The organism is Hymenobacter sp. CRA2 (assembly GCF_002007105.1).
In the GTDB taxonomy this organism is placed as follows: Bacteria; Bacteroidota; Bacteroidia; order Cytophagales; family Hymenobacteraceae; genus Solirubrum.
Map to the genome: position 1 here is coordinate 1 of NZ_MVBC01000002.1, position 115,343 is coordinate 115,343.

The following is a 115,343-nucleotide window of genomic DNA, read 5'->3' on the forward strand; positions in this document are numbered from 1 at the left end:
CCTTGCCACTGCGAGTCAGTAAGGGGTTGAAAGCACTCAACCATAAGGGAACGGAAGCCTAGGAACTCCCGCCCCAACTTACTGGCTCGTTTCTGTTTACGCCCTACTCAATTCCCCAACACGCTCTAAGTCATTGCTGTAATCCATGAAACGAAGTCCCGGCTGCTAGTCGGGACTTCGTTTCATGCACACGGTACAACCCTACCGCAAAGCTGACTCGTCGCTGTATCAAGCACCCTGCACTGCAGCTGGCAGCGCCTCGGTGAATTGGATGGTGGTCTGGGCGCGGCGGCCCTCGCGGTAGGTTGGGAAGCTGCCACCCTTGAGCAGGATTGGCACCCAGGGCCCTTCTTGTTGAACCTGCTTCCTGGAAAAGCCAATGGCCCCGGCAACAGTCGTTGCCGGGGCCATTGGCTTTGAGCCAGTGCCGCATCGTTACGAAACATCAACTCACCATTTCACTATCTCACCACCTCACCACTCAGTGTCCGTTGAACACCACGTACAGCGCCACCATCACCACGGCCAGGGCGGCCCAGAGCAGCTGCACACGGCGCGAAGTAGCGGGCAGGGCGGTGCGGTCGAAGGGTGTGCGGGGCTGGTGAGTGCTGTCGAGCAAAGAGATGAGTACGGCGGCCAGCAGCAACGCGGCGAAGATGAAGAAGGACAAAACCAGGTAATGCGGCCAGAAGCTGTACTGGCTGGGTGGCAATACCCAGAGATAGAGTACGCCTACGCCCAGGCTGAAGGCAGAGCCTACCGAAAGAATGGCGTTGACGGCCCGGCGGGTGGTGCGCGGCCAGAAGACCGTCAGCAGGAACACGGCGGACAAGGGCGGCGCGATAAAGCCGAGGACGGCCTGGAACACGTCGAACAGGTTCAGGCCCTTTACCGCGTCGATGGCTAGGGCTACGAAGACGGCAAAGGCGCAGCCGACCAGCACTGTGAGGCGGCCGATACGCACTACGTCTTTCTCGGCGGCTTCGGGGTTGATGTTGCGGGCGTACACATCCATAGCGAAGACGGTGCTCAGGGCATTGAGCGAGGAGCTGATAGTGCCCACCAGCACGGCAATCAGCACGACGATAACCAGGCCCTTCATGCCGGCGGGAAACAGGCTCGTTACCATCGTCATGTAGGCCTGATCGGGGCTGGCCAGATTCGGGAAGAGCACGTAGCAGAGCACGCCGGTGAGGATGAACAACGGCAGCGACAGAATCTTAAGCCAGCCGATGAAGTTCACGCCCAGCTGGCCCTGCTCCAGGCTCTTGGCGCCCAGCACCGATTGCACCATGGCCTGATCAGTACAGAAAAACGCCACGGCCGACACCGGGTAGCCCAGCAGGATGGCGTACCAGGGGTATTTCGGGTCGGAGGCGGGCTGGATGAGGTTCCAGTAGTGGCCCGGCACGCTGTGCCAGAGCTGCGTGAGCCCACCCACTTTCATCACCCCGATAACCGTCAGCGTGAGCGATACGCCGATGAGCAGCAGCATCTGAAACACGTTGACGCGGGCAATGGCTTTCAGCCCCCCGGCGAAGGTGAAAAAGCCAGCGAACAAGACCAGCACGATAACCGACTGCCACATCGGAATGCCCAGAATCTGGCGCACTAGCACCCCGCCCGAGAACAGGCCCAGGGACAGCCAGGAAATCAGAATCTTGATCAGCGCGTACCAGGCCAGGATGTTCTGCGTGGAGCCGCCGTACTGCTGCCCCATAAAGCCGGGCATGGTGCTCACGCGAGCCGCCAGGTAGCGCGGGGCAAACACGGTGGCCAGCAAGAACAGGAACACGAAGGCGTACCACTCAAAATTCACCGCCACGATGCCGGTGCTGTAGCCGATGGAGGCAAACGCGAGCAGCATGGACGGCCCCACGTTGGTGCCCCACATATTGAAGCCGATGCTGGCCCAGCCCAGCGACTTGCTGGCCAGAAACTGGGAGTCTTCGGTCTGCTCCTTTTGCGCGGCGCTGGCCCGGTAGCCAATGCCCACGAGGATGACGACGTAGGCCGCCACGATGGCGTAGTCCCAGAGGCTTAGCTGGCCGAGTAAATTGTTTCCCATGCGGGGCGGGTGGGGTTAGTTCGGGTGGGAGTTAGAGCAGTATTCGCAGGGCGTCACATGGAGCGAAGCCGCACAGCCTCGCTTCATGTGACAAGGCGTTCAACGGCCGTGGCAATGACCTTGCGCGAGGTGACAAGAAGTTCGCTGAAGGTGACATGGACTTCACGGGGGCTGGCATGAGGTTCAATGACCGTGGCATGAACCTCAATGCAGGTGACATGAACCTTGCAAGAGGTGGCAAGACGTTCAAACGAGGTGGCAATGACCTCAACGGAGGCGTCAGGAACCTTGATGGATGTGGCAAGGGGGCAACGTCAGCACGCGAGATGCCTGGCTACGCCTTCCTTCGGTTCGATAAGCTCGGCATGACGTTCTTTTGCGGGCGGTTTCGGATTACAGCTGCACGCCGTGCTCGTCGAGCAGCTCCTGCACGCGCACCGGGCGGCCGGTTTGCAGGGAGCGGTCCATGGCCTGCAGCAGGGCGATGGTGCCGATGCCCTCGCGAATGTTGGGGTAGGCGGTGAAGCCCTCGGTGATGGAGTCGGCGAAGTATTCGAGGTAGTTCTGGTACTCGCCGGCGTGGTGGCTTTTGCCCTCGAAGCGGAAGTAGTGCTTGAGCTTATGCTCCCACGTGACGATGCGCTCCTCGCCGGTGCGGTCGGTAATGGCGTAGCGCAGGTCCATGTAGTCGGCCTGGCTGGCGCCCTCGGTGCCGCGCAGGATGCAGCTCATTTCCGAGTCGCGGGTGACGGGCTGCACCGGGCCGGTGTACGCGCCGCTGACGCGGGCCACGCGGCCGTCGGTGGCCTTGAAGATGAAGTGCATGGTGTCCTGGTGCTTGAGCCCGCCTGCCCGGCCGTTGGCGCTGAGCATACCGTAGCCCATGACTTCCTCGATGTTGGGCAAGTACCAGCGGATGAAGTCCACGGGGTGGCTCAGGCCGCCGTAGAGCCACTTGAAGCTTTCCTGCAAGGACCAGCCCTTGGCCAGAAACCAGCGGTGGTCGGCGTGGTAGTAGCCCTCGATGGTAATCAGCTCCCCGATCAGGCCGGCCTCGAAGTCGGCGCGCTGCCGCTTGACGGGTTCGAAAAAGCGGGAGCTTTGGCCGATAAACACCTTTTTGCCGGTTTGCTCGGCCAGGGCCAGCAGCTCGTTGGCCTTGGAGAGGTCGTCGATAAAGGGCTTGGTGCACACCACGTGCTTGCCCGCCCGCAGGGCCTGCGCCACGTGCTCGGCGTGCAGGTGGTCGGGGGTGTAGATGGCAATGATGTCGATTTCGGGGTCGTCGAGCAGGTCCTGGTAGTTCGGCGTGACGCGGCCCTGAAACTGAAACTCGGCCACGCGGTGGCGGCACAGCTCCTCGTTACGGTCGCAGATGGCGCGCAACTCCAGCTTCTCGCTTTGCAGGGCGGCCGACATGGTGCTTCTCCCCTCGCCCAGGCCCAGGATTCCTAATTTCAGCATTGCTTGAGTTGTCAGTTGGTAGTGGTTGATGGTCAGGGCGGGGTTACTTTTTAACCGGCGGCGCGTTTTTGGCCGGCGGCGCGGCTACGGGCTCGAAGGTCACCCAGGTCTGGGTGGAATCGGCCTCGGGCAAGGGGCGCTGAAACTGCTTCATCAGCTGGTTCCACTCGTCCACGCGCGGGTTGTTGTCGGTGGTTTTGGGGTTCAGCTCGTCCAGGGTTTTGCCCTTCGGAATGCTGATGATGACCAGCAGCTGCTGGTTCTGCTGGAATACCTGCAGTTGCTGGAAACTGGCGTTGCAGAAGCCCTGGCTCACTTCGGGCCACTCGACAGCCTGTTTCTCGTGCAAGCTGAGGTAGCGGCGCTGCAGGAGCGTGTCTTCCACCAGGCCGGTGCTCAGGATGACGTTGTCCCAGCGCTTGGCCAGGGTTTTATCGGTGCAGCTGCTGCGGTCGAAGCGGTAGAACGGGGCTTCGTAGAACTGCAGGCGCGTGTTGGTATAGTCCTTTTTCAGGGAGAACATCAGCTCCTTGATCTGCTCCGTGGGGCCGTAGACCAGCAGGTAGTTGCGCCAGCCGTAGATGCTGCTGACAGGCAAGCCTTGCTTCTGGCACAAGGCCTGCAGCTTGGCCGGCAGCAGCGGCTTGCCCGTTATTTCCTGGAGCTGCAGCACGGAGGTGCTGCTGGCATTCTGGGCATAGCTGCCGATGCTCAGCAGCCACAGCAGCAGGGCTATTCCAAGCACGCGGCGCGGACGACGTTTCTCGCGGAGGGTTGCAGTGTTTTGCGCAGTGGGTCGTAGAAGTTGTTTCATTACAATGCTTGGTAAGTCACCACGTACTCGCGGCCGGGCTGCAGCTGCAGTTCGTACTGGCCGTTGCCTTTGGCTTCGATTTTGGCGCCTTTGCAGTTGGGTTTTGATTTACTCTTGAAGCGCAGGGTACCGGTGCCGCTAGTGCCTTTCACTTTCAGCTCTTTGGTGGTGGCGCGCACGGCAATGTCGCCCTGGGGCGTGGGCACGGAGCCTTCCATCCACTGCAGGCCGCCGAGGGTGGGCACCACTTCGTAGGTGGCGTAACCGGCCGAGAGGGGCTTGACGCCGAGGTAGTACTTGCCCAGCAGGTAAATCGGGCTGGCGCCCCAGGCATGGCAGAGGCTTTTGCCGAAGGGGCGGCCGTACATCGTGAGGTGCTCGGTGCCCTTCTTGGTCGGGTCGTATTCTTCCCAGAAGGCGGTGGCGCCTTCGTTGAGCATGCCGCCCCAATAGGTCTTCATTTCCTTGAGCACGTAGGGCTGCTCGCCGAGGGCGCAGAGGGCTTCCAGCTCGTAGAAGCGCATGTAGGGCGTGGTGATTTTGGCCACCCCGGGGTTCAGCAGCACCGATTTTTTCACCTGCTGCTCCTGCTCCGGGCTGAGGTAGTCGAAGAAGATGGCGAACATGTTGGCGTAGCGGGTCACGTTCTCCGTCGGCTGCCCGGCCACGCGGCTGTGCACCAGCGCGCCCTTGGCCGGGTTCCAGTAGGTGGCGAAGATTTTAGTTTTCAGATCAGCCGCCAACTGCTGGTACTTCTGGGCGCCGGCCGGGTCATTCACCAGGTTGGCGCACAGCGCCATGCTTTCCAGGCTGCGGCACAAGAGCAGCTGCTCGAAGCTGACTTCGCCCTTCTTGCTCAGCCCGTCGGCCCAGTCGATGAATACCCAGTCGCCGGCCAGGCCTTCCATGTAGCCGTCCTTGTTGCGACGCGAGAGGCAGTAGTCCATCAGGCTCTGCATGCGCGGGTAGAGCTGCTGCACCACGGTTTTGTCGCCGGTGTACTGGTAGGCGTCGTAAATGCCAATAAACCAGTAGAAGGTGTAGTCCATGATGGTATTGACGTGGCTGGTAACCGGGTCCTTGCCGCGCAGGGCGAAGGTGGTACGGTTCACGGTCGGCGTGTCGAAGTACAGGTAGTAGTTCATCAGGTAGCTCTGGTAGGCGTCGCCCGACCATACCCACCTATCCCGCTTGATGCCGTCGATGAAAAACTCCCGCGACGTGAGCTGCATGGTGTAGGCGGCCACGTCCCAGATCTTGTTCAGCTGCTCATCCGAGCACCGGAACCGGCCCCGCTCCGTCAGCGGCGCGTACTCGTAGAGCATGGACACCGAATCCACGGTCACGCCCTTCTCGGGCCGGATATTCACGAAGCGAAAGGCCTTAGTCAAAGTCGTGAGCTTGTCGGCTTTCTGCGGCTGGTTTACCTCCAGGCGCTCCAGCGTCTCGCAGCCCTCCACGCTCAGCGCCTCCTCCTTCGATTCGCCGAAGTACAGGGTGGTCGGCCCCTGCCCTTGCAGGCCGTGCAGGCGCACGTAGCCGAAGGTTTCGCGCCCGAAATCCACCAGCATACTGCCGTCGGCATTGCGTGTGACCTTGGCGGCCCGGCGCGGCTCGGTTTTGAGCTTGAAGGCCGAAGGCAGCCCCTGGGCCTCGTTGAAGTTCCAGGAGCCGGCCGTCAGCCAGGTGGTGCCCGACTGGTCCGAGACCTTGCCCGAGGCGTCAATCCACTCCTTGTCCTCGTAGGTCACCAGCCACTTGCCGTCGGTGCCGATGGTTTTGCCCTGCACGAACACCGCCGGCACGTGCTGCTGGTTGTATACCTTGATGTTGAGCCGGTGCTTGCCGGCCGGCACCGTCAGGCGCGTGGGGTAGCCGGTGATGAGCTTGCCGTCGAGCTTGACGTTGTACTGGCCCTCGGCGCGCAGCTCCACCTGCTCGGCCTCTTTCAGGTCGAAGTCTTGGTGAAAATCGATGAGCGGGTAGTGGCTATCCAGCCGCCAGAACGGCGGGAAAAAGGAGCCGCGCTCGGTGCGGCGGTTCTGCATCTGGTTGCTGAGCCAGATTTCGTAGTCGCCGGGGTACCAGATCCAGGTGGCCTTGCTGGCCTGCTGGGCCTGGGAGGTTTCGGCGGCTAGTAGCGCCAGCGCGGCAGCGGCGGCAGCGGTGAATTGTTTCAGGGTAGCGTGGGGCATCAGGGGAAGTTGATGTTCTGCGTTTCTCGGGCTAGAGTCGAGAACTACCAGGCCGTCATGCTCGATTTGGCGTCCGCGCAGTCGAAGCATCTCTACCGCTTCGTCTGCTCCTCTCGGCCGTCATTCCGAGCATGTCGTGCATCAAGCGAGGATCGGTGCTGACGTTGGGTAGTATTCTTTTTCGTTGGGGTTACTATCCGATGTCAGCACGCGAGATGTCTCGGCTTCGCTCGACATGACGTTCTTATAGTTACTGCTGGCTCTTTCCGGCCTTGGACTCCGCTTTCGGCATGGTCCCGCCCAGGTCGCGGAAAGCGGCTTCGAGGCCGGCAGCCTGCTTAATGGCGTCGGACACCATGGGGCCGTTGTTTTTCCAGACGTTATTGGGGCCGTTGGCATTGGCCAGGAACTTCTCCGCCGGGCACCAGTTGTCCTGCACCGTGATGCCCGAGGAGCCTTCGTCGAGGTAGAGGTAAAACCAGTGCTCGGGGTCGTGCACGTAGGCGGCGCGGCCGATTTCGTCCACGCGGTTTTCGCTGATGACGGTGCCGGGCTGGGCCGAGAGGGTGTACACGCCGGCCACGTCGTAGGTATGCTGGGCGTAGTGGTGGATGTAGTTCTGGGTCACGCGGTTGTCGCGCATGGCGTTGGCCGTCTTGGTCCAGCCCCAGCCCAGGCTGATACCGGTGTAGGGCACCTGGCTGATTTCGTTGTGGCGGATGGTGGTCTGGCGCACGTAGCCAGCCGTGACGGCGCAGGCGCCCCAGTCCTCGTTGCCGCAGTCGGTAAAGAGGTTGTTTTCCACCAGCTCATTCGAGCAGATTTCCCGCTCGTCCTTGGGCAGGTAAGGCAGATGGGTTTCGATGCCGGGGTCGGAGAACTTGCCCAGCTGCAGGCCGTTCACGGCCACGTCGCGGAAGGTGCAGCCGACGATGACGTCGTCGTGGGTGCCCTGCTGGTAGTCGAGGCCGGAGGCGCCCAGGTGCTCGAAGCGGCAGCGCTCGAAGCGGGTGTGGTCGGCGCCGCTGAGCTGCACCGCCCCAGGCGGGCGGCCAATCCACGCCTGGTTTTCCAGGCCAGCTTTGTCGGGCGTACCGGGCTTGGCCAGGGAGTAGCCGTCGAGCAGATACATACCGGCCTGCAGGGGCACGTGGCCCTGCTCGGAGGGGCGCAGCCAAGTAGTGTAGGCGAAGGTCAGGCCCTTGAACTGGACATGGCTCACCGGCGCGTCAAGGCTTCCCGCCACCTGCACCAGGGTTTCCAGCGCGGGCACTACGGTTTGGGCGCTGCTCATCGTTTCGCCGGGGCGGGGCCAGTACAGCACCTGCCGATGGGCCTGGTCGTAGTACCATTCGCCGGGCTCATCGAGCAGTTCCGGGGCATTGGCAAGGTAAAAGGCCGAGCTGCCGTTTTTGCCGTCGATAATGGGCCGGGGCCAGGGGTGCTCAAACTGCACCCGGCTTTCGGGCTCGTGAAAAGTTACCCGCGCTTCCTTGCCCTGCACGGTCACCGCCTTCACGCGCAGCACGTTGACGGCCCACATCTGGTGCAGCACCATTTCCAGCTGCCCGGCCCGCTGCACGCCGCCGAGCGCGGCGGCCGGAATCCAGGCTTCGCGCTTGTCGGTGTCCCAGCGCAGCAGGCGGGGCAGGTTGTCGTTGTTGGGCGTGCGGGCGCGCACAGCCTTGCGGCCATTCACCCACAGCTGCCGAAAATCCAAGTTACGGCCGGCCAGCAGGGGCGCATCGGCCACCCACACCTGCCCTTGCGCGGCTTTGGGCAGACCTGGCACAGCCGCCACGGCCTTTTTCCAGCCCGTCACCGGCACACCGCCGCTAAGTACCGGCTGCTCCCCGGGCGCGGCTTCGATGATGGTCGGGCTCGTGGCCGTGCCGGCATCCTCGGGCCGGAACAGCCAGGGCTCGGACAGCCGGTACTCGCCGCCTTTCACCCAGATGTGCACGCCGTTTTGCACCGAAGCATCGCGGAGGCGGCGCAGGTCGCGGGCCTGGCGCAGGGCCATGGTCAGCGTGGCCAGGGGCTTGTCGGCAGTGCCGGGGTTGCGGTCGGAGCCGGTAGGCGCCACCCATATGTCGGCGGCAACGGCTGGTGCGCTCAGCAGAGTAGCGGCGAGAAGCAGGCTAACGGAAATTGAGCGGGTCATTGAGCGGGTCAGAGTGTAGCGCTGAGTAATACCCGGCGCTGCCGCGGCACGCGGCAATGTGGTTCTGGTATCTAGCGGACGGCGCGGTTTCGCCTCGACGCGTGCCGCGCCGGCGCCGAGTATCACTCAGCGCTACAGGCGGGCGAGCCTAGTTTTTTTGCGCCTGGCCTTGCGGTGCATTTAGGTTAAACAGCGCCTGTAGCGCCTCGAAGCTGTGCAGGGCATTGGCTGGCAGCCTCTCTCCTTTCGACCCAAATACCAGCTGCTGCTCCTGCTTCTCCACGGTCACTTTCGACTCGTCCAGCTTGCCGCTGGCATCTTCGGCCATGCCTAGGTTCAGGCCCAGGTTTTTGGCCATGAACTCGTACATGGCCTGGCGCTTGGAGGCGCCGTAGTCGTGGCCTTCCTTGGGAAAATGAGCATTCTGCACCAGCTCGGGCTTGCCGTAGTAGCCGTAGATGTTCTTGAGGTAAGGCATGGCCACGTCGGGCGTTTGGGCGGTCCAGTCGCCGCCGTCGGTCACGGCCAGCATGGGGCGTGGGGCGGCCATGGCGGCCAGCTCGGCGTTGTTGGTGCCGCCCCCGCAGAGGTGCACCGGCATGCCGCTTTCGCAGGGGCAGCCCCCGCTGTGGTAGGTCGAGAGCATCACCACCGGCACGCTGACTTTGATTCGGTCATCGAGGGCGGTGAGCAGCATGGTCTGGCTACCGCCGCCCGAGCCCCCGGTCACGGCCACGCGGTCCTTGTCGGCGTTTTTCTGGGCCAGGAGGAAGTCCAGGGCCCGCAGGCCGTTGAGGGCTTGCACCGTCATGGCCAAGCTGCGACGATGGTCTTCAGGCCTAAACTGCAAGGTCGACTCGCCCCAGGCAAACAAATCGTAGCTGTATACCATGGCGCCCATGCGGGCCAGCGTGGCACAACGTTTCTGCGCGTCGGACCGGTAGCGCCCGTCGCCGAAGTGGCCGTCGGGGCTGATGATGACCGGGATTTTGCCCTTGGCTTTGAGCGGCCGGTACAGGGAGCCGGTGACGTACACGCCGGGCAGGGTTTCCAGCGCCACGTTTTCCACCGAGTAGCCCTCGTACGCGCGCTTATTGGAGACGATGGGCTTGCTCGCGGGCTTGGCGGGCATGGGCGCGAGGCGCAACGCCGACCACATGCAGCTGCGCAGCTCGGCTTTGCGCTGCTCCCAACTGGCCTGATCGTGGTAGCGAGCCGCTAGCTCTTTTAGCTGCGCGGCGCCCTCGCCGGGCGTCTTGAGATGGTACTGGAAGGTTTTAAGCTTGTAGGTCTTGTCGCCCGTTTTAGCGGCCTGGTAGTCGAGGGGCCCGAGCACGTTGCGCAGGGTTTCGTCCACGTCCGGCCGGAAACGCCACTGGGCGTAGGTCACGTACTTGTCCTTCACCATGGCCGCGTCGGGCCGGATTTTCACCCCGTAGCGCTGCTGAATCTCGTCGAGCACCTGCTGCAGCGGCTCGCGGTACTGCTCGTCGGCCGTCTGGGCCTGGGCGGCGCCGGCGGCCGTCAGCAGCAGGGCGGCGGCGAGAAGGCGGAGTTTTTGGAACATTGGGCGGTTGGCGCCTCACCCCCTAGCTCCCTCTCCGAAAAGGAGAGGGGGAACTAGCTGCTAGTTTTCTAGAGCTAGATGCGTAGAAGGCATCGGACGAAAAAGTGCTAGAGCTATTTTTTAGGCTAGTCCCCCTCTCCTTTTCGGAGAGGGGGCTAGGGGGTGAGGCGAACGTCAGGTGCCTCTAAGGCCGCCTAGTCCTTGGTGATTTCCGCCGTGCCCGTGGGGGCCTTGTAGCCCTTCAGCGCCGGCCATTGCCCATTCTCAATTTTGACCAGCTTGAGCTTCTTGAGGTCGATGACGGCGTGCTTGATACTCTTGCGGCGCCAGGTGTACACGAAATGCACCTTGCCGTCCTTGGTTTGAATCACCGAGGGGTACGAGTACTGGCTGATGGGCGAGTCTTCCAGAATGGCCGCCGCGTACCACTCCTTGCCGTCCTTGGACACGGCCACGTTCAACGGAGTGCGCGGGCCCTTGGCCAGGGTGCCGGGCGGCAGCACGTGGTTGTAGACCAGCAGCTGGCGCCCGTCCTGCAAGGTCACCGCGTCGGTGCCGGAGTTGTTGTTGGGTAGGTTGGTCTTGGCCAGCGGCGTCCACGTCTTCCCTTGGTCCGAGGACCACGACTCCAGGATTGCCCGGTCGCGACTGCGGCAGAGCAGCTGCAGGCGCCCGTCCTTGTGCGTCAGAATGCTGGGCTGAATGGCGCCCTGGGTTGAGCCGTTTTCGATGGGCCCGATCATGCTCCACGTCTTGCCGAAGTCCGTGGTGGCTTCCAGGTGCACGCGCCAGCCACCGCTGCCCTCGGTGCTGGTGGGGCTGAGCAAAGTGCCGTTGGAGAGCAGCACCGGCTTGTTTTTCACCGGCCCGATGTAGCCCTCCGGCAGCGCCCGGGCTTCCGACCAGGTACGGCCGTGGTCCTTGGAGCTGCGCATGAAACCTTTCCAGTCCGAAGGCTTGGGCCCGATCTTGTAGAACAGCAGCAGCTCGCCGCCGGGCACTTGGTAGAGCACCGGGTTCCAGGTCGGGTAGCGCAGGGTTTCACTCTGCACGCCGTTGGCGACTTCCACCGGGGCAGTCCATTTGCCGTTTTCCTGCCGGCTCACCCAGATGCCCACGTCGGGGTTGCGCTCCTTGGTGCCGCCAAACCACGAGGCCACCAGCCCCTGCGGCGTTTCGGCCAGGGTAGCCGCGTGGCTTTCCGGGAAGGGCATTTTCTCCTGGATGAACTCATCGACAATGACGGCGCGCTGCCAGGGGTTCTTCTGGGCAGTGGTTTTCGCCGGGTTCTGAGCTACGGAGCAGCTGACCGTCAGGCCGCTGGCAAGAAGTAAGGCAAGCGTGTGCTTCATGTATGCGGTGTAGAGACGCATACTTGCGTCTCAATCGTTGCTGATGTTGGGGGTGGTACTGGCGGTGGTTCTGGTCGTTCAGTGCGGGCCGTTCAACGCCGAGACGCAAGAGCTGATGTAGTTCTGGTCGTTTAAGACGGGCCGTTCAAAGCCGAGACGCAAGTATGCGTCTCTACATCGGCCGGGTATGTTCTTCATTTCACCACGAAGGCATACTCCCCCGAGCCGACTTCAAACACGGCCCGGTCGCCCTCCTGGCGCAGAAACTTCACGCCCGGCGCGGCCGCGGCTTTCTTGCCGCCTTCCTGCACCCGCTCCGCATCCTTGGCCGGGAGGTAGACCAGGGCTTTGGTGTTGCCGGGCACCGTCAGGTTCCAGCTGAAGCGCTTGGCGTCCTGCTTCCAGCTGCTCTTGACGAGGCCGCGCACCGATTGGTAGGAGGCGTTGACGAAGGTCAGGCCGGCGGTGGGCGTGGGCTTCATTTCCAGGCGCTGGAAGCCCGGCGCGTCGGGGGCGGATTTGATGCCGGCCAGGTTTTCGTACTGCCAAATAATCAGGTCGCCGAGCAGCATCACGTGGTTTTGGGAGTTCATGGCCGGGTCGGCGGTGTTGCCGTTCCACAGCTCCCAGATGGTGGTGGCGCCGTTGGCGGCCATGTAGCCCCAGCTCGGGTAGTCGCGGTTGGAGGCCAGGCGCAGGGCCACGTCGGGGCGGCCGTGCTGGCTGAGGCCCCGCATCAGCCACTGCGTGCCGATGACGCCGGTGCTGATGTGGCCCTTATTCTCCACCATGATTTTGTCGACAATGTTCTGGAACACCTTGGCCTCGGCCTCCGGCGGCACCATGCCGTAGGACAAGGGCAGCAGGTTGGCCGTGACGGTGTTGTTGGAGTACTGGCAGCTCTGCTGGTTCAGGAATTTCTCGTTAAAAGCCGTTTTCAGCGCGGCCATCTGCTGGGTGTACTCGTCGGCATCCTTGGTTTTGCCCAGCGTGCCGGCGAAACCGCGCATGAGGTCCAGCATGTGATAATAGGTGCTGCTGGCAATGAGCGCCCCATCGGTGTTGCGGGCGGGGTCCTTGGAGTGGATGAGCTCTTTTGACTCCGGGGGCACGCACCAGTCGCCGTACTTGTCCTTGGTGACCAGGCCGTTTTCGGAGTAGTTCTGGCCCATATACACCAGCCAGCGGCGCATGGAGTCGTAGTGGCGGGCCAGCACCTGCTGGTCGCCGTACTGGCGGTAGAGCATGTCGGCCACGGTGAGGTAGGTGCCGGGCCAGGTCACGTTGTCGCCGTAGTAGCGCCAGAAGGCGGGGGCCACGTCGGGGATGCTGCCGTCGGCTTTCTGGGCCTGCTCGATGTCGCGCAGCCACTTGGCGTAGAGGCGGGAGTTGTCGAAGAGGAAACTCTCGCCGTAGGCCCCGGTGGTCCGGTCGCCGAGCCAGGGCTGCCGCTCGTTGCGCTGCGGGCAGTCCACGGGCATGCCCTTGTAGTTGCTGCGGATGCCCCAGTAGGCGTTGCGGTACACCTGGTTGATGGTCTGGTCGGAAGTAGTCAGCGCGCCGGTGGTGGCCATGTCGTCGTACACCACGCGGCCGTCGAAGTTGGCCAGGGTGGGCGCCGCGCCGGCGGGCCAGCCGCTGATTTCCGCGTAGCGGAAGCCGTGGTAGACGAAGCGGGGTTCCCAGGTTTCGCGGGCGCCGCCTTTTAAGGTGTACACGTCGGTCACGCGGGCGTCGCGCAGGTTGCGCACGTAAAGCTCGCCGCTGGGCTGCAGGGTTTCGGCGAAGCGCAGCGTCACCTTGTCGCCGGCCTTGCCCTGCACGCGCAGGCGCAGCCAGCCGGCCAGGTTCTGGCCCATGTCGAGGATGTACTTGCCGCCGGCCAGGGGCTTGATGGATACCGGTTTCAGGGTTTCCATCACCTTCATGTTCTCGTTCATCTGCGCCTCGTAGGCACCGCCAGGCTCCTGCACCAGCTCGGCCGGCAGCCAGCTTTTGGCCTCGAAGCCGGCGGTGGCCCAGCCGGGCATTTCCTTGGTGGCGTCGTACTCCTCGCCGTCGTACTCGTTGTTGGTGCGGATGGGGCCGTCGGCGGTGCCCTGCCAGCTCTCGTCGGTCTTGACGATGTCGCGCGAGCCGTCGGCGTAGCTTACTTCCACCTGCATGAGCAGCTTGGGGTAGCCGAAGGTCTTGATCTTGTAGGGCTTGTAGTGCTGGCGCATGGCGTAGAAGCGGCCGTTGCCGAGCACGGCGCCCACGGCGTTGGGGCCCTGTTTCAGCAGGCCGGTCACGTCGTAGGCGTTGTACTTCACGCCCTGGGTGTAGTCGGTGGGGCCGGGGGCCAGCACCTGTTCCCCTACCCGCTGCCCGTTCAGGTACAGCTCGTACAGGCCCAGCCCGATGATGTAAGCCGTGGCCTGGCGGATGGGCTTGTCGGCCTTGAACTCCTTGCGGAAGTAGCGGGCCGAGAGGCGGGCGTGGCTGGTTTCGTCGTCCCAGGGAAAGGCGCGGTCGAAGCCGATCCAGCGGCCTTTCCAGTCGAGGTAGTTGAGCAGGCCCATGCTCCAGCGGGCGGGCGCGCTCCAGGCCGAGGGGCCCTGAGTCGTCCAGGTGCGCACTTTCCAGTAGCAGCGGGTGCGGCTGCGCAGCGGGGCGCCGGCGTAGGCCACGTGCACCGATTGGGCCGACGCGACCTGGCCGGAGTTCCACAGGTCGCCCTCGTCGGCGGCCAGCTTTTCGGGGGTGGAGGCCACCAGCACCTGGTAGGCGGTTTGCTCCAGGCCGCGGGCCGCGCCGCTCAGCTCCCAGCTCAGGCGCGGGGCGGTGGCGTCGATGCCTTCGGGGTTGGTGAGCAGCTCGCAGCGCAGGCGCAGCAGCTGCACGGGGGCGGGCTTGTCGGCGCGGAAGGCCGTCAGCAGCAGGGCGGTGAGAAGCGAAGAAAGTACAATGCGCAGGTTCATCGGGACGGGCAGCCGCACCCCGCGGCCCCCGCTACGACAGCAGCGGGGAAGCCGGCCGCTACACGGGCCGGCGCCACGGGGCGGTGCTAGGCACTTTTGGCGTCCACTAGTTCACCATTTTTCCCGTGCCAACATTCTACGATCTTAGCATAAAGCTTTAGGATTTGGGCATGGTGGGGAGGCTTCTACACTATCGAGCAGTCATAAGAGCTTTACCAATCTTCGGCTTGACGATTATTCCAATTCACAGAGAAGGCTCACTGGAAATTTCCATTGTCTAAATACTCTCATATGATCTTCTATGTCTCGAAATATTTTCGAGACATCTTCAAATGATGATTCATAGCCACAGCATCCATCTTTTTTAAAACTATCCTTTATTTTTAATTTACCCACTACTTCAAACTTATCCTTGAAGCTTGCCATATCCTTATGAATAACAAGGTTGTAGTTCAGGCCGAAGAAAAAGTTTGACTGTCCGCAATAAGCCCATATACTATCTACATTTGGCTGATATGAAACAGTTATATCAGGATCATACCCCGACCCTATCTTAAGCCCAGAAATAAAGCTCGATTTTAGATGATCAAGCGTCGGCTTTACTTTCCCCTTGTAAGTAGTTGCAACGAGGTCATAAGAACACTGGCCTCGTTGTTGAGTGATTTTAGCACAAATCATTGCATGATAATTGTCCGCAATTTTAAAAACTAAAACATCATTTTCTTGAAAAAACAAGTTAACTATCTTTCTATACTTCTTAATTTTTCTAATTTTCTGATTTGGTTGGCTTATTTTCAACCATAACTTATCAAGCTCCTTCCTGCGCTTTTTGCCTTCCTTCTCATCAGCCTCTTCTTCCCACACTTTGACGCCAGCTCCTTTGTCTATAACACGCTTGACCTCCTCTAATGTACTATCGGTCAATCCTCCGATTTCCCAGAAAGCAAGAGCATAGGCAGTAACAAAAATTTCATAATAGAAATCTGTATCATCACCTAATTCGGTCCTCTCAAATGGAATTACCCCTTTAATATCCTCAATACTCAATCCACTATCATACAAATCCATTATTTGGTTATATGTATCTCTCGCCAAATCTCCATCAATGATTTTAACGCCGTCAGTTGCCATGTTTTGTGCTTAATATTCTTCAATCAATACCCTTTACTCCACCCCTACCCAGGCTCAGCAGTCGTCCAATCCTGCAAGTCGATGTTGCTAATTCGGCTCAGGTGCTTGTGGTTGTTCGATACCATCACCATGTTATTGACGACAGCCGTAGCCCCGATCAGAATATCGAAGTCGTCAATGATGAGGCCCTGTTTGCGCAGCCGGGCTTTTTCGGCCGCGTAAACGTCCAGCGCGTCATACACGGGAATGACGACGAACTTCGGCAGAAAGGCGGCAATGATGGGCCGCAGTACCTCGGGCGTTTTGCTGTTTTCGGCGCCGTATTTCAGCTCGGCCACCGTCATTTCGGAAATGAAGCAGTTGGCGGGGCCGACTTGCTCGATTTTACGGTCGAGCTGGTATAGGCCTTTGAGGAAGTAGATGCAGATGTTGGTATCGAGCAGGTAGCGTTTCAAAGCGGCTCGATGTCACGGGTGGAAACGCGGGACTGGCGGATAGCCGCAATGAGTTCTTCGGCGGTTTCTTCGCCTTGGTAGGCTCCGAACAGGGCTTGCAGGCTCGTCGGGGCGGCGGGCTGCTGCTCTTGCTTCAAGGATTGCGACAGGCGGGCAATCAGGTCCAGCTTGCTGTCGGCGCTGAGGTTGCGCAGCACGCCGAGGTAGTAATCGGCAATGCTGGCGGATGGATTGATCGGCTGCATGGCGTTTTTTCGAAGCTTACGTGCAAATCGGCTTGGAAGTCGTTAGCTGGCTCTGCGGGTCGGAGCATTCGGTTTATCAGCAGAACATGGAGCCAGCGGCTTACTGCCTTGTTTATTCTGCTTGATCCACTCGCTGATGCGGGTAAATTCCGGCTCCGACAGTTGCCGGCCGGTGGTACAAAAATCGACGTCTTTTGGCTCCTGAATCATTGCACTGAAGTTAACCAATCTAGCCGTTTGGTCGCTCACCAATCCCGAGTTGCCACCAGTTCTTCTCTATCCGCCTCGAAGCCGTAAGCTTTTGATACGAACTCAAAATCTTCCGCTATACATTCTCTGGCGGCCGTTTCTATTTCGCTGTCGGCTTCTTCAAAATCATCTTGCAAGTCGTTGAACTTGTCGGTAGCGGCGTGGGTCAGTTCGTACAGCTCATCTAGGGTCTTGGGCTGCTTCTGCTCGATTTCAAAACATAGCCCTACCAGAATTGCCTTACCCTTGTCGACTAGCTTATTCGGGAAGTACGAGTCTTCGTACATCTCTTTCAGGAAGGAATAATTCCTAACCGCTTCGTTTGCAAGCTTTTCTTGCTTCTTAGCCATATCAGCTACGTTGATGTTGGTACTCAAATAACGGGCATCTGCTTCAGTACCCAACTAAACAGCGGGTAGCAAACCTCTTCGGTTCACTACCCGCTGCGATGCTTCAGTGTCGTGCTGAGCCTGTCGAAGCATCTCTACCGAACAACTTCGTTCAAATGAAGCGGTAGAGATGCCTCGACAAGCTCAGCATGACGTTCTGGGTTGCGTTGTTCAATCGGCTGCTGCTCTACTTCTGCCCGACGGCGCCGGCTGGGGCTTGCTGGCCGGAGAAATCGAAGTACAGGGTCATTTCCTTGGCGTACGAGGGGTCTTTGCCGTAGTCGTAGTACATGTTGGTTTTGCCCATCGGGCCCATGTTCTCGGCTTTCTGCGACTTGGTGCCGATGGGCGTGATGCCGTGCATAAAGGAGAGTTGGCCGCTGGGGAAGGCCGGGGCCGTGTTGTAGGGCGTGGCCGAGAAGCGCGGCGTGAACAGGCGCAGGTACACGTCTTCCTGGTCGCAGATTACGGTGAAGGGCTGGCCGGTGGTCTGCAGGGTGAGCCAGTAGAAGTTGGAGTAGTAGCCCTTGAACTCGGGGTACTCGGGGCCGCGGGTGCCGTTCATTTCGCCGGTGCTGGTGTCGTTGTAGCCTTTGGTCCACACGCCCAGGTTGGTGCCCTTCAGGCGGTCTTTCCACACGCGGTAGGGCCCGTCGCCGCGCCACTGGGCGCCGCGCACCTCCTTTTCGGGGTAGCTGAAGCTCAGGCCGGCCAGGGCGAAGTCGTAGTCTTTGGGGAAGTACTTAGCCGTGAGGCGCACCCAGCCCGAGGGGTACACCGTCCACTGCAGCGACTGGTAGCGGCTCTGCTTGCCGAACTTGGCTTCGATGACCACGTTCTGGCCGTCCTGGCGCTGGCTCAGGCCTTCGAAGGCGGTTTCGCCCTCGGCCAGCACGGGGCCGTTGGTGAGCGGGATGAGGCCCTTGGCGTTGCGCACCGAGCGCAGCAGGCCCGAGCGGCGGCTGAAGCTCAGCTCCACGCCGTTGGCGGCGACGTTGTAGAGCGAGTCGGTTTCGGTGAGCTTGGCGGCGGTGGGGCCATCGGTGCGGATGAGGCGCTGGGCCACGGCGCTGGGGCGGGTAATGGGCCAGCTCCAGGTGTAGATTTCGCGGCCGTCGGGGTAGTGGGCGGTGAGGTAGAGCACGTCGTGTTGCTGCCAGTCGGCGGGCAGGGCCACTTTCAGGGTGCCGTAGGTGCCGTTGGGCGCCACGCTGGGCGCGGTAAGGGAGCCGGTTTTGGTGACGGGCGCGGCCTTGCTGCCGGGGCCAGGCAGCTGGGTTAGCTTCCAGGTGAACTTACACTGATTCAGATCAGTGAAGTGGAAGCGGTTTTGCACGCGGAAGGTGCCGTCGAAGGCCGGGGTGATTTCGCGGCGCTCGAAGAACACGGGGCTCCATACCTCCTTGATGGTGAAGAAGCTGCCCTCCTTTTCGCGGTAGGGACCGAGGATGCCGTCGGCGCCGTGGTTGCCGTCGGTGTCGAGGATGCCGCCCTTGTCGGTGCGCACCACGCCGGCGTCGGAGAAGTCCCAAAGGAAGCCGCCGGCCGAACGCGGATGGGCCCACATCTGCTCCCAGTAGTCTTCGAGGCCGGCGCCGTGGCCGCCGTCGTAGAGGCCGTGCAGGAACTCGGTGGGAAACACCACGTTGTGGCCCTGCAGGTGGGTGCCGTTGCCGTAGTCGTAGTTGATGTAGTGCTGGGTATCGGTGCCGCGGAACACCTGCCAGGCGTGGATAACGGGGCGCTGCTGCAAGTCCATGCGGTCGAGCACCGGGTCGAGGTCGAAGTTGTGGCCGCCCTCGTTGCCGTTCACCCACACCACGATGCTGGGGTGGTTTTCGTCTTTGCGCACCATTTCCTCGGTGAGCTTGGTGCCGGTGGGCGTGTCGTAGTTGCCGTGCCAGCCGGCTATTTCGTCGAGCACCATCAGGCCCAGCGAGTCGCAGGCGGCCAGGAAATGGTCATCGGGCGGGTAGTGGGCCATGCGCACCGAGTTCATGTTCATGTCGCGCATCAGGTTCACGTCCTGAATGCTGAGGGCCTTGCTGGTCACGCGGCCCGAAGTGGGCCAGAACGAGTGGCGGTTGACGCCCTTGAACTTGACTTTGACGCCGTTGAGGTACATGCCGTCCCGCTCGCGCACTTCCATGGTGCGGAAGCCGATGCGCTTGTCGACGACGTGCACCGGCTGCCCGCCCTTGCGCAGGGTGAAGGCCACGCGGTAGAGGTTGGGCGTTTCGGGCGTCCAGAGCCGGGCTTGGCTGAGCGAGGTTTGCAGGCGCGTGGTGGCCCCGCCGGCCACGGCCGCGCGGAACTCGGAGCCGGCCTTTTGCCCATCCAGCGTATAGAGCTGACCCACGACTTCATCGGCCCCGCTGCCCTGGGTGTACACGTCGGCGCGCAGCGAGCCGTCGGCCTTGGCATCCACGGCCACGCGGCTGATGTGGGTGGCGGGCAGGGCCTCCAGGAACACCGGGCGGAAGATGCCGCCGAACAGCCAGAAGTCCCCACGTCGCTCGGCGTCGTTGACGGACTCGTTGGCCGAGTGCTTGGCGACGGTGGCTTCGAGCAGGTTGGTTTTGCCCGGCTTGAGCAGCCGAGTAATGTCGTACTTGAAGCGGTAGTAAGAGCCTTGGTGCATCGGGCCGGCGGACTGGCCGTTAATCTTCACCTCGGTGTCGGTCATGGCGCCGTCGAAGACGATGTTCACCGTCTTGCCGTCCCAGTTTTTGGGCACCTTGAACTCGTACTTGTACTGGCCCACTTCCTTGCCGCGGGCGGTGTCCTTGGCGTGGCCGTAGTTGTACTTGCCGAAGCCCTGCAGCTCCCAGTTGGAGGGCACCGGGATGGTGGTCCACTTACCGGCGTTGCGGCCGGCCGAGCAGTGGAACTTCCACTTGACCGTGTGGTCTTTGTCAGTACCGGAGAGGTACTGGATTTGCGTCTGCTGGGCGTGGGAGGCCAGGGGCAGCAGCGTCAGGAGGTATGGGAGGAAACGTTTGAGCATGTCGTTCTTTTGGGCGCCTCACGTGCGCCTCACCCCCCGGCCCCCTCTCCGAAAAGGAGAGGGGGAGCCTGACGACTTCTTTGCTTGGGGTGGTGTAGGTGCTGAGGCTTATGGTAGGTTGGCCTTGATGGCCTGGAGGACTTTCTCGGTTTCGTTTAGGGCTTGGTTGTTGGAGAAGCGCAGGACGCGGTAGCCTAGCTCGGCCAGGATTTCGGAGCGCCCTTTGTCGTAGGCGGCCTGGTCGGGCTCCAGGTGGCCGGCGCCGTCTAGCTCCACTATCAGCTTGTGCGGGAGGCAGACGAAGTCGGCAATGAACCTATCGATGCTGTGCTGACGCCGGAACTTAACCCCTAGCTGGTTTCCGCGCAGCCGTTGCCAAAGCAGCTCTTCGGCCGGCGTGGGTTCGTGGCGCATCCCGCGTGAGCGGCCTTTCAGGTCGAGCTTGGCGTACAGCTTCCGGTCAGCGGTAAAGATTTTGTCCTGCGGCAGGTAAGGCTCATTGATTTCCATAGAATCAAATGGAATTGGAAACCAACAATCTACCCAAATCCGCCCGCGCCACCGTGGCTCCCCCTCTCCTTTTCGGAGAGGGGGCCGGGGGGTGAGGCGCACACGAGGCGCAACGTCAGGGCGTCACCGGCCCCGAGCTGGTCTTCAACGACTTAAGGTAGAACACCGCCAGCTTCTCCGACTCGCCGGCTTTGGGCAAATCATACGCTTGGTCGGCGGGCGTGTCGGGCGTGGGGAAGTGGCGAGCAGGGCCGGTGCGCAGCATCACCCGCTCGAACGAGGCCACCGGAGCGAAGAAGATGAAGGTGCTGGTCTTGCCGCCGTTCACCGATACCGTGCAGGTGCGGTTGGGCGCGTCCAGGGTTACTTTCAGGTCCAGCTGCTGGCCGGCCTGGTACTTGGTCACCCCCTTGAAGCGCGCCCCGGCCTTGTAGCTGAGCGTGCCGGTGGAGTCGAAGCTCAGCTGCACGGCCGGCTGGCCCTTGGCGTCCTGAAACTCGATTTGCAGCAGGCCGTGGTCGTTCTGGGCGGGCACCACCGACAGCTCGGCCGTCAGCTGCTTGCTTTCGGGAATGATGCGCTCAGCCTTGCCGTAGTCGAAGCGGTCCGAGTCCTTGAAGACGAGGCCCTTCGAGCCATCCGGCAGCGGGCCGATTTCCACCGGGGCCTGCACCAGGCTGTAGGTGTTCCACTGGTCCAGCTCCTGGCCGGCGGGCAGCTGGGCGAAAACGTCGTTGGCGTGACTGGTAGCGGTGGCTCGCACGGGCACGGGCACCGAGGCAATCCAGAGGTCCTCCTTGTTCACGCTGTAGCTTACCCACAGCTTCTTATCGGGCGGCGTGCCGTCGCCTTCCTGGATGCCGCGCACGTACTGCGGGCCGTAGCTTTTGTAGTTGCCGCCGTAGCGCATGGGCGTGATTTCGCCGTGCACCAGCCAGAGGTCGGTGTAGTCGAGGCCGTTTGCGGAGGTCGACACGGCCAGCGGCCAGCGGAACTCCGAGGGGTTGTACACCGTGGCGTAACGGCCGTCGGAAGTGCGCTGGCCCCAGATTTTGGCGTTGCTGTTGACGAAGTGCGGGGCGCGGATAACCGGGTTGGGCCAGGTTTTGCCGCCGTCGGGGCTGATGCTGGTGAGGGCGTGCTTCCAGAGGCCCACCACGCGGTTGCCATCGGGCAGGTGGTAGTAGCTGAAGGCCTTGTACTCCTTGCGCAGCGGAATGAGCTGGTCGTCGCGGTCCTGCTCCTCCACCATCTGCTGCATCATCAGCGGCGAGGCCAGAATTTCCTCGCAGGCGGCCACGAAGCCCTTATCCTTGCTCTTGGTGTAGAAGGGATACGCCGACTTAGCCTGGTCCCAGGTTTTGTTATAGCGCAGGAAGTAGATGGGGCCGAATTTGCCATTGGGCAGCACCTCGCGCACCACCCGCCCGATGCCCTGCCCGTCGTTGGGGTCGTCCTTGGCATCGAGGGCAATGCCGTAGTAGCCCAGGGTGAGCAGGCGGTTTTTCTTGGAGGTGTAGAAGCCGATGCGCTGGTGCATCACGGCCTCCAGGTTCTTGGCCACCTTGCCGGGCTGGTCGGGCTTGGTGAAGCCGTCGGGCACCTTGTAGGGCGGGAAGATAACCACCGGGTCGGTCCAGGTGTAGCCGTCCTTGCTGGTCAGCAGCAGGGTGCGCCCGGGCGGAATATGCTCGCCCACGGGGTTGCTCAGGTACTGGTAGTAGAACTGCCCGTTCCAATAAGCCAGCATGGGCGCGTGGTTGTAGGTCCACCCCTCCCCGTTCGCGGCGCTGGGCTGCTCCCGGTTGGCGCGCAGCACCTGCCGGGCGTGCGTGCCGATAGCCGGCCGCAGCTGGCCATGGTGATAGTCCACGTTGCTGAGCGTGGTGCCGGTGTAGCGGATGGTTTCCGGCGCGGTCTGGGCCTGGGCCGAGACGCCGCCGAGCGTCGCCGCTAGCGCTGCCCAAATTCCGATCTGCTTGCTCATTGATTTCCGCTCGTGGTGGTGGTTGCCGGGGCCGCCGGGGCGCTCCGCAACAGGTTCTTCAACGTCTTGCGCGGCGCCATAAACACGGTGCCGTGCTTGTGCCCCTGCGGCACGCTGGCCTGATTCGAAACGTCGGTGAACGTCTTGAAATCGGCCGTTTTCATCACGCCGTAGCGCTTTTCGCGGTAGGCGTCGTAGTAGATCAGCCACTGCTTATTCGGCAGTGCCAGCACGCTTGGCCCCTCGGTAAAGTTGCCGGTGAAGGGCTCCGACACGCTGGGAAACGGCCCTAGTGCCGAGGGCCCGAAGGCCACCTTGATGTTGCGCATGGGCCGGGTATTGTCCTTTACCACCAGCACGTAATCCTGCGGCCCGCGCGGCACTACCACGGCATCAATGGCGCTCCAGCCCGGGTCCAGGAAAAGCTTCGCGGGGGTGAAGGTCTGGAAGTTCTTGGTCGTGGTGTAGTAGAGCCGGTGGTTGTTGTCCTCATCCTCGATGCCCCGCGAGAAGCGCAGCGGAATGGTCGAGGCCCACACGATGAGGTACTGCTGCGTGGGCGCGTCGTAGAAGATTTCGGGCGCCCACACGTTCACCGTCGTCGGTTCGTGGCCCATCACGTCAACGAAGCGCTGCTCCGACCAGTGCACCAGGTCTTTCGACGAGGCGTAGCCGAAGCCCTTGTCGCCCTTCCAGCCGCAGGTCCAGACGAGGTGGTAGGTGCCATCGGGTCCGCGCGCGATGCTCGGGTCGCGCATGATCTTGCTCGGCCCAACCTGCGGCGCGAGAAAGATGCGGTTCAGGTCCTGCCACTGGTAGCCATCGTAGCTGTAGAGCAGGCGCAGGCCTTCGTTGGCCGGCTCGTGGAAGGACGTGAACATGTACACGTCGCGCGAGCAGGCCGTGAGCAGCGCGGCGCCGAGCAGTGGGGCAAGGAAGCGGACGGCTTTGGTTTTGAACATTTGATTGCAGCAATCAGGTCGTCATGTCGAGCTTGTCGAGACATCTCGCGTGCTGACTTCAGGTACTATTCTTTTCGTTGAGTTTTCTATCAGGAGTTAGCACGCGAGATGTCTCGACAAGCTCGACATGACGTTCTTCTTTCCAGTTGCTGGACCTATACCGCGTCCAGCACCAGCACCCAGTCGTTGCCATTTTTCTGCTCACCGGGCGCATTGAACTCCTGCGTACCCTTATTCGGGAAGGTGCCGATGGCCGTCGTCTTTCCATCCCGCGGGCTAAACCACGAAGCCTTGACCTTGCTGCCGCTGATTTTGCCCAGGTTCACCTTGATGTTGCGGCCGGTATAAGTGTACACGAAGGCGTAGTTCTTGCCCCGCGTGGCCATGAGCCGCTCGTACTTCTCCCCTACTTCGCCCGCAATCAGCGACTGATCCGGCACCCGCTCGAAGAAGGGCCGCGACAACATCAGCTGCTTCAGGTACTGCATCTGCGCGGCGCCCGGCGCGTTGATGGCCGACGACCACAGTTCCGAGGAGCCGTAGGCGCTGCCCTTATCGAACGAGCTGTGCATCTGCATCACCGAGTTCTGCCCGTAGGTGTAGCCGAAAGCGCCCGCGAATACCGACCAGTAGCCGTAGCGGCGCACGTCGGCGTCGGTCCAGCGGGGCTGGGTGATGTCGTGCAGGCCCTGCGGAATGCCCTCGTACGACGGCTCCCCATCGATGCTGGGCTTGGCCGGCTTCAGTTGGTTGTCGACAACTTGGTAGCGCCAGTTGTCTTCGCCGTAGTGCTTCTGCTCCTTGCGCGAAGTATCCTGCTCGTAGCGCCGGTGCCCCGACTGATACATATTGAAATCCAGCCACTTGGCGTTGTGAAACCAGTCCGACGACTGCGTGCGGCCCCGCGGGTGGTAGGTCACCAAGTGGTTTGGATCGACCGCCTTGAGCGTGCTGCCGATGACGTTCCACACCTTCAGCGAGTCGGAGCCAGCAATATCGCCGCCGTTGAGCCAGATGATGTTCGGCCGGTTCTTGTAGCGCTCCGCCAGGAAGGTAGCGTAGGCTTTGGCCTGCGCCTGATTCACCTTGCCGCCCTTCACGTTGGTACCCCACACCGGCACCAGGCCCATGTACAGGCCTTTTTTAGCCGCCAGATCCACGATGTAGTCGACGTGGTCCCAGAAGTCGTACTGCGCCGGGTCAGTCGGCGAGTTGCCTTTGCTGACGAGCGGCGTGGCCACATTGCCACGCACCAGAGCCGAGTCGCCGTACACGTTCACGGCCGGCACCTGGTGCAGCACCATCACCTGGATGACGTTGAAGCCCTTTTTGCGGCGGTCTTCGAGGTAAGTTTCGGCTTCTTCGCGCTTGAGCTTGTTGAACAAAAGCCAGCCGGTGTCGCCCAGCCAGAAGAAGGGTTTGCCGGCTTCGGTCTGCAGGTAGCGGCCGTTGGCGGATACTTTCAGCTTGCTCACGGGCTCCGAGGGCGCGGCGGCCACGGTCAGAGCTGACACAGTTAGAACGGAGAGCTTACAAAGCCAACGGTTCATCTTACCGGCTGTCCGGCGTTCAGCCGGCTTGCGCCCCGTCTGCTCCTCGCCGGGTTTGTTCTCTTGGGTCATTCGAATCTGGTTTCTGTTCTTCTAAGTTCTCCGCTCTCACTTCTAAGCGCCGCTACCCTTTGTCCACCCACAGAATGGCGGGGGCGGCTTGCGGGTTTTTGAGGTCGAGCACCTGCCCGCCCTTCACTTTCTGAGCTTTGCCGAGCAGCTGCCCGTTGCGGGCGTCGAGCCACTGCACGCGGAAGGCGCCGGACTCCTTGCTGAGGTCGAGCTGGGTGGCGGCCGTCGGCTCGCAGTAGCGGATGTAGCCCTGTCCGGGGCTGACGAGCTGCCACTGCTTGGCCACGGCAGCCTGCTGCTCGGCGGGTTTCATCCGGGCCACGGCCGCCAGGAACTCCTGGCTGGGCACGGCCGGCACGTCGGGCAGGGAGCCGCCGGCCAGCAGCACGGCCCAGCCGTACTTGTCGGCGCCGTCGCCGGAGTACATGACGGCCTTGTCAGGAAACTGCTGGCGGTATTCGCGCACGGCCCGGTACACTTGCTCGAAGGACGTGGCCTTGGGCTTCAGGAGGCGGGCGTGCTGGCGCGGAGCCAGGTTCAGGCCGCCCGGCGGGGCGTAGGCCAAGCCGTCGGCCTGGTAGTGCCAGTAGCGGATGTCGATGATGTCGACCACGGCGGCGCGGGCGGGGTCGGCCAGGATGGCGTCCTGCACGTCCTTGGTCGTGCTCAGGCCCACCAGCACCTGCTTGCCGGTTTCCTGCTCCCACTCCTTAATAGTATCGAGCCAGAACTGGGCGAAGCTCAGCGGCCCGGTGTATTCCTCGCTCAGCAGCTGAACCACGCCGCTGTTGCCGGTGAAGTTGTTGAGACACTGCCGGATGTAGGCCCGGTGCAGCGCCCGGCGGGACGGGTTCGTCACGTCGTAGAATTGCTCGGCCATGAAGATGCGCTTGTCGCCGGCGTAGTTGGGCGGCTCGGGCAGGCCGGTGTCGTTCACATTGTTGGCCGGGCGCCAGGGAAAGTCGGCGTAGTGGGCCCCGGCCTCAATGATGTTGTGCTGAAAGTAGTTCTGGTGCACCAGCACCAAGCCTTTCTGATCCGCCAGCTCGGCAAACTCGCGCAGGCGGCCCCAGTACCAGGGGTTGTAGCGGGTCAGATCGTACTTGCTCAGCCCGTCGTAGGCCGTGCCCTGCCCGCTGCGGGCAAAGGGCAGCTCGTAGAAGGGCGGCCACACGTCACCGTCCATGCGGCGGATTCGCTCGTGGTCGTCGCGGCGCCGCTCGTACCAGAGGGCGTAGTTCTGCTCCATGCCCACCTGGTGCCGGGCCTGCATGGAGTCGGTCAGGGCCTGCAGGTCGTCGGTGAGGCCACGGCCGCTGCGGCCGGGCACGTAGCGGGTAATGGCGGGTTTGGCCTGGGCCAGGCCGTAGGGCCGCGAGGAGCCGTTCCACCACGGCACTTGCCCGCGGCTGCCGGTGAGCACCGTGGTGCCGCGCACCAGCACGCCGTTTTGCACGCGCAAAGGCGCCGCGGCGGTGGCGGCGGCCGGCTGCTTGAGCTTGAGCTGATCGAAGTTCTTGGCGCCGGCCGTCGAGGTCGAAATAGCCTGGCGCTGCCCGGCTTGCTTGATCCAGTCGATGAGCTGCGGGGCGGGCTGCCGAGCTTCAGCGGTGAGCTGCTGGGCCACGGCCACCGAGGGGCTGCTGGAGGCTTCGGTCTGCACCGTCAGCAGCTGGGGCTGCACGGCCATTTTCCCGCCGAGGCGCTCGGCCAGCTGGGCGTAGTAGAGGCTGCGCGGGTTGATGGCGTTGTTGGACTCGCCCCAGTACCCGTCGCCCTGAAACTGCGCCCAGCTGCCAAATGCCCAGTTCTGGGCCGTGGGCGGCTTGGGCAAATCGATGCGGGCGGCGGTGCACTGGTAGAACACGCTGTTGGCCGCCGACCAGCCCGCGCCCTGCCCGTCCTGCCCGCGGTTGGCGTAGCTCAGGGCGTTGCCGTCGATGTTGACGATGTCGAACAGCAAACCCGAAGCCCAGCTGTCGGTGGCACCGCTGAAGCCCAGCGACTCCCGCGTTTGGCACTGCACGAAGGCATTCGGGCCGGCGGCGCAGTAGCCCACCGCAAAGTCGTGGAAGCCCTGCTCGGAGCAGAGACGCTGAAACAAGGTCTGCTGCCCGGCGGTGAAAAAGGCGTTGCGGCGCTGCCCGCCCACTTCCGACACCGGCGCGAGGCTCAGGCAGTCTTCCACCGTCACGCGCCTGGCCGATTCGAAAGCGGCCACCGCCGAACCGGCGAAGTGCTCAAACGCCACCTGCCGCACCCAAGCGTCGGCCACGTTTTCCAGGGTCACGCCCATCCAGCGGTGCGCCTCGTCTTTGGGGTTCTTTTCGTCGAAGGTGGAGCGGCAGCGCAGGTTTTCCACGCCCACCTGGCTGATGCGGCCCGCCCAGCGGTAGGGCTGCACGGTGGCCCCGCCGTACTGCGCGTCGAGGGCCGTGGTCAGCGGGGCGTCCAGCGTGACTACGTCGCCCTGCACGGCCACCACTTGCCGGTCCCAGTACAGGTCGCGCTGCCCGGGTTTCCAGCCCAGGGCCGAGATGCCGCCGCCGAAGGTTTCGGTACCCAGGGCCTGAATCCACTCCTTGGTCGAAGGCCGGTGCACCAGCACCTTGTCCCCGGCTTTCAGCGTGTGCGCGGCCAGCTTGAGTTGGGTGGCATTGACGGGCACGTAGCTATCCGCCACGGCCACGGCTTTATCGAGTTGCCGGTCGTCGCGGCCGGCCACGCGGATAAGTGTCTGCCGGTCCAGGCCGCTGCCGAGCAGCACGGTGCCTTCCTCGCCCATGCCACTACCGCGCAGCACCACGCCCGAGGCCTTCAGCACGAGGCCGCCGGCTACGTCGTAGGTGCCTTTTTCGAGCAGCACGGCCCCGCGCAGGCCGGTGGCTTTGTCGGCGGGCAGGGCGGCCACATAGTCCAGCGCGGCCTGAATGCGGGCGGTGGCGTCGCCGGTTTTCACGGGCACCACTACGCGCACGGGGGCCATAGGAATGGCTTTTTCGCTGGCCGCGTAGCCGCAGTAAGAAAAGTCCGGCACGCGGTTGCCCTGCGCGTCGGCTACGTACACCAGCTTGTGGTCCTTGCCTTCCGACAGCGGCGGCAGGGGCCGCTCCACCTTCGGCTTCTGGGCGTAGACGGCCGCCAGCCAGGGCGCGGTGCTCAGGGCCAGGCCCAAGGCCAGGCCGAGCAGGCGCGGGTGAAAGCGAAAAACCAGGATGGTGGGCTGCGGGGTCAAAACGGGTACGCTTGAAAAACGGTGGGCTCGCCGAAGCGAGGTAATCGGCTAACTAAAGCCGGGGCTAAGGTTAGTTCCCCTCCTCCGCTGAGGAGGGGCTAGGGGTGGTTGGCCTGACGTTGGGACGAATTCTAACTCTAGCTTTCTACTTCTGGCCTTCCCCCCCCCAACCCCTCCTCAGCTGAGGAGGGGAGCTAATTCTAGCCTTAGGACTTGCGCGTACCGGGCGCGGCGGGCTTCACTTTCTGGGTGTCGACCACGCTGTTGAGGAATTCCTCGATGTTGGTGTAGCCGTCGTTGTCGCGGTCCTTGACGGCGTCGGAGGCGTCCTTGGGGTTGAGTCCGTGCTTTTTCTCCCAGTCGTCGGGCATACCATCCTTGTCCGAGTCGGTGTAGGGCTTGCCCTTGTACTCGGGGTAGCCGCCCACCTGCTGCGGATCGGTAATGATGCCCTGCTTGTAGGAGTCCTCGGGCAGGCGGCGCTTGATGTAGGGGCTCTTGGCCGAGGGCTTGGCGTCCTTGGCGTACACGATTTTGCCGGTGCGCACTTCCTCCACGATGCGGGCGTCGACGGCGTCGCGCTTGGGCAGAGTGGCGCCCACGTTGGCCAGCACGTAGCTGTAAGCGTCTTTAGCCGGCAGCAAGGTTACGTTCGGCATGGCGAAGGGCTTGTCGGTGCGGATACCGGCCAGGATTTTGTCCGGCTCGGGCACGTCCTCCAGCTGCACGCCGCCGGCCCAGTTGTCTTTGGTTACCTTCTCGTTGCCCTCGATGACGTTGCCCGCCACGTAGGCCTTGCCAAACACCAGCCCCAGGGCTTTGTCGCGGCTGGCCTCGGGCTTGAGGATGCGGTAGCTGATGGGTTTATCCAGCGGGGTAATCGGCCCGGGCTTGTAGTAGTTGTTCACGAAGTTGTACTCCGAGCGGTTGTCGCCGCCGTCAGCCGAGCGGTTCCACCAGTTGAATACTACGTTGTTGGCGAAGCCAAAGTCGCCGTACATGCCCACCGAGGGGTTGCGGGCAATGTTGTTGGCCCACAGGTTGCGCATGAAGGTGCTGTTCAGCCCGCCGATGGTGCTGCCGAAAGCGTGGTTGTAGTAGTCCAGCGCCTCCGAGAAGATGCTGTTCTGAATGGTCACGTTCACCGTCGGCAGCTTGTCAGCCTTGCCCGTTTCGGGGTTGTGGTACACGTGGCGGTACATCGACATGTTCTCGTCCAGCCCCCACGAAGCCGACACGTGGTCAATCATGATGTTGCCCACCGGGTTGCCGCCCAGCGCGTCGTCGCGGCGGCCTACTTCGGTGGCGCCGCGGCGGAAGCGCAGGTAGCGCACCACCACGTCGTGCGTGTTCAGCCACACCGATTCGCCGGCCACGCACACCCCGTCGCCGGGCGCGGTCTGGCCGGCAATGGTGATGTAAGGCGCCCGGATGATGATGGGCGACTTCAGGCGAATGATGCCGGCCACGTTGAACACCACGATACGCGCCCCGCCCTGCTCACAAGCCTCGCGCAGCGTGCCGGGGCCGCTGTCTTCCAGGCTGGTCACCACGTACACCTTGCCGCCGCGCCCGCCAGGGGTGTAGGCCGCGCCGCCCTCTGCGCCTGGAAACGCGGGAATTTTGGCCTGGGGAAGGTCCGAAGGCTTGGCCGCCCAGGGCACGTAGGGCTTGCCAGCCTTGGCTTCCCGCTCGATGACGGGCAGGGCCTTGGCCCAGGCTTCGTCGGAGCGCTTTTCGGCTTCGGCCTGGGCGGCATCGGCCTTGGCTTGCACCTCGGGCGGAATGGTGGGGTACTGGGCCCAGGCGGGGCGGGCAGTGCCGGCCGCAGCGGCCGTGAGGGCGAGGAAAAGCAGGCGGTTTTTCATGGATTGGTGAGGGCGTGGATGCGGAAGAAGCGGGCGAGGCAGCTGGTTTGGGCAAGCTTAATCAGGGCGTCATGTCGAGCGCAGCCGAGACATCTGGCCCGATAGTATCCCGTTGAGTTTACTATCTGGTGTCAGCACGCGAGATGTGTCGACAAGCTCGACATGACGTTCTATTTTTCACTTATCCTGGCATTAATACCCCGGGTTCTGCGGGAAGTCGCCGCGGCCGCCGACGGCATCGATGTCGCTCTGCGGAATGGGGCGCAGCGCGTGGAAATCCTGGATGCTGGTGCGGGCGTCGGGGTTGTGGGCGCGCACGCGCTCTACCAGCTTGCCGGTGCGCTTCAGGTCGAGCCAGCGTACCTGCTCGCCGGCCAGCTCGCGGGCCCGCTCGTCGAGCACGAAGTCCAGCGTCATCTGTGCGGGCGTCACCTGCATGGCGGCGGTGCGGCCGGGCAGGGCGGCGCGGGTGCGCACCAGGTTCACGTAGTAGGCCGCCGAATCGGTTTTGCCCAGGCGTACCTGTGCTTCGGCTCCGATGAGAATGATGTCACCCAGGCGGAGCATGTTGGCGTCGCGCGAGCTTTCCGTAACGGTGGGCGTGGCCCGCGTCGGGTCGTCAAACTTGCGCAGCGAGGGGTAGTAGCGCCGCTCCCCTTTCAAGGAGCCGTCGGCGTTGTACAGGTCGTCGATGTCGTACGTCTTGTAGCGGTAGCGGCGGGTGTAGCGCTGCTGGAAGTCGTCGATGCTGCGCTTGCTGGTAAACACGGCCGTGTCGCCGACGGTGAACTTGGGCTGGTTCAGCAGCGGGGCCAGGGCCGGGTTCTGGTTGACCTCGGCCTGCGACCAGCGCGGAATGGTGCTGGCGTTGTTGGCAATCCAGGCCTGCTTAAACGAGCCGAGGTAGCGCGCGTCGTTCTGCTCGTTGTAGAGGTCGAGCAGGAAGCGCGTGGGCATGTAGCGCACGCCCGGCAGGCCGTTGGCCACGTCGCGCGCCATGCCCGGCTGGTCGTCGTACTTCATCAGAAACCACTGGTGCGCCGTGTTGCTGCCCGCGTTGAAGGTCAGGTTGGTGGAGTAGTTCACCGCCCAGAGCACCTCCGAGTTCTTCTGGTTGTTGATGTCCCAGAGGCTGGCGTAGCTCGTCACCAGCCGGATGCCCTGGCCCGTGTAGCCGGTAGTCACCTTGCGGGCGTAGTTGGCCGCCTTCTGGTACTGCCCGTTCGAGAGGTAGGCCTTGGCCGCAAACGCCTCAGCGGCGGGACGGGTGATGCGGCCGTAGTCGTTGGCCGTCACGGGGGCCGCAAACTGGCCCAGCGTCACCGGCAGGTTGGCTACGGCGAAGTCCAGGTCGGCAAAAATCTGGGCGTACACCTCCTGCACCGAGGCACGGGTAGCGGTGTTGACCACGCCCTCGGTGGGCTCCAGGCGCAGCGGCACCGCGCCGAAGCTCTCCACCAGGTGGTAGTAGTACCAGGCGCGCATGAAGCGCAGCTCGGCTTCGGCCGAGGGGCGGCGCGGCGCGCTCAGCCCGGCGGTGTTGATGTACTTCAGCGCCTGGTTGACGAGGTTGATGCCCTGGTAGCAGGGCGTCCAGAGGTTGTTTTTCACCCACACGTTGTCGGTGTTCAGGCCCTGGTAGTTCATCAGCGGCGGCTGCGGGCGGGTGTTGCTCGACTGCGAGTCACCGTTGTTCTGGGCGTTGGTCCAGATGTCGGTGCCCATTTCAAGCAGCGCCAGGCCCGATTCCTTGCCGTAGATAACGCGGTTGTAGGTGTAGGCGCCGTTGACGGCGGTTTCGAAGCCCTCGGGAGTGGTAAACACGGCTTCGGCGGTGGCGCCGCTGGGGTTGAATTCGTCGAGTTGATCCTGGCAGGCAGAAGCGGCCAGCACCAGCAGCGCGAAGGTCAGGGGTCGGATGATCTTATGCATGATGGTCTGGTCAGGTTAGAAGCCCACGTTCAGGCCTACCACGTAGGCGCGGTTCAGCGGCCGGTCAATCACGCCCTCGCCCTCGGGGTCGAAGTCCTTGATGTTGCTGAGCGTGTAGAGGTTGCGGCCCGATACGTACACGCGCACGTTATCGATTTTGGCCTTGCCCACCACGCTCTTCGGCAGGGTGTAGCCCAGGGTCACGTTGCGCAGCTTGGCGAAGGAGGCCTCGCGCTCGGTGAGGGTGGTCACGTAGCTCAGGGAGCGGGTGGCGTTGGGGCGCGGGTACTCGTTGGTGGGGTTTTCGGGCGTCCAGTAGTCCACGATGGCGCCGTTGTTGCTGCCGCTGCGGGTGTACTTGGCGTAGTAGTCGGAGCTGATCCACTGGCCCACGCGGGCTACCACCAGCACGTTCAAATCGAAGCCCTTGTAGCGCAGGTCGTTGCTTAGGCCGGCCGTCCACTTAGGCACCCGCGAGCCGATGACCATGCGGTCGGCGGCGGTGATTTTGCCGTCGGGCACGCCGTCGGGCCCCGAAATGTCAGCCACTTTGATGTCGCCGGGGATGAACTGGCCCGGCGCGGTGCCGTAGGAGGCGGCTTCCGCTTCCTCGCCCAGCTGCCAGATACCGATTTTCTTGTAGTCGTAGTACACCTGTGCCGGCTGGCCCACGATGAGGGAGTTGCGGTAGTCGTCGGCGATGACGTTGCCGTTGGGCAGCTCCACAATCATCTCCTTGTTGCGGGCGAAGGTCACGGTGGTTGACCACGTCAGGTTGTTGCCGCGCAGGTTCTGCGAGGTCACCGACACCTCCAGGCCGCGGTTGCGGGTCTTGCCGATGTTGCGGTTGACCGTCGTCACGCCGGTAAAGGCGGGCAGGTTGTAGGGGAAAATCAGGTCCTTGGTCAGCGCGTCGTAGTAGTCCACGGTGCCGGTGATGCGGTTGTCGAGCACCCCAAAGTCCACGCCCAGGTCGGTGGTGTAGGTTTTTTCCCAGCCCAGGTCCTGGTTGCCGATGGTGCCATTGATGGTGTAAGTCGGCGCTGCATTGGCGTCGGTCCAGGAAAACTGCGTGTTGGTCAGCGAGTTTTGGGTGCCGTAGGGGTTGATGCCGTCATTGCCCGACACGCCGTAGGAGGCGCGCAGCTTCAGCTCGGTCAGGAACTTGAAGCGCTGCATAAACGACTCGTCCACGAGGCGCCAGCCCACCGAGGCCGAGGGAAAATAGTCGCCCTTGTGGCCCGGCGCCAGCTTGGAAGAGGCATCGTAGCGGGCGGTGGCCTGGAACAGGTAGCGGCCCTTCCAGCTGTAGTTTACGCGCCCGGCCGCGGATATCAGGCTGTTGCGCGAGAAGCCCGAGCCGTAGAAGGGGTTCTGGTTGGCCGCCCCGATGTTGTAGAACGACTGCGAGGGCAGCACCTGGTTGTTGCCGCCAGCGAAGCTCGAGGTATTGGTAAAAATCAGGTCGCTGGCTATGCCGGTGAGCGTGAGCGAATGGTCTCCGATTTCCTTTTTATAGGTCAGGATGTTTTCCCAGCTCAGGTTGCGGCTCTGGTTGTTGGTGATGGACGCCTGCGAGTTGGCCCCGCGCCCGTCGATGGTGTTGCGCCCGTAGAAGCTGCCGGCCTCCGAAGTGGCGAAGTTCACCCCGAACTGCGAGCGGAACGTGAGGCCTTCCAGCGGCGTCAGGTCCACGTAGGCCGAGGCCGAAATGCGGTTGGTCTTGGTGTTGCGCTCGTAGGCGCCGGGCTGCTCGTCGGCCAGCGGGTTGATCTGCGTGCTACCCAGCAGGTTGTAGATCAGTTGCCCGTTGTCGTCGTAGGCGCGGCCCAGCGGCACGGCCTGCGAAGCGAGGTTGAACGGGTCGCGGCGGATGTCGTTGTTGATGTAGGCCAGCTGGGCCTGCAGGCCCATTTTCAGCCAGCGGTTCACCGTCTGGTCCACGTTGGCGCGGGCAGTGTAGCGCTTGAAGCGGTCCAGCTTCATCAGGCCCTTCTCGTCGTAGTAGCCCACCGAGAAGTAGGCCTTGGTATTCTCCGAGCCGCCCGACAGGCCCACCTGGTAGTTCTGCTGCATGCCGTTGTGCAGCAGCTGGTCGGGCCAGTTGATGTACTGCTCGTTGGCAATGGCCTCGCGCTGCTGCGGGCTGAAGGCCACCGCGTCGTCGGCGGGCGAGTTCCAGGTGCCGGCCGCGCGGAAGGCTTCGCGGCGGAACGCCACCCACTCGGGTCCGTTCATAAACTCGCCGTAGCCGGCCACCTTGGTAATGCCGGTATAGGCATTGAGCGTAATCCGGGGCTTGCCCGCGCTGCCGCGCTTGGTGGTGATGATGACCACGCCGTTGGCCCCGCGCGAGCCGTAAATGGCCGTCGAGGAGGCGTCCTTGAGCACCTCGATGCTCTGCACGTCGTTCGGGTCGATGTCGGCCGCGTTGACGTTCTGCACCCCGTCCACGATGTAGAGCACGTTGTTGGAGGAGCCGGGGTTGGCAATGGAGCGGTTGCCGCGGATGCGGATGCTGGCGCCCTGGCCGGCGTAGCCGTTGGCGCGGGTAATGTCGGCGCCCGGAATCTTGCCCTGCAGCGCCTCGGTCACCGTCGTCACCGGCAGCTTGGTTACCTCCTCCCCTTTCACCGACGTCACGGCGCCAGTCAGGTCGCGCTTTTTCACCGTGCCGTAGCCAATGACGACTACGTCGCTGAGAGCGGCCGTTTCCGGGGCGAGCTTGATTTCCACCCGCGGCTGATCGGGGCGCACCAGCAGCTCCTGCCGGGCATAGCCGAGGTAGGACACGACCAGCGTCACGTCCTGCTTGTCGGGCACCTGCACCGTGAAGCGGCCTTCGGAATCGGTGGTGGCGCCGTTGGTGGTGCCTTTCACCACCACCGTTACGCCGGGCAGGGCTTCGGCCTTGTCGGCGCCGACTACTTGCCCGGTGACGGTACGCGTCTGGGCCTGAGCGGCCACCGACACAAGGAGCAGCGACGCCGCTGCCAGTGGAACAATTGGTTTCATCAGGTTCAAGGAATGCAATAGGTGAGTCAGGGAGCAGTGTGGTAGTGTGGAGGCCGGCAGTAGTCGGCTGCTCAGCCCGTTACCTCCGCCAGTTCGATGTCGCGGAGTGCGGTCTGGGGCGTGAGCCCCTCAACGGCACCGCAAAAATGCACCTGCAGGCCCATTTCGGCTAGCGCAGCGGCTTTGATGCGGCAGGCAGCGTGGGCCTGGGCTTCGTCGGCGGTGTACACCACCTGGATGTGGTTGGCCTTGTGGCGGGCCATCATCTGGTCGCGCGTCACGCCCTTCAAAGTGGCGTGCATGATGGGCCACTGCGGGGTCGTTTCCTGCCAGCGGCGCTGGGTTTCGGCTTCGGGCAGCTGCACGGCCTCGCCCACGCCCAGGTCGCAGTGCAGCTGGTTGTCCTGCACGTACACCCGGCTCCACACGATGGCGCCCGGCCGGCTCACCCCCTTCAGGCTGCCCCCGCCGAGGCGGAAGTACATAGGAGGCTGCCGCTCGGAGCTGGCGCCCGCGTAGCCGCCTTCGAAGTGGGCCGGCGGGGCGGCGCCCGAAATCAGGAACACCCACACAAACTCCTCGCCCGCGCCGGTGTCGAAGCTTTGGCCCCAGCGCAAATCGTGCAGGGTGGTTTCGCCCGAGAGGCCCAGCTCCTGCCAGAGCTGGTAGGTCAGCAGCGCGTCGAGGCCGGCGCACTCGTCCACTTCGTTGAAGTGCGGCAGGGCCTGACCGGCGTACAGCTCGCGGCCATCAGCGGCGTACACGGGCGGGCGGTCCTGGTTATTCAGCAGGCCTTCCACCAGGTCGGAGGCGGGCACCAGGTCCTTCAGGCCCTGCTGGTACTGAATGCCGATGGTGGCGCAGCCGAACTCATCGGCGAGGCGCACGGCGGCGATGTACATCTTGCACTGCTCCAGGGTCTGGGCCTGGGTCAGCTCGGTGGCCTCGTCGGTGCCCCAGTTGAAGCGCATGCCCTTGGCCAGCAGCCAGTCGAGCACCTGCCGGGCCTCCTCATCCGAAACGGTGCGCATGGCGGCGTAGAGCGTGGCCTGGCTCAGGCGCTCCTTGAAGAGGCCCGTGGCGTGCAGCAGCTCGTCGGGCACGATGGCGTTGTACATGCCCATGCAGCCCTCGTCGAACACGCCCATGATGGCCTTGTCCTGACGCAGGCGGCGGCCGAAAGCACGGCCCTGCGCCTCTTCGGCTTCGGGCAGCTGCACCTGGCTCAGGCTGCGCACGTGGCGTTGGTCCTGCTCGATCTTGCCCGTGGTCAGCCACTGGCGCAGGCCGGTTTCGAAAAATTCGTCGGTGAAGTCTTCGCTCCAGAGGGTGCTGTAGTTCACGCCGGCCTTGGTAAGGCAGCCGTTGAGGTTGAGCATGCCCACCAGCCCCGGCCACTGCCCGCTCCAGTTGGCCACCGTCAGGATGGGGCCGCGGTGCGTGGTGAGGCCGGCCAGCACGTGGTGCGAGTACTGCCACACGCTCTCGGCCACGATGAGCGGCTGCTCGGGGTCGAGGTGGCGAAACACCTCCATGCCCATCTTCTGCGAGTCGATGAAGCCGTGCTGCTTGGCAGGGTCGTAGGCGTGGGCGCGGCGCACCGAGTAGCCCTGCCGGGCCAGTGCGGCCGTCAGCTGGGCTTCCATAGCGGCCTGGGCGGCCCAGCAGTCCTGGTTGGCGGCCAGGCGCAGGTCGCCGCTGGCGAGAAGAAGGATTTCGGTGCGGGGGAAAGTTGCCACGGCGGGTTAGGTGGTTGAGGGTTGCAGATGCTGTCATCGGCCCCAGCGCCCCAGTCCTGCGAAGAGGCGACTAGGGGCGACCGGGGCGGCGTCGGGCCCGGCCATAGCCGCGGCCCAGGAAGCCGCGCGGGCCTCAACAGCAAATATGTAGGCTGCTCTTCCTGGCCTTCTCCGCGCTATTATCTACTTAGTATAGGATGTTAGCATGCCCGCGCAGGGCCCGGGCCGGCATTATTCCCCTTGCCGGCACCTACCTGCTTACTCACCTGCTTCACCGGGTTCGATGTGTTTCTGCGGCTGATTCTTCGCCCTCCATGACAGCCTGTTTTTCGGCTCATTTAGTCCTTTCGCGGGCTGTCAGAGGCCTTTAGCGGACCTGCGAACATGAAGAAAAAATTAAGGAAGCAGTAGTCTACAGGAGAGTAACGGCTTGCACGCCTAATACTTTAGTGAGTACGCACTAACCCAATGGCCTTTTCCCTGCCTGGCCAAGGTGCTCGTGCAGCTCCAGGATAATATCCTAGAGTAGGGAGCCGGAGCCGCCGGAGCCCTTCCGCAGTCCTACTTCTTCGCTTCGAACCCTGCAATTCCGGTGGCCTCACCCGGCGTCCCACTCGCCTGCGGCTCCCGTGCTTCTCTCTCCAAGCCCGCTTACCTCGCATTCCCATGAAAGCTCACTTTCACAAAATTCCGATCAGTTCCCAAAGCTCCTTCAGCATCCGCCACGACGTGAAGCCGAACTTCGGCACCGTTTGGCACTACCACCCCGAGCTGGAGCTGCACTACGTGATTAAGGGCGAAGGCGTGCGCCTCATCGGCGACAACATCAGCAACTTCTCGGCGGGCGAAATCATCCTGCTGGGCCAGAACCTGCCCCACACCTGGCGCTGCCGCGAGGAATACTTTCAGTACGACCCGGACCTGGAAGTCGAGGCCATCGTGATTCAGTTTATGCCCGAGTGCCTGGGCCGCTACCTGCTGGGCCTGCCCGAGGCCTACCTGGTGCCCAAGCTGTTCGAAAAGGCCAAGAGCGGGCTGCTCATCAACGGTGAGGCGCGCGAGAAGCTGGGCCCGCTGATGCGCCGCGCCGTGGAAGCCACCGACCTGGACCGCATCATCATCTTCCTCTCCATCCTCAAAATCCTGTCGGAAACGGAGGAGGTCGAGAACATTGCCTCCAAGCACCACGCCTTTACGCAGTCGAACGAGTCGGATGCGCTGCGCATCAACAAGGTGTGCAACTACACGCTCTCGAACTACAAAAACGAAATTACGCTGGAAGAGGTAGCCTCGATCAGCAACCTAAGCGTAACCTCGTTCTGCCGCTATTTCAAGCTCATCACGAAGAAGACGTACTACGATTTTCTCATCGAAATCCGCATCAGCCAGGCCTGCCGCCTGCTTATCGAGGATAAGCTGCCCACCGAAGTCATTTGCTTCGACTGCGGCTTCAACAACGTATCCAACTTCTACCGGCACTTCAAGAAAATCACGAAGATGACGCCGCTGGAATACAAGCGCAAGTACCTGCGCGGGTACAAGGAGCTGGTGGCCGCGTAAGCCTCCTCTGCATTCCGTCGTAAGATACAGAAGCCAAGCGTCAACAACAGCGGCAGCACTGGCTGTCATGGCGAGCAACGCGAAGCAACCGCAGGAAGGCGTAAGCCAATCCTTCCTCTCGCGGCACGACGGTTAAACACGCGCCAACTGAAAACGGCACCGCCCGAAACCTGAGTTGCTGGTTTCGGGCGGTGCCGTTTTTGGGTAACACGGAATCTAGCGGCGGTGCTACTGCAGGAAAGATTGCCGCGCTTCGCTCGCCATGACGGCTGGTGCTACGTCCTAGCCTGAAATCGTTCGGCTCCCCCTCTCCTGTTCGGAGAGGGGGCCGGGGGTGAGGCGCACACGACGCGCTACGCCGCCCACTCCAGCTCCTTGCGCAGGTTGCTGTAGTCGAGGCAGAGGGTTTCGACGCCCTTGCGCACGCTGCTGGACAGGGTACCCACTTTGCGGCGGGTGAAGGTGGAAATGTCGATGCCGCGCTGCTTAAGCGAGTACTTGGCCACGATGGGGTACACGTTGTGCATCACATTCATGTTGCGCACGAAGAAGCGCTGCACCTCCGCCACCTCGGCCGTCAGGTAGGGGTTGTCGTAGTTGTTGCACAGCCACACGATCAGCTCGGGGAAGAAATTGCCCTGAATGCAGGACAGCCCGGCCGCCCCGGCGCGTAAGGATTCCACCGCGTGCACCATGTAGGCGTCGTAGAGGCCAAAGTTGTGGCCTTCCACGGCGGCCAGCTTTTCCCGAATCTGATTGATATCGAGGCAAGTATCCTTGTGGTAAATGACGCGGCCGGTGCCCACAAACTCGCGCAGCTGCTCGGCCGAGAGCAGGCGTTTGTAGGGCTCGGGGCACTCGTAGAAGCCCATTGGGATGCCCGCGGTCCAGTCGAGCAGGCGCATCACCCGCTCGTTGAACACCGCGTCGGACTCCTGCTCGGTGGCCAGCAGACCGGTAATGGCAATGACGGCCTCGGTGCCCGCTTCGTACACTTTCTTAACGAAATCGGCCTGCTCCACCAGCGTGCCGGCAAAGGTGCCGGTGGCCACCACGGGCACCGCGCCGTCGACCACGTCCACCACGTGGCGGATGGTTTGCAGGCGCTCCTCGGCGCTGAGCTCGAACATCTCGCTCGAGAGGCAGTTGGCAAACAAACCGGCGGCGCCGGCCTTTAAGTACAACTCCGTCAGGCGCGTAAGCGCCGGGTAATCGACTTGCCCGTCGCTCTGAAAAGGCGTGAGCATAACCGGGATAAATCCCTTGCGCGATTTTTCCATTTCCTTGAGTCCAGTCTTATGAGGGTCGGCCAGCGTTGTGGAGCCGGCCGGGTTGGGGTATAGCGGGGTTGGCCGCCTAGACCACCGAATGGTGGGCTGGCGCCGGAGTTTCTTGGGAAGATTTGTTGCGGCGCAGCTTGCTTAACAGCAGGCCCACTAGGAAAATCGTGAGCGTACCCACGACGATAATCATGCTCTTGTGCAGGGGGTTACGGAACGCAGTCAGCTCGTCGGGCAGCTTGCCGGAGAAAGTCATCCACAGAATCACCAGCACGCCGATGATGGTGGCGGTCAGGGCCTCCGCGTTGCCGGTCTGCCGCCCGATGACGCCGAGCAGGAACAGCCCCAGCATACCGGCGGCGAAGATGCCCGACAGTTCCCACCACACGTCCAGCACGCTCTTCACGCCTATCATGGCAATGCCCACGCCCATGCCGGCTAGACCGACCACTACGGTGCCGATATGCAGCAGGCGCAGCATGCCGCGGCCGTCAAGGTCGGGGCGGAAGTAGCGCTGGTAGATATCGGCGGTGAAGACGGTGGCCGAGGCGTTCATGCCCGAGCTGATGGTGCTCATGGCCGCCGACAGAATGGCCGACACAATCAGCCCGACGAAGCCCGCCGGAATCTTGGTGACCATGAAGTGCGGCATCACCTTGTCGCCGTAGTCGGCCGGGGCCAGCTGGGCGGCGGCTTGGCTGATCTGGGCCGCCGTGGCGGTCAGGGGCAGCTTTTCGGCGGCCACTTTTAGCTTCACGGCCTCAATCAGCTCGGGGTGCACCTGGTAGTAGGCAAACAGCGCCGAGCCGATAACGAAAAAGAGCAGCGAAGCCGGCAAATACAGCCACACGCACAGCCAGATGGACTTGGAAGCCTGCTGGGCCGACGCTGCCGTGTGGTAGCGCTGCACGTAGTTCTGGTCGACGCCGAAGTTGTTCAGGTTGATGAAGAAGCCGTAGAGCAGCACCACCCAGAAGGTCGATTGGGTGAAATCAGGCGCGAAACCGCCCAGGCTGAACTTGTCGTGCTGCTCGCCGATGCGCATCACCGCGCTCATGCCGCCCGGCAGGTTGTCGACCACCAGATACAGGATGAGCAAGGCGCCGAAGGTCTTGATGACGCCCTGCACCACTTCCGTCCAGATAACGGCTTCGATGCCACCGAGCACGGTGTAAACGATGATGCAGATGCCCGTGACTAGCATAATCAGCTCCATCGAGAAGCCCGTGAGGGCCTGCAACGTCAGCGCGATGCCGAAGAAGATGGACCCGATGCGCGCCAGCTGCGTGAGCAGAAAGCAGATAACGGCGTAGGTGCGGGCCCAGCTGCCGAAGCGGTGCTCCAAATGCGTGTAGGCCGATATTTCGCCGGTGCTACGGTAAAATGGTACAAAGTAGCGGGCCGCCACCCAGGCCGCCAGCGGCATGGAAATGCTAAAAACAAAGGCGTTCCAGTTGGTACCAAATGCCTTGCCGGGTACGCCCAGAAAGGTGTTGCTGCTCAGAAACGTCGCGTAGATGGACAGGCCGATGGCCCAGCCCGGAATCAGACCCGAAGCGCTGGAATACTGCTCCGGATTGACGTTGCGGCGGGAAAAATACACTCCCACGGCCACCATACCTACCAGGTACAGGGCAATGATGACGAGGTCGAGGACGCGCAGATTGCTCATAATACAAGTTTGGGCAAAATGCCGCGAATCGGCGCTGAACGGGGTGCTTGGTGACTGTTACAAATCTAGGTTCGCCCTGAGCCCCTGCCGTGTATGATTTTCCCCGAGTATTGTAGAATCTTGCCCTGAGCTTTTTTAAGCTGCGCGCCTACTATCGATGCTGACCAAGCAGCCCGCAATAAGTCACCTGTCATCCTAAGCCTTAACGAACCGAAGGTCGATGTAGTCAAGAACCTGCCTCCCACCCCGCACCGCTGCTAGTGCCGACGCTGCCCCAATGGAACGTCTAAGCTCAGTCACCAGCCCCTGTGATTGGTGTTGGCAGCTGCACTTAGTCGCTGCTGCAAGGTGCGAGGCAGGTTCTTTGCTCTGCTCAGGATGAGAGTACCGCAACAGGTTCAACGATTGGCTACTGCACGTCCAGCCCCGACACGCTCAGGCCGGCCGCGTCGGTGGCGGTGAGCTTGATGCGGTAGCTGCCGGCGTTAATCATCGTGCCGGTGGAGGAAGCCAGGTAATTCCACTTGCCGGGCTTGGAGGGTACAAACTCCACCGTTTCTTCGCGCAGCAGCGTGCCGTCGGCGGCCGATACCGTGAGCTTGCCGGTGAGCGGACGCGTGAGCGTATTGGCGTAGCGCACCGTGAGCGAGTACACGTCGGCCACGCCGGTCTGAATGGTCCATTCCACGGCAGCGCCGGCAGCTTCCTTGAAGGTCACGCTTTCCTTGCCGTTCACCGTTTCGCGCACCAGCCCGGAGCCGCTGAGCTTGGCCGCCGCGGGCTTGTAGCCGGTAACAGCTTTCAGGTCGTAGGCGGGCTCAATGTTGCTGGCTCGGCCCACGGCCACCAGGTACGGGTTGACACTGCCCGGTGGATCGGCGCCGAGCGTAACCGTGGCGCCGGCCGCGAAGCGGCGGCGGTACATGCGGAATGCCTGCGGGCCCGCTTGGTTAATACCGAGCGTGGTTTTGGTGTCTTCGTAGTCCTTAAGCCAGTCGGGGCGAGCCGTTTGACGCGCCTCGATACCGACGTACACGTCAGCGGCCGTCGTCACCTGAAAGGTCACTGGAGTTGCCGACGAGACGGGTTTGACCGGGCGGCGCAGCCATTCGGCACCAAACAAGGCCGAGGGCAGGGCGCTGACCGTGGCGGGGGCGTCGGAGTACGGCTGCAGGCCGGTGTCGAGCCAGGTCTGGGCCGACCACTGACCGCCGTTTTTCGGGTCTCTGACACTCAGATTGCCGACAACGGCCGGCGCAGCCGGCGCCGGCTTGAGGCCGGCGTCCGCGCTGGCCACGGCAATAGCTGAAATCAGCGCCTGCCCGGAAGCCACGTTCGGGAAGGACACAACCAGTTCCCCGCCCGTCACGCGGGCCTTCACGGTCTTTTTCAGGGCGCCGTCGTGGCCGGATTCGCGCCAGATGTCTAGGTCCTTGATGACCGTTTCGCCGTTGATGGCCACGTCGAAGAGGCGCCAGCCGGCGCAGTCCAGCCCGCCGCCGGTGCCTAGCCAGGGCTCGGTGAAGTACAGCTCCACCTGGTACTCGCCGTCGGGCACGGGGAAGGCGTAGCGCAGCTTGTCGCGGCCGTAGCAGAAGCTCTGGAACAGCGGCCAGTCGGTAGTGCCTTTGATGGGGTCGAAAGTGCGGCGCTGGCTGGCGAAGAAGGGCGCGAGGCCGGGAAAGTCCCGGGTCCACGATTCCGAGCCCCAGGTGCCGGGGCCCGAACGGGGCTGGTCGGCTGCCCAGCGCGAGCCGTGCTGGTCCACGTAATCCGGGCCGCCGCAGTTGACGCGGTAGAGGTAGTTCAGGCCGGCTTGCGGGGCCGTCAGCGGCTGGGCGCCGGCCCGCAGCTTGTCGAAGTTCGGGGCCTGGGGCAGGTGATGTAGTACAATCAGGTCACGCGCTACGGGTTTGCCAGCCACGTAGCCCACCGCCTGCAGCACGTTGTAGCGCACGTCCACGCCGTCCCACTGAAAGTGCGTGCCGAAAGCGCCGCGCTGTTTGCGGCCCAGCGACACGGCGTCTACGTCGTTGAATAGCTCTACTTCGTCGCAGTTGGAGTACACGATCAGGCTGTCCTGGCGGCCGGGCTTAAGCCACCGGTCGGGCCAGGTGTGCGAAGCCAGGTACACCATCGGCTCCGTCGCCTTGGGTGCGTAGTGCGAGCGGAACATGTAGAACGCGTCCGTGGGCTCCTCCCAGGGCGTGAGCAGGCCCTTGTAGTTCACCGGCCCGATGCGGTCCAGCTCGCGCTGCCCCTCCCCGCCCTGCACGCGGCCGGGGTTGTCGTGCGAGGTCAGCAGCCAGAAAAAGTGGCCGGCGGTGCGGTCCTTAGCCGATTCCGCGAGGCGCACTTTCAGCTGCATGAGCTGAGCAAACCGGTCTTCGCTAAACGGGCCGCTGTTGATGGCCGGCGGGCCAGTGCGGTGCAAATCGAGCGTGCGCCAAGCGCCGTACTCGCCGATGAGCACCTGCCGCTCCACGTCGGCGGCGTAGAGGTTCGGGTCGCCGCCGTAGGTGCCGGTCCAGTTCTGGGGCACGTCCCAGTCGGTGCCCTGCCCGCCGTTGCAGGTCGTGACCTTCCGTTCGCGCGAGGCCGTGGGGTCGAGCTGCCGGATGAGGGCGGTGCACTCCCGGGCGAAATCGGCGGGCAAGGTGCTTTCGTTTTCGAGGCCCCAGAGCACCACCGAGGGCGAGTTACGCCGCTCCTTGATCCAGTCGACGAGCAGGGTTTTGAAGTTCTGGCGGAAGGCGGGCGTGTCGTACCAGACGTGCGCCGCCATCTGCGGCCACCACAGCCAGCCCAAGGAGTCCCAGTTGGCCTGGTAGCGCAGGTTGTGGGGCTGGTGCGCGTCGCGGAAGGCGTTGAAGCCAGCGGCTTTCATCTGCCCCACGCGGGAGCGAATCTGCTCGGCCGAAAACGCGTGGCTCTGGCCCAGCAGGTGCTCGTACTCGGCAATACCGTTGATAAACACCGGCTTGCCGTTAAGCAGAAACTGCTTCTGCCCGGCCGCCGCGGCCTTGCCAATCGGCCAGCTGATCCAGCGGATGCCGTAGGTCGTAGTTTGCTCGTCCAGGGGCTTTTTGCCAGCGCTGATGCGCGTAACCAGGCGGTACAGGTACGGGTCCTGCAACGACCACAAATGCGGCTGCTTCAGCGGCGGCAGCTGCTGAAGCAGCTCGGCCGAGGCGCCGGCGGCCAGCTTCTGCTTGCCTTTGACCTCAGCTACTACCCTACCCCGCCGGTCCAGCAGTTGGTTGAGCACCGTGAGCGTCTGGGCTTTGGCGCCGTAGTTTTTCAGCTCGGTGGTCACGTTGAGTTGGGCCGCTTGGGCCGTCAGCGTGGAATCAGCCCAGATGTGCACACCGAAGGGATGAATGCGCACAGCGTGGGTGGTGACGAGGGTGACCGGCCGGAAGATGCCCAGAGGCTGGGAGCCTTCGGAAAAGCCCCGCTCCTCGGAGCAGCCCCCGCACACCCAGGGCAAATCCTGGATGCCGGCGGGGTGGTCGGCGCGCACGGCCAGCACGTTGGGCTGCCCGTCGCGGCGCAGCGCGTCGGTGACGTCCAGCGTGAAGGTGGTGCGCCCGCCGGCGTGACTGCCGACCGGCCGGCCGTTCAACCACACCGTGGCGTAGGAGCCTACGCCTTCAAAAAACAGGAAGCTGCGCTGCTCCTTGCTGGGCACGGGCGCAGTGAAGCTTTTGCGGTACCAGGCGTAGCCGTGGCGGTTGCCGTGACGCTGTCGGCGGTAGCCCTCGTAGGCGTCCCAGTTGTGGGGCACGGCCACGGCTTGCCAGGCTTTGTCATCGAAGCCGGGCTGCTCGAAACCCTCGTGGGCCCGCTGGTTTTTATCGTCGGCCACAGTGCGCCAGCCGCTGAGCAGCGGCGTTTCGCGGCGCAGCGTGGGCTGCGCCCAGCCGGTCGACACGGTGAAAGCCAGGACCAGCAGCGGCCAGAATCGGGTCAGGAGTACGCTTCGCATCTATCGGCGCCGGGGCTATTGCGGCTGCAGCGCCCCGTTGAGTTGGTAGGTTTTGCCGGCCTTGGTGGCCAGCGTCAGTTGTTGGTTGCCGTAGCGCACTTGGCAGGGTCCGCCGGCTTCCGACTTGATTTCGAGCTGCTGCAGCTGCCCGTTCTGCCAGCGCAGGTTCACTAGGAAGCCCCCGCGGGCGCGCAGGCCGCGCACTTCGCCGGTGGGCCAGGCCTGGGGCAGCGCGGGCAACACGTCGAGGTAGTCGGCGTGGCTTTGCAGCAGCATTTCGGCCATGCCCGACGCGCCGCCGAAGTTGCCGTCGATCTGAAAGGGCGGGTGCGCGTCGAAAAGGTTGCGGTACACCCCGCCCCGCTCGCTGCCGCTGCCGTTTTCGGCCGGGGAAAGGAGGTTTTCGAGGATGCGCAGGGCGTGGTCCCCGTCGCGGAAGCGGGCCCAGAGGTTGACTTTCCAGGCCAGGCTCCAGCCGGTGCCCTCGTCGCCGCGCTGGGTGAGCGAGGTGCGGGCCGCCTGAGTCAGCTTCTGGTCGGTCCAGGCTATGTCGGTGCCGGGAAACACGCCCCACAGGTGCGAGACGTGGCGGTGGGTATCCTTGGGGTCGTCCTTGTCTTCCAGCCACTCCTGCAGCTGCCCGTGCCGGCCGACTTGGTTGGGCGCCAGCTGCCGGGCTTTGTTCGTGAGCTGCTGACGCAAATCGGCGTCTACGCCCAGTGCTTCGGCGGCGGCACTGGTGTTCTTAAACAGCTCGCGGATGATCTGGTGGTCCATGGTCGGGCCGGCCACCAGGCCGCCGTGCTCGGGCGAGTTGGAAGGCGTACTGATTAGCCAGCCGGTGCGCTCATCCTTGACAAGGAAATCCAGAAAAAACTCGCTGGCTTGCTTCATTACCGGGTACTGCCGGCGCAGAAAATTCTTGTCCTGGGTAAACTGGTAATGCTCCCAGATAGGCTGCGTGAGCCAGGCCGCGCCCGTCACCCAAATGCCGTGGTTCGAAGCATTAATGGGGGCCGTGCCGCGCCAGATATCCGTGTTGTGGTGCAAGACCCAGCCGCGGGCATTGTAGTGCTCCTTGGCCGTGACCTTACCGGCTTCGGCGGCCTCGTCGATGAGCCCGAACAGCGGGACCGTGCAGGCCGAAAGGTTCAGCAGCTCGGCCGGCCAGTAGTTCATTTCCAGGTTGATGTTGGTGGTGTACTTGCTGCCCCAGGAAGGCGTCAAGGACTCGTTCCACAGGCCCTGCAGGTTGGCCGCCTGGCCGCCCTGGCGCGAGGAGGCAATGAGCAGATAACGGCCGTACTGCTGGTAGAGGGCCAGCAGCGCCGGGTCGGCTGCAGGGCTAAACTTCAGAATCCGCTCGTCGGTGGGCAGCTGCTCGTTCGGCGTGTGGCCTAAGTCGATGTGGTAGGCGTTGAACAGTGGCTGGTAGTCACGCAGGTGCTCTTTCAGCAGCTTGTCGAAGCCCTGGCCGCTCACGCCGCGCATGGCATCGGCGGCGCGCTTTTCGGGGTCGGCGCCGGTATGCTGGTAATCCTCGAAGCTGGTGGCCGCTGTCAGGTACAGCGTTACTTCGTCGGCGCCTTCCACCTGAATCTGCTGGTCGGTCACGGTCACGCGGCCTTTTTTGGCGTCTACGCGCAGGTAGCTCACGCCGCGCAGCACCCCGTCGCGCACCTGCACGGCCAGGGCCAGCGTATGGTCATCCACGCGGTAGGTGCGGCGCTGCTGGTGCGGGCTGCCGAGGCGGGCGGTGAAGCTCAGGCGGCCGTTAGCATCGGCCCGCAGGCGGCCCACCACGGCGTTGCGCGGGTAGCTGGCGAAATACTCGCGGGTAAACGTGGTGCCGTTTTGCTGGTACTGCGTGCGGGTTAGGGCCTGGCGCAGGTCAAGTTCCCGGCGGTAGGCAGTCGGCTGCGCGGCCCGCGCGAAATTCAGCAGCACGTCGCCGAAGGGCTGGTACGAGGCCTGGTAGCTCGGCGAGAGCGGCGGCTCCTGGTCCTGCACCCAGTACTGCCAGGCCGGATTCAGCGCCACCCCGGTAGCCGGGTCGGCGCCCTCAGGGTAGGCCACCAGCACCGGCTGCCGCTCCTTCACCCCGATCAGCCCGCCCTTGTCGAAGTAGTTGATAACCTGAATGAGCACCTCGTTGCGGCCGGCCTTGAGCGCGGCGGCCGGCACCTTATAGCGGCGTTTCTTGCTGATGCCCTCGTCCGAGCCGATGAGCTGGCCGTTGACGTAGGTCAGGTCCTGGTCGCGGATGCGGCCCAAACTCAGGGTCAGGTCTTTGCCAGCCCAGGCGGCGGGCAGCTCGAAGCTGGTCTTAAACCACACGGCCCCGTCGAGGCCTTCGAGGCCGGCGGCTTCCCAGCCGTTGGGCGTGGGTAGGCTGATGGGTTGCCAGGTGTTGCCAGCGGCCAGGGCCTGGGGCACACCTACGGCTTTTACCTTCTGCAGCCAGGCGGCTTTCTGCTGCTCGTAGCCGTCCTCGTGGTCTTTCAGGCCCATGAAGTGCGCGGCGGCCAGGGCTTCGGCCTCGGCCTGCTTGCCCTGGGTTAGCAAGGCGCGGATCTGCGGCAGGTACTGGGCGGCGCCGGGGCGCGCGTAGGCGCGCGGGCGACCGGTCCAGAGGGTGGTTTCGTTGAACTGCAGCCGCTCCTGCCCCACCCCGCCAAACACCATAGCGCCCAGCCGGCCGTTGCCCAGCGGCAGCGCGTCGGTCCACTTCTCGGCGGGTTTGGTGTACCACAGCGTCAGCGGCTGCTGGGCCGTGGCGGTCAAGCTTACAAGTAAAGCGAGGAGTAAGAGTGGGCGGAGCATTCGGAGCAGACGGTTGTTAGCCCGCAGAGGGCGCGGAAGGTAGCGCAGCAGACGCAGAGGAGGTTCTAGCGGCGTTCAGGCGTAGTGGCGGCCGGCCCTTCGGCGGCGGTTACTTCCACTGGCTGCTTTACCTCCTCGCCTTTGGCCACCGGCGTTTTCACCGATTTCAGGTAGTTGTTCTGCAGCACCACGCCGCGGGTGCCGGCCCCTTTCAGCTTCAAAAACGTGTCGGTGCCGGGGGCCGGGAAGCAGTTGTACACGAAGGCATCTTCCACGCTGGTGAATTCCACGAGCGGGGCACCGGCCTGCACCTGCCCGCGCAGGCCGTCGAGGCGCAGCTGCTGGGCATTTTCGGCGCGGACCGCCGGCCCGCTCTGGGTGTTGACCTGCACGTTGTGGAAGGCCACGTTGCGGGCTTCCTTTACCGTGAAGCCTTGCTTGGCGTCGAGGTTGAGGTTGGAAAACGTCACGTTTTCGATGGGCATTTCCGCGAGGCCGTTCAGCAGGCCGGCCTGGTTGCCCTCGGCGGTGATGTTGCTGAAGTGGATGTTGCGGAAGCGCGGCGTGCGCTCTGACACCGGCTCGGGCTGGGAGTTGGCGTACTGCATGTCGAGCACGATGATCTGCTCCCGGATGTTTTTCATCACCACGTTGTCGACGCGAATATCCTCCACCACCCCGCCGCGCCCGCGGGCCGTTTTGATGCGGATGCCGCGGTCGGTGCCGTCGAACACGCAGTTGGAAATCGTGATTTTCTTCACCCCGCCCGACATTTCCGAGCCGATAACCACTCCGCCGTGCCCGCTGAGCATGGTGCAGTTGGTGATGGTGTAATTCTCGGCCGGCACGTTCATCTGCCGCCCCGCCCGGTCCTTGCCCGATTTGATGGTGATGCAGTCGTCGCCGACGCTGATGTGGCAGTCGGAGATGTGCACGTTGCGGCAGGACTCCGGGTTGATGCCGTCGGTGTTCGGCGACTTGGGGTTGTTGATGGTCACGCCCGTCACCGTCACGTTCTCGCAGAATTCAGGGTTGACGGTCCAGAACGGGGAGTTGCGGATAGTGACGCCCTCGATGCGCACGTTTTTGCAGTACATGGGCTGGATGAACGGCGGGCGCATGAAACCGCGCTCAATCACGCCCGGCTGGTCGGGCTTAAGTATGTCCTTGTTGAGCCGGAAAAACTCCTGCTGCCACTTGGAGTCCTGGCTGGCCCGGGACTTGCCCTCCGCAAAATCCCACCACTTCTTGCCCTGCCCGTCGATAATGCCCCGACCCTTGATGGTGATGTTTTCGGCCTTGTAGGCGTAGAACAAGGGCGAGAAGCTGGTGATGTCGATGCCCTCGTAGCGGGTGGGCACCATGGGCAGGTAGTCGTCGAAATTGTCGCTGAAGTAGAGCACCGCCCCCGCGTCAATGTCGATGGTAATGTTGCTTTTCAGGTGAATGGCCCCGGTGCGGTACTTGCCCGCCGGGAAGTACACCGTGCCCCCACCCGCCTTGCTGGCCGCCGCAATGGCCTTTTTGATGGCCTCGGTGCTGAGCTTGGTGCTGTCGTTGCGGGCGCCGTACTTGAGCACGTTGTAGTACTGCTGGGCTTGGGCGGCCGAGGCGCCGAGCAGCAAAAGCAGGCAGCAGCTAAGGCGACGAAGCGAGGCGAGGGAAGTATGGGTCATGGTGAAAGTCATAAAAAAACCGTTCGTCCTGTCGAGCGCAGTCGAGACATCTCGCCGGATAGCATTCTTCTCGTTGGGGTTACTATCCTACATCAGCACGCGAGATGTCTCGACTGCGCTCGACATGACGTTCTTTTTGCTCGTCCCAGGCTACCCCGGCAGCTTGGCCGTCAGGCGCTGCAGCTTGTCAGCCCGCCCTATTTCCTTGCCGTCGGCAAACACGCGTAGGCCTTGGCCTTTGCCGTATTTCTGTCCGGTTCGGTCCCAGATGACGGTGAGGGTGCGGCCGTGGTAGCGCAGCTCGTCGAGGCAGAAGTAGTCCCACTGGCCCTCGGGCACCAGCGGCGTGAGCTCCACCACGTTGTCGGCGCGGGGCTTCAGGCCCACCAGGCCGGTGATGATGAGGTCGGCGAAGCCGGAGTGGTTGTAGTAGCTGCTGCGCGGGTTGTCGCCTTTCAGCCACTCGCCGTTTTTCTCGTCCTGGTACTCGCCGAGGTAGGGCTGGCCGTTTTTGCGGTGCGAGAGGGCGTATTTGCGCAGCTCGTCGTAGTACACCTGCCGGCTCATGCCGTCCTGGTGCTTGTACTCGGTAAGTAGGTTCGCGAGGCCCTTGAGCGTCTGGGTGGTGGCGTAGGGCCACACAGCGCCGTCCCACTCGCAGCCGTGGCCCGACCCTTGGGTGCGGAAGCCGGGGGCGCGACGCTCGGCCGTGGTCAGGCCCCAAGGCGCTTTGAAGCCGCCTTCGTCGGTGAGCTGCTCCCACTGCCGGGCGTACTTGGCCTTGTCGGCAGGCAGTGAGAAGTACCACGGGATGTAGCCGAGCTCCTCACGCCACTCGCAGAGGCCGCCCTTCTCGTACTGCACCATGAAAAAGGACGTTTTCTCGTCCCACAGAGTGCGCTGCACATCGATGCGCAGTTGCTTGGCCTTGGTGGCGTACTTGCGCTGCAGGCTATCGGTTTTGGTCAGCTTGGCCATTTCCACCAGGGCCTTGGCATTGCCGTACATGTAGCTGTTGATGGTCGGGCGCACGTTCTTGACCTTGCGCCCGCCGCTAATGGATTCCTCCATGGCGTCGCGCACGTCGTACTGCCAGAACATGCCGCCCGGCAGCATGCGCTCCTTTTCCCAAAGCTTGTAATCAGCATTAAGCGCCGGCAGCAGCTCCTGCACCAGCGGCTTGTTCTGATTCACCAGATACAGGCCCCACACCGCATCCTGCAGCCAGCTGCTGAAGGCGTGCAGCTTGGGCGATGGGCGCTTGGAATCCACGTACAGCCAGAACTTGGTGTACTGCTCCACGAACTGCGGGTCGCGCAGCCAGCGGGCTTCGTAAATGTGGTGACCGAGCGCGCTGCTGATGGTGTTGTGCAGGCCGGCGTGCTTCATCGGGGTGATGAACTCGGTGAACACGTAGCCGTCGGGCGTCTGCTTGAGGTGCTTGCGCATGCACCACCAGCGGTAGTAGTAGGTGTGCTGCAGGGCCGAGTCGGGGCACTCGAAGCGGGGCACCTGCTGGCTGAGCCAGTCGGCGGCCTGAGCGTTGGACACCAGGTTCACCACGGTTTCCTGGTCCAGCTCGTTGAAGCGGGCCACGTCGGCGCGCAGCGTGGCGTCGCTGAGCACAAAGCCGGTTTGAGCCTGGGCGACGGTGCCAGTCAGCAGGCCGAAGGAAAGCAGAAGCGTGGTGGGGCGAAGATGCATGAGGCTTGAGGCAGGCTTTAGCAGAAGCTAGTTCCCCTTCTCCGCGGAGGAGGGGCCAAGGGTGGTTGATAGGCTAGATTTGGGAAAAGCTAAAGAGAGGTTCAGCAATCAAGGCCCCCCCCTCCTCAGCGGAGGAAAGGAGCTAATTCTGGTCTTAGCTCTGGTATTCATAGTTTACTCAAACAGCCAGTCCACTTCGCCGTCTTTATTGGTCACGCCCAGGCCGGCGTTGTAGGTGCGGATGGGCTCCTCGGCCGGCACAAAGCCCAGCAGCAGCGCGGCGCCGCGGCCTAGGTTCAGCGTGTGCGTGCCAGGCTTGAAGGAGTAAGTGTGCACGTTTACGGGCGGCAGGCCAGTTACCGTGGCGGCGTTGCTGATTTTGATGTCGGCTTGCCCGTAGTCATTGGCCGAGGCGTCGGTTTCCAGCTGCGGCGCGGGCAGGTAGCGCGGGTGTTTGCTGCCAAAGTAGCCCACCAGCAGCTTCACCGGCTGCTTGGTGCTGAAGCGCAGCTCGGTGCGCTGATTCTGCATCTGAGCTTTGCCGAGACGGATACCTTTCAAGCCCTGCAACTCGGGCGCCACGGCCGTCAGCTGGGCGGCGGTGTCGGCAAAGGCCACCTGGCCCGCGCCCACGGTGTAGGTCTGGGCCTTGCTCAGCAGCGTTACGGGCGCGGGAGTCAGGCGGGCAGTTTTCTGGCTGGCTGGCAGCAGGCGCACCTGCTTGAGCGAGTCGAGGTTGTGGCGCAGGTTGGCCAGCTCCTTCTGGTACACCGGTAGCATTTCGGCCCAGGTGATGTAGGTGGCATCGACGCCGCGCATCGGGATTTTGCGTTGCGAGGTCTGCATGCTATTAGCGTACAGATACGTATCCTTGGTCAGGGCCACCATCCGCTCCCAGTGCTGCACGCTGCGCGCCAGCAAGGGCACGGCGGCTTCCAGGTCGGCCACGTTGTGCGAGTATTTGTAGCGCAGGGTCAGCAAAGCAGCGCGGACCTTGTCGGCGTAGAAGTTGGCCAGCGCATCCTGGCAGTACATGTCGTTTTTGATGCGCTGAAACTCCGCCTGGTTTTGCGTCACGCCCGGCGCGGCCCGCTCGATGGCCGCCACGGCCGCTTTGCCGTGGGCCACCACTTCGTCGGCCACCTGCGGGGGCGTCTCGCCGATGTGCCTCTGCCCTTTCGCTTCCTTTTCGGCGTAGTCGATAATCATTTCGCCCTCCGGCGCTTCCGACTCATACAGGAGCGTAAACAGCCCGTAGCGGCGCGGATTGATGAGCTGGGTCATCAGCATGCCCAGCGTCAGGGTCTGCCGGTTGCCGTCGGTGATGCCGTAGCGGCGCAGCAGCTTCGGCTCGATTTCGCCGGCCGCCTCGTAGGCGTCCAGGATGTGCTTGCCCGTTTCCACGGTGCCAAACTGCTGGCCGATCTGCCGGCCCCAGTAGTCGATTTCGCCCTGGCGCGGGCGGTCGGCTTTCCAGGCGTAGCGGGCCCACTGCTTGTACCAGAGCCAGTCCCGGTCGATCTGCAGCTGGCGCGGCTCCACCTTGTCGGCCGTGTAGGGCCAGTCCCAGTACGAGGCCTGCGGGTACAGGTGCAGGCCGTTGGAACCGTAGATGTTGTGCATGGCCTGCACCGATTTCTGGATGAAATCGGCCGAGGCATAGCGAAACGGCTCCAGGTTGGCCAGAATGTGCACGTTCTGGATGTGCACCGAGTTCATGCTGCTGAGCTGGCGGTGCAGCTCGGCCCAACTCCCGCGCGGCGTATAGGTGGTCAGCGCCTCGCCGTTGAACTTGGCCTCGGTGTAGAGGTTCTTGTACAGCGGCAGTGCGGCGTTGATAACGCGCGGCGCGTCGGTGTCGTGGGCGCGCAGCACGATGGGGGGCAGCTCGGTCTGCTTCAGGGCTTTGAGCCCGTCCTGCACGCCAGGGATAATGGTCTTGGTAAACCAGTCCACGTCGTCCTGCCCCACGCCTTCCATGGCCTCGCCCAGCGCCACCATCAGGCCCACGTTGGGGTATTTCTCCACGAAGGCGGCAATGGACTTGCGCGTATAGTCGGCAATGAGCGGGGTGATGGGCCGGTTGCGGTCCTGGGTTTTGATGCCGTGGTGCTCGGCAAAGGGCTTCGAGACGATGATGTTGTAGAACATCTGTATCACCCAGATGCCGCGCTTGTCAGCCTCTTCGGTGAGGAAGCGGAACATTTCCTCGTTTTTCCGGAACGTAGCCTCGTCCACTTCCACGGCGTAGGGGTAGTCCTTCAGTCGCACCAGCGAGGCAAACGGGTGCCCGTTCCAGAGGTACAGCGAGTTCATGCGGTTGTCGACGAGCATATCCAGGTAGCGCACCCAGAGCTGCTTGTCGTAAAACCACGGAAACGTCTCGGGCGTGTACGGGTACTCGTACACGTGGCGGCCCGGCAGGTAGGTGGGCTTCTGCACCCCGATGCAAGCCCCGCGCATCACCATTTCGGGCTGGTCGCTCAGGCTGATGCGGTCCTCCAGCTTGCCTTTGGCCTGCACCTGCTCGGCCAGTTCCAGGCAGCCGTAGAGGGCGCCGGAGTTGTCGGTGCCGCTGACGATGACCACGTCCTTGTCGCCGGAGGAAATAGCGAAACCTTCCTTGCCCGGTGCCTTGTCGGCCGGGGCGTGGAAGGTGGCGGCAGCTTGCTGCAGCAGCGCATCGGCGGCGCGGCCGATGACAATCAGGTTTTTCTTGCCGCTGAGCTTGTCCTGCTCGGTGATGGTGGCGGTGTAGCCGGCCGCGCGCAGGGCGGCGGCCAGTCGCTCGGCGCCAAAACGCAGGCGGGCGTGGGCGCCCTTGGGCAGCACGATGGTGCGGGCAGCGGGTTTGGCGGCAGGCGTGGCCAGGGCCGGGAGGCAGGACAGCAGCAGGCCGACCAGCAGCAAGCAGCTGGGCAGGAAACGGGACCAATACCGGTGGGGCATCGTTCGGGCTGGGGTTCGGGGTGGTGGGCACGCCGGGCCGACCGGCCAAGCGCCTTCGTCGGTCCAAAAAGTGATAAGCGGCTCAGCCCGCAGAACCGGCCGAGGGGGCGGCGCGATGATTCCCACTCTTGCGCGCCGCCCCTACCAATGCCGGGGCGCGTGCCGCCGGGTTGGCCGAATTCACTGCCTTTCTGGTCGAAGGGAGTAGTTCAAAAGTACCGGAGCCGGGGTCGGAGGCTGTATACCTTTTTCCCCAATCATTATACAATCTTGCCTTCTGCCAATCAGCAGCGAAAAATCCAGCAAATCCAGCTTGGGCAGCCGCAGCGCCGGGTTACGGTGCCACCGGCTTTTTGCCGGATGATTTCCGCGGCTTTCGGCCCGGCCAAGTACTGCTGCGCGCCGATTTCAGGACCGCGACACCCGCCGCGGGACCTTCCGCCGGGCCGGGCCGCTTCATTCAGCGCATGCACATATCCTACAACCCTTACCTGCGCAGCCGGGCGGCAACGCTCGGCCCAGCCCCATCTACGACGCCGCTGCCCGCGGCTTCCGGGCGGCTTTGCCCGCCTTCGTGGCGTGCAAGGACGAGTCGCGCACAATCAGCTCGGGCCGCAGCACCACTTGCCGCGCCCCGAAAGCAGCCCCGTCGGCTTGCAGCACTTCCAGCAGCAGCCGCACGGCCGCCTGGCCCATTTCCTCGCAGCGCTGGTCCACGCTGGTCAGGTTGGGCTGCGATATCACCGTGAAGCCCTCGTTGCTGAAGCCCGCCACGGCCACATCCTGCGGCACGCGCCGCCCCTGCCGCTGCGCCTCCAGCATGGCCCCGAGGGCGCAGTAGTCACCAGCGGCAAACACGGCGTCGGGCGGCTCGGGCAGGGCCAGCAGCTGGCGCATGGCGGCCGCTCCTTGGTCCTGGGTCATGTCCGTGTCGAGGATGAGGGCGTCGTCCGGGGGCAGACCGGCTTCGCGCAGGGCGCTGAGGTAGCCCTGCCGACGGTTTTTGTAGATGGTCAGGTGCTGCGGCCCGGCCAGGTGGGCAATGCGCCGGCAGCCCTGCTCGATGAGGTGCCGAGTGGAGAGGTAGCCGCCTTCGTAGTCGTTGAGCACCACAGCGTTGATGTCGGCGTCGTCCAGCACCCGGTCGAAGAGCACCAGCGGCAGGCCCCGGCTGCGCACCTTCTCGAAGTGCTGCAGATCGAGCGTGGTGCGCGACAACGACACCAGAATACCCGCTACCTGCGCGCTGAGCAGGGCGTCCAGGTTGTGCTGCTCCTGGGCTACGTCCTCGTTGGATTGGCAGATGATGACGTTGTAGCCAGCGCGGCGGGCGGCCGTTTCCATACCGTGTACCACCGAGGGGAAAAAGCGCCCTTCGATGTAGGGCACGATGATGCCCAGCAGCTGGCTTTTGCCCTTGCGCAGGGCCGAGGCCAGGCGGTTGGGCTGGTAGTTGTACTTCTTGGCCAGCTTCAGCACCTTCTGCTTCATGGCCGGCCCGATGCTGTGGTGGTCGCTCAGGGCCCGCGAAATAGTGGTCATGCTCACCCCCAGCTCCCGGGCCAGGTCGGCCATGGAAACGGACGAGCCGGCCGCAGCCGGAGCAGATGATTTCTTACGCGGAGCCATGCGAAAAGCGGAGCTAAAGGCAGCAAAGATACAGGCGGAGTGGCTGGCAACGGCCAGAAAGCTCGTTTTGACGACAAAGCCAGAACGTCATGCGGAGCGTAGTCGAAGCATCTCGCGTGCTGACTCCGGATAGCAACCCGCTGAAAGGAATTGCTATCTGGCGAGATGTCTCGACTTCGCTCGACATGACGTTCTGCTACTCAATGCTTCAGCTAGCCTTAACGGCCACTGAAGGCTACCTCGTTGTAGCGCAGCTCGTTTTTGAAGCGGCGCAGCTTGGTGTCCTCGTCGATGACCACGCACTCGATGCCGGCCATTTCAGCGAAGTCCTCCAGGTACTCGGTGGTCAGGTTCTGGCTGTAGCCGGTGTGGTGGGCGCCGCCGGCCAGTATCCAGGCAGCGGCACCGGTGGCCAGGTCGGGCTGCACTTTCCAGAGCACGCGGGCCACGGGCAGCTTGGGCAGCTCGGCCTCAGGCGCCACGGCCTCCACTTCGTTCACAATCATGCGGAACCGCGTGCCCATATCCACGATGGTGGCGTTCAGGGCCGGGCCGGCGGGGCAGTTGAACACCAGGCGCACCGGGTCGGCCTTGCCGCCGATGCCCAGCGGGTGCACTTCGGCGCGCACCTTGCCTTCGGCGATGCTGGGACAGATTTCGAGCATGTGCGAGCCGAGCACCTGCTCGTTGCCGGGGGCCAGGTGGTAGGTGTAGTCCTCCATGAAGGAGTTGCCGCCGGGCAGCCCGGCGCCCATCACCTTCATGGCGCGCACCAGGGCCGAGGTTTTCCAGTCGCCCTCGCCACCGAAGCCGTAGCCGTCGGCCATCAGGCGCTGGGTGGCAATGCCGGGCAGCTGCGCCAGCCCGTGCAGGTCTTCGAAGGTATCGGTGAAGCCCTTGGCGTTGGTTTCCTTCAGGAAGCGGCGCAGGCCCAGCTCGATGCGCGCAGCCTCGCGCAGCGAGGAACGGAACGTGCCGCCGTCCCGCAGGCCTTCGGCCAGCTCGTACTGCGCTTCGTATTCCTGCATCAGCTCCTCTATTTCGCCGTCGCTCACGGCATGCACCACCGCGGCCAGGTCGCCGATGCCGTAGGTGTTGACGGAGTAGCCAAACTTGATTTCGGCCTCTACCTTGTCGCCCTCGGTCACCGCCACGTAGCGCATGTTGTCGCCGAAACGCACGAAGCGCGCGCCCTGCCAGTCGGCCCAGGCGCAGGCGGCGCGGGCCCAGATGCTCAGCCGCTCGTGCACGTCGGCGCTCTGCCAGTGGCCCACCACCACCTTGCGGCGGATGCCCATGCGTGTACCGATGAAGCCGAATTCCCGGTCGCCGTGCGCCGACTGGTTCAGGTTCATGAAATCCATGTCGATGTCGCCCCACGGAATGTCGCGGTTGAACTGGGTATGCAGGTGAGCTAGCGGCTTGCGCAGGATTTTCAGGCCGTTGATCCACATTTTGGCCGGCGAGAAGGTGTGCATCCAGGCCACCAGACCCACGCAGTTGTCTGCCGCGTTGGCTTCCTGAATCAGCTGGTAAATGGCCTCGGGGCCCGTCAGCACGGGCTTGAACACCACCCGCACGGGCAGTTTCTCATCCAGCGCCGCCGCAATCTGCTGGGAGTGCGTGTCGACCTGGGCCAGGGTTTCGGGGCCGTAGAGGTGCTGGCTGCCGGTGATAAACCAGACTTCGAACTGCGAAAGATCAATCATGGGAGGAGGAAAAAACGGGAGGTGCGCCGCGGCTACGCGGCGCGTTGGGTGGTTTGGGTTACTGGTTGATTGAAGAGAGCAAGTCACCTGCACGTCATGCTGAGGCACAGTCGAAGCATCTCTACCGCTTCGTCTGCGCCTCTTCGGTCGTCATTCCAAGCGAAGTCGAGGACCCGAAGGAAGGCGCTAGCCAATCTCGCATGCTGACGTCAGGTAACATTCTTTTCGTTGGAGTTACTCTCGGATGTCAGCACGCGAGATGTTTCGGCTTCGCTCGACAGGACGTTCTACTTGAGCCGTTCAATGAGGCCGCGAGTATGCGTCTCTGCTACTGCCCGTAGTACGAATTGGCGCCGTGCTTCCGCTCGTAGTGCTTGCGGATGAGCGAGTCCTTCAGGCGCGGCAGGCCGGGGCGCAGCGTGCAGCTCAGGTACGCCATGCGGGCTATTTCTTCGAGCACGGCGCTGTTGTATACGGCCTTATCCACGGTCTTGCCCCAGGTGAAGGGCGCGTGGTTGCCCACCAGAATCATTTCTACTTCCTCGGGTGTGAGGCCGCGCCGCTGCAGCTCGTTGATGATCTGCCAGCCGGTTTGGTGCTCGTAGTCTTCCTGGATGTACACGTCGCTCATGGGCGGGGCGCAGGGCACGTCCACGGTGAGGTGGTCGGCGTGGGTGGTGCCGAGGATGGGAATGTCGAGCTGCGTCTGGGCCCAGGCGGTGGCGTAGGTGCTGTGCGTGTGCACGATGCCGCCGATGCCCTCCCACTGCGCGTAAAGCAGGGCGTGGGTTTTGGTGTCCGATGAGGGGCGCTTCTCCCCTTCCACGATGTTGTTCTGGAAGTCCACGATGACGATGTCCTCGGGGCGCAGCGTCTCGTAGGGCACGCCGCTGGGCTTGATGGCGAAAACACTCTTCTGGCGGTCCACCACCGAGGCATTGCCAAAAGTGAAGAGCACCAGCCCGAGCTTGGGCAGCTGCATGTTGGCCTGGTAGCAGGCCTCTTTGATATCCTGGTATTGACTCATGCGGAAAGGCTTAAGCGTTGTCGATCAGCGCCGTTTCGGCCACTTCCCCGGCCATCGACTGCGTGTTCTGCTCCACGAACTGCCCAAAGGCGAGGTACTGCTGGTAGCGCGCCTCGTAGTCGGCCACGCGGTCGGGGTTGGGGGCATAGGTTTCGGCGAAGCCGTTGCCCATGGCGCGCTGGGCGGTGGTCACGTCGGGGTGCAGGCCGGCGGCCACGGCGGCGTACATGGCCGCGCCCAGGGCCGGGGCTTGGTCCGATTCGGCCACTTTGATGGGGCGGTTGAGCACGTCGGCCAGGGTTTGCATCATGAAGGCCGACTTTTTGGCCACACCGCCTAACCCAATGACCTGCTTGATAGGCACGCTCTGCTCCTCGAAGCGCTCCACGATGCGGCGCGAGCCGTAGCAGATGGACTCCACCAGGGCCCGGAAAATCTGCGGGGCGTCGGTGCCCATGCTCAAGTTCATCAGGGCGCCTTTCAGGGCCTGGTTGGCGTCGGGCGTGCGGCGGCCGTTCACCCAGTCCAGGGCCAGCACCGCCGATTCTGCGGGGTCGACGGCCGCGGCGGCTTCGTTCAGGGCTGCCATCATCTTACCAGCCAGCTCCTCGCGCAGCTTTTCCTGCTGCTCGGCCGTCAGCACCTTCGACTGCGGCAGCAGCGTACGCAGCGGCCACTCGATCAGCTGCCGGAACCAGGCCAGCAGGTCTCCCACGGCCGATTGGCCGGCTTCCAGGCCCAGCATGCCCGGCACCACCGAGCCATCCACCTGTCCGCAGATGCCCGGCACCAGCTTGGCCCCGACTTCCTGCATGGGCGCCACCACGATGTCGCAGGTGCTGGTGCCCATCACTTTCACCATGGAATAGGCTTCGATTTCGCCCGCCACCGCGCCAGCGTGGGCATCGAAGGAGCCCACGGCTACTACGGTATCGGGGCTCAGGCCGAGGCGCTTGGCCCACTCATCGGAGAGCGTACCAGCTACCTGGTCGGCGGTGAAGGTGTCGGTGAACAGGCGGGGGCGCAGACCGGCTAGTTTGGGCTCCAGGTGCACCAGGAATTCCTCGCTGGGCAGGCCGCCCCAGCTTTCGTGCCACATGGCCTTGTGGCCGGCGGCGCAGCGGCTGCGCTTGAAGCTAGCCAGGTCGCCGCCGGTCAGCTGCAGGGTGAGCCAGTCGCAGTGCTCCATCCAGGAGTGCGCGGCCTGGGCCACGGCCTCGTCTTCGCGCACCACGTGCATGATTTTGGCCCAGAACCACTCCGAGGAATAAATACCGCCCTCGAAGCGGGTGAAATCCTCCCCGCCCCAGGTTTTGGCCTTCTGGTTGATTTCGGCGGCTTCGGCCAGGGCCGTGTGGTCCTTCCAGAGCACGAACATGGCGTTGGGATTCTCCGCAAACTCGGGCAATAGGGCGAGGCTCTGCCCCTGCTCGTTCACGGCGCCAGGCGTCGAGCCGGTAGTATCCACGGCCAGGCCCACAATCTGCTCGGCGGGCACCGTGGCAGCTACTTGCCGCACGGTGGCTTCCAGGCCTTCGAGGTGGTCGAGCGGGTGCTGGCGAAATTGGTTTTGGGTGGCGTTGCAGTAGGCGCCGCGCTGCCAGCGGGCGTACGGGTGCACGGCCTGGGCCACTTCGGCGCCGGTGCGGGCATCCACCAACAGGGCGCGTACCGAGTCGGTGCCGTAGTCGATGCCGATGACGTATTTCTGAGACATATGGGTGAAATGGTGAGGTGATGAAATGGCGAGGTGGAGGTTCGGAAGGCCCAAGCCGCGCAGCAAACGCAGCCAGCACGGTACTCACCAATTCCCCTCCCTATTTCATCTATTTGCGCACGCCGAAGCGGTACTCGGTCACGGTGTGATACGTTTCGCCGGGGCGCAGCGTGGTGCTGGGGAACTTGGGCTGGTTGGGCGAGTCGGGGAAGTGCTGGGTTTCCAGGCAGAAGCCGGCGTACTTGCCGTACTGCTTGCCGCCTTTGCCGCGGATGCTGCCGTCGAGGAAGTTGCCGGTGTACACCTGCAGGCCGGGCTGATCGGTTACCACCGTCAGCGTACGGCCCGAGGTGGGCTCGTACACGGTGGCCGCCTCGCGCGTGCCCGCGCCGTTGAGCGCCCAGTTGTGGTCGTAGCCGCCGGGCACCTGCGCTATCCGCTCGCCGAAGGTGTGGGCCTGCCGGAAATCAAACGGCGTGCCCTGCACCGCGCGCAGCTCCCCGGTCGGAATCAGGCCCGCGCCCACCACGGTGTAGCGGTCGGCGGCCAGCGTCAGCTGGTGCCCGAGCACGTCGGCGCCGGCGGGGTTCAGGTTGAAGTAGCTGTGCTGGGTGAGGTTGACGGGCGTGGACTTATCGGTTTTGGCGGTGTACTCGATGCGCAGCACGTCGTCGTGGGTGAGCGTGTAGCGCACCTGCACCTCCAGCGTGCCGGGGTAGCCTTCCTCGCCGTCGTTGCTGCGGTAAGTCAGTGTCAGGCCCGGGTCGGTGGCCGATACGTCCTCGGCCGCGGCTTGCCACACCACTTTGTCGTAGCCGCGCTTGCCGCCGTGCAGGTGGTTTTGGCCATCGTTCTGGGCCAGCTGGTAGGTTTTGCCGTCGAGGGTGAAGCGCCCGCCCGCAATGCGGTTGCCGTAGCGCCCGATCAGGGCGCCGAAGTACGGGTTGGCCTTCAGAAACGCTGGACTCTGGTAGCCGCTCACGCTGTCGAAGCCGAGCACAATGTCGCCGAGCTGACCGGCTTTGTCAGGCACCAGCAGCTTGGTCAGGGTGCCGCCGTAGTTGGTGATGGTGGCTTGCAGGCCGTGGGCATTGCGCAAGGTGAAGTAGTTCACCTCCTCGCCTTCCTGCGTACGGCCGCCGGCTACTTTGGCAAAGCTCCCGGCAGCGGATGAATCGGCGGGCGCCGACTGTGCCACCGGGGCCTCGGCCGCCGCGCTTTCCGACTTGTTCTGACTACAGGCTGCGCAGAGCAGCAGCCCAACCAAGCTGCCGGAGCGCAGCACGGGGTGTGAGGGGAATGCCATAAGGGAGCAGGTTGATGACCGCACGACATGCTGCGGCGGGCGAGTGTTCGACCAAATGTATTCTACTGCATCAGCTTACACAATCGTTTGTGTAAATAATTTCCTCCATCAAGGCGCTTTTGGACGTGGTTTTATGACCACACTACTAAATATTCTTTCTAGAGTTGCCCATCATAACGCCAAATCAAGAGAAGTAATGACAATGCTTTAGTCAATCGTTTGTGTAAGGCCAGCTGCTAAATTACGCTGTATGCTTCTTCGGGTGCCCGCCACCATCATTCGGTTCTGCCACTTCGCCGCCACTGCTGTGCTAATCCGACCCATAGCTTGCGGGCAACAGCATTTGTCGGAGCCTCATCATTGCCGCACGGCCAAGACAAAAGTTATACTTTGCTGAGCCGCGCCTTCCACCAAGTACTTCCGGAGCATGCCCGCCCCGCAGTCGACGGCGTTCTGCGTTTGCCCACTGCTTTTCGAGCCTGTATGCGCCTGCTGCCCCTCTTTCCGCTCAACTTGGTTGTCTTCCCCGGCGAGAAATATAACAAACACAAAAACCACAATTTAAGCACTTTCACAGTGGATTACCTTTGAATTTTGAGACCCATTTATTACCCCGGAATCGGATGCGTACCTTGGGTATCAGCGGCAGGAAACATAACTGCTCGAGCCTTGATAATGTCTAAGATTAGCATTGTTCTACGCCGCGGAAAGATGAATCAGCGTGGGGAGTGCCCGGTTGCCATCAAGCATACCCACAAAGGGAGCGACTATCTCAAAAGCCTGGGTTTTTCACTTACAGAAAAGGAATGGAACGAAAAGCGAGAGCAGGTGCGCGACTCGCATCCACTAGCGAGCGAACACAACGAGACAATCAGTAGCCGGAGGCGGGAATTGGAGCAGGCACTGCGCCGGATTGCGGATCAGCAGCAACAGCCTACTGCAGCAGCGTTAGAACAAGCCGTCGTTGAGGTACGGGAAATTGCCAAGAATTTGCCAACCCTACTGGAGAAGCTTGACGTGGCGCGTGGCAATCGATTGGAGAAAATGGAAGTCGAGTTGCAGGAGTTGCTGCAGAAGGTAGAAGCAAAGCGGGCTCAGATACGACGCTGGCACCGCCTCCACGGGTCGGGTCGTAGCTTGCTCGTTAGCAAAGAAATGGATGGCTATATCCTCTCGATTGGGGGCTACGCGAAACGCGCAGCGTTGATGGCTGAAGAGGGCACACCGGTTCAGCGGTTACCAGGCACCGAGGTACTCAAACCAGCAACTGCACGCATTTACGAGACGGTGCACCGGTTACTGGGCGTTTGGCGTCCTGGCCTACAGATAGGCGACTGTAATGTAGCCGTGATTGACGAGTTCAAAGCGTGGCTCCAAAGTCGTCACGTGAAACCCAGCTCCATCAAGAGCTACCTACTCAAGTTCACCAAATTTGCGCGCTGGAGTGCGAAGAATTATGAGTTGGATCACGCTGACGAATTGAAAGAGTATCGCCACGGCGTGAAGTTTCGCATCCGCAGGCCCACTTTTTTGACGCCGGTAGAACTGGAACAGCTTTGTAACGTGCAATTGCCCACTCGCACCCTGGAAGACGTGCGGGATATGATGGTACTGATGGTCTTTACCGGGCTCCGCATCAGCGACGCGAAACTCGCTCACCGGGCAATTATCAATGATGAAATTGTCCTGACTACCCAAAAAACTGGAACGGATGTAACTATACCCCTGGCACCTGCTGCGAAGCAGTTGCTAAAACGGCGCAACTACCAACTGCCAACCTTCACGTACAGCTACTTCTCACGGGAAATTAAAGAGGTTGCCAAACTCGCGAAATTGGAACGGCCGATACTCAAAGATGGGAAGTATCGCCCGCTTCACGAGGTGATTTCTGCCCATTGGGGACGCCGCACTTTCGCCTCTTTTGCTTTGGAAGCCAAGGTAAATCCAGCGGTTTTAAAGGAGTGGCTTGGGCATTCACGAATGGATCAGTGCTGACTAGCTACGCCGGCGCTATGAATCAGCGTAAAGCCATGGACACTGTTTTCGGTGAGTCTTCCGAGGAATACTTGCCTCAACCTGTTCAAGGCTAGTACTGCTCTGTGACCTGGAAACACTCATGTAGGTAACTTGCTTCAGTACCGGATGGGCCAAAGCGTGAAGTATCACATTGCATTGCTAAACTTCACTTACTCTCGAAGAAGAGTAGATACAGGATACCACAATGATATTTTCACACCGCAGATTAACGTCCGCTTATAACGGGCATCATGCTGATCATGAGCGTACGCGCGTCGGTAGCAAAGCTTCGCGTCTTCCCTTCAGCACTCGTCAATAGTACCGTTACCCCTCGCGGCTGATTTAGAGTAGAAAGCACCTGGTCAGGAAAAGCATTTGCCACAACATATAGCTGTAAGCTAACTCCTGGGCGTTGATTACCTTGGGGGTGTAATGCCAGCATCTCGCGTACCAGTGCGCCGGAGTGTGTTCCACTCTTGGTAACCAGTGTCAATGACGCCCCCTGCGCGTACGTCGTACTTGCGTCGTTGTCAGCCAGCGGTAAGTCCAATACCAGATAATCAATTTCGCCTTCATCCACCTGCAGCAGAGTTGCTGGTGGCCAGCCGTGACGTTGCTCCATTTTCCGAGGCGGCACCCCTGAATCAGTATCCTGCCCAAGTAAAATAGACGACGGCCACCCGCAGAGGGCACAAGTAATGATAAACGCACGAGCAGCTGGTCCTGGCATGTTACAAGGGTTAAATAGTGATGTTGAAGTGCCCCATTGAATCTTTTGGGCCATCAAGGAGCATAATCATCAAAACCGTCATCTTCCATGGGCTTTGCAGACTCTTGTTCAGGCAGGAACGCAGGCATATCATCCTGATTTGGCTCGGCAGAGCTGTTTGCTGCTGGAGTAGCTCCCGCTACCTCTTCGGGGCCAGGCGCTGCGTCACCAGCAGGACTACTGATAGACGGCGGCCGAACAGGCAGCTCCAAGACTTTGGTAGTCTGTGCTTGTGTTACTGATGGATCATCGTCCAGTAATCTTCGACACGCCACCTCGATTCCTCGTGCCAGTATAATTACTACCAGCACCTTTATTGCAGCTTTTAGCACCTGGCCACCAATGCTGCGTGTATTTTTCGTCACAGAAGCTGGTGCGGGCACAGCCAGTACCGGACTCGGCGAAACAGCAGGGGACAATGCCAGGAAAACGATGCGCAGCTCTGGTAGAGCTCCAGCCGGAACCCAATTGGTCATTCCCTCGGCCCAAACCAGCGTGCCGGGTGTAATGCCTAACCGTTGCAGTTCCTTCGTCGTAGCCGGCCCACAGGCTCTTCCTTCTTGAACGTAGTAAAACAGCTTCATACCCGTCATTCCGCGTTGGAGAATGCAGTGTAATACGCATCCTGCCATACCATTTTGCTTAGCCAATCGCGGTAGTAGGTACGACCGATCAAGCGCGTATCATCCCATAGTTCCACCCATTCGATTTGCGCGAATGTGCCTTGCGTACGGTCGCCTGCTCCGTACAATAAGACCCGCGAGGGTCGCGGTGCTTCTGGATGACGCTGGCAATAGTTCAGCGCGGCCAGTACTACATTCCGATATACCCGCGGGTCCACAAACTGCATGACCACCGCTGGGCATAACGCCGGATACGGTTCGTATTGACCAGATACAGCGCCGCTCGCATCAATGACGCGTGCACCCAACTTCAGTCCTATGCTACCACGAAATTGTGTATTGTCAGATGCTACCTCCCCCTGCGTAGCAAATGCCGAGGCATCTGGGCGGTAGTAGTATTGCTTTACGGTCCGGTGGCTTGGTGTCGGGTGGTAAGTCAATGCCTGCTCCAGCCGCCCGTGTCGATACCAATGCACACTCACAGGTTGACCGGAGTCAAAAACCTCCTTCTGCACAGCTCCCGTAGAGCCATAGGAAGTAGTCCAGATTCCGTGCTTGCGTCCCTGGCTGTAGTACCCGGTTGTTTCTAGCGTTCCGTTTGGCAGGTAGTGTTGGTAGCGCCCGTGGTACTTGCCCCGGGACGTTTCGTAACGAGCTTCAACAGCGCCGGAGCGATAATAGACTTGGTAGTACCCGTCGAGCAGGTTATTGCGCAGAGTATACTCCGATTGCTTTTCTGCCTTTGTGCGTGGATTGTACCACTTCACAATCCGCTGTACGGCCTGGGCGCAGATATCGTGCTGCGCGAACAACAGAAATAATCCCATTACCCACCCAGCCCCCGGGCAATCGAATGTCTAATGCCTATCCTGGCCCCGCGTTGGAAAGTATTATAGCCTGCACGGTTCGGGTACACACCGTACAGGACAGAGCCATTTTGCGGCAGAGAGAAACCCGGCACAAGGCAACGTTTATCCCGGCAATGCAGTGTCGGCTGCCATACACGCAGTAAAACGGCACGCTCCCTGCACCGACTCCGCAGCTTGATGCTATACACATCAGACCCGGTGGCCGGATAATACGAGCTGTTCAACAACAGCCTTTGCAGTAGCACGTGTCCGTGGTGAGTTGACTCGGTTGTTAGGACAGACAAGCAGTCAGGCGAGGAAGTGGGAAGCACTAACCACGGGGTTTCAGGTTGGCAACACAGCCGCACGGCCTCGACCCAGCATGGCCTTCGTACAGCTTGGCAAAGTTACCAAACGGCACAAATGCATAATATATTATGCGCTACAAATTCTGACGCCGCAAGAAGTTGCGGGCTTGAAAAACCCGGCTGCCATTATTGCTTTTGGGGCGCACCTACGCCAACTTCGGGTGATGCGCAACATGACCCAGGAGGCCCTGGCAAATGAAGCTGGGATCAGCCGCCCAATGCTGCAGGTAATTGAGTATGGAAAAAACAGCCCTACCCTCGATGTGCTAGTTTCATTGGGTATCGCATTACGATTACCTATTCCAGAACTGCTTAATATCCCGGAGTTCACCCAATTGCCTGCCGAGCCACCAGCATAGCCCGGCAGATCAACGCTTATTCTTAGTCTCGATGTACGTAGGGCCGAACCATCACTGCTTGGCTTCTACCCAACTTCAATGACCAAGCATCTGCGGGCACATCTCTGAAGCTCGCCGAGGAGAAACACGAGTGCGTCCAGAAGCCACACTCGATTTCCAAGTGGGTTCCTGGACGCACTTGGCACCACCGGAACTATACGTTGCTTATTGCCTGCCAAATGTATTCGTCAATTACTTCAGCAGAGATGAATACCCGGTGCGGTTCAGCAGAATGAGCTGTGCCGACCGTTGCAACCCACGTTCGCATGTCTTCGTGCAGAACAAAGTGATGCCTGACGCCAAAGTACATGAGTGCATCAATGGTGTCATAGCGCACTCGCTCTACACTATTGCGTGCATCTGGTACCCGCTCGTCATCATAGGCCAAGGCAACTCGTAGGCCTGGAACCAAGGGCTTGATTCGCACATCCACCCACAAGCCTGCGAAGGATATCGGACTGAACTTCAAAGAGGTGATTTCGGACACCGTGTCGGTATCATCGAAATATTTACTCTTATTCAGAGCGTTAGTCCTCATGGCTGGTCTGAACAAGCTACGGTTTCGAACCAAGTGAAGTGAGTCCTCGCAATGCAGGCTGGCACGTACCTGCTGGCAGATATTGAAATTGCGCATGTTTTGATATTCCAATGCCAACTGGAATAATTTGCCAAGCCTCAGCTGATCATGCGGGATCTTGGCGGGGGCCAACGAAGTGGGTTCTACCAGCAATGACAAAAGCCGATGATGCTTTTTCAGCAGCTTTTCAAAGTTATCCAGGTGTGGGGCTGCAAGCACAACCTCTATGTACTGGCCACTGCATAAATACTGTTGTATATAAGGCGGCAGTGCAGAAATATCACATTTGAAATCAGAAAGCCTATCATGGTATTGAAAACCATTGACTTTGCAAATCAACTGCCAAAAGGTGCTAGCGGCGTCTCCAGCAAACGAGCAGCCAGGTACACCATCCAGTAAGTAGTACTTCAACATAAACCGATCATCGGTACAAATTGACAATTCTACCTTGTTTCGGTAGAGTCTTGCCCGCATGTAGCTAAGTTGACGATAATGTTCATTTGATGGTCTTCCTTCCAGAAAAGTGAGGAGGGTCTTGACCAAGCGGAGGTTCGTTGCGAGGAACGACATAGGTTGAGGGGTCGTGCACTGAAGAAGGGCTTCGTTGCCCCGCTCCGTGGTTGATTCAGCCCTTGTATCGATTGGTTCAACGAGGGTTGGCGGTAACGCAATTTTTTTTCGACTGACGTTTTTTTTCGCCCACCCTCACGACCTGCCTATTCCCTTTGCTTTCCAAGAGCTTCACCGCGCTGGGCAAAGGTCAGCGATAATGGGCTCGACCAAGACCTTGATTTTCACCTGGGGAGTCATGCTACGCTGCCGGTACTCGTCCATGATAGTTGAGTACACATGGTCTACCTGGTCTGCGGGACAGTAGATGGCGTCGTGCAGGCTTATGATTTCGTTACAACCTTCAGCGTAGAGCCGGGCGCAAACGGTGCGCACGATTAACTGCGATTCTTCCCACATCAGTCGACGAGACAGAGCCTTGTAGTTGCCAGCTTTGGCGGTAGTGATGCCCCCGCTGATGGTAGTGCTGAGCAAAGACCTGGCGCCACTTGTAGTTCACGGACTCTGTGGAGAAGAAAATCCGGGCGAAGAAGCTGATCTTGAAATAGTCTGCGTCGTCGGGGATGTCCACTTCTGCTGCTTGCAGCAGCTCGGCTACGACCTTGTAAAAGGATCCAGCTTCTACCTGTTGAATAAACTTCGTCAAGTCCGCAGGTAGCTCTTGGTTGGCGTATTCCTGCCGAAGCAAATAGCTAAAAAGCAGCGGCTGGCTGTTCTTGATATCAAGCTCAACCAGAGGCTGACCATTGATCCGCAGAAACGGGCGCAGCTCCCGAGGCAGGTTGCTGAACACGGTCATGTGACGCCCGGTATCGGGATGGGGTGGCTGAAGTTTATAATCTCCTGCTTCGATGGTATCCAGGCACTGGTGCCAGTAGGAATGCTCCATTGCCCCCATGCGGCGCCCGGTTTGCCGAACGTAGCCGCGCTGTTTGTCTCGTAATGGAAGCCGCGTCTCGTACGCCCAGTCGGTGTAAGCGCGGGCTGCCCCCAGATCAATAGTGATGGACGGCAGGTATCGTTGAATCTGGAAGTAAACGCCTTCGAGCGGCGTACGGTCTTGCTCCGTCTTGAGCTGAATGCGAGCAGAGTCTACTTGCACCTGGGCCTTGTGCCAACCACGCACCAGCACCTCGTCCTTGAGCTTGAGCGCAACGTGGGTCTGCCAGAGTTGCTGGCCCTGATCATTGACCATGAATGCGCCAGTGGATTTATCCTTGCGAGGTTCGACCAAGTTGTGCTTGAGCAGAATGTTCCAGCGGACCAGGTCATCTATCACTTGGTTGGCAAATCGTCGACGGGCATTGATACCCAGCTTGTCGTTCTTGATCTTGGTGTTGCCCAGGACCACGCTCAATTTCTCGACACTGATAGTGACCCATCCCCCTTTGCCACCGCGGTAAATGACGGATTTGAAAAGCAGCTTGGTCAATACGTAGTAGTACCGCCAAGTGCTATTCTTAACGTAGGTGCGGGAAAACCCATCCTGTTCGAGCAGGGTAGCGAAACAAATGCCGCGCAGGGCATATAACGTGCGCACGTCTTCATCAGCATTCTTTTTTTATCCCTAGAGGACATATACCACAGCGCCTCTCAGGCCGGGAGTTCAATCTGCAGTAGCTGAGCTAGAGCAGACAAACGGTCCAGGTGAGCAGCGAAATGCTCGTCCACGATTAACTTGAGCACATCGTATTCGCTGCGGGTCCCGTAGAGCTTTTTCAGCAGAGCAACTTTTGCTCGGGTGCCAGCACGAAGCTTGGCACTGACGAGCTGCTGGGAGGTGGTGGGCTGGTAAGCCATGGAGCGAATGGATTGGTTTGTAAAGTATGTATCACGGTCCTAATTCCGTTTTTCTTCTTTTTCTACTCTGCTCCCGTCATAAAGCAGCGGCAAATTCATCCTGCCTTCGGGTAGCAGTCGGAGCCAGCCAACGTTGGCTTGGTGGAGAAGCCGTTATGGCACATCTTCGGGCCAGAACTTATCCCTCCCCTTTTCTTCACTGCCAGCTTCGTTGGGTGCCGTAGTAGAGTTAGAGTGCGGCTTTTCGAAAAGTGATACGATGTAGGAGCTTCGCTCCAACAGGGGGTCAGCCAGCCCCTCCCTTATGCCGTATCACTTTTTCCCCACATGGTAGAAGTATACCAGACCGTACTTCACCGCGTACAACAATCCAATGCCAATAGCCCATGCCATTGCCGCCGAACGTCGGTTCCTGGCCGGACCGCGCAGTCGGCGCAGTGAGCTGCGCTTTCTGTGGACGGTATTGCGGGAGTTTCTGCGCGGCTTTCGCGCCTTGCATTTCGTCGGGCCCTGCGTATCCGTGTTCGGCTCGGCGCGGGTCCGGGAAGACTCGCCGTATTACGAGCAGGCCCGGCAACTGGGCGCTGGGCTCAGCCGCCAGGGCTTCACGGTGCTGACCGGTGGTGGGCCGGGTATCATGGAAGCGGCCAACCGCGGTGCCCGCGAGGCCGGCGGCCCTTCCGTGGGCTGCAACATCGTGCTGCCCCAGGAGCAGCAGCCCAATGCCTACCTGGACCGTTGGCTGCTGTGCCGGTATTTCTTCGTACGCAAGGTGCTGCTGGTCAAATACTCCTACGCCTTCGTCATCATGCCCGGTGGCATTGGTACGCTGGACGAGCTGTTTGAGGCCCTGACCCTTATCCAAACCCGCAAAATCCTGGATTTTCCGGTGGTGGTCGTGGGCCGTGCCTACTGGCAGCCGCTTCTAGAATTACTGACCCGCATGGGGGAGGCCGGAATGGTCGCCCCAACGGACCTGCACCTGCTGACCTACACGGATTCCGTCGACGAGGCCCTGGCCCACATCGAGCAGCATGCCGTGGTCAAATACCAGCTGGCCACGCCGCGTGCGCCGCGCCGTTGGTGGTGGTTACGGGAGTAAGGGCTACGCGCGGCGCGGACTGCCCGGCGGTGGAACGCCACTGGTACTGCAGTTCCGTGACGGTTAAGAGAATGGGCGCAAAATCGCCGGCTGGCAAGCGCCACACCACGCGACACGCCGTGGGCATGCGCAGGCCCTCCAAAGTGCCGTAGGCCAGCGGCTGCACCGACCAGTCGGCCAGTTCGAACGCGCCCGCCACCTCGCGGTAACGGCGGGCGGTGATTTCGGTCAGCTTGCCCGCGTCGTCCACGTGCAGGGTCACGGCGGCGCGCGGGTCAGCCCCCGCCAACGTGGCGGTAAAGGCGTGGTCACCCGCGGCGGTCAGGTGAACGTTGTCCTGCACGTAAGCCGCCGGGAACCACACGGCTTCGGCCAGGTAGCGCTGCAGGGCACCCAGGTCCATTTCCGGCCCTTGGCTGCTGCCCAGGGGCAACAAAGCGCCCGCGCGCACCTGGCTGCGGCCGTGGCCGGCCGCGTAGCGGTCCTGCACCTGCAAAAAGGGCACGCCCGACCACTGCATCGTCGCCAGCCACAGAAAGCTGGCCGGGCGGACGGCAAAGTGCTGCTCGGCCTCCATGGCCAGCCAGGGTTGGTTGGGGCCGGTGCGGATGCGACCCGTCTGGCGCAACGACACGGCGGCGGGTACGGGCGTATTGCCCTTAACTCCCGCGTAGGCCAGGTACCGTTGGGCCGCCGCCGGGAGCCGGGCCAACCGCTCGGCGGTAATAGGGGTTGGCGCCGCCGTAGCGGCCAGGGCTTGCGCCTCGTCCCGCACCCGGCGAGCGGCCGCGGTTTGTGCTGCGGCTACCGCAATGCTCAGGGCCAGGCCCACGTTGATAATGGTGCCCGCCCAGGCCTGTGACCAGTGCAGGACAATCAGGCCCTGGGAGAGCAGCAGGCCCAGGGTCGCGGGGGCCCACCACCAAGACCTGTGCAGCGCCAGCCCTACCCCACTAGTGCCCAACAGCAACGCCGCCAGTGCCCAGCCGGCGGGCAGTTCCACGCCCGTAAGCGCGGCGGGCAGGCGCACGAAGCGCAAGCCCAGCAGGTGAATCAGGGCGTGCAGCAGCAGCACGGCGCTCAGCAACCAGCGTACCATGTCAGTAAAGTGAAAAGTGAGGAAGGAATTTTCAGGAGTCTACAGCCGGCAACACGAGTACTGGCACGGGGCTGCGGCGCAGCACCTGCGCCGTAACGCTGCGGTGGAACAGCCGGCCCCACACGCTGCGCGGCCGGGCCACCAGCGCCACGGCGTCGTATGCTCCTGACGACAAGGCGGCCAGCAGGGCAGCGGCCGGGTCTCCGGCCGTCACGAAGCAGGTGCGCACGGGCGGCAGGTCGATGGTCAGACCGGTGCGCAGGACCGAGTCGGCGAACATGGTGACTTCCGCCGGAGCCGTTGGGGCGCAGTGCCAGAGCGTCAGGTCGGCGTGCAGCGCATGGAGCAGTTGCCGCGCCGTGCCGGCATGCTCGCCTAAGGAAAACGGCTCGGCGTCGACGGCCAGCAGCAAGCGACGCAGCGGCGCCGGCCCGGCGGCAGCGGGCACGACCAGCAAGGGACACGGCGCCGCCCGCAGCAGCGCACCGGCGGCATCGGCCAGTGCTTCGTCGGGCAACGGGCTGTTGGCATTTCGGCCCAGCACCAACAGGGCCGGGTGGTGCCGGCGCACGGCATCGGCAGCGGCTTCGGGCAGGGAGCCCGCGCCCACCTCGGCCACCACCGGCACGGCTAACTCGTCGCTCAGGCAGCCCAGGGCCAAGGCTACAGCCTCCGGGCTGAGGTTGGTGACGGCCGGCTGCCCGGTGTCGGGCCTCGGCCGCACGTGCAGCAGCACCAAGCGGGCGCGCAGGGGGGCAAGCAGCTGGGCCGCGTACGCCAGGGCCCGGTGGGCGGCCGGGAAGAAGTCAGTCAGAACGATGAGCGAGAGGGGCATACCGGCAGCGGCCGCAGGAGACGACCGGCCGCCAAGTACCGCAGGTTTGCTGCCTTGGACCATTGCAAACGTCTCTTCGGGCAGTGATTTATGTCATCTTTTTTCCGCATCGAGGCCGGTATACTTGCGGTGCCCGTGGCTGCTCCGTGCCGCCTTTCGCTACCCTTTTCCGGTCCGCTATGCCTGTTCTGCTCCGCCCGCCCGCCCCCTTGTCGCCTGTCGCCGGACGCTTCGCCCAACCGTTAGGTGCCGCAGCTGCCCCGCTGCCAGCCGTTTCGCCAGCTGGGCAGCCAGGGGAGGCAAGTGATAGTGAGCCCGCGGTTTACGGCCTGGATGTCAGCCTGACGTTTTTGGGAGCTGCCCGCTGCGTAACGGGCTCCAAGTACCTGCTCACGCTCACGAGTGGCCCCCGGCAGCAGCGGCTGCTGGTGGACTGCGGCTTGTTCCAGGGCTTGAAAGAACTGCGCCGGCGCAACTGGGAAGAGCTGCCCCTCGACGCGGCCGACCTGGACCTGGTGGTGCTGACCCACGCCCACATCGACCACAGCGGCTACCTGCCCAAGCTGGTCAAGGACGGCTTTCGGGGCCCCATCTACTGCACCGAGGCCACCGCCGATTTGCTGCGCATCCTGCTCGTGGACTCGGCTAAGCTGCAGGAAGAGGAAGCCGCGTTTGCCAACGCCGAGGGCTATTCCAAGCACCACCCGGCCCAGCCCCTCTACACCGTCGCCGACGCCGAGCGGGTGCTGGAACTGGTTCACTCCGTGCCCTACGGCGCGCCTGTCAAGCTGGCCCCGCACGTGCAGGTGTGCTTCCGCGACGCGGGTCACATCCTGGGGTCGGCCATCGTCGAGCTGGAGCTGCGCGGCACCCGGCAAACCAAGAAGCTGGTGTTTTCGGGCGACTTGGGCCGCTACGACAACCCGGTCATGCACGACCCGGCGCCCATCCGCGAGGCCGATGTGCTGCTGGTCGAATCCACCTACGGCGACCGGAACACGCGCTTGGCCGACCCGGAAGCCGAGCTGGCCCGCCTCGTGACCGAGGCCGTGGACCGGGGCGGGGTGCTACTGATGGCCGCCTTCGCCGTGGGCCGCACCCAGACGTTGCTCTACCACCTGCGCGAGCTGCGCCGCCAAGAAAGGGTACCCCAAGTGCCGGTGTACGTCGACAGCCCCATGGGCATTCGGGTCACGCACCTGTTCGGCGACCATCCCAGCGCCCACCGCCTGGGCCGCGACAATCCCTTCCACTTCGACGGGCTTACGTTCGTCACGGATCAGCAGCAGTCCAAGGCCCTGAACCGACTGCCGGGGCCGGCCATTATCATCTCGGCCAGCGGCATGTGCACCGGCGGGCGCATCGTGCACCACCTGCACCACCGCTTGCCCCGGGCTCAGGACACCGTGCTGCTGGTGGGCTACCAGGCCGAGGGCACCCGCGGGCGCCGCCTGCAGGACGGCGAAAACCCCATCAAGATGTTTGGCGAGTGGGTGCCGGTGCGCTGCCACGTGGCCGAGCTCGACGGCTTTTCGGCCCACGCCGACCGCGCGGAGCTGCTGCGCTGGCTGCAAGGCTTTGCGCAGGCGCCCAAGCGCACGTTCGTGGTGCACGGCGAGCCGGCCGCGGCGGCCAGCCTGGCCCAGACCCTGCGCCAGGAGCGGCATTGGCCCAACGTGACGGTACCGGAATACGGGGAGTCCGACGTCCTGTTCACCGGTATTTAGCCTGCTTTTGGCCGCCTTATGCCTGCTGCTTCCTTTCCGGCTACGTTTACCTCTGCCTGCTCGGGGCGGGAGTTTCCCCTAAGCGAGCGGGTAAACGCCCGCACGGTGCGCCCCGCGCTGCTGGCCCTGATTCAGCAGCAGTATCCGCACGTCGGGCCCGAGGACGCGCTGGCCGTGAGCGAGCTGAACCGGTTTCGCCGCCAGTACCTGCAGAACTACCTGCTGCGTGAGGTCGGCGACCTGACGGAACTGGAGCAGACCGTGCTCGACCACCTACAGGACCACAGCACGCTGTCCGACAAACTGGAGGAAGACGCCGGACCGCTTACCCGGGGCCAACGGCTGGCCGATGGCGTGGCCGCGTTCGGCGGCAGCTGGACCTTTATTCTCTGCTTCGGTGGCGTGCTGCTGACGTGGATAACGCTGAACGCCTGGTGGCTGGGCAACCGCGGCTTTGACCCCTACCCCTTCATCCTGCTGAACCTGCTGCTCTCCTGCCTGGCCGCGCTGCAGGCGCCCATCATCATGATGAGCCAGAACCGGCAGGAAGACAAGGACCGGCAGCGGGCCAAGAAGGACTACATGATCAACCTGAAGTCGGAGCTGGAAATCCGCATGCTGCACGAAAAGCTCGACCACCTGCTCTTGCACCAGCAGCAGGACCTGCTCGAAATACAGCGTATTCAGGTGGACATGATGAATGACATTCTGGAACGCGTGGAAGCGCCCCGTGCGGCCACTTAATCCGCCCCCAACGGTATGCACGTCACCCTATACAGCGCCCACGCCTTCGAGCAGCCGCTTCTGACCACGGCGGCCGGGCATCAGCACCAGCTGCGCTTCGTCGCCGACCGGCTCAGCCTGGAAACGGCCCCGCTAGCCCACGGCAGCCCGGCCGTGGCCATGTTCACCAGCGACGACGCCTCGGCGCCTGTGCTCGAGCGCCTGGCCGCGCTGGGCGTGCGTTACCTGGCCGTGCGGGCCACCGGCCACGACAACGTCGACCTCGCGGCCGCCGCCCGGCTGGGCCTGCGCGTGGCCCACGTGCCCGAGTACTCGCCCTACGCCATTGCCGAGCACGCCGTGGCCCTGATGCTGGCCCTTAGCCGTCGCCTGCGCCAGGCCGACCAGCAGCTGCGCGACTACAACTTCTGCCTCGACAACCTGGTAGGCTTCGACCTGCACGGCAAGACGGTGGGTATCATCGGCTGCGGGCGCACCGGCGGGGTACTGGCCGGCATCCTGCACGGCTTTGGCTGCCGCCTGCTGGGCTACGACGTGCAGCCCAACCCGCAGCTGGTGCGGCGCTACGGCGTGCGCTACGTGCCGCTTGACGAGCTGTGTGCCCAGGCCGACATCATTTCGCTGCACGCCCCGCTGACCTCGCAAACCCGGCACCTGATCAACGCCGAGCGCCTGGCCCGGATGAAGCCCGGCGTGATGCTTATCAATATCGGCCGCGGCGCCGTGCTTGATACCAAAGCCGCCTTGGCTGCGCTGCGCGCAGGGCCGCTGGGCTACCTGGGCCTGGACGTGTACGAGCACGAAAAAGGCCTTTTTTTCCAGGACCATTCCCGGGAGCCAGCCACCGATCCGCTGCTCGACGAGCTGCTGGCTCAGCCCAACGTACTGGTGACCGGCCACCAAGCCTTTCTAACGCGGGAGGCGCTGACCGGCATTGCCACGACGACGGTCGACACCCTCAACGCCTGGGACCGGGGCGTGGCCGCCGCGCACGAACTACACCCGGCGGCCGTGGCGCTGCAGTAGGCGTTGCAATTCCCCTTTACTCCGCTGCGGGCAACAACACTCCGCTGGGTGCCAGCCCCAAACCGTGCGCTAGCCATCAACGCCATGAGTGCCGCTGCTTGTTTTCTGACGCTGGTCTTGCTCCTGCTGGCGCATCCCTGCACCGAGCAGGTTTCTGGCGGCCGCTTCCCGGCGGATCCAGTGCCCCAGGCCGATCCGGTAGCCTACCGGTTGCGCGCCCTGCTGCTGCCCGACAGCGCGGCCCGGGTTGGTGCGCCCGCCCTGTCTTTGCAGAGCCGGGCGGAAGTGCTGGCCTTGTATGGCCCCGCACCCGCGGCGCAGTGGACGCGGCCGGATGGCCAACCCACGCCCGCCGCCGACACGGTGCTCCGTCTGCTCCGTAATGCCCCGTCCTTTGGGCTGCAACCTGCTTATTACGGCGTAGCGGCGCTACGGGCGCTGCGCGACTCCTTGGCGGTTTCCTCGGCCGATTCCGCTCAGGCCTCCCGGCAGGCGCGCTTCGACGTGGCCTTAAGCGACGCGGTGCTCACGCTGATGCGCGACCTGCACCGCGGCCGGCTGCATCCCTACACGGCGTCGCCGCAGGAGCAGGCTACGGGGCGCGCGTTTCGCGCGGCGGAGCGGCTGCGGCCCGTGCTGGCTGCCAACCGCGTCGCCGCCGCAGTGCTGGCTTGCCAGCCGCAGCACCGCGCCTACCGGCAGTTGCAGCAGGCGCTGGCCCGCTGGCTGCAGCAACCCGACTCGGCGGCTTCCGCCGGCGCTCCGCATCGCTACGCCCAGGCGGCGCTGAACCTGGAACGCTGGCGCTGGCAGGCCATTGTTGATTCGGATTATGTGTTGATCAACATTCCGGCCTACGAACTGCTGGTGGTGCGCGCCGACAGCCTGGTGCGGCGGCACCGCGTGGTGGTGGGCAAGCCGGCGACGCCGACGCCCACGCTGCGCAGCGCCATCCGCTCGTTTACACTGGCCCCCGACTGGCACGTGCCCCGCTCCATAGCCACTAAGGAAATTCTGCCGCGCCTGAAAGCCGACCCCGGCTACCTGGCTCGGAACGGCTATACCTTGTACAGCTTGCAAGGAGCCATGCTCGACCCGCTCCGCATCAACTGGGCCACCGTCACCGCGCAGCAATTTCCCTACCTCATCCGCCAATCGGCGGGCTGCGACAACGCCCTGGGCAACATTGTGTTTCGATTTCCGAACCCGTATTCGGTGTATCTGCACGACACGCCCATGCGGCAGTACTTCGAGCAGCCGCAGCGCGCCTTCAGCCACGGCTGCATCCGGCTGGAGCAGCCCCTGCAACTGGCGGCGTACCTGCTGCGCCGCGACGGCAGCCCGGTGCGCTTGCCCGACGAGGCCGCCTGCGCCCGGCAGCCCCGCCCCCGCCAGGTGCCGTTGCGCCGGCCCATGCCGCTGTACGTGTGCTACGCCACTTGCGACGCCGAGTGGGGGCAGCTGCGCTTTTACCCGGATATCTACCACCGCGACGACGCGCTGCGCCAGGCTATGCTCAGCAGCACCTCTGCTGGCAGCAAAATCCTGATGGATAACACCTTGAAGGATGACATTAGTCATTGAATGGCCCTCACTTCAGCGGCTTTCTTTGCCTGAGGTGGTAGCAACGCCGCCCCAACTCATCCTTCCCTTCCCGCCATGACTACCTACCAAGCCCAAGCCCTGCCCTCCGCCGTACCGGTAACGGACACACCCGCGTTGTCGCTGATTGTGCTGACGAACTTCTTCCCAGCCGCCCGCCGCGCCATCCGCTACGCGGCCGAGCTGGCCGTGCCCCTGGGGGCACAGTTGGTGCTGCTGCACGTGCGCGAAGTATCGGTGCTGGAGGGCGAGTTGCTGTACCCGCCCAGCGAGGAGCGCGACGGGGAACTGCTGGTGGCCGTGCAGGCCCTGGCCGACGAAACGTACGTGCCGACCACGGTGGAGCTGGTTGACGACCTGCAGCTGAGCACCGCCGCCGCGCTGGCCCGCCGCTACGCCCCGGCCGTGTTTGTGCTCGGGCAGGCCGCCGACGCCGAGGAAGAGTGCGAGGTCGGGGCCACGGTGTTGGAAGTGCTGCGCAGCGGCGAGTTTCCGCTGCTGCTCGTGCCCGAAACCTACCAGGGCGCCGTTACGCCCACCCAGGTGCTGGTGGCCGCCGACGGGGAGCCGTTTGCCCTGAGCCGGCCCGAGGCCGCCCGGCAGCTGCTGGCTCAGGCCGAGCCCCGCCTGACGGTGGTGACCGTGTCGGCCATCGAAGACGATCAGGCCTGCGCCGCCGCGCTGCGGCAGGTGCAGCGCAGTGCCCTTGGCGACGCGGCCGGCCACCTCAGCGTGGAAGCCATCCGCCACGCCTCGCCCGTGGCCGGTGTGCTGCGGGCCGTCGACCAGCTCCAGGCCAATCTGGTGGTGCTCATCGCCCGCCGGCGCAGCTTTCTCGGTGCCATGTTTCACCGCAGCGTCACGAACCGGCTACTAGGTATTTGCCCAGTGCCCCTGCTGCTGCTGCCCGCCAGCGACGAATAGCGGCGGGTCAGCCACAACAGCTCACTACTACCTCCGAGAAGCGCGCAGAGCCGAAACTACTTGCCGGAAATGAACGATAAGGAACCGAAGCCGTATGAGCGTGCTTATCGGATTAATCTGATTTTAATCCCCGCCTATCTCCCATGCGTTTCCTTTGCTGCTTTTTAGTTGCCCTGCTTGTGGGGCAGCGCGTTGCGGTGGCGCAAGCCCCCGCCGCTGTCACTTGGAACACCGACCTGGCCGCTGCTCTGCAACAGGCCAAAGCTGCCAACAAGCCGGTGCTGGCCGTGTTTTCGGGCTCCGACTGGTGCAAGCCCTGCATCATGCTCAAACAGGAGGTGTTCGACCAGCCCGAGTTTCAGCGCTACGCCCAGGAGCGGCTGGTGCTGGCCCGCTTCGATTTTCCGCGCAGCAAGAAAAACAAGCTGCCCGCCGAGCAAGCCACGCGCAACGAGCAGGCGGCCGCCCAGTACAACCGGGAAGGCGCCTTCCCGCTGGTGGTGCTGCTCTCGCCCGAAGGCAAGGTGCTGGCCAAAACCGGCTACCGCCCCGGCGGCCCCGCCGCCTACGACGCCTACCTCACCCAATTGCTGACTGCTCGCTAGCCGCATGCGTCGCGTTGTTGACTTCTGCCGCGTCTGGGCGGGGCTGACCAGCTTGCTGCTGGTGCTCGGGCTGAGCTACCCGGTTCTGGCCCAAACCCGCCCGGCCGCGTCCAGGCCGCGCAACTACATGCGCGCCGCCCACCTGATGGGCTCCCACTTCACCTTCACGGCCGTGGCCAGCGACGATTCCTTGGGCTGGCGGGCCGAGCGCGCCGGCATCCGCGAAGCCCAGCGCATCGACCGGTTGTGCTCGTACTGGGACTCGACCTCGCAGATAACCCAGATCAACCGCAACGCGGGCCGGCAGCCGGTGGTGGTCGACCAGGAGGTGTACGACCTGATTAAGCGCACGCTGCGGCTGTCGGCCCTGAGCGACGGCGCCTTCGACATCACCTTCGCCGGCGGGGAAAAGATTTACCAGTTCGACCGGCAGGAGCACGCCGCGCTGCCCGCACCCGACGTCATCCGCGCTTCCGTGGCGCGCATCGACTACCGCAAGATCCTCCTCGACCCGGCCGCGCACTCCGTCCTGCTCCAAGACCCGGGCATGCGCCTGAACCTGGCCGGCATCCTGCAGGGCTACGGCGTGCGCCGGGCCCAGGCCGTGATGCGGCAGCTGGGCATTCAGGGCGGGCTCATCAACGGCTCGGGCGACGTGTCGTGCTGGGGCCGGCAGGCCGACGGCTCCCTGTGGCGCGTGGCCATCGGCGACCCGCAGCGCCCGCGCGCCGCCGCGGCCTGGCTCGACGTGACCGACGTGGCCGTGGTGACGGCCGGCAACTACGAGCAGTACTTCACCGTGGGCGGCAAACGCTACGGCCACATCATCGACCCGCACACAGGCCTGCCGAGCACCGGCCTGCAGTCGGTCACCATCATCTGCCCCGACGTGGAGTTGGCCGACGGGCTCGACGAGGTGGTGTTCGTGAAGGGCGCCGAGGCCGGGCTGGCCTTTATCAACAAGCTCCAGGGCGTGGACTGCACGCTCATCACCGACGACGGCCGCACGCTCACCTCGCGCGGCATGGCCGTCAAGTACCTCTCCCACCAGCCCGGCGCGGCGGCCGTGGCGCCCCTTTCTCCTCCCAAGCCATGACCCATTTCCGTTCCCGCTTGCTGCTAAGCGCCCTGCTGCTGAGCGGCGGGCTGAGCAGCTGCGTGTCGGTGGCGGCCTACCAGAAAATGTACCTCAACGACGAGGACATGCAGCTGGCCGGCAAGCGCATCGAGACCTACGAAACCAACTTCGAAAGCTACCGCGAAGGCGCGGGCGGCGCCAACGGCGGCAAAGTCGGGGGCGGCTGCGGCTGCAACTAGCCCGCACGATGCGCATGAGCTACGCTACTTTTCTGCGACGGGGCGCCGCGTCCGGGCTGCTGGTCCTGCTGCCGCTGCTGACCCGGGCCCAGGCCACGCCCGCCCCCAACCGCATCGACGGCTACGGTGCGCCCGCGGCGGTGCCCAGTCCGCCCAGCCCCCGCAACAACGGCGAAACCGAGCTGAACATCCTCAGCAGCTATTACCAGCAGGACGGCAACCACGGCGCCGTGGAGGGCGGCACCGGCACGCAACGGCTGACCGACCTGACGCCCACCATCATCCTGAACGTGCCCTTGGACTCGGTGTCGCGGCTGTCGGCCAACCTCGGGCTGGATTACTACTCCTCGGCCTCCACCGACCGCATCGACTACGTGCTGTCGTCGCCCTCCAGCAGCGACACGCGCTACCACGCCGACTTCGGCTACTCGCGCCAGCTGCGCGACGGGCGCACCCTGGTGGGCCTGGGCGCGGGCTTTTCCACCGAGTACGACTACCGCTCGTTCAACGTCACCGGCTCCTGGGCCCAGACCTCGCGCGACGGTAACCGCCAGCTCAGCGTGGCCGCGCAGGCCTTTTTCGACCGCGCCACGCTGATTTTGCCCGTGGAGCTGCGCGCCGGCGGTGGGCAGGAGCACGGCTCGGGCTACGACACCCGCCAGAGCTACAACCTGAACCTGGTGTACTCGCAGGTGCTCACCCAGCGCCTGCAAGGGGCCATCAGCACCGAGCTGGTGGCCCAGCGCGGGCTGCTGAGCACGCCCTTCCACCGGGTGTACTTCCGCGAAACCGGCGAGGCCCGCGGCGCGGCCAAAACCGAGCTGCTGCCGCGCCAGCGCTACAAGTACCCCGTGGGCCTGCGCCTGAACTACTACGCCACCGACCTAGTGCAGCTGCGCAGCTACTACCGCTTCTACCAGGACAACTTCGGCATCCGGGCGCACACCGTGGAGTTGGAAACCCCGGTGAAGCTCACGCCCTTTTTTGTGCTCTACCCCTTCTACCGCTACCACACCCAGACGGCCGCCACCTACTTCGCGCCCTACTTGCAGCACAGCCTCGCGGACGAGTACTACACCTCCGATTACGACCTGGCAGGCTTTTCGGCCAATAAGGTCGGCTTGGGCCTGCGCTATTCGCCGGTGTACGGGCTGAGCCGCTTCAAAACCCCGTTTGGCGGCCGCGTGGCCAAGTTCAAAGCCCTGGATGTGCGCTACGCCTACTACCGCCAGAGCACCGGCTTAACGGCCAACCTCGTTAGCGCCGACCTCTCCTTTACCATGCCCTGAGTGGCGCCGGAAGGCTTTGTACACCTCATACCAGAGGGTGCTGCCCGCAGCTACTGCCAAGCATGAAAGTGCTTGCATTCCGCTAAGCGCCTGAAGTTGAAACAACTGGCGCCCAATGGGCAGGTACAGGCAGCTCGCCAGCAGCAGCAAACTTAGCCCCAAGGCAGCGGGCAGTAGGGGATTGGCATAGCGCCAGGTCTGCCGTAGCGAGTACCGCCGGGAGCGGCTGACCAGCGTCAGCAGCACGTTGGCCAGCACCAGCGTCACGAACACAAGTGTGCGGGCTTGCGGGTCGCTGGCACCGGTAAGGAAGGCATAGTAGCCCAGGCCAAGCACCCCTGCGGCCACGGTCGCGCCCTGCGCCAGGGCCTCGCGCACCTGTCGCCACGCCAGAAACGGCGCCGCCGGGGGGCGCGGGGATGCTTGCAGAGTGCCCGGCTCGGTGGGCTCGTTTTCGAATACGATGGAGCAGGTTGGGCCCATGAGCAACTCCAGAAAAATGACGTGCACCGGGCCAAACAACACCGGGAATCCTCCTGCCAGCAACGTGGGAGCCAGCACGGTAAGCACCAGCGGCACGTGGATGGCGATGATGTAGAGCACGGCCTTTTGCAGGTTCTGGTAGATGCGCCGGCCCAGCTCCACGGCCGTCACCAGCCCGGTCAGCTCGGCGTCGAGCAAGACCAGGGCGGCGGCCTGCCGGGCCAGCTCGGTGCCGCGCCGGCCCATGGCCACGCCGATGTGCGCCGCCTTGAGCGCCGGCGCGTCGTTGACGCCGTCGCCGGTCATAGCCACCACCTCGCCGTTGGCTTTCAGCGCCTCGATGACGCGCAGCTTGGCCTCGGGCACCATGCGGGCAAACAAGTTGACTTCCCGCACCCGCTGGCGCAACGCGGGCTCGTCGAGGGCCAATACCTCGGGGCCGGTGAGGCAGGGCTCGGGGCGACGCAGGCCCACCTGCCGGGCGATGCTGAGCGCCGTGCGGGCGTTGTCGCCGGTTATCATCTTCACGCCAATACCCGCCACGTAAAACTGCCGCAGCACCGCCGCCGAGCTGGCCTTGGGCGGGTCGCTGAAGCCAACCAGCCCCACGAACTCCCAGCGGAATCCTTCCTGCGTGGCTGGGTAGCGGCCGGCCATGCACCCGCTGCGCGCCACGCCGAGTACCCGCAGCCCGGCGGCCGTCATCGTTTCCAAGGCGCGATCCGCGGCGGCGCGGGCATCCGGCGTCAGCGGGCAGCGGCTGAGCACGCCTTCGGGCGCGCCCTTGGCCGCGACCAGGCACTGGCCGTCGGCATCGGCGAATACGTGGGTCATCAGCGGCGGCTGCCCGGCCAGGGGGTATTCATGCACGAGGCGGAAGGCGAGACGTTGGTCCGTGGCAGCCGCCGCGGCATAGGCGCGGTGCAGGGCTTGCTCCATCGGGTCGAAGGGCTGCGGCTCGCTGGCCCACATGGCGTAGGCCAGCAACTCCTGTTGAGCTGAAGTGGGCGGCTCAACGGGCGGCGGCTGCGGGCCGACGTCGCCGGGGCTGTAGAGCCGGGTGAGGGTCATCTGGTTTTCGGTCAGCGTGCCGGTCTTGTCCACGCAGAGGACGGTGGCCGAACCCAGCGTTTCCACGGTCTGGGGCTGCTTGACGAGCAGGCCGCGGCGCATCAGCCGCCAGGCGCCCAAGGCCATGAAGGCGGCCAGGGCGGCCGGTATCTCCTCGGGCAAAACGGCCATGGCCAGGGTCAGGCCGTGCAGCAGCCCGTGGCGCAGGCTGCCCGATTCCCACCAATGATAACCCCATACCAGCCCAAACGCCGCGGCGCCCACCAGCGCCATGGCCCGCACAAACGCGGCCACCTGCCGCTGCAGGGGCGTGGGCGGGGCCTGCACCAGCTGAATCAGCCCGCCGATGCGGCCCAGGCGCGTAGCGGGCCCCACGGCCGTCACTTCCACCACAGCCTCACCGCGCACCACGGTGGAGCCGGCGTATAGGGCTTGCTGTCCGTCGGCGGCTTTGGGCACCGGCACCGATTCGCCGGTCAGAAACGACTCGTCGAGCAGCAGGTCGTAGGCCTGCAGCAGCCGGCCGTCGGCCACTACCTGCTCGCCTTCACCCGCGGCCAGCAGGTCGCCCGTCACCACGTCTTCCGCCGCTAGCTCCACCCACTGGCCCGCGCGCCGCACCCGGGCGCGGGGCTGGGTCAGTGTTTGCAGGGCCTGCAGCGCCTGGTCGCTGCGCACCTGCTGGTAGAGCGAGATGCCGGCCACCAGCACCGTGGCGCCGAGCACGGTCAGCGCTTCGGTGCGGCTGCCCATGAGCAGGTACAGGCCGGCCGTCAGCACCAGCAGTCCGAACATGGGCTCGGTCAGCAGTTCGCGCACCAGCCGCCAGGTGCCCTCTTGCTTGCGGCGGGGCATGGTATTGCGGCCGAACTGGCGCCGGCGTGCGGCCACCTCGGCTGGCGCCAGCCCAGCGGGCAGCGCCGGGGCAGAAGATAGAGCCATATACGAGCAGGGTTAGGCCCCGGCCCGGCAGTGGGCAGCGGGGCCGGTAAGATGGCGCCCCGCACGGGCGCAAAAGATGATTAATGTCACCGCCCGTGGTGATGATCATCAGCGCGTTACGGCTGCCTTAGCAACATCTTTGGTGCAACCAGCAGCCAGGTTGGCGGCTGGAGACCTACCCCCTTTAACGCCTGCAATCATGGTTACGCCCACTTTCTGGTTTTCCGTGCTGGTGCTGGCCCTGGCGGCCACTGCCTGGCACCTGGCCCGGCCCGAAGCCACCGCCGCCCGGGGCTAAGCCCCGCCGCCCAACGGCCGTGAACCAACCGGTTTACGGCTCCGTCGCCTGGCGCTACCGCGCGCCGCCCGGCTCCGCCACTCGTCCCCGTTTCCCCCTTCAATTGTTGTCATGCAACCTCAACCCACCCCCACTGCGCCCCAGGAGCGCCTGGCCGACGAAGACATTACGGCGGCTGTCGACCGGTTTCTCGCCACCCGCAAAGGCTTGTCCGCTTCGCTCATCGATGTGACGACCCGCGACGGCATCGTGGAGCTGACGGGCTTCGTGGGCACGCTGCTCGAACGCGCACTGGCCGAGGCCATTGCCAAGGAAGTGCGCGGGGTGCGGGGCGTCCTCAACGAGCTGGTCATCCGTACCGCCGACGTGCCCGACGCCCCCTTGCTCGGCGACGTGGAAGCGGCGCTGGCCCGCGACCCGGCCACGGCCGCCTACAACGTGCGCTGCCACGTGCATGCCGGCCAGGTGACGGTGGAAGGCACGCTGCAGAGCTGGGCCGAGCAGCAACTGGTGCTGCTGGCGGTGCAGGGCGTACGCGGCGTGCGCGCCATTCACCTCAAGCTCAACTTGCGCGACGACGAGGTCAGCAATACCGACGCGGATTTAATCACCCAGATTCGGGCGGTGCTCGACTGGGACATCCGCGTGCAAAGCGAGCTGGTCAGCATCCGGGCCCACGAGGGCGTAGTGCACCTGGAAGGCACCGTCGGCACGGCGGCTGAGCGCGACTTCGCGGTAACCACCGCCTACCAGGCCGGGGCCCGCCGCGTCGATGCCCGCGACCTGTTTGTGGCCCGCTGGGCCCTGGACCCGGCCCTGCGCCCGCAGAAATTTGCTGCTGCGCCTGACGAAGACGTGGCCGAGGCCGTCCGCGACGCCTTGCGCCTGGACCCGCGGGTGCGAGCTTTTGCCCCCACCGTGCACGTGCGCGACGGGGTGGTGACGCTGGCCGGCACCGTGGGCAACCTGCTCGCGCAACGCACGGCGGAGCAGGACGCGGAAAACGTGGTGGGCGTGCGCGAAGTGCACAACCTGCTGCAAGTCGAAACGCACTACCCTGCCCCCGACGCGGCCACCCGGCAGCACATTAAAGCGGCCCTAGCCTGCGACCCGTACGTGGGCCACTACACGTTCACGCTAAACGTAAGCCACAGCAAGGTGCAGCTCTACGGCACCGTTGACGCGCAGGCCGATGCGGAGCGGGCTGCCGATGTGGCTGCCGGCGTGACGGGCGTTGTCAGCCTCGATAACCACGTGCAAACCTCCGCCACGGCCCAGGACTTCGCCCCTCCGGCCGCCGACGGCAACATCGAGCCCGACCACGTGCTGGAGCAGCGCCTGCGCAACCATTTTTACTGGTCGGCGCTGCTGCACGACGAGAACATCGAGGTGGAGGTCCGCCACGGCCGCGTAACGCTCACGGGCACCGTGAACACGCACCTGGAGCGCCGCACCGCCGCCCGCGAAGCCTACGCCTGCGGGGCCCGCGACGTGAACAACCACCTGCACCTGCCGGCTTACGCCCGCTGAGCCACCACCACCTCAACCCGGCCGCTGGCTGGGAAATTTCCACTCACCATAGCCCCGCCATGACCTCGCCTGCCATCCTTGTCCTGACCGATTTCTACGCCGTCTCGAACCGCGCCCTCTCCTACGCGGCGTCGCTGGCCGTGCCCCTGCAGGCGCACCTGGTGCTGCTGCACGTGCGCCACGACCGGCTGCTGTGCCCTGATGAAGAGGCGGCCGCGGCCCCCAGCGCCCGCCACACCCGGCAGGCGCTCATCGCGCTGGCGGATGCGCAGCCCGTGCCCACCCAGGTGGATGTTACGGAGGGCTATCTGCCCGATGCTGTGGCCGCCGCCGTGCGCCAGCACCAGCCGCAGCTGCTGGTGCTCGGGCGCCCCGATAACGACGCCACGCCCCCAACTATGGTAGCCAGTGCCGCCCAGGACATTCTGCGGCATGTGCCCTTCCCGCTGCTGGTGGTGCCCTCCGTGGGCTGGGACAACTTTCCGCCGCGCCGTATGGCCCTGGCCGTCGACGGGGAGCCGTTTTCCCTCTACGAAAACCAGCACCTCGTGCCGTCGCTGCTGAGCAGTTTGGGCGCCGCGCTGACGGTGGTACACGTAACAACGGAACCCGGACCGACTGCGGAAGTGGAACGGCGGGTGCAACACGAAATATGGCGCAGCGGTGTGACGGAGCTTGCCGCAGGTATCCAGACGCACGTGGTAAGCAACGCGGACGCGGCAGAAGGCATTCTGCAAGTCGCCGCTGAAGTCGAAGCCGACCTGTTGGTGCTCGTGGCCCGGCGCCACAACCTGCTCGGCGGCTTGTTCCACCGCAGCGTCACGGCCCAACTCCTGGCGCAGAGCCCGCTGCCCGTGCTGCTGCTGCCCGCCCTCGATTAACCATACGTCCTCTTGCCCCCTACTGCCATGGCCTTCTCCTTGCTGGTACTCGCCGGCTTTTACCCACCCGAGCAGCGTGCCGTGCGCTACGCGGACGAGTTGGCCAGCGCCTTGGGCGGCCGGCTGGTACTGCTGCACGCCCACCGCGCCTCGCTCTTCGACCCGTACGTATTCGCCGGCGACACTTGGCGGCAGCAGGAACTGGCGCAGGATGCCGACACGGCTGCGTTGCTACGCCAGCTCGCTGGTCAGCTCCAGGCCCCGGCGACGGTGGAGCTGGTAACCGATCTGCTACCGGACCTGTTGCCGGCGTTGGCCCAGCGGTACGCGCCCGCCCTATTTGTGCTGGGCTTGCCCGCCGCCGGGCAGTTAAGCTCGGGTCAGGTGAGCATCGCGGCCTTGGAGCTGCTGCGCGCCGCCCACTTCCCGGTGCTGCTGGTGCCCGAGCACACGGCCGCGGCCGTGCCTCCGCAGCGGGTGCTCATCGCCGCCGACCGCGACCCGTTTGCCCTGGCGCCCCACAGCCAGCCGGCCGCTGACCTGCTGCGGCAACTGGGCAGCGAGCAGACGGTGGTGCACGTGTCGCCGGTGGAGGACGACGCGGGCTGCGCTTGCGCCCTGCGTGCCGTGCAGCACAGCGGCCTGGTCGACGCCGGGCACTACCAAGACCTGCGCGGCTGCCTGCACCCCGACCCCGCGTCCGGGCTACTGGCGGCCGCCACCGAAGCGGAGGCTGACTGGCTGGTGCTGCTGGCCCGCTCGCGCAGCTACCTCGGAGAGCTGTTTCACCGCAGCGTGACGGCGGCCGTGGCCAGCCGCTCTACCTCACCCGTGTTGCTGCTGCCTGTCATTGAACCCGCTGCTACGACAGAACCCGCGGCTGCGGCGCAGGCAACTTTGTCCGAGTAAGTCGTTGCCTGTCAAGGCTTGGCGGTCGAGCGCTGCCAGGCCGTGACAGGCTTACCAATACCCCTTTGCGTATGGCTTCCTTCGTCGATGTCCCCACGACTAAACCGGCCCCCACCCGCCCCCAGGTGAGCGGGCTCAGCGAAGCCGAAGCCCAGCAGCGCCTGCGCCACTACGGCCCCAACGCCGTGGAAACCGCGGTGGAGGAGCCCTGGTGGCGGGTGCTGCTGCGCCAGTTTCGCAGCCTGATTGTGGCCGTGCTGGCCGGCGCGGCGGCGTTTTCCTTCGCCTTCCAGGACCAGGTCGAAGGCTACGCTATTCTGGCCGTCATCGGGCTCAACGCCGGTATCGGGTTCTGGCTGGAGTGGAACGCGCAAGCGTCCATGGCCGCGCTGCGCCGCCTGGGCGTGAGCACGGCGCGCGTGCTGCGCGACGGGCAAGTGCGGGCCGTGCCCGCGGACCAGGTAACCGTAGGCGACGTACTGCTGGTGGAAGCCGGCGAGGTGGTGGCCGCCGACGCGGAGCTGCTGGAGGCCCAGCAGCTGCAGGTAAACGAGTCGGCCTTAACGGGCGAGTCGATGCCGGTGACGAAGCAGCTTGCGCCGCCGGCCCCGAACGCGCCGCTGGCCGAGCAGACCAACCGGCTATTCAAGGGCACGGCCGTGGTCAACGGCACCGGCCGGGCGCTGGTCACGGGCGTGGGCGCCGGCACGCAGCTGGGCACCATCGCCGAGCTGGTGCAGCAGGCCCGGCACACGGCCACGCCGCTGGAAGCCAAGCTCAACCGCCTGGCCCACCAACTGGTGCTCATCACCCTGGCGTTGGCCGTGTTGTTTGTGGGGCTGGGGCTATTGAAGGGAGAATCGGCCTACCAGCTGCTCAAAACAGCCATTGTGCTGGCCGTGGCCGCCATTCCCGAGGGCATGAGCATCGTGGCCACGCTGGCCCTGGCCTACGGCATGCTGCGCCTGGCCCGGCGCAACGTGCTGGTGAAGCGGCTGGCGGCCGTCGAAACCCTGGGCAGCACCGACGTCATCTTCACCGACAAAACCGGCACGCTCACCCAGAACCAGATGGCCGTGCACACCGCCTGGCTGCCCGAAGGCCGGGTGGATTTCGCGCCCGCTACCATCGAAATCGACGCCTCGCCCCTGCTGCGCACGGAAGCCTACCAGCACCTGCTGCGCGTGGCCGTGCTCTGCAACAACGCCACCTTCGCCCCGGAGCGCGCCGATGCCGCCCTGGGCGACCCGCTGGAAGTAGCCCTGCTGTCCCTGGCCCACCAAAGCCCCGACTTCGACGTGCCCGGCACCCAGGCCGGCGCCGGCCGCCTGGCCGAGCAGCCCTTCAACTCCGACACCCGCCTGATGGCCACCCTGCACCGCCACGACCACGGCCGCGGCTGGGTGGCCGTGAAAGGTGCCGCTGAAGAGGTGCTGCGCTACTGCCCGCAGCAGCAAACCGCCGACGGCCCCCAGCCCCTGGTGCCGGCCGAACAAACCGAGTGGCTGCAGCGGGCGCAGGAACTGGCCGCGCAGGGCCTGCGCACCCTGGCCTTGGCTTACCGCGTGCTGCCCGAGGCCGAGGCGCCGTCCCGATGGGCCGAGGAGCTGACCTGGCTGGGGTTGATAGCTTTCCTCGACCCGCCCCGGCCCGAGGTCGTGCCAGCCCTAGATGCCTGCCGCCGGGCCGGCATCCGCGTCATCATGGTCACCGGCGACCATCCGGCCACGGCCCTGACCATTGCCCGACAGGTGCACCTGGCCACCGACGCGCAGGCCACGGCCGTCACGGGCGGCGAGCTACCTGACCTGCTCCAACACCCCAACGGCGCGGGCCGCCGCCGGCTGCTGCACGCGGCCGTGTTTGCCCGCGTAAGCCCGGCGCAAAAGCTGGACCTCGTCAGCCTCTACCAGCAACAGGGCCACGTGGTGGCCATGACCGGCGACGGCGTGAACGACGCGCCCGCGCTGAAGAAGGCCGACATCGGCGTGGCCATGGGCCTGCGCGGCACCCAGGTAGCGGCCGAAGCCGCCGCCCTGGTCTTGAGCGACGACTCGTTTGCCTCCATCGTGGCGGCCGTGGCGCAGGGGCGCGTCATTTTCACCAACATCCGCCGCTTCGTGCTCTACCTCGTGTCGTGCAACCTGAGCGAAATCCTGGTGGTGGTGGCCGCCGGGCTGCTGGGCCACGGCGCGGGCCTGCTGCCGCTGCAGATTCTGTTTCTGAACCTGCTCACCGACGTATTTCCGGCCCTGGCGCTGGGCGTGGGCCGCGGCAGCTCGCGCGTGATGCACCATCCGCCCCGCGACCCGCAGGACCCTATCATGCGCCCCGGCGACTGGCGCCTGGCCACCGCCTACGCCGCGCTCATGCCCCTGGCACTGCTGGGCAGCCTCTATATTGGCTGGCAGTATTTCGAGCTCTCGGCGGCGGTCAGCAACAACGTGCTGTTTTACGGCCTGGCTGCCGCCCAGCTGCTGCACGTGTTCAACATGGCCGGTGTGGGCACCTCCCTACGCCACAACGACGTGCTGCGCAACGGCTACGTGTGGCTGGCGCTGGGGCTCTGCACCGGTTTGCTGCTGCTCACGTACTATCTGCCGCTGCTGCGCGGTCTGCTGGACGTGCAAGCGCTGCCCGCGTCGGCGCTGCTGCTGATTGGTGCGCCCGCCGGGGCCGTGCTGCTGCTGGGGCAGTTGCTGGGGTGGCTGCTGAGCCATCGGCAACGTGTGGCGTAAGTTGTGCGCAGTGCCAAAGGCGCCATACAAAGCCCAGTCGGTGCAGCCCTGCGCCGACTGGGCTCGGAATAGCCCGCATTCTACCTTAATACATACACGAACACCCTGCCAGCAATGGCATGCTTAAAGGTTTGGTACAAAAGTTAAACGGGCCAGTGGTTGGAGGTTGCCAGACAAGGCTTCACCGGGGGCGATGGTTAGGAAACACAAGCCGAACTGCCCGTTAGTCTGCGCACTGGTGAGTTTAAGGGTTAGCTCATTACCAAGTCATCACCAGGCGCTCGCCTTCGCGCGGGGCGAGGAGCAAGGCGTGGCCGTCAAGGTGGTCGTGCGAGTAGTTGTTGGAAGGGATGCCCTTGCCGAGACCTATGAAGAGGGTAGCGAATGAGCGTGGCTACTGCCCGGCGGGTAAGGGAATAGCTTCCACCAGCAGCACCTGTCCCTGCAAGTCATAATAAGTGCAGGTCAACTCCACGGTGCGCGTGGTCCATTTTTCCACGCCCGCCTCGGCCGCTTGGCGGCAGAAGGTGGGGTAGTCGGTTTGCCCGCGCTGGTGCATGGACAAGGCGTGTTCCAGCGCTTGCTTATCCCCGTGGACCGCGATAAACTGCGGAGGCCGGACGGGCTCGGAGCGTAGTTCCTGCCCAACACCCACGTACCGGGCGTGGCCATCGGTCACGTACATCTCGTAAGCAACCACGCCCAGTTGCTTCATGTCCTGTACGTACTGCGGAAAGTCGGCCCCGCTTTTCACTTTGGCATGCGTGGCGTTGATTTGGTCGAGGGTAAACATGGCATGAAGGGGTCGGGGTGAGGGAACGGCGCAAGTGTATGGGCGTTGCCGGCAGGCTGGCAGCAGGGGCATGAGCAGCTGCTGGATAGCCGGGCGTAGATTCGTCCGGCAACAGCGTAGACTTTTCATCGGGTGCGTTTGGTGTTTGCAAAAGTCCCTCAGCTCCTGGTCCGGTACTTGTAAAAAACCGTTTATTATGGCCCGGCTCCCAGACAAAACGCATGCGGTGAGTTCGGCTTGTAGCCGTTCCGAATAGGCGTCGTCTTAGGCGAGGCGTTTGCGCTTGAGGTTGCCAGTGCGGAAGCTGCGCGCAACCGGTTCAGGGCCATTCGGCGGATGAAGGCCACGTTTGCGGCAACGTGCGGGTCGCGAAGCCAGTGTCCCCGCACCCAAGGGCCAGTGCAGCTGGTTTTCGCTGGCCCGTTGGCTGCGCTCCACCCGTGCGTTGGAGCGCGGCAGCTACTTCGCGTCGCGGAAGTAGGCCGTGGGCGCTTGCCCGGCGAACGTTTGAAACGCGTGGATGAAATGCGCCTGGTCGTAGAAGCCGGCCGCGTAGCTCAGCTCGGTCAACGACATCCCGGGCCGGTACCGGGCCATGGCCGTTTGCAGCCGAATCAGCATGGCCAGTTTTTTGGGCGAGGTGCCCACCGCCTGTCGGAAGCGCTTTCCCAAGGGGCTGGCGCTGGTGCCGAGCTGCTGCGCTAGCTCCGTCATGCGCACCGTGCCGCTAGTCTGGTGGAGCAGGGCCAGCGCCGCCTGGACCAGCCGGTCGGCGGGGACAGGGCGCAGCAGCGCTAGCAGAAGCGCCTCCACCCGCTGCACGCGGGCCACCTCGGTCGTAGCCGCGTGTAGGTCGTCCTGCAGCGCGGCCAGCTGGTCGTGGGGCACCAACTGGTCCAGGGATACACTTTGGTGCGCGAGTTCGTGCAGCGGCAGCCGGAAGAACGGGGCGGCCCCGCCTTCCTTGAATACCACCAGCACCGTGCCGGTTCCCGGCGTGTTTTCGAACAGCCGGTACTCATCCCGGATGCCGGTTATGCCCGCCGTCGCCAGTGCAACCGGCCCGTGGGCTTCGTGGTAGGCCAGCCCGCCCCGGTATTGAAAGCCAATCACCAGCCCGGTATCCGGCAATACCTTGTACACCTGGGCAACGTCCGTTTCCTGCATCGCCAACCAGCGGATATAGGGCTGCAAGGCCGCACAAGGTAAGTAGGAGACGAAACGCATGGCACGAAAATACCAGCCTTCTCGCCTTATCTCACCGCCGGGCGGCGCAACAACGAGCGGCCTTCCTTGCGAGTGTTGGCTGGCTTCGCGGTGAGTCAGCGGCGAATGGTGGAAACGCGGCTGGACCAGGTAAGCGAACACGGTTGCGGGGTTGTGCCAGGCAGAGTCCCGCTATGCTCTCCGATAGCTTACTACACAGTGCTGAGACCAGCCTATGCGCGTTGACACGTCCGGGTAAGAATCGGTCGTCTAACTTGTGTGCCAAGTTTTTAACCAAGTCATTGCTGGCGGAGCGTTAGTAAATATAGGTATTCGTCGATTCACCTAGCGCGCGACCGTTCTAAGGGTGGCAGCAGGTTTAGCGGCCTCGGCAGCCAGGGCATCGAGGGCGGCGCGGTTGTAAATGCGGCCGCGCACAATCACTGTTTGCACGCGCCGCAGGTTGCGGATGTCGTCCAGCGGATTTGCGTCGAGCAGCACTACGTCGGCGTTATGAGCGGGAGCTACCTCGCCCAGCTCGGTTTGCCGGCCGAGCAGCACGGCCGGCACCAGGGTGGCCGTCAGCAAGGCTTCATCCGGCGGCAAGCCGGCGGCCACCAGCCGCTCCAGCTCCTCGATCAAGCCCAGGCCATACGCCGCATCCTGTTGCGGACCGGCATCGGAGCCCGCCAGCAGGCGGACGCCTTCGTGGTGCAGCATGGCCACCAGTTGCCGGTGCAGCGCAACGGTGGTGCTGTCGGCAGCCCCGTGCCAGCGGGCGCAGGTACCTGGGCCGTTGGGCGACTCCGCCTGGTCGGCACCCAACAGCGGCACGACAAAAGTGCCGCGCTGCACCAGGTCGGCGGCCAGGCGGGCGCAACGACCGGGGTTGAAGTCGGCGTTAATGGCCGCCTGTTGCTCGGCGCGGTGCTGTTGCAAGGTCCAGGCCGGGCGCGGCCCGGTCAGGATGGCCGCCCGGGCCGCCACGATTTCCGTTTCGCGGGGGCTGCAGCCGAGCAGTACTTTGTCCAGGTGCGCCACGCAGCGGTGCCCGGCGGCCAGGGCTTCGCCGACGGTTACCGCTTCGGGAATGTCGCCGCCGAACCCCAGGCGGCGTTGAGCAGCCGCTTCGGCCGCACCGAGGTAGGCCGCCCGCGGCAGCAGCGCCCGGGTTTCAATGCAGGCCCAGCCGGCGGCAGCCTGCGTGTCGACCTGGGCCCGTCCTTGCGCCTGGGTGTGGGCAAGGCGGGCGCCGGGCGAGAAGGTCCCCGGACCGTCGAGGACACCGGCCAACACTAGGTGCGGCCCAGGCCGCTCCCCGGCGTCGACGGCGCGCACGGTTTCGGCCAGCTCGGCGCGGGGCCGGGCGCTGCTCACGTCGCGCACACCCGTCACGCCGTGCACCAGGTACTGGGCCAGCGCCGCATCAGCGGCGGGCTGGGAAGTCAGCGCGTGGCTGTGCGCGTCCCACAGACCTGGAATCAGGTATTTGCCGCGGCCGTCGATGGTGAGCACGGCCCCTCCGGCGGGAGCCTGCCGCCCCACCACGTCGATGCAGCCGCCGCGGATAACGACCTGCTGGTTGCTAATGACTTGCCCGGCGCGCACGTCGACAACGTTGACGTTGCGGATGACTACCGGCCCCTTCGGAACCAGGGGCTGCTGGGCCTGGCCGGGCGTCAGGCCCGAGGCGAGTAGGCTGCCCAGAAGCAGCCGTTGGACGTAGCGAGAAGGGAACATAAACGGTAAGGTGAGGTCAGAGATGTGAAATGCGAAGGCCACCCGGCACCGGCGCGGGCAGCCCACCGCTACGCTTGTGGTTCGGACGAAGGCGGGGCCCAGCGGCGAAGCTGCGGCGGCCGCGCGGGTAGCGGCGCGCAGGGGCGCAAGAGCGGTAGGAGCCGGGCGAAATAATTACCCACGCGGGGTGTTGGTGCCAGCGAGGCGGGGCCGTAGCGCCAGAGCAGGTACAGGGCCAATCCCACGTAGCCCGCGCCAAGGACCACGACGAGGTATTCCTGATCAAAGGCCGAGGCCACGTTGTTGGCCAGGTGGAAGGCCATGCAGGCCAGCACGCTGCCGCCCGAGCCGTTGAACACGGCCGTCAGCAGCAAGGCCCCCACGAAGAGGCTCAGGAAAAAACCGACCGTGATGAGCGGACTGAACTGCAGGCGGAACAGGAACAGGGGCGCGTGCCACAGGCCCCAGAGCAGCGTGAGCCAAGCCGTGCTAGCCAGGGCCGAGTGGCGCTGCTGCAGGTGCGGCAGCAGAAAGCCCCGCCAGCCAATTTCTTCCAGCACGGCGTAGCTCAGGAAGGGCGCGGCCCACATTAGGTAGGTAACGGGCGTGCTCAGATGAAACTGCGCCCGGGTAACAGCAAAGGAGAAAGGTCGCCCCGCCGGTAGCGGGTACAGCGCCAGCCCGATGCCCAGCAGCAGCAGCGGCGCTAGTACCAGCACCAGGGTGCGCCGGGGCCACGGCAGGAGCGCCAGCCGCCGTCCCAGTGCCTGCATGCCTGCCGTCCCGTAGTGGTGCCGGGCCGCCACTACCGCGCCCAGTCCCGGCCCCAGCGCACCCAGGTTGAAGAGCAACTGCAGGCCTTGGTTGCTCAGCCAGCCGAGCCGAAAGGCGGCGTAGAAGCCCAGCAGGAGTGACCAGCTGATGCCAAAAGCGAGAAGCAGATACGTGCGGACGGGTGACGGATGCATGGTACAGAGCAGATTAGCAGACCAGGTTGGACGACTACCTAAACATGGCCGCTCCACCCCTTCTTCCTCAATGACATAAGTCATCTTCTGACCTAATCGATATCATCCTCATTCTGCTATTCAACCGAGACATTTGGCTTACTCTCAACGGCCAACTCCTATGCATCACCTCCTCGCTTCCCTGCCGCCGCAGCTTTCACCGGACGACGCTAGCCTAAACGAGGCCGTCCAGCGTCAGTACGCGCTGAAGTCCGGCGTACACGCCACGCGCATTCAGGTGTCGGTCCGTCAGGGCATTGTTTGTCTACGCGGCTTTACCGACAACCTGCTCTCCCTGCAGCGGGCCGAAGAGCTGGCCAAGGCCGTGGCTGGCGTGCGCGGCGTGCTCAACGAGCTGCGCATGCGCACGGCCGATGTACCCGACGCCCAGCTGCAACGGCAGGTGGCGCAGGCCCTGACGGGCGTGCCCGGCGCACTGCAGCAGGTCCAAGCCGCTGTCCACCAGGGCGAAGTGAAGCTGACCGGCGTGGTCGACTCGTGGGTGGTGAAGCAGTGGGTAGGGCGCGCGGTGCGGCAAGTGGTGGGCGTGTGGCGCGTGAAAGATCAGCTAGCCTGCACCGCAACCCCGCAACCGGTGACGGACCCCGAACTGGCCTTTTACTTGAACGATCAATTGGCCTGGGATGCGCACCTGCGCGCCGACGGGATAGCCGTGCAGGTGCAGCGCGGCCGGGTGCACCTGCGTGGGGCCGTCGACTCGGACTGCACGCGCAGCCGGCTGGTGGCCACGGCCTGGGCGGCGGGCGCGGCCCAGGTCGATACCGAGCAGCTCCAGGTAGGCCTGTGGGCAGTGGCGCAGCCCAAGTCGCCGCGCCAGCGCATTCCCGACGAGGCCTGCGTGCAAGCCATTCTCGACACCTGGCAGCTCGACCCGCGGCTCGGCCCGGACCTGCCGGCCCTGGCGGTTCGCAACGGCGTAGCCACATTATCGGGTGCGGTAAGCACTTTGCAAGCCCGCCGGGCGGCTGAGCAGGACGCCCAGGCCGCTGCGGGCATCTGGCACGTGCACAACCACCTGCGCGTGTGGCCCCGCCGCCTGCCCGACGACGCGGAGTTGTGCAACAGCCTGCACGCGGCGCAGGCCCAGGATACCTACGTCAACGCCGTCCCGGTGGAATGGGCCGTAGCCAACGGCCGCGCCATTCTGCTCGGCTGCGCGCCGGGTCACTTCGAACAGCAGCGGCTGGAAGAGCTGGCCGAAAGCATACCCGGCGTGCTCACCGTGGTCAACCACCTGCACCTTCAGGCCCGCGCCGACCCAACGGTGCCGCCCAGGCTAGCGCAGCTTCCGGCCCTGGCGCATTGAGGCGGAGCCGCTGCCCGCGCTGAGGTAATCCAACGTGCGGCGCAGCACCAAGCGGCTCCGTCCGTAGCGGCCCGAAGCTCGTGCAGCATTTCCTTCGCTTTCCGTGTTGCTCACCTTTTTTTCCTGCTTCGCCATGATTCAGAATGTTGGTTCCTACGACCGGGTGATTCGCATCGCGCTGGCAGCGGTGGTGGCCGCCGGCCTGCTCACCCTGGGTCGCAGCTTCAGCGGCCCCGAGATGCTGGCCTGGCTGCTCATTCCGCTGGTGCTGCTGCTGACCGGCGCCACCGGCTACTGCCCTCTCTACGGGCTGCTGGGCATCAGCACGCACCGCCCCTGGCAGCGCTGACGCGTAGCGGCCCGGCCCTTGCTCTTTCCATGGCTTACGTCCGCTTGCCCCACATCATTTTTCGCCATGAAGCCTGCCACCACGTTACCCGCCCCGCCCGCGCCCCTGGCTGACCTTGCCATCACGGCGGCCGTAGAGCGGCTGTTCACGCGGCAGCGCGGCATATCCGCCGCCTTTATCAACGTGGCTACCCACGCGGGCATCGTCATGCTTACCGGCTTCACGGACCACTTGCTCGGCCGCGACCGGGCCGAGGAGGTGGCTAAAGCTGTGCGCGGGGTGCGCGGTGTAATCAACAACGTGGAGGTACGCACCCCAGACGTGTCGGACGAAGTGCTACGGCAGGATGTGGCCGAGGCCCTGGCTACCAATCCCGCTACGCACCCGTTGCCGCTGACCTGCCGGGCCCAAAACGGCGTCGTGGAGCTGCGCGGCACGGTACGCAACTGGGCCGAACGGCAGCTGGCGCTGCACGTAGCCAAAGGTGTGCGCGGCATTTGCCAGCTCACCGACCACCTGGAGCACGCCTCCCGCCCCGTCACCGGCAACGACGAGCGGCTGGCCACGGAAATCCGCGAGCTGCTGCGCTGGAACGTGCGCGTGCATGCCGGCCTGGTCAGCGTCGAGGTGCGCGGCGGCCGCGTCACGCTCGGTGGCGGCGTGGGCAGCGCCGCCGAGCGCAGCGAGGTGGTGGGCATGGCCTGGGCGGCGGGGGCGGGACTGGTCGACAGCCTGGCGCTGCGCGTGGACCCGGAACTGCCGCCCGACGAGCTGCGCCGGGACAAGTACGCCTACCACGCCGACGCCGACATTGCACGGGCCCTGCGCGACGCTTTGCGGTACGACCCGCGGGTGGTTTTGTCGGAGCCGGAGGTGGCCGTGCACAACGGGCTGGTCACGCTGCGCGGCGCCGTCAGTAGCTTGGGCGCCCGCCTGGCGGCCGAGCAGGACGCCCGCGGCATCGTGGGCGTGCTGGGCGTGCGCAACCTGCTGACGGTGTGCCCGCCCGAGCTGCCAGCGGATCCGCTCATCCGGCGTCGGGTTCAGGCAGCCCTGCGCCGCGACCCGTACCTGCACGACGTGGCGCTGGCCGTGCAGGTTCGCAACGGCTGGGTGAGCCTGAGCGGCACTGTGGGCACCCGCTTCGAGACGGCCCGCGCCGAGCGGGTGGCGTCCCAGATCAACGGGGTGGTACACGTCGAGAATCACCTGCAACTGCCCGCGCCCGTGCTGGCCCAGCCCGACGACGCGGCCCTGGCCGACGCCATTCGGCACGAGTTGCACTGGAACACCTTTCTGCACGACCAACCGGTGCAGGTAACCGTCAACCACGGCCGCGCCACGCTGCGCGGCACCGTCGAGGACTGGCACCGGGCCCAGATGGTGGTGCACTGCGCCTACGTGGCCGGGGCCCGCGCCGTCAACGACCAACTCCGCATCCGGGAAGAGCTGCCGCTGTAGCGCTGGCCCTGACTGATACTTCTGCTTCACTTTCTCACCCCTTTTGCCATGCATCCTCCCCTCATGAAAGCCGCCGTGGCCCACGGCTACGGCCAACCCCTGCAGATCGAGCACGTGCCCGTTCCCGAAGTCACGGCGGGCAAGATTCTGGTGCAGCTCGAAGCCTGCGGCGTGTGCCACACCGACCTGCACGCCATTAATGGTGACTGGCCTATACGCGCCACCCTGCCCCTGATTCCGGGCCACGAGGGCACCGGCACGGTGGTGGCCGTGGGCGAAGGCGTGACCCAGGTGCGCGTGGGCGACCGGGTGGGCGTGCCCTGGCTGCACACCGCCTGCGGCCACTGCGAATACTGCCTCACCGGCTGGGAAACGCTCTGCACGGCCCAGCAGAACACAGGCTACTCCGTGCCCGGCTGCTACGCCGAGTACGTGCTGGCCGACCCCAACTACGTCGGCCACCTGCCCGACGAGCTGTCGTTTCAGGAAGCGGGGCCCATCCTGTGCGCCGGCGTGACGGTGTACAAGGGCCTGAAGGAAACCGACGTCCGCCCCGGCCAGTGGGTGGTCATCTCGGGCGTGGGCGGCCTGGGCCACCTGGCCGTGCAATACGCCAAGGCCATGGGTATGCGTGTGGCCGCCGTGGACGTGAGCGACGACAAGCTGGCCCTGGCCCGCAGCGTAGGGGCGGAAGTGCTGGTCAATGCCGCCAGCGCCGACGCCGGGGCGGAAATTCAGCGGCAAATCGGTGGGGCCCACGGCGTGCTGGTCACGGCACCCTCTCAGCCGGCCTTCGCCCAAGCCCTGACCATGCTGCGGCGCCGCGGCACCCTGGCGCTGGTGGGCCTGCCGCCTGGCAGCTTCGAGGTGCCCATTTTCGACCTGGTACTTACCCGCAAAACCGTGCGCGGCTCCATCGTGGGCACCCGGCAGGATTTGACGGAAAGCCTGGCCCTGGCCGCCGCCCACCAAGTGCGGGTACATTTTCGTTGCGAGCCACTCGAAAACATCAACCAGGTGCTGGCCGACATGGCCGCCGGCACCATCGGCGGGCGTGTAGTGCTCGACCTGACGCTGCCCGCCCCGCAACCGGCCGAGGTCACCGCGGCGGCTGCCGTCGAGGCCGACTGATCAGCCTGCCCATATCCACTCCCCACGTTCCAGCTCTTGTCCCATGCAACCGGCATTTGTTGTTCTGACTGACTTTTCCAGCGCCGCCGAACGGGCTGTGCGCTACGCCACGCAGCTAGCCCAGCAAGTGCGCGGCCGCCTGGTGTTACTGAACGTGTACCAGGATCCGCTGCTGGAGCCCGAGGCGGCCATGGTCACCATTCCGCTGGTGCTGCAAAGCCGCCGGCAGACGCTGGCCGACTTGGCCGAACGCGCCCGGCAACTGGCCCTGCCCGCCGAAGCCGAGCTATCGGTGGAAACTCTGGCCGATACCGTGGCCGACGTGGTGCGCCGCCACCAGCCCCAGCTGCTGGTGCTGGGCCGTGCCAAGGACGAAACGCTGCTCGACCGGCTGGTGCGCCACCAGGCCGCGCCTATCCTGCAGGCGGCTCGCTACCCCTTGCTGCTCGTGCCCGAAACCTGGCCTGCCGACGCGGCCCCGCGCCGCATCGTGGTGGCCGCCGACGAGCACGGCTTCTGGCTCACGCCCGCCTCCCTGGCGCTGCGCGAGCTGCTGGCCGGCTGGCAAGCCAGCACCACGGTCGTGCACGTGGGCCCAGCGCACGGCCCGTCGCGGGCTACCGTCGGGTTTGAGGCCGTGCGCCGCTGCGGGCTGTTCGGCTCGCTCGACGACAACAGCCTCTACGAGGTGCGCGAGGAAACGCCGGCGGAGGGCGTGGTGCACGCGGCCCGGGAGCTGCAGGCCGATCTGGTGGTGGTGCTGGCCCGACCGCATAGCTTTCTAGGCGGGCTGTTCCACCGCAGCGTCACGGCCCAGGTGCTGCGCAACAGCCCCGTGCCCGTGCTGGTGCTGCCCACCATGCATTAAGCTAAGGCGGCAGCTCAGCAATGCTAGTGCCCCAACCCGTTCCATCTACAGCTTCGGCTGCCCGGGGCGGGTTGGGGTTGCGTATTAATTTCGCATGCTGGTTTAGTCTTAACGGACGGAACTGCCGGGCCACACAATCCGGGTTTACTTGATTCCCGAAGTGCTCTACGCAAATAACTGTAGCTACCTCAGTTCGCCGCCGTGGTAGCAGCAAGGCTGGCTACGCTTACTCGTAGTGGGGCTGGTTGAGGGCCATGTCGCGGCATAGGCAGCGCAGCACGTACAGGCGCAGGTCGGGGCGTATGGGCAGCAGCTCCCACAGGTCTGCTCGCGGCAGCACCCGTACCCGGCAATCGGTATGAGCCCGGGCCGTATGCGGGCAGGTGGCTTTCAGCAGGTGCGAGGCGCCGAGCAAGGCCGGCGCGCCCAGCGTGAGGGAGGCGGCTGCCGCCGCGTGAGCGGGGCCTATTTCTACGCAGCCTTGTTCCAGCCAGTAGACATAAGCTGCCGGCTGGCCGCCCCGGAACAGGTAACGACCGGCCGCCACGTCAAGCGGAACTCCAATCAGCAGTCCGGCTTCAAATAAGCGGTTGAGCATAGCTTGCTCCGGCAACGCTGAAAAGGAGCTGCGCGGAATACTATAATATCACACGACTAATCCGGAGATGCAGTGATTTTCATCACATAATAAGATGATACTCCACCATTTTCAGCGCCCTGCGGATCAGCACCAGCGGCCAGCCTGGGCCACCTGGACGAAAACAAGCCCCCAATAAATGTAGCGGCAGCTGCCCAAGGCTCCGGGCGGCATCTATTCGTACAGCGTCGAAATTTCCACTAGCCGCTCGGCCTGGAGCACAGTGATGGCGCTGCCTTTGGTGGTCAGCACGCCCTCGTCCTTGAGCTCGGCCATGAAGCGGCTGACCGTTTCTTTGGCCGTACCGACCAGTGCGGCCAAATCGTCGCGCCCGATGCTGATCTGATTGGGCGCTTCCGGCGGTGGCGGGTACGTGCGCAGCAGCAGCAGCAGGGCCTCCGCCAGCCGCTCGCGTACGGGTTTGTAAGCCATGTGCAGCAGGCGCTCTTCCGTTTCGCCCAGCACCTGGGCGAGCAGTTTCATGACCGAAGTCGAAAACGGCGCGCTGCGCTCGATCAACCGAAAAAAATCAGCCCGCGGCAGCTGACAGACCTCCGCGTCGTCCAGGGCTATGGCATCGGCCGAATGGGTGCTGTCGGCCAGCAGCGCCCGGTAGCCCAGCACGTCGCCGGCTTTGGCCAGCCGCATGATCTGCTCCTTGCCGTCGCCGCCCAGCTTGCTCACCTTAATGTGGCCGTGGTAGATGCAATACAGGCCCAACGGCCAGCTGCCCTCCCGAAAAACGAACTGCCCCCGCTGGTACTGCTGGCAGGTTTTGCCTAAGGCAAACAACTCCAGGTCCGCCAGCTTGCAGGCGGCCTGTACCGAATGCTGCCGGACGGGGCAGTGCTGGCAGTTAGGCGGCACGAAGCGTTTCATGTTTATCCGAGGCTTAAACATTAGACTGTTTAAATATAAACAATTGGCCCTGGAGAAAAGCTCGACCGATGTCAATACAGGGCTTCTTTCTGGCAACCTCAACCTTGGACTCCTGCAGCAAGACGCTTGTGACGAATGTCACTTTTTTCCTTAGTAAAGCTCATTTTATCCCAACTGCCCGCCGCTGACATTTGACGCAGTTCCTTTCTTCACTCTTTTGGTAACGCCAATTGCCATGCAGTGCCCCGACCCCACGACGGCCGCCGAGCAGCTGACCGACCAGGACATCACCCGGGCCGTTGAGCTGCTGTTCCTGACCAAAAAAGGCGTGACTTCGCAACTGCTCGAAGTCGGTACCCGCGACGGCATCGTTGAGCTGGCCGGCTTGACCAATAACCTGCTCGCCCGCGAACGGGCCGAAGCCATTGCCAAGGAAGTGCGCGGGGTACGCGGGGTAGTCAATACCATCGTCGTGCGCACCCAGCCCGTGTCTGATGCCGAACTACTACGTGCCGTCCGGCAAACGTTGCAGGACCACGCGGTGACGGCCGATTACCCTATTCAGTGCCAGGTGCAGCAGGGCGCGGTGATGGTGACGGGCACCGTGCGCTCTTGGGCCGAGCAGCAGCTAGCGCTGCAACTGCTGAAAGGCATACGCGGCGTTCAGCAAGTGCACGACCAGCTGCTGGTGCAGCCGCAGCCCGGCCAGCCGCCGGCGCACCTGCTGCCCCGGCTACGGGCCCTGCTGGAGTGGGATGTGCGGCTGAAAAGCGACCTGGTAAGCCTGCGCCGCGACAACGCCACGGTGCACGTGTCGGGTACCGTGGGCACGCCGGCAGAACGCGAGCAGGTCATTGGCTTGGCCTACGCGGCCGGGGCTGCCCACGTCGAGGCCGATAACCTGGCCGTGGCCGACTGGGCGCGAGACAAGCAGCTGCGGCTGCAGCGTTTCGTCCCGAAGGCCGACGCCGACATCGAGCGAGCCGTGCGGGATGTGCTGCACCTGGATGCGCGGGTGCAGCCTTTCGCGGCAACGGTAATTGTCAATGTACGCCACGGCCAGGTCACGCTGTTCGGCACCGTGGGGCATTTGCTGGCCCACGACGCGGCCGCGCAGGACGCCGGCAACGTCATCGGCGTGGTGGCAGTGCAGAACCTGCTGCAAATACGCGCCCACTACCTGGCCCCGGACGCCGTGACGCGGCAGCAGGTGGCCGCGGCCCTGGCCCGCGACGCCTACGTGGGGCACTACGCCTTCCTAGTGGCCGTGCACGATGGGAAAGTTCGCCTTGATGGCACCGTGCCCTCCTACGCCAACCAAGCGCGTGCTGCCGAGGTGGCGGCAGGAATCCGAGGCGTGGCCGCCGTGGAAAATTATGTCGCGGTGCAGCAGGCACCGCGGCCCGGGCAGCTGTTCCACGTTCCGGAGCCAGACGCTGCGCTGGCCGAGCGCATTCGCAGCCACTTCTTCTGGTCAGCGCGGCTACACGATCAGGAAATCAACGTGCAGGTGCGCGACGGGCAGGTGACACTCAGCGGCACCGCCGACACCCGCCTTGACCGGGAACAGGCCGCGGAAGAAGCGCTGCTGTGCGGGGCACGCGAGGTCCGCAACCACCTGCACCTGGCCTACGCACCCTGATACCGGGCTACCTGCTCCGCTAGCCCTCCGCCGTTCCTTTTGGCACGGCCGGCAGGATAGGCTTACCCTGTCTACTTTGTTTTCTTCGCAATGAAAGCTCCCTTGCCTTCTCCCAGACGAAGGGCCGCAGCCGAACGCGCGGCCACGTCCCCTCGCTTCCCCGGCTGCACCGCGTACCCGCCCTCGGGGAAGCAGCATCTGTTCCGGCCGGATGAGCCTACGCCTCTGGACGACCTACTCACCGAAGCCGAGGGCCTGGCGCGCAACGCGCACCTGCTGGGACCCTATGCCGGCTCGTTTTAACCTTGTCATTTCCTGACCATGACTACGCCCGCCCTTGTGGTACTGACCGATTTTCTGGCGGTGTCCAACCAGGCATTGGCTTACGCCGCTGCCTTGGCCGGGCCGCTGCAGGCGCACCTGGTGTTGCTGCACGTGCGCCACGACGGCCTGCTCGCCCCGGAGGCTTACCACCACCGCGGCAGCGAGCAGCAGACCCGACAGGCCCTGCAGCAGCTGGCGGCCAGTCAGCCCGTGCCAGCGCAGGTAGAAATCTCCGACGGTTATCTCCCGGAGGCGGTGGCCGACGCCGTGCGCCACCACCAGCCCCGGCTGCTGGTGCTGGGGCGGCCCGGTACGGCCACCATGCCCGAGGAGATAGTGGCCAGTGCCGCCCTCGACCTGCTGCGCCACGTACCCTACCCGCTGCTCATCGTGCCCACCGTGGGCTGGCAATGCACCTTGCCCAAGCGGCTGCTGCTGGCCGTCGACGGGGAGCCGTTTGCTCTGTGTGGCGAGCCTACCATCGTGCAGGATCTGCTGGACAAGCTGGCAGCCGAACTAACGGTGCTCCACGTCACCGACCGGAAAGATCCGGGCGCCACGGCCGGGCACCACGCCCTGCAATCGGTGCGGCGCAGCGGCCTGGCCGAGCTGCCCGCCGCCTACCACCCGCGCATCGTGTACCATGCGCGCGCCGCCGAAGGCATCCTGGAAGGCGCGGCCGAAACCGACGCCGACTTGCTGGTGCTGGTCGCGCGCCGGCACAGCCTACTCGGTAGCCTGTTTCACCGCAGCGTCACGGCCCAGCTGATTGGGCAGAGCACGTTGCCGCTGCTGCTACTGCCGGCACTGGACTAAGTTCAGCCGGGCCACAAAGCCGGCTGCCATTCCTGCAGGTCAGGAATTAGGCCTGCTCGCCTCTCGCATAATGCGCCCGTCTTCCATCTCGATGATGCGGTGGGTTTTGGCCGCAAACGCCGGGTCGTGGGTGACGATGAGCAGGGCCTGTTGGTGGGCCTGGGCCAGCTCCTGAAAGATGTCGAACACCACCCCGGAGTTCTTTTTATCGAGGTTGCCGGTGGGCTCGTCGCCCATGATGATGAGCGGGTCGTTGATCAAGGCCCGGGCAATGGCCACGCGCTGCTTCTGCCCGCCCGACAGCTGGTAGGGCATTTTCCGGGCTTCGTCGGCGATGCCCAGCAGGCGCAGCTTCTCGTAGGCCCGGTGCTCCAATTCCTGAGGGCTGAGCCGACCGAGCTTCTGGCCGGGCAGCATTACGTTGCGCAGCACCGAAAACTCGTTGAGCAGGTAGTGAAACTGGAAGACGAAGCCGATTTGCTCGTTGCGCACCCGCGCCAGCTCGGCTTCGGTTTTGCCGCCCATCACCGCCCCGTCGAGCAGCAGCGTGCCCTCGTAGTCGGTGTCCATGGTCGAGAGGATGTAGAGCAGCGTGGATTTGCCGCAGCCCGATTTGCCCACGATGGAAGCAAACTCCCCGCGGCCGAGCCCGAAGCTGATGTCGCGCAGTACCTGCACCCGTACCGGATCGGCGAAATACTTCGTGATGTTGCGGGCTTCCAGGATGGGCGTGCTCATCTTACTTGCCGCGGATAATGATGACGGGGTCGATGCGGCTGGCTTTGCGGGCCGGGAAATACCCCGCCAGCAGGCTCGTCGCCAGCGAGAAGACGCCGCCGATGAGGTAAAAGGCCGGGTTGTAGTCGATGGGATAGGTATGCACGGCGGGCAGGGAGGTGGCCTCAAACGGCAGTTGCCCGATAACGGCCGACAAGCTCAGCCCGCAGAGCAGGCCCACCACCCCGCCGAATACCCCGATGGCGGCGGCCACCAGGAGGAACACCCGCCGCACGTCGCGGCCCGAAAAGCCCACTGCTTTGAGGATGGCAATGGTGTCCATTTTCTCGTAGATCATCATGTTCAGAATGTTGTAAATGCCGAAGCCGGCTACCGTCAGCAGCGTGATGCCCACGGCGTAGGAAATCAGGGTGCGGATAAAGGTGCCGGTTTCAAACTCCGCGTTGGCCGTCTGAATGTCCAGGGCCTGCACTTCGTACAGCCGCCGGTACTCCCGGGCCACGGCCGGGGCCTGGGCCAAATCGTGCAGCTTGACCTGCAAGTCCGTGACGTAGGTATTGGACTCGCCCAGCAGCTTCTGCGCGGTGGCCAGGGAGGTGTAGCTCTGCACCTTGTCGATGTCGAGCAGACCCGACTGAAACAGCCCGACGACCTTGAGCTGCACCTGCTCGCCCCGGCTGGTGGTCAGCTGCACCACGTCCCCGACGCCCACCAGCATGAGGTCGGCGGCGCCCTTGCCCAGCACGATGCTGTTGGGCACCGTTCGCAGGCCCTGGTAGTGGCCGGCCACCACGTAGTCGGCGAAGGCAAAGAGGGCGGCCTCCTGCTCCACCTCGATACCGCTGATGGTGCCGTTCAGTGTGAGCGTGCCCACGTTATAGAACACCTGGGTTTGCACCTTGGGCGCCACGCCCCGCACGCGCGGGTCGCGGCGGATGGCAGCCATGACGGCGGCGCTGTTGCGGATGCGCGGCAGCTCGCGGCGGGGCTTGATGGAGCGGATGAAATTATGCTGCCGCCGGTGGCGGGTGTAGCGGTCGATAGGCTGCCGGGAGGCCGGCTTCAGCTCGTTGTAGAGGCGCACGTGGGGCGTGCGGTAGAGCACCAACCCGTCGAGCATCTGGTTGAGCCCCGACATAAAGCTGAGCAGGGCAATGAACATGGTGACGCTGAACGTGACGCCGGTGGCGGCCACCAGCGTCTGCCGCCCACGCGCCCGCAGCAAGGACAGCGCCACGTCGATGAGCAGCGGCATAGTCATGGCGCAGGCAGAGTTAGCTCGTCGTCGGGCTTGAGTCCTGCCCGGATTTCCACCATCTGATAGTCACGCAGGCCGGTTGTTACCCGGCGGGGCTGCCCGTCGCGGCCGAGCACCGTGGAGTCGTTCAGCAGCGCGCGGCGGGGAATGAGCAGGGCGCGGGCCCGGCGGCGCAGCACGATGCTGGCCTCGAAGCTCAGCTGCGGGTAGAGCACCGGCGGCTGGCGCACAAATGTGGCCTCCACCACGAAGGACTTGCTGGCGGGGTTCATCACCGGCTGCACGGTGCTGACGCGGGCCTCGAACACCTGCTCCGGGTAGCTGTCCAGCGTCACCAGCACCGGCTGGCCCGGCCGCACGCGCACGATGTCGGCCTCGTCGACCTGCATTTCCAGCACGTAGCGTCGGGTTTCGCCAAGCAGTGCCAACGGCGTCTGGGGGCCGACGGCCTCGCCGGCCTTGGGGTAGAGGCGGTACACCACGCCCCGCACGCGGCTGCGCAGCACAAAGTCGCTGGCTTGCTGCCGGGCAATGCGCAGGTTGGTGCGCGCCTGGCGAGCTGCGAAGTCCAGCTTCTGCTGCAGCGTACCGTAGCGGGCCACGGCCGCCGCGTAGGCCGTGCGGGAGCCGGCATAGGACAGTTCGCGCTGTTCCAGGGCCTGCCTGGTGCCGATGGCCTGGGCCCACAGCCGGCGCTGCCGGGTGAGCTGGAGCAGCTCGTTCTGCATGGTGCGGCGCTGCAGGGCCACCTGCGCCCGGGCCTCGCGCAGCTGGTCCTGGTTGGCCTCCAGGGCAGCGTAGCGGGCGGCCAACGCGGCATTTTCCTCGTTGAGGCGCACGCCCTCGCTGGCAATGCTTAGCAAAGGCGTGCCCACCTGCACGGAGTCGCCTTCGCGCACGTACACCGTCTTTACCACGCCGCTCGCGCTGGCAAACGCCTGGTACTGCCCGGCGCTCTTGACGTTGCCGGTCGCATACACGCACTCGGAAATGGCCGAAATCACCGGCCGCACCACTTCGCCCCGCCCCCGACAGCTGCCCAATAGTACCAGCACCATCAGGCCGCCAAGCCACCAAGTGAATAATGCTGCTCGACCGATGGCCCGAGCGCCACCCGCGGCGTGCCCTTTCCCCTGCCTGCCGGTGGCGTGGTACAGCGACAGGGTCCACCCGAGCATCATAGCGAACGACATCTAGGCACGAAAACAACCAGGGGACTACTCGCCCGCCTGCGGGAGGGTGAGCGAATGGGCAATGAGTTGAAGCAAGCCGGGAGGCGCCTTGTAAAAAGGCTCCGCAACTGATTTACTGAGCGTCGGCCGTGCCCTGCCGCTGCGGCCGGCCCAGCCGCAACAGGTAGCCTGCTTGCAGCACCACGCCGGTAGCATAAACCCGCGGCGCGGCCTCCGCGGCGGTGGCGTCGAAAATCTGAGTGAAGCTGCGGTAGTAACGCACGTTGAGTGTCCAATGCTTGGGGGCTCGGTAGCCCAGGCCCGCCACGCCACTCACGCACAGCGGCGTCATCTGCTGCCGGCCGCTAAACGCAAGATGCTCCTGCTGCACCGGCGCCTGGCTGGCAAATTCAGTGGTGCGCTGCTCGTCAGTGCTGGCCTGCAGCAGATAGTCCAGCTGCGGTCCGATTTCCATAAACACCCGCGAGGTATTGATCTGCAGCAACACCGGCAGGCTCAGGTAGGTCAGCATGCGGTTTTGGCGGTATGAATACGCGGCGGTGCCGTCGGGCAGGGCGGCCGTTTGCGTCACGCGCTGGCGGTAGCCGGTGCGGGTTACCAGCAGCTCGGGCTGCAGACTGGCTTCGTTGCGGGCAGTCAGCGGTATCTGCAGGGCCAATCCTTCACTGAAACCGGGGCAGACGCGCTGCTGGGTGCGAAAGTCGGGGCCGTGCAGCCCGGTCACGTCGCCGGCCAGCCCGGCCAGGGAGAAGCCGGTTTTGGGCCCCAGGCACACGCCGCGGGCCGTTTGCGCTTGAGCGCCCGTTCCGGCTAGGCAGAGCAGGGCGGCTAACCCAGCTGCGCCCAGCCCCTTGCCCGGCCGGCAGCGCCACCGGTGGGCGGCCAGCCTTCCGGCCGAAAGGACAACGCACGATGCCGGTTCAGCCTGGGGGGACGGCTCACTTTTACGGGGTATAGGTTCAGGGTCCATGAGTCTGCGTGGTTGATTGAAACTGACCTAAGTAGCAACCCTGCACCCCCGCGCACACGATGAGGAACGTTTTGCCATCTAATGACTTATATCATTACCGATACGATACTCAGGCGCAGCCCAAAGCCGTTTGCTCGTTCAAAAAAGCGTCATGCTGAGCGAAGAGCAGGCGTTAGTCCGCGAGCTGTGTCGCCAAGGGCAGCATGACGTTCTTCTACAGCTCTACCCTCTCCGGCTTAATAACTCACGGCCGTGCCGCTGGTCGAGGACTGAGCGCCGCCCGCGCCTGCTTTTTCTGCTGCCGGCGCAGGTAGCCGCGTACCAGGACGTTGTGCTGCAGCGCCTCCATGCTGCGGCTGAAGCCCGCCGTGCCCTGCTCCACGTGCCGCATGCTCTGGCGCAGCTGCCGGCTGAAGGCCGTATCGGCCAGCAGGGTATTGAGCGGCCCTTTCTGGGTTTGTACTTGGCGCTTCAGCCCGGTCAGGGTGGCGGCCAGCGTATCGGAGGTGCCGGCCAGCTGGCGGGTGGCGTGGCCGAGGCGGCCGGCAAAGGTGGTATCAGTGAGCAGGTAACCGGCTACGCCTCGCCCCTGCCGGACCCCGCTGGTGAGCTGCTCCACGTCGCGGGCGGCAGCATCGAGGCGGGCAGTGGCCCCGGCGATGCTGCTAAGGCTGCGGCGGGCGTCGGTGGCCAGCTGCTCGTCGTCGAGCAGCTGCCAGAGGGCGTCGCTGCCGTTGAGCTTTTGGGTTATCTGGCGTAGGTCCTGGGTGATGCCGATGAGGTTTTTGTTCGACACGTTTAGCGTGCTCAGCATTTCGTCGATGCCCACGGGCGCGCTGGTGGCCAGCCGGTCGCCGGGCTGCACCGCCGGGGCGGCGCCGGGCCGGGCTTCCAGGTTGATGATGGTGTTGCCCACCAGCCCGTCGGTGCCGATGGTGGCCACCGTGCTCCGGCGCACGTAGGGCTGCACGTCGCGGTTGAGGTTCATCGTCACCCGGATGGTGGAGTCGTTGATGATTTGAATCCGGCGCACGGTGCCCACCGGAATGCCGCCCAGGCGCACGTTGTTGCCCGCCAGCAGGCCCGACACGTTGCGGAAGTCGGCCTCCAGGGTCATGCTGCGGCTGAACAGGTTTTGCTGCCGCCCGAGCAAAAACAGCGTGATGACCAGGCAGGCTAGGCCGGCTAGCACGAACAAACCGAGGCGGACGTGGTGGGCGGCGGTACGTTGGGACATGGTAGGCAGAGGGCTAGGCAAAAAACTCGTGGATGCGCGGGTCAGGGCGGGCGGCTAACTCGGCGTAGCTTCCTTCGGCGTAGCAGCAGCCATCGAGCAGCAGGGCCACGCGGTCGGCGGTGAGGCGCACGCAGCTCATGTCATGGGCAATGATCAGGGCCGAGGCGTTGTACTTCTGCTGCACCTGGCGGATCAGGTGGCTGATTTCGCGCGAGGTCACCGGGTCGAGGCCGGTGGTGGGTTCGTCGTAGAGGATGATGTCGGGGCGCAGGATGAGGGTGCGGGCCAGGGCAATGCGCTTGCGCATGCCGCCCGACAGCTCGGCCGGCATCAAATCGGCGGTTTGGGCCAGGCCCACGTCGTCGAGCACCTGGCGCACCAGCGCGTCTTCCTCGGCGCGGCGATGCTGCAGCCAGTGGCGGCGCAGCGGGAAGAGCAGGTTTTCGCGCACGGTCATCGAGTCGTAGAGCGCGTTGCTCTGGAACAGGAAACCCACCCGCGCCCGTAGCTCGTCCATCTGCTGGTGGCTGAGGCCAGCCACGTCCTGGCCCAGCACCGTAATGCAGCCTCGATCAGGCAGCAGCAGCCCGATGATGCACTTGATTAGCACCGACTTGCCCGAGCCCGACTTGCCGAGTACCACTACGTTTTCGCCCCGGCGCAGCGCCAGCGAGAAGTCCCGCAGCACGTGGTTGTCGCCGAAGGACTTGTCGACGTGCTCCACCGTCAGCACCGTTTCGGCTGGGGCTGTCAGGGAGGTGGGGGTTATAGCCGACGGCGCAGCTGCACCCGGCGTTGCCGCAGCAGTCGGGGCCGGTTTGGACGTGAGGATAGGGCCGGGTAGCATGAGTAGCATCAGTTGAGGCCTAGCAGGCCGGTGATTTGCACGGCTACCAGGTCGAGGATGAAAATGACCAGCGACGAGACGACCACGGCCGAGTTGGCGGCCTGCCCCACGCCCTCGGTGCCCTTGTCGGCGTAGTAGCCCTTGTAGCAACCGATCAACCCCACCGCGAAGCCGAAGAAGAAGGTCTTCACGAAGGCCGGCAGCGCGTCACCGAAGGTCAGCCGGCCCAGAATGTTGTTGACGAACAAGGCCAGCGTGGTCACCCCGCGCATGTTCAGGCCGATGTAGGAGGCGTACAGGGCAATGGCGTCGGCCAGCAACGTCAGCATCGGCAGCATGAGCGTGGTAGCCAGCACCCGCGTTACCACCAGGTACTTAAAGGGGTTGGTGCCCGATACTTCCATGGCGTCAATCTGCTCCGTGACGCGCATGGAACCCAGCTCCGCCCCGATGCTGGAGCCGATTTTGCCGGCGAAAATCAGCGCGGTGATAATCGGGCCCATTTCGCGAATGATGGTCAGCCCCACCATGGCCGGAATCCACGACTCGGCCCCGAACTGCGCCATCGTCGGCCGGCTCTGCAGCGTGAGCACAATGCCCATGATGAAGCCCGTCACGCCCACCAGCGGCAGCGACTGGTAGCCCACCACGTAGCACTGGTACAGCCACTCCCCTACCTCGTAGCGGGGACGGAATCCGTCGCGGAAGAAGCGGCTGGCAAAGCGGGCTAAGCCGCCGGTCAGGGCCAGAATGGGATAGTTGGGCATAGTTACTGGTAGTCCCAGTCTTGCTAAATCAGGCCAGCACGGCCACGGCCGGCGCTTTTGCCGCCGCCAGGGCCTGCTCGGCCTCGGCCATGTTGCGCATGCCGGTCAGCAGCGCGTCGGGCGTGAAGGAAATGCTGTCGATGCCCTGCTCCACCAGGAAGCGGGCGAAGTCGGGGTAGTCGCTGGGGGCCTGTCCGCAGAGGCCGATGGGCCGGCCGCTGGCGTGGGCCGCGCGAATCACCTGGGCCAGCAGCTGCTTGACGGCCGGGTTCCGCTCATCGAAGAGGGAACTGACGATGGCTGAGTCGCGGTCTAGGCCCAGGGTGAGCTGGGTCAGGTCGTTGGAGCCGATGCTGAAGCCGTCGAACACCTCGGCAAATTCGGCGGCCAGAATGACGTTGCTTGGAATTTCGGCCATCACGTAGACTTCCAGCCCGTCGGCACCGCGCGGCAGCCCGAACTCCTGCATCAGCGCCACCACCGTGCGGCCCTCTTCCACCGTGCGGCAGAAGGGAATCATGGCTTTCACGTTGGTCAGGCCCAGGTCGTGGTGCACCCGGTGCAGGGCCTGGCATTCCAGCCGAAACCCTTCGCGGTACTGCGGGCTGTAGTAGCGCGAGGCGCCGCGGAAGCCGAGCATGGGGTTTTCCTCCTGGGGCTCGAAGGGCCGGCCGCCGAGCAGGTTGGCGTACTCGTTGGTCTTGAAGTCGCTCAGGCGCACAATCACCGGGCGCGGGTAAAAGCAGGCCGCCACGAAGGCTATGGCCTGGCTGAGCTGGTCGACGAAGTACTCCGGCTTGCTGGCGTAGCGCACCGTCAGCCGCTCGATTTCCGCCCGTTCGGCCGCGTCGGTCACCCGCGCGAAGTCGACCAGGGCCATGGGGTGAATGCGGATGGCGTTGTTGATGATGAACTCCATGCGCAGCAGTCCCACGCCCTGACTGGGGTAGCGGGCCAGGGTCAGGGCCCGGTCGGGGTCGGCCAGGATGAGCATGGGCTTGGTGCTGGGCCGGGGCACGGTTGCCAGGTCGATTTCCGTTTCCGTCCAGGCCAGACGGCCGGCGTATACCCGGCCCTCGTCGCCCTCGGCGCAGGATACGGTGATGAGCTGCCCGTCCTGAATCTTCTCGGTCGCATCGTGGGTGCCCACCACGGCCGACACGCCCAGCTCGCGCGCCACGATGGCCGCGTGGCTGGTGCGCCCGCCCCGGTTCGTGACGATGACTGAGGCCTTTTTGAGCACTACGTTCCAGTCGGGGCTGGTGCTGTCGGCCACCAGGATGTCGCCGGGCTGCAGGCGATGGCCCTCGGCCGGCGAGGTAAGGATGCGCGCCACCCCGCAGGCAATCTGGCTGCCCACGGCCTTGCCCGCCGTCAGCACGGGCGTTTTTTCCGTCAGGCGGTACTCGTGCAAACGCAGCGCGTGGTGGCCGTGGTGGATGGTTTCGGGCCGGGCCTGCACGATGAACAGTTCCCCGGTCAGCCCGTCTTTGGCCCACTCCACGTCCATCGGCATGCCGTAGTGCTCCTCGATGAGCAGGCACCAATGGCCGAGCTGCTCGGCTTCGGCGGGGCTGAGCACGAAGGCCGCGCGCCGCTCGGCCGGCGTATCGGTGTTCTGCAAGCCGCCGCCCGCTTCGTTGGGCGCGTACACCATGGTCTGGGCTTTGTCGCCGAGGCGCTGGCGCACCAGGGCGCGCCCGCCCTGGCGCAGGGCGGGCTTGAAGAGGTAGAATTCGTCGGGGTTGACGGCCCCCTGCACCACGTTTTCGCCCAGGCCCCAGCTGCCGGTCAGGTAGATGAGCTGCTCGTGGCCGGTTTCGGGCTCGATGGTGAAGGCCACGCCGGCCGAGGCCAGGTCCGAGCGCACCATCAGCTGCACACCTGCCGACAGGGCCACGCGCAAGTGGTCGAAGCCCTGCTGCAGGCGGTACTTGATGGCCCGGTCGTTGAACAAGGACACGTAGCAGCGCTGCACGGCCGCCAGCACGGCCGATTCGCCGCGCACATTCAGGAAGGAGTCGTGCTGCCCGGCGAAGCTGGCGGTGGGTAAGTCTTCGGCGGTGGCACTGCTGCGCACGCCTACCTGCACGTCGGCGGGCCTACCGGCGCACAGCTGGCGGTAGGCAGTGCGTACGGCCTGCACTACGTCGGCGGGCAGCGCGGCGGCTTGCACCAGGGCCCGGGCTTCGGCGCCGGCCTGCTGCAGGCCCGCGAAGGTTTCAGGGTCGATGCGGGCCAGTAGCTCGGTGAGCGGCGCACGCAGGTGGTTGGCGTCCAGAAAGCGCCCGTAAGCGGCAGCCGTGGTGGCGAAGCCATCGGGCACGCGCACGCCCTGGGACGTGAGGCGGTTGTACAGCTCGCCCAGGGACGCATTCTTGCCGCCGACCACGGCTACATGTTCGTTGGTCAGCGCGCTAAAAGGCAGGGTAAGTGGGGTGTTCGGGCTCATAGATACGGGGAGAAAAGGGCGGGCAAGCAGGAGAAGTCCAGGATTAGTACAGCAGGCCATCAACCGCCGACGGCGGCGTAACCGGGTCTGGCTCGGCCGCGGCCGGCAACAGCAGTACCGGCACCGGGCAGCTGCGCGCCACGGCGGTGGCCAGGTGGCAGGGCAGCAGGCTGGCCAGGAAGCTGCGCGGCCGCGCCACCAGTACCAGCAGATCGGCCTGGGTATCGGCGGCGGCCTGCACCAGCCCCGCGCTGCGAGAGGCGTTCCGCAGCTGGTATGTGGAAAAGCCCACCGCCTCGCCAGGCAGCTCCCCGGCTTGGCGGGCCGTCTCCACCACACGGCGCATATTCCCACCCGGGCCGGCGGGTCCGGCCACGTGCACCACCGTGTATTCGGCCGGCAGCCCTTGCAGCAGGGCCAGCAGCCGCTGCGCGGCCGGGCTTAGGCGAAAGGCCTCGCCATCGAGGGCCAGGGCTACCTGACGCGGCAGGCTGGGGTCGAGGGCTGCGTCGGGCGGCACGAGCAGCAGCGGCAAGTGCGTGTCGCGCAGCACCGGCAGGGCGTAGTTGTAGAGCAGCTGGTCAATCAGGTCGTGCTCAGGAGCCAGACCCAGCACCAGCAGGTGCGGCGGTTGGCGGCG

At 64.2% G+C, this 115,343-nt stretch carries 82 protein-coding genes (1 of these 82 running past the window's edge); 25 read left to right on the forward strand and 57 right to left on the reverse strand.

The features are described 5' to 3' along the window. Window positions 1-481 precede the first annotated feature (481 nt). From B0919_RS03820 to B0919_RS03925, 22 genes are all read right to left on the reverse strand, one after another. Complete coding sequence (locus tag B0919_RS03820) at window positions 482-2,068, reverse strand: SLC5 family protein (RefSeq protein WP_078010901.1); 1,587 nt, start codon at window positions 2,066-2,068, stop codon at window positions 482-484. Between the two features lie 393 nt (window positions 2,069-2,461). Beyond that, a complete protein-coding gene (locus B0919_RS03825) occupies window positions 2,462-3,532 on the reverse strand; it encodes a Gfo/Idh/MocA family protein (protein WP_078010902.1) in 1,071 nt (356 codons plus the stop codon). A gap of 43 nt (window positions 3,533-3,575) precedes the next feature. Beyond that, complete coding sequence (locus B0919_RS03830; RefSeq protein ID WP_078010903.1) at window positions 3,576-4,346, reverse strand: L-rhamnose mutarotase; 771 nt, start codon at window positions 4,344-4,346, stop codon at window positions 3,576-3,578. Beyond that, a complete protein-coding gene (locus tag B0919_RS03835) occupies window positions 4,346-6,541 on the reverse strand; it encodes a family 78 glycoside hydrolase catalytic domain (protein ID WP_078010904.1) in 2,196 nt (731 codons plus the stop codon). The genes B0919_RS03830 and B0919_RS03835 overlap by 1 nt, the downstream gene beginning before the upstream one ends. A gap of 250 nt (window positions 6,542-6,791) precedes the next feature. Next, the gene (locus tag B0919_RS03840; protein WP_078010905.1) at window positions 6,792-8,705 is read right to left on the reverse strand and encodes a right-handed parallel beta-helix repeat-containing protein; all 1,914 of its coding nucleotides are present in this window, start codon (window positions 8,703-8,705) and stop codon (window positions 6,792-6,794) included. 148 nt (window positions 8,706-8,853) lie between these two features. Next, window positions 8,854-10,272 (reverse strand): alpha/beta hydrolase family protein, encoded by a 1,419-nt coding sequence (locus B0919_RS03845; protein ID WP_078010906.1) that lies wholly within the window; start codon window positions 10,270-10,272, stop codon window positions 8,854-8,856. Window positions 10,273-10,466: 194 nt separating this feature from the next. Continuing rightward, window positions 10,467-11,624, reverse strand: coding sequence for a sialidase family protein (locus B0919_RS03850; protein ID WP_078010907.1), 1,158 nt, complete (start codon window positions 11,622-11,624; stop codon window positions 10,467-10,469). A gap of 194 nt (window positions 11,625-11,818) precedes the next feature. Beyond that, the gene (locus tag B0919_RS03855) at window positions 11,819-14,584 is read right to left on the reverse strand and encodes an alpha-L-rhamnosidase (RefSeq protein ID WP_078010908.1); all 2,766 of its coding nucleotides are present in this window, start codon (window positions 14,582-14,584) and stop codon (window positions 11,819-11,821) included. Between the two features lie 234 nt (window positions 14,585-14,818). Then, window positions 14,819-15,715 (reverse strand): hypothetical protein, encoded by an 897-nt coding sequence (locus B0919_RS03860; RefSeq protein WP_078010909.1) that lies wholly within the window; start codon window positions 15,713-15,715, stop codon window positions 14,819-14,821. A 44-nt stretch (window positions 15,716-15,759) separates the two neighbouring features. Beyond that, window positions 15,760-16,170, reverse strand: coding sequence for a type II toxin-antitoxin system VapC family toxin (locus tag B0919_RS03865; RefSeq protein WP_078010910.1), 411 nt, complete (start codon window positions 16,168-16,170; stop codon window positions 15,760-15,762). Then, window positions 16,167-16,415 (reverse strand): hypothetical protein, encoded by a 249-nt coding sequence (locus B0919_RS03870; RefSeq protein ID WP_078010911.1) that lies wholly within the window; start codon window positions 16,413-16,415, stop codon window positions 16,167-16,169. Before B0919_RS03870 ends, B0919_RS03865 begins: the two co-directional genes overlap by 4 nt. 245 nt (window positions 16,416-16,660) lie before the next feature. Beyond that, entirely contained in the window at window positions 16,661-17,014 is a 354-nt protein-coding gene (locus B0919_RS03875) for a DUF5713 family protein (protein WP_078011378.1), read from the reverse strand. A gap of 226 nt (window positions 17,015-17,240) precedes the next feature. Further along, entirely contained in the window at window positions 17,241-20,060 is a 2,820-nt protein-coding gene (locus B0919_RS03880; RefSeq protein WP_078010912.1) for a glycoside hydrolase family 2 protein, read from the reverse strand. A 108-nt stretch (window positions 20,061-20,168) separates the two neighbouring features. Continuing rightward, on the reverse strand, window positions 20,169-20,570 hold the full coding sequence (locus tag B0919_RS03885) for an endonuclease domain-containing protein (RefSeq protein ID WP_078010913.1): 402 nt from the start codon (window positions 20,568-20,570) through the stop codon (window positions 20,169-20,171). Between the two features lie 115 nt (window positions 20,571-20,685). Beyond that, window positions 20,686-22,557, reverse strand: coding sequence for a six-hairpin glycosidase (locus tag B0919_RS03890; protein ID WP_078010914.1), 1,872 nt, complete (start codon window positions 22,555-22,557; stop codon window positions 20,686-20,688). After that, window positions 22,554-23,519 (reverse strand): glycoside hydrolase family 43 protein, encoded by a 966-nt coding sequence (locus tag B0919_RS03895; protein ID WP_078010915.1) that lies wholly within the window; start codon window positions 23,517-23,519, stop codon window positions 22,554-22,556. The genes B0919_RS03890 and B0919_RS03895 overlap by 4 nt, the downstream gene beginning before the upstream one ends. Before the next feature lie 155 nt (window positions 23,520-23,674). Further along, window positions 23,675-25,033: a glycoside hydrolase family 140 protein gene (locus B0919_RS03900; protein WP_254846473.1), complete on the reverse strand. Its 1,359-nt coding sequence runs from the start codon at window positions 25,031-25,033 to the stop codon at window positions 23,675-23,677. Between the two features lie 160 nt (window positions 25,034-25,193). Continuing rightward, window positions 25,194-28,376, reverse strand: coding sequence for a DUF6298 domain-containing protein (locus tag B0919_RS03905; protein WP_254846474.1), 3,183 nt, complete (start codon window positions 28,374-28,376; stop codon window positions 25,194-25,196). A gap of 206 nt (window positions 28,377-28,582) precedes the next feature. Beyond that, window positions 28,583-30,244: a polysaccharide lyase family 1 protein gene (locus B0919_RS03910; RefSeq protein WP_078010917.1), complete on the reverse strand. Its 1,662-nt coding sequence runs from the start codon at window positions 30,242-30,244 to the stop codon at window positions 28,583-28,585. Between the two features lie 192 nt (window positions 30,245-30,436). Next, window positions 30,437-32,176: a RagB/SusD family nutrient uptake outer membrane protein gene (locus B0919_RS03915; RefSeq protein WP_078010918.1), complete on the reverse strand. Its 1,740-nt coding sequence runs from the start codon at window positions 32,174-32,176 to the stop codon at window positions 30,437-30,439. A 15-nt stretch (window positions 32,177-32,191) separates the two neighbouring features. Then, a complete protein-coding gene (locus B0919_RS03920) occupies window positions 32,192-35,191 on the reverse strand; it encodes a SusC/RagA family TonB-linked outer membrane protein (RefSeq protein WP_078011380.1) in 3,000 nt (999 codons plus the stop codon). Window positions 35,192-35,262: 71 nt separating this feature from the next. Beyond that, a complete protein-coding gene (locus tag B0919_RS03925; protein ID WP_078010919.1) occupies window positions 35,263-36,930 on the reverse strand; it encodes a fucose isomerase in 1,668 nt (555 codons plus the stop codon). 666 nt (window positions 36,931-37,596) lie between these two features. Here B0919_RS03925 and B0919_RS03930 point away from each other — a divergent pair. Further along, window positions 37,597-38,490 (forward strand): AraC family transcriptional regulator, encoded by an 894-nt coding sequence (locus tag B0919_RS03930; protein WP_078010920.1) that lies wholly within the window; start codon window positions 37,597-37,599, stop codon window positions 38,488-38,490. 353 nt (window positions 38,491-38,843) lie between these two features. On the opposite strand, the gene B0919_RS03935 is transcribed toward B0919_RS03930, so the two are convergent. The 12 genes from B0919_RS03935 to B0919_RS03990 all read right to left on the reverse strand — a co-directional run bounded on the left by B0919_RS03935 (window position 38,844) and on the right by B0919_RS03990 (window position 61,970). Continuing rightward, the gene (locus B0919_RS03935; protein ID WP_078010921.1) at window positions 38,844-39,770 is read right to left on the reverse strand and encodes a dihydrodipicolinate synthase family protein; all 927 of its coding nucleotides are present in this window, start codon (window positions 39,768-39,770) and stop codon (window positions 38,844-38,846) included. A gap of 76 nt (window positions 39,771-39,846) precedes the next feature. Then, window positions 39,847-41,442, reverse strand: coding sequence for a sodium:solute symporter (locus B0919_RS03940; RefSeq protein ID WP_078010922.1), 1,596 nt, complete (start codon window positions 41,440-41,442; stop codon window positions 39,847-39,849). A gap of 409 nt (window positions 41,443-41,851) precedes the next feature. Beyond that, window positions 41,852-45,430 carry a glycoside hydrolase family 2 gene (locus tag B0919_RS03945; RefSeq protein ID WP_078010923.1) on the reverse strand — a complete coding sequence of 1,193 codons (3,579 nt, stop codon included), beginning with the start codon at window positions 45,428-45,430 and terminating at the stop codon, window positions 41,852-41,854. Window positions 45,431-45,445: 15 nt separating this feature from the next. Further along, window positions 45,446-48,253 (reverse strand): glycosyl hydrolase family 95 catalytic domain-containing protein, encoded by a 2,808-nt coding sequence (locus B0919_RS03950; protein ID WP_078010924.1) that lies wholly within the window; start codon window positions 48,251-48,253, stop codon window positions 45,446-45,448. A 65-nt stretch (window positions 48,254-48,318) separates the two neighbouring features. After that, window positions 48,319-49,929 carry a glycoside hydrolase family 28 protein gene (locus tag B0919_RS03955; RefSeq protein WP_078011381.1) on the reverse strand — a complete coding sequence of 537 codons (1,611 nt, stop codon included), beginning with the start codon at window positions 49,927-49,929 and terminating at the stop codon, window positions 48,319-48,321. 150 nt (window positions 49,930-50,079) lie between these two features. Further along, window positions 50,080-51,633 carry an MGH1-like glycoside hydrolase domain-containing protein gene (locus B0919_RS03960; protein ID WP_078010925.1) on the reverse strand — a complete coding sequence of 518 codons (1,554 nt, stop codon included), beginning with the start codon at window positions 51,631-51,633 and terminating at the stop codon, window positions 50,080-50,082. Window positions 51,634-51,807: 174 nt separating this feature from the next. Then, window positions 51,808-54,582, reverse strand: a complete 2,775-nt coding sequence (locus tag B0919_RS03965) for a hypothetical protein (RefSeq protein ID WP_078010926.1) — start codon at window positions 54,580-54,582, stop codon at window positions 51,808-51,810. A 528-nt stretch (window positions 54,583-55,110) separates the two neighbouring features. Beyond that, window positions 55,111-56,211: a LacI family DNA-binding transcriptional regulator gene (locus B0919_RS03970; protein WP_078010927.1), complete on the reverse strand. Its 1,101-nt coding sequence runs from the start codon at window positions 56,209-56,211 to the stop codon at window positions 55,111-55,113. Between the two features lie 218 nt (window positions 56,212-56,429). Further along, window positions 56,430-57,920: an L-arabinose isomerase gene (araA, locus tag B0919_RS03975; protein WP_078010928.1), complete on the reverse strand. Its 1,491-nt coding sequence runs from the start codon at window positions 57,918-57,920 to the stop codon at window positions 56,430-56,432. Between the two features lie 328 nt (window positions 57,921-58,248). Continuing rightward, on the reverse strand, window positions 58,249-58,947 hold the full coding sequence (locus B0919_RS03980; protein WP_078010929.1) for an L-ribulose-5-phosphate 4-epimerase: 699 nt from the start codon (window positions 58,945-58,947) through the stop codon (window positions 58,249-58,251). A gap of 10 nt (window positions 58,948-58,957) precedes the next feature. Next, complete coding sequence (locus B0919_RS03985; protein ID WP_078010930.1) at window positions 58,958-60,664, reverse strand: ribulokinase; 1,707 nt, start codon at window positions 60,662-60,664, stop codon at window positions 58,958-58,960. Between the two features lie 109 nt (window positions 60,665-60,773). Continuing rightward, entirely contained in the window at window positions 60,774-61,970 is a 1,197-nt protein-coding gene (locus B0919_RS03990; protein ID WP_078010931.1) for an aldose epimerase family protein, read from the reverse strand. A 675-nt stretch (window positions 61,971-62,645) separates the two neighbouring features. Here B0919_RS03990 and B0919_RS04000 point away from each other — a divergent pair. After that, complete coding sequence (locus B0919_RS04000) at window positions 62,646-63,965, forward strand: tyrosine-type recombinase/integrase (RefSeq protein WP_139361896.1); 1,320 nt, start codon at window positions 62,646-62,648, stop codon at window positions 63,963-63,965. An 804-nt stretch (window positions 63,966-64,769) separates the two neighbouring features. Here B0919_RS04000 and B0919_RS04005 read toward each other — a convergent pair. Both B0919_RS04005 and B0919_RS24570 read right to left on the reverse strand, forming a co-directional pair. Beyond that, window positions 64,770-65,339 carry a DUF4339 domain-containing protein gene (locus tag B0919_RS04005; protein ID WP_176132838.1) on the reverse strand — a complete coding sequence of 190 codons (570 nt, stop codon included), beginning with the start codon at window positions 65,337-65,339 and terminating at the stop codon, window positions 64,770-64,772. A gap of 5 nt (window positions 65,340-65,344) precedes the next feature. Beyond that, window positions 65,345-66,190, reverse strand: a complete 846-nt coding sequence (locus B0919_RS24570; RefSeq protein WP_217700995.1) for a toxin-antitoxin system YwqK family antitoxin — start codon at window positions 66,188-66,190, stop codon at window positions 65,345-65,347. 418 nt (window positions 66,191-66,608) lie between these two features. Here B0919_RS24570 and B0919_RS04010 point away from each other — a divergent pair, with 418 nt between their 5' ends. Then, on the forward strand, window positions 66,609-66,953 hold the full coding sequence (locus B0919_RS04010; RefSeq protein ID WP_078010935.1) for a helix-turn-helix domain-containing protein: 345 nt from the start codon (window positions 66,609-66,611) through the stop codon (window positions 66,951-66,953). A 193-nt stretch (window positions 66,954-67,146) separates the two neighbouring features. On the opposite strand, the gene B0919_RS24575 is transcribed toward B0919_RS04010, so the two are convergent. The 3 genes from B0919_RS24575 to B0919_RS04030 all read right to left on the reverse strand — a co-directional run bounded on the left by B0919_RS24575 (window position 67,147) and on the right by B0919_RS04030 (window position 69,939). Continuing rightward, on the reverse strand, window positions 67,147-68,139 hold the full coding sequence (locus B0919_RS24575; protein ID WP_139361899.1) for a hypothetical protein: 993 nt from the start codon (window positions 68,137-68,139) through the stop codon (window positions 67,147-67,149). Window positions 68,140-68,482: 343 nt separating this feature from the next. Next, a complete protein-coding gene (locus tag B0919_RS04025; RefSeq protein WP_078010938.1) occupies window positions 68,483-69,679 on the reverse strand; it encodes a hypothetical protein in 1,197 nt (398 codons plus the stop codon). A gap of 53 nt (window positions 69,680-69,732) precedes the next feature. Beyond that, entirely contained in the window at window positions 69,733-69,939 is a 207-nt protein-coding gene (locus B0919_RS04030; RefSeq protein WP_078010939.1) for a hypothetical protein, read from the reverse strand. Window positions 69,940-70,312: 373 nt separating this feature from the next. Between B0919_RS04030 and B0919_RS04035 the strand changes: the two genes are divergently transcribed. Next, window positions 70,313-71,041, forward strand: a complete 729-nt coding sequence (locus B0919_RS04035) for a TIGR00730 family Rossman fold protein (protein WP_078010940.1) — start codon at window positions 70,313-70,315, stop codon at window positions 71,039-71,041. Here B0919_RS04035 and B0919_RS04040 read toward each other — a convergent pair. Further along, window positions 70,983-72,140, reverse strand: a complete 1,158-nt coding sequence (locus B0919_RS04040; RefSeq protein ID WP_078010941.1) for a DUF6544 family protein — start codon at window positions 72,138-72,140, stop codon at window positions 70,983-70,985. The genes B0919_RS04035 and B0919_RS04040 overlap by 59 nt on opposite strands. Before the next feature lie 31 nt (window positions 72,141-72,171). After that, window positions 72,172-72,975, reverse strand: a complete 804-nt coding sequence (locus tag B0919_RS04045; RefSeq protein ID WP_176132839.1) for a universal stress protein — start codon at window positions 72,973-72,975, stop codon at window positions 72,172-72,174. 350 nt (window positions 72,976-73,325) lie between these two features. On the opposite strand from B0919_RS04045, the gene B0919_RS04050 reads away from it, so the two are divergent. From B0919_RS04050 to B0919_RS04090, 9 genes are all read left to right on the forward strand, one after another. Beyond that, window positions 73,326-74,702, forward strand: a complete 1,377-nt coding sequence (locus tag B0919_RS04050) for an MBL fold metallo-hydrolase RNA specificity domain-containing protein (RefSeq protein ID WP_254846476.1) — start codon at window positions 73,326-73,328, stop codon at window positions 74,700-74,702. Window positions 74,703-74,720: 18 nt separating this feature from the next. Beyond that, a complete protein-coding gene (locus B0919_RS04055; RefSeq protein WP_078010943.1) occupies window positions 74,721-75,446 on the forward strand; it encodes a DUF1003 domain-containing protein in 726 nt (241 codons plus the stop codon). Window positions 75,447-75,461: 15 nt separating this feature from the next. Further along, entirely contained in the window at window positions 75,462-76,472 is a 1,011-nt protein-coding gene (locus B0919_RS04060; protein ID WP_078010944.1) for a 2-hydroxyacid dehydrogenase, read from the forward strand. Between the two features lie 84 nt (window positions 76,473-76,556). Beyond that, window positions 76,557-78,056: a L,D-transpeptidase family protein gene (locus B0919_RS04065; RefSeq protein WP_139361900.1), complete on the forward strand. Its 1,500-nt coding sequence runs from the start codon at window positions 76,557-76,559 to the stop codon at window positions 78,054-78,056. Window positions 78,057-78,131: 75 nt separating this feature from the next. Then, on the forward strand, window positions 78,132-78,998 hold the full coding sequence (locus tag B0919_RS04070; protein WP_078010946.1) for a universal stress protein: 867 nt from the start codon (window positions 78,132-78,134) through the stop codon (window positions 78,996-78,998). 143 nt (window positions 78,999-79,141) lie between these two features. After that, the gene (locus tag B0919_RS04075) at window positions 79,142-79,603 is read left to right on the forward strand and encodes a thioredoxin family protein (protein WP_078010947.1); all 462 of its coding nucleotides are present in this window, start codon (window positions 79,142-79,144) and stop codon (window positions 79,601-79,603) included. A 4-nt stretch (window positions 79,604-79,607) separates the two neighbouring features. Further along, window positions 79,608-80,699: an FAD:protein FMN transferase gene (locus B0919_RS04080; RefSeq protein ID WP_078010948.1), complete on the forward strand. Its 1,092-nt coding sequence runs from the start codon at window positions 79,608-79,610 to the stop codon at window positions 80,697-80,699. Next, on the forward strand, window positions 80,696-80,920 hold the full coding sequence (locus tag B0919_RS04085; RefSeq protein WP_078010949.1) for a DUF4266 domain-containing protein: 225 nt from the start codon (window positions 80,696-80,698) through the stop codon (window positions 80,918-80,920). The genes B0919_RS04080 and B0919_RS04085 overlap by 4 nt, the downstream gene beginning before the upstream one ends. 14 nt (window positions 80,921-80,934) lie before the next feature. After that, a complete protein-coding gene (locus tag B0919_RS04090; RefSeq protein ID WP_176132840.1) occupies window positions 80,935-82,209 on the forward strand; it encodes a DUF3570 domain-containing protein in 1,275 nt (424 codons plus the stop codon). On the opposite strand, the gene B0919_RS04095 is transcribed toward B0919_RS04090, so the two are convergent. Then, window positions 82,162-84,705: a cation-translocating P-type ATPase gene (locus B0919_RS04095; protein WP_078010951.1), complete on the reverse strand. Its 2,544-nt coding sequence runs from the start codon at window positions 84,703-84,705 to the stop codon at window positions 82,162-82,164. The genes B0919_RS04090 and B0919_RS04095 overlap by 48 nt on opposite strands. A 409-nt stretch (window positions 84,706-85,114) precedes the next feature. Here B0919_RS04095 and B0919_RS04100 point away from each other — a divergent pair, with 409 nt between their 5' ends. The 4 genes from B0919_RS04100 (at window position 85,115) to B0919_RS04115 (ending at window position 91,061) form a co-directional block, all read left to right on the forward strand. Further along, window positions 85,115-86,533, forward strand: a complete 1,419-nt coding sequence (locus B0919_RS04100) for a BON domain-containing protein (protein ID WP_078010952.1) — start codon at window positions 85,115-85,117, stop codon at window positions 86,531-86,533. A gap of 59 nt (window positions 86,534-86,592) precedes the next feature. Then, window positions 86,593-87,414: a universal stress protein gene (locus B0919_RS04105; RefSeq protein WP_078010953.1), complete on the forward strand. Its 822-nt coding sequence runs from the start codon at window positions 86,593-86,595 to the stop codon at window positions 87,412-87,414. A 27-nt stretch (window positions 87,415-87,441) separates the two neighbouring features. Further along, a complete protein-coding gene (locus B0919_RS04110) occupies window positions 87,442-88,323 on the forward strand; it encodes a universal stress protein (RefSeq protein ID WP_078010954.1) in 882 nt (293 codons plus the stop codon). A gap of 71 nt (window positions 88,324-88,394) precedes the next feature. Next, entirely contained in the window at window positions 88,395-91,061 is a 2,667-nt protein-coding gene (locus B0919_RS04115) for a cation-translocating P-type ATPase (protein WP_078010955.1), read from the forward strand. Window positions 91,062-91,455: 394 nt separating this feature from the next. Here the strand turns inward: B0919_RS04115 and B0919_RS04120 are convergent, their stop codons facing one another. The 4 genes from B0919_RS04120 to B0919_RS04135 all read right to left on the reverse strand — a co-directional run bounded on the left by B0919_RS04120 (window position 91,456) and on the right by B0919_RS04135 (window position 95,768). Further along, the gene (locus B0919_RS04120) at window positions 91,456-91,854 is read right to left on the reverse strand and encodes a DUF1398 domain-containing protein (RefSeq protein ID WP_078010956.1); all 399 of its coding nucleotides are present in this window, start codon (window positions 91,852-91,854) and stop codon (window positions 91,456-91,458) included. Between the two features lie 459 nt (window positions 91,855-92,313). Then, a complete protein-coding gene (locus B0919_RS04125) occupies window positions 92,314-93,081 on the reverse strand; it encodes a helix-turn-helix domain-containing protein (protein ID WP_078010957.1) in 768 nt (255 codons plus the stop codon). A 324-nt stretch (window positions 93,082-93,405) separates the two neighbouring features. After that, window positions 93,406-94,800 carry an amidohydrolase family protein gene (locus B0919_RS04130; protein WP_078010958.1) on the reverse strand — a complete coding sequence of 465 codons (1,395 nt, stop codon included), beginning with the start codon at window positions 94,798-94,800 and terminating at the stop codon, window positions 93,406-93,408. A 68-nt stretch (window positions 94,801-94,868) separates the two neighbouring features. Beyond that, window positions 94,869-95,768, reverse strand: coding sequence for a CPBP family intramembrane glutamic endopeptidase (locus tag B0919_RS04135; RefSeq protein ID WP_176132841.1), 900 nt, complete (start codon window positions 95,766-95,768; stop codon window positions 94,869-94,871). A 160-nt stretch (window positions 95,769-95,928) separates the two neighbouring features. Between B0919_RS04135 and B0919_RS04140 the strand changes: the two genes are divergently transcribed. From B0919_RS04140 to B0919_RS04160, 5 genes are all read left to right on the forward strand, one after another. Next, on the forward strand, window positions 95,929-97,134 hold the full coding sequence (locus tag B0919_RS04140) for a BON domain-containing protein (protein WP_078010960.1): 1,206 nt from the start codon (window positions 95,929-95,931) through the stop codon (window positions 97,132-97,134). Between the two features lie 133 nt (window positions 97,135-97,267). After that, entirely contained in the window at window positions 97,268-97,483 is a 216-nt protein-coding gene (locus tag B0919_RS04145) for a DUF2892 domain-containing protein (protein WP_078011383.1), read from the forward strand. Window positions 97,484-97,549: 66 nt separating this feature from the next. After that, complete coding sequence (locus tag B0919_RS04150) at window positions 97,550-98,944, forward strand: BON domain-containing protein (RefSeq protein ID WP_078010961.1); 1,395 nt, start codon at window positions 97,550-97,552, stop codon at window positions 98,942-98,944. Window positions 98,945-98,992: 48 nt separating this feature from the next. Beyond that, window positions 98,993-100,075 (forward strand): alcohol dehydrogenase AdhP, encoded by a 1,083-nt coding sequence (gene adhP / locus B0919_RS04155; RefSeq protein ID WP_078010962.1) that lies wholly within the window; start codon window positions 98,993-98,995, stop codon window positions 100,073-100,075. Window positions 100,076-100,118: 43 nt separating this feature from the next. After that, window positions 100,119-100,943, forward strand: a complete 825-nt coding sequence (locus B0919_RS04160) for a universal stress protein (protein ID WP_078010963.1) — start codon at window positions 100,119-100,121, stop codon at window positions 100,941-100,943. Window positions 100,944-101,169: 226 nt separating this feature from the next. Here B0919_RS04160 and B0919_RS04165 read toward each other — a convergent pair whose 3' ends face one another. Both B0919_RS04165 and B0919_RS04170 read right to left on the reverse strand, forming a co-directional pair. Continuing rightward, entirely contained in the window at window positions 101,170-101,541 is a 372-nt protein-coding gene (locus B0919_RS04165) for a Crp/Fnr family transcriptional regulator (RefSeq protein ID WP_078010964.1), read from the reverse strand. A 213-nt stretch (window positions 101,542-101,754) separates the two neighbouring features. Further along, entirely contained in the window at window positions 101,755-102,459 is a 705-nt protein-coding gene (locus B0919_RS04170; RefSeq protein WP_176132842.1) for a Crp/Fnr family transcriptional regulator, read from the reverse strand. Window positions 102,460-102,694: 235 nt separating this feature from the next. Between B0919_RS04170 and B0919_RS04175 the strand changes: the two genes are divergently transcribed. From B0919_RS04175 to B0919_RS04185, 3 genes are all read left to right on the forward strand, one after another. Next, entirely contained in the window at window positions 102,695-104,101 is a 1,407-nt protein-coding gene (locus tag B0919_RS04175; RefSeq protein WP_078010966.1) for a BON domain-containing protein, read from the forward strand. Between the two features lie 90 nt (window positions 104,102-104,191). Then, on the forward strand, window positions 104,192-104,404 hold the full coding sequence (locus tag B0919_RS04180; protein ID WP_078010967.1) for a hypothetical protein: 213 nt from the start codon (window positions 104,192-104,194) through the stop codon (window positions 104,402-104,404). Window positions 104,405-104,422: 18 nt separating this feature from the next. Continuing rightward, window positions 104,423-105,241: a universal stress protein gene (locus B0919_RS04185; protein ID WP_078010968.1), complete on the forward strand. Its 819-nt coding sequence runs from the start codon at window positions 104,423-104,425 to the stop codon at window positions 105,239-105,241. A 39-nt stretch (window positions 105,242-105,280) separates the two neighbouring features. Here B0919_RS04185 and B0919_RS04190 read toward each other — a convergent pair whose 3' ends face one another. From B0919_RS04190 to B0919_RS04230, 9 genes are all read right to left on the reverse strand, one after another. Next, window positions 105,281-105,979 (reverse strand): ABC transporter ATP-binding protein, encoded by a 699-nt coding sequence (locus tag B0919_RS04190; RefSeq protein WP_078010969.1) that lies wholly within the window; start codon window positions 105,977-105,979, stop codon window positions 105,281-105,283. Between the two features lies 1 nt (window position 105,980). Next, window positions 105,981-107,240 (reverse strand): ABC transporter permease, encoded by a 1,260-nt coding sequence (locus B0919_RS04195; protein WP_078010970.1) that lies wholly within the window; start codon window positions 107,238-107,240, stop codon window positions 105,981-105,983. Next, window positions 107,237-108,430: an efflux RND transporter periplasmic adaptor subunit gene (locus B0919_RS04200; protein ID WP_078010971.1), complete on the reverse strand. Its 1,194-nt coding sequence runs from the start codon at window positions 108,428-108,430 to the stop codon at window positions 107,237-107,239. Before B0919_RS04200 ends, B0919_RS04195 begins: the two co-directional genes overlap by 4 nt. A gap of 112 nt (window positions 108,431-108,542) precedes the next feature. Next, entirely contained in the window at window positions 108,543-109,400 is an 858-nt protein-coding gene (locus tag B0919_RS04205; RefSeq protein WP_078010972.1) for a porin family protein, read from the reverse strand. Window positions 109,401-109,644: 244 nt separating this feature from the next. Further along, window positions 109,645-110,637, reverse strand: coding sequence for an MlaD family protein (locus B0919_RS04210; RefSeq protein WP_078010973.1), 993 nt, complete (start codon window positions 110,635-110,637; stop codon window positions 109,645-109,647). Between the two features lie 13 nt (window positions 110,638-110,650). Beyond that, entirely contained in the window at window positions 110,651-111,484 is an 834-nt protein-coding gene (locus B0919_RS04215) for an ABC transporter ATP-binding protein (RefSeq protein ID WP_078011384.1), read from the reverse strand. A gap of 8 nt (window positions 111,485-111,492) precedes the next feature. Then, window positions 111,493-112,251: an MlaE family ABC transporter permease gene (locus B0919_RS04220; RefSeq protein ID WP_078010974.1), complete on the reverse strand. Its 759-nt coding sequence runs from the start codon at window positions 112,249-112,251 to the stop codon at window positions 111,493-111,495. A 28-nt stretch (window positions 112,252-112,279) separates the two neighbouring features. Further along, the gene (ppsA, locus tag B0919_RS04225; protein ID WP_078010975.1) at window positions 112,280-114,703 is read right to left on the reverse strand and encodes a phosphoenolpyruvate synthase; all 2,424 of its coding nucleotides are present in this window, start codon (window positions 114,701-114,703) and stop codon (window positions 112,280-112,282) included. 43 nt (window positions 114,704-114,746) lie between these two features. Next, window positions 114,747-115,343, reverse strand: partial view of a universal stress protein gene (locus tag B0919_RS04230; RefSeq protein WP_078010976.1) — the 3' portion only. The gene runs 291 nt beyond the window's last position; only the last 597 of its 888 coding nucleotides appear in the window; its start codon lies beyond the right edge, outside the window; its stop codon occupies window positions 114,747-114,749.

Coding starts and splice junctions, on each gene's coding strand:
- B0919_RS03930 (WP_078010920.1), top strand. CDS start 37,597: ATGAAAGCTCACTTTCACAAAATTCCGATCAGTTCCCAAAGCTCCTTC.
- B0919_RS04150 (WP_078010961.1), top strand. CDS start 97,550: ATGAAGCCTGCCACCACGTTACCCGCCCCGCCCGCGCCCCTGGCTGAC.
- B0919_RS04125 (WP_078010957.1), bottom strand. CDS start 93,081: ATGCGTTTCGTCTCCTACTTACCTTGTGCGGCCTTGCAGCCCTATATC.
- B0919_RS04170 (WP_176132842.1), bottom strand. CDS start 102,459: ATGAAACGCTTCGTGCCGCCTAACTGCCAGCACTGCCCCGTCCGGCAG.
- B0919_RS03850 (WP_078010907.1), bottom strand. CDS start 11,624: ATGAAGCACACGCTTGCCTTACTTCTTGCCAGCGGCCTGACGGTCAGC.
- B0919_RS04180 (WP_078010967.1), top strand. CDS start 104,192: ATGAAAGCTCCCTTGCCTTCTCCCAGACGAAGGGCCGCAGCCGAACGC.
- B0919_RS04105 (WP_078010953.1), top strand. CDS start 86,593: ATGACCTCGCCTGCCATCCTTGTCCTGACCGATTTCTACGCCGTCTCG.
- B0919_RS03890 (WP_078010914.1), bottom strand. CDS start 22,557: ATGAGCAAGCAGATCGGAATTTGGGCAGCGCTAGCGGCGACGCTCGGC.
- B0919_RS03985 (WP_078010930.1), bottom strand. CDS start 60,664: ATGTCTCAGAAATACGTCATCGGCATCGACTACGGCACCGACTCGGTA.
- B0919_RS03970 (WP_078010927.1), bottom strand. CDS start 56,211: ATGGCTCCGCGTAAGAAATCATCTGCTCCGGCTGCGGCCGGCTCGTCC.
- B0919_RS03860 (WP_078010909.1), bottom strand. CDS start 15,715: ATGGCAACTGACGGCGTTAAAATCATTGATGGAGATTTGGCGAGAGAT.
- B0919_RS04035 (WP_078010940.1), top strand. CDS start 70,313: ATGCCAATAGCCCATGCCATTGCCGCCGAACGTCGGTTCCTGGCCGGA.
- B0919_RS04000 (WP_139361896.1), top strand. CDS start 62,646: ATGTCTAAGATTAGCATTGTTCTACGCCGCGGAAAGATGAATCAGCGT.
- B0919_RS04185 (WP_078010968.1), top strand. CDS start 104,423: ATGACTACGCCCGCCCTTGTGGTACTGACCGATTTTCTGGCGGTGTCC.
- B0919_RS04140 (WP_078010960.1), top strand. CDS start 95,929: ATGCATCACCTCCTCGCTTCCCTGCCGCCGCAGCTTTCACCGGACGAC.
- B0919_RS04085 (WP_078010949.1), top strand. CDS start 80,696: ATGACCCATTTCCGTTCCCGCTTGCTGCTAAGCGCCCTGCTGCTGAGC.
- B0919_RS03990 (WP_078010931.1), bottom strand. CDS start 61,970: ATGGCATTCCCCTCACACCCCGTGCTGCGCTCCGGCAGCTTGGTTGGG.
- B0919_RS04030 (WP_078010939.1), bottom strand. CDS start 69,939: ATGGCTTACCAGCCCACCACCTCCCAGCAGCTCGTCAGTGCCAAGCTT.
- B0919_RS04120 (WP_078010956.1), bottom strand. CDS start 91,854: ATGTTTACCCTCGACCAAATCAACGCCACGCATGCCAAAGTGAAAAGC.
- B0919_RS04165 (WP_078010964.1), bottom strand. CDS start 101,541: ATGCTCAACCGCTTATTTGAAGCCGGACTGCTGATTGGAGTTCCGCTT.
- B0919_RS03855 (WP_078010908.1), bottom strand. CDS start 14,584: ATGAACCTGCGCATTGTACTTTCTTCGCTTCTCACCGCCCTGCTGCTG.
- B0919_RS03830 (WP_078010903.1), bottom strand. CDS start 4,346: ATGAAACAACTTCTACGACCCACTGCGCAAAACACTGCAACCCTCCGC.
- B0919_RS03845 (WP_078010906.1), bottom strand. CDS start 10,272: ATGTTCCAAAAACTCCGCCTTCTCGCCGCCGCCCTGCTGCTGACGGCC.
- B0919_RS03825 (WP_078010902.1), bottom strand. CDS start 3,532: ATGCTGAAATTAGGAATCCTGGGCCTGGGCGAGGGGAGAAGCACCATG.
- B0919_RS03945 (WP_078010923.1), bottom strand. CDS start 45,430: ATGCGAAGCGTACTCCTGACCCGATTCTGGCCGCTGCTGGTCCTGGCT.
- B0919_RS04160 (WP_078010963.1), top strand. CDS start 100,119: ATGCAACCGGCATTTGTTGTTCTGACTGACTTTTCCAGCGCCGCCGAA.
- B0919_RS04205 (WP_078010972.1), bottom strand. CDS start 109,400: ATGGACCCTGAACCTATACCCCGTAAAAGTGAGCCGTCCCCCCAGGCT.
- B0919_RS03915 (WP_078010918.1), bottom strand. CDS start 32,176: ATGCATAAGATCATCCGACCCCTGACCTTCGCGCTGCTGGTGCTGGCC.
- B0919_RS03875 (WP_078011378.1), bottom strand. CDS start 17,014: ATGGCTAAGAAGCAAGAAAAGCTTGCAAACGAAGCGGTTAGGAATTAT.
- B0919_RS24575 (WP_139361899.1), bottom strand. CDS start 68,139: ATGTCGTTCCTCGCAACGAACCTCCGCTTGGTCAAGACCCTCCTCACT.
- B0919_RS04045 (WP_176132839.1), bottom strand. CDS start 72,975: ATGCCCCTCTCGCTCATCGTTCTGACTGACTTCTTCCCGGCCGCCCAC.
- B0919_RS03950 (WP_078010924.1), bottom strand. CDS start 48,253: ATGCTCCGCCCACTCTTACTCCTCGCTTTACTTGTAAGCTTGACCGCC.
- B0919_RS04115 (WP_078010955.1), top strand. CDS start 88,395: ATGGCTTCCTTCGTCGATGTCCCCACGACTAAACCGGCCCCCACCCGC.
- B0919_RS04060 (WP_078010944.1), top strand. CDS start 75,462: ATGCACGTCACCCTATACAGCGCCCACGCCTTCGAGCAGCCGCTTCTG.
- B0919_RS04070 (WP_078010946.1), top strand. CDS start 78,132: ATGACTACCTACCAAGCCCAAGCCCTGCCCTCCGCCGTACCGGTAACG.
- B0919_RS03960 (WP_078010925.1), bottom strand. CDS start 51,633: ATGCATCTTCGCCCCACCACGCTTCTGCTTTCCTTCGGCCTGCTGACT.
- B0919_RS04175 (WP_078010966.1), top strand. CDS start 102,695: ATGCAGTGCCCCGACCCCACGACGGCCGCCGAGCAGCTGACCGACCAG.
- B0919_RS03935 (WP_078010921.1), bottom strand. CDS start 39,770: ATGGAAAAATCGCGCAAGGGATTTATCCCGGTTATGCTCACGCCTTTT.
- adhP (WP_078010962.1), top strand. CDS start 98,993: ATGCATCCTCCCCTCATGAAAGCCGCCGTGGCCCACGGCTACGGCCAA.
- B0919_RS04100 (WP_078010952.1), top strand. CDS start 85,115: ATGCAACCTCAACCCACCCCCACTGCGCCCCAGGAGCGCCTGGCCGAC.
- B0919_RS03940 (WP_078010922.1), bottom strand. CDS start 41,442: ATGAGCAATCTGCGCGTCCTCGACCTCGTCATCATTGCCCTGTACCTG.
- B0919_RS03910 (WP_078010917.1), bottom strand. CDS start 30,244: ATGAAAAACCGCCTGCTTTTCCTCGCCCTCACGGCCGCTGCGGCCGGC.
- B0919_RS03840 (WP_078010905.1), bottom strand. CDS start 8,705: ATGACCCGCTCAATTTCCGTTAGCCTGCTTCTCGCCGCTACTCTGCTG.
- B0919_RS04005 (WP_176132838.1), bottom strand. CDS start 65,339: ATGAAGCTGTTTTACTACGTTCAAGAAGGAAGAGCCTGTGGGCCGGCT.
- B0919_RS04040 (WP_078010941.1), bottom strand. CDS start 72,140: ATGGTACGCTGGTTGCTGAGCGCCGTGCTGCTGCTGCACGCCCTGATT.
- B0919_RS04145 (WP_078011383.1), top strand. CDS start 97,268: ATGATTCAGAATGTTGGTTCCTACGACCGGGTGATTCGCATCGCGCTG.
- B0919_RS04220 (WP_078010974.1), bottom strand. CDS start 112,251: ATGCCCAACTATCCCATTCTGGCCCTGACCGGCGGCTTAGCCCGCTTT.
- B0919_RS04110 (WP_078010954.1), top strand. CDS start 87,442: ATGGCCTTCTCCTTGCTGGTACTCGCCGGCTTTTACCCACCCGAGCAG.
- B0919_RS03820 (WP_078010901.1), bottom strand. CDS start 2,068: ATGGGAAACAATTTACTCGGCCAGCTAAGCCTCTGGGACTACGCCATC.
- B0919_RS03980 (WP_078010929.1), bottom strand. CDS start 58,947: ATGAGTCAATACCAGGATATCAAAGAGGCCTGCTACCAGGCCAACATG.
- B0919_RS03870 (WP_078010911.1), bottom strand. CDS start 16,415: ATGCAGCCGATCAATCCATCCGCCAGCATTGCCGATTACTACCTCGGC.
- B0919_RS04055 (WP_078010943.1), top strand. CDS start 74,721: ATGCCTGCTGCTTCCTTTCCGGCTACGTTTACCTCTGCCTGCTCGGGG.
- B0919_RS04090 (WP_176132840.1), top strand. CDS start 80,935: ATGAGCTACGCTACTTTTCTGCGACGGGGCGCCGCGTCCGGGCTGCTG.
- B0919_RS04135 (WP_176132841.1), bottom strand. CDS start 95,768: ATGCATCCGTCACCCGTCCGCACGTATCTGCTTCTCGCTTTTGGCATC.
- B0919_RS03885 (WP_078010913.1), bottom strand. CDS start 20,570: ATGGAAATCAATGAGCCTTACCTGCCGCAGGACAAAATCTTTACCGCT.
- B0919_RS03835 (WP_078010904.1), bottom strand. CDS start 6,541: ATGCCCCACGCTACCCTGAAACAATTCACCGCTGCCGCCGCTGCCGCG.
- B0919_RS03895 (WP_078010915.1), bottom strand. CDS start 23,519: ATGTTCAAAACCAAAGCCGTCCGCTTCCTTGCCCCACTGCTCGGCGCC.
- ppsA (WP_078010975.1), bottom strand. CDS start 114,703: ATGAGCCCGAACACCCCACTTACCCTGCCTTTTAGCGCGCTGACCAAC.
- B0919_RS04210 (WP_078010973.1), bottom strand. CDS start 110,637: ATGTCCCAACGTACCGCCGCCCACCACGTCCGCCTCGGTTTGTTCGTG.
- B0919_RS04095 (WP_078010951.1), bottom strand. CDS start 84,705: ATGGCTCTATCTTCTGCCCCGGCGCTGCCCGCTGGGCTGGCGCCAGCC.
- B0919_RS04195 (WP_078010970.1), bottom strand. CDS start 107,240: ATGACTATGCCGCTGCTCATCGACGTGGCGCTGTCCTTGCTGCGGGCG.
- B0919_RS03920 (WP_078011380.1), bottom strand. CDS start 35,191: ATGAAACCAATTGTTCCACTGGCAGCGGCGTCGCTGCTCCTTGTGTCG.
- B0919_RS03880 (WP_078010912.1), bottom strand. CDS start 20,060: ATGCTCAAACGTTTCCTCCCATACCTCCTGACGCTGCTGCCCCTGGCC.
- B0919_RS03955 (WP_078011381.1), bottom strand. CDS start 49,929: ATGACCCATACTTCCCTCGCCTCGCTTCGTCGCCTTAGCTGCTGCCTG.
- B0919_RS04190 (WP_078010969.1), bottom strand. CDS start 105,979: ATGAGCACGCCCATCCTGGAAGCCCGCAACATCACGAAGTATTTCGCC.
- B0919_RS04215 (WP_078011384.1), bottom strand. CDS start 111,484: ATGCTACCCGGCCCTATCCTCACGTCCAAACCGGCCCCGACTGCTGCG.
- B0919_RS04065 (WP_139361900.1), top strand. CDS start 76,557: ATGAGTGCCGCTGCTTGTTTTCTGACGCTGGTCTTGCTCCTGCTGGCG.
- B0919_RS04080 (WP_078010948.1), top strand. CDS start 79,608: ATGCGTCGCGTTGTTGACTTCTGCCGCGTCTGGGCGGGGCTGACCAGC.
- B0919_RS04130 (WP_078010958.1), bottom strand. CDS start 94,800: ATGTTCCCTTCTCGCTACGTCCAACGGCTGCTTCTGGGCAGCCTACTC.
- B0919_RS04075 (WP_078010947.1), top strand. CDS start 79,142: ATGCGTTTCCTTTGCTGCTTTTTAGTTGCCCTGCTTGTGGGGCAGCGC.
- B0919_RS04010 (WP_078010935.1), top strand. CDS start 66,609: ATGGCCTTCGTACAGCTTGGCAAAGTTACCAAACGGCACAAATGCATA.
- B0919_RS04200 (WP_078010971.1), bottom strand. CDS start 108,430: ATGTCGTTCGCTATGATGCTCGGGTGGACCCTGTCGCTGTACCACGCC.
- B0919_RS03965 (WP_078010926.1), bottom strand. CDS start 54,582: ATGCCCCACCGGTATTGGTCCCGTTTCCTGCCCAGCTGCTTGCTGCTG.
- araA (WP_078010928.1), bottom strand. CDS start 57,920: ATGATTGATCTTTCGCAGTTCGAAGTCTGGTTTATCACCGGCAGCCAG.